The organism is Streptomyces hygroscopicus (assembly GCF_026168105.1).
In the GTDB taxonomy this organism is placed as follows: Bacteria; Actinomycetota; Actinomycetes; order Streptomycetales; family Streptomycetaceae; genus Streptomyces; species Streptomyces hygroscopicus_D.
Genome location: NZ_LBMW01000024.1, coordinates 1 through 114,086, shown reverse-complemented (window position 1 = coordinate 114,086; position 114,086 = coordinate 1). Strand labels below are relative to the sequence as shown.

Sequence of the window (114,086 nt, the reverse complement as noted above, 5' to 3'; positions counted from 1 at the left end):
CCATCGGCTCGCCGTGCGCGAGGCGCAGCCGCTCCACGCGGTGCACCTCCGCCCCCTCGGGCACACCGAGCGCGGCGGCGACCTCGGCGGAGGCGGGCACGAAGGTGTTGACGAGCACCCGGGTCGCGGGTCGCTGCCCGGCCGCCTCCAGGTCGTCGTACAGGCTGCTGAGCTCCAGCGGGCGCTTGACCTGGCTGTGCACCACCTGAGTGCCGACGCCGCGGCGCCGCACGAGCAGGCCCTTGTCGACGAGGGACTGGATGGCCTGACGGACGGTGGGCCGGGACAGGCCGAGCCGGGCGGCCAGTTCGATCTCGTTGCCCAGCAGGCTTCCGGGCGTCAGCGCCCCGTGCTCGATCGCGGCCTCCAGCTGCTGGGACAGCTGGAAATACAGCGGCACCGGACTGCTCCGGTCGACGCTGAGCTGGAGCGAGACGGTCGGATCCGCATCTGGTTTCGGCACGGGCCGAGCGTAGCTCCGGTACCTGTTGACGGGAAGTTGTGTAGTCCGGTTGTCCGGACAAATAATTGACATTGCGGGGGCGCCGCCTCAGGTTGTTCACATGCGCATCGGACTCATCGGAGCAGGTCGTATCGGGACTTTCCACGCGGCCACGCTCGACCGCCACCGCGACGTCGGCTCGCTCATCGTCACCGACGTCGACAGGATCCGGGCCCATGAGCTCGCGGACCGGCTGGGCGCGACCGCGGCGCCCGGCGTGAACGAGGTCTTCACCTGGGGTGTGGACGCCGTGGTCATCACGGCGGCGACCGCGGCCCATGCCGAGCTGATCGGCCGGGCGGCGCGTTCCGGGCTCCCGGTGTTCTGCGAGAAACCCATCTCGGTCGACCTGCCGGGCACGCTGGCCGCGCTCGCCGAGGTCGAAGCCGCCGGGACGGTACTGCAGATGGGCTTCCAGCGGCGCTTCGACGCGGGCTACACGACGGCGCGGGAGGCCGTGCGCTCCGGCAGGCTCGGGCGGTTGCACACGGTCCGTGCGACGACCGCGGACCAGGCACCGCCGCCTGCCGCGTATCTCCCGGTCTCCGGTGGCATCTACCGCGACTGTCTCGTCCATGACTTCGACGTCCTGCGCTGGGTGACCGGCCGTGAGGTCGTCGATGTGTACGCGGCCGGGTCCGACGCCGGCGGGGCGATGTTCCGCGAGGCGGACGACGTCGACACGGCGGCGGTCGTGCTCACTCTGGACGACGGGACGCTGGCTACGGCGACCGCGACCCGGACCAACGGCGCCGGCTACGACGTGCGTATGGAGCTGGCCGGCGAGTTGGACACGATCGCAGTCGGCTTGGACGACCGTACGCCGATCACGTCCACCGAGCGCGCCGGGCCGCCGCCCGCCGTCAAGCCCTGGACGGGCTTCCTGGAGCGCTTCGCCCACGCGTACGAGGCCGAGATCGCCGCCTTCGTCGAAGTGGTGCGCGGTGAGCGCGCCAATCCGTGCGACGGCCGGGAGGCCCTGAAGGCCCTGCGGATCGCGGAGGCCTGCGAGCGGTCCCGCCGCGAGCGCCGCCCCGTGCGCCTCTCCGAGATCGTGGGCGCCCGGGACTGAGTGCGGGAGCTGCGCCGGGTCCGTGCGGCCGGCGGGCCGCGCGCACCGCAGGGGGCGGCCCCCACCAGGGCAACGGCAGGCTGCGCGCGCCGCGCAGGTACGTGGCCGTCTCCACCGGCCCCCTTGAAGTGCAGCATCTCCTTGACCGCGCCGTCCAGGAGCGTCATGTCGGCGCGCAGCGCGGCCGGTTGGCCCGGGTGCGTGAGCAGGGTGTGCACACCGTTGGTGATCGGATTGACCGTCGTCTCATGGCCCGCGACGAGCAGGATGAACGCCATCGCGCGCAGTTCGCTGCCGGAGAGCCGGTCGCCGTACTCCCCCGGATCGATCACGTCCATGTCCCCCACTCCCGTCGCCCGTGCAACGAACGTGCCCCGGTCAGTTCCCGTCCTCCTCCAGAAGTCCCGCGTCGTACGTCAACAGGGCGATCTGCACACGGTTGTTGAGGCCGAGCTTGGCGAGAATGCGGGAGACGTGCGTCTTGACACTGGCGACGCTCATGTACAGCTCCGCGGCGATCTCGGCGTTGGAGGCGCCCCGGCCGACGGCTACGGCGACCTCGCGTTCACGCTCGGCCAGGGCGGCGATCCGGTCGCGGGCGGTGGCGCGCCGGGTGTCGGGCCCCGCCCCGGCGGCGTGCGCCATCAGCTGACGGGTGACGGCGGGCGACAGGACCGGGTCGCCGGCCGCGACGCGCCGTACCGCGTCCAGGATCTCGGCGGGCGGGGTGTCCTTGAGCACGAAACCGGCTGCGCCCGCACGCAGCGCCCGCAGCACCTGCTCGTCGGCGTGGAAGGTGGTGAGGACCACGACCTGGGGCGCGTTGGGTCGGCCGCGCAGCAGTTCGGTGGCGGTCAGCCCGTCGACGGCCGGCATCCGGATGTCCATGAGGACGACGTCCGGCCGGGTGCGGTCGACGAGTTGCTCGACCTCGCTGCCGTCTGCGCCCTCGCCGACGATCTCGATGTCGTCGGCACCGCCCATCATGAAGGACAGGCCGGCCCGTACGAGAGGGTCGTCGTCGACGAGAAGCAGTCGGATCGCGGTCATGGCCCTACCGTAATGATCCGTGTGCGGGAACCGGCCCACGGGACAGGACATCGGTGGCGACCCCCGATACCGGTTGACGACCGACGGTGCTCCCGGTTTCCTGCAGCAATGCCGATGCTTCGCATCGAAGAACCTCACGACGACGCCACGCTCGGGGACTGGAGGTACGTCCACAACGAGATCGTCCCCGCGGACCCGCTCTCCCTCGACGACGTGCGCGAGCGCGTGACGCGCCATCACCTGGAGGTCGCGTATCTGGGCGGCGTCCTTGTGGGCTGCTCGACGGTGCGTCCGCCGAAGGACGGTACGGCGGTGGTCATCGCCCGCGTCCTGCCCGCCCACCTCGGGCAGGGGTTCGGCGAGCGGCTTTACGAGCGGGGCCTGGAGCGGGCCCGGCGGCTGGGTGCCGAGGTGATCGAGACGATCGTTCTCGGCACCAACACGGACGGGCTGGAGTTCGCCTGCAAGCGGGGTTTCGTCGAGGTCGACCGCTATGTGGCGGACGTGGACGAAACGTGGCACACGCTGCGACTGGCCTGAGCGCGCGGGAGCCCGCCCGGACCTGTGACGGTCACTGGGGCCATGGCAGCCGGGCGTGCACCCGGAAGCCGCCGTCCGCTCCGGTGCCGTGGTCGAGGGTGCCGCCGGCCAGGGTCGCGCGTTCGGTGAGCCCGATCAGGCCCTGGCCCGAGCCCGGGACATGCGGGACCTCGCCTGGCGGTGCCGGGTTGCGCACGGTCATGGTGAGGCCGTCGCCGGGGGCACCGACGACCGTCACCGTGACCTCGGTCCCGGGTGCGTGCTTGCGCGCGTTCGTCAGTGCCTCCTGGGCGATGCGGTAGGCGGTGCGGCCCACGGAGGCGGGCACGGCCTCGGGGTCGGCGACCCGGTGGTCGAGGACGACCTTCATACCCGCCTCGCGGGACTCGGCGACCAGGGCGTCGAGCGCGGCCAGTGTCGGCTGGGGGCGGCCCGCGTCGTCGGAGTCGCCTGCCCTCAGCACCCCGATGATCTCCCGTAGGTCCTGCAGGGCCTCGTGCGCGCTCTCCCGGATCACCCCGGCCGCCCGCGCGATCTCCTCCCGGGGCGCGTCCGGGCGGAACTCCAGCGCACCCGCGTGCACGCTCAGCAGCGTCAGACGGTGCGCCAGGACGTCGTGCATCTCCCGCGCGATCGCCTCCCGTGCCAGCCGCTGGGCCTGTTCGGCCCGCAGCGCGGCCTCCGTCTCGGCCCTGCGCGCACGGTCGCGCAGGCTCAGCATGAGCTGCCGCTTGGACCGTACGAACAGGCCCCAGCCGACGACCGCCGCCGTGATCAGTGCGGTGACGAGGACGGCGGCGGGAAAGGGCAGGTCCGGGTCCGGACGGATCCAGAAGTACACCGGGATGAGCGCGAACTGGACGCCGCTGATCCAGGCCGCGTACTTGAAGGGGCGGTGCACTGCGACGGTGAAGAGGGCGATCACGCCCGCACCGCCCGAGGTGGTCGAGGCCAGGCCTATGGGGATCGTCGCCAGCGCCAGGCCGAGCGGCCAGCGGCGACGCAGCCAGAGTGCCGCGCAGCACAGGCCGCCGAGTGACACGTCGACGGCGGCGAGCCCCGACGAGGTGCGGGAGTCGTGTCTCAGCGAGGACGCGGCGGCGAACGCGATGAGCACGGCCAGCAGAAAGCACACCAGGTCGACGACCCAGTCGCGCAGCGTGCGCCGCGGGCGCCGCCGTGGCCCGGCCGCCTCGGGGTCCAGCTCCGCGATCACCGCGGAGGGCAGGTGCCACCGCCGCCGGGGCAGCCCGTACGCCGTCCCGCCGGGTGCGAGTCCCGGGGTCCCGGCCGTGGGGGCACCGGCCGGCGGCAGCAAAGGAGGTGCGGACGGCGCCGGTTCGGGTGGGCGCCGCCGCGGCCGGCCCGTACGGATCGGGCGCAGGGCGGATCGAAGGCTCTCCGCGACCAACCCGGGTAGCAGTGCGGTCCGTTCTGCCGGTCGCGCCGGCCTGTCTCCGCTCACGGTCGGCAATCTACGCAGGACAGGCGCCGGCCACCTCCCCCTCGGCCGCGATCCGCGACCAAAGTCGCGGCGCCGGGGACTTTCGGCGCCGCCGCGCGGAGTGGGGCGGGACTTCCGTCGGACAGGGCTCGCCCCGCGGCCGATGTGGGTGGGGTCCGGTCCGCGGGGCGACGATCCTGCGATGGAGAAATGGGTCTCGGAGCTCGACGGCTACGAGGTCCGCTGCTCGCTCAGCAGCCGAAGTCGATCAGGTCGAATGTCGCGTAGTGGTCGGAGGTGTAGTAGTCCTCCTGGGACTCCTCGCCCGTGACGATGCGTCGCGCGCCGCGCGTCGGGGAGCCGGGGGTGACGACGGTGTACTCGTGGTAGTAGCCGTACGACTGGCTGGGCAGCACGTCTTCGCGGTTCGTGAAGACGACCCCGTCCTGCCGGTACGGGAAGGGTCCGCCCTGGTCGATCAGGTCGAGCGTGTCGTGGGCCTGGGACGGCAGGTTGCTGTAACAGATGCTGCCGACGTAGGCGGAAGCGGCGTCCGCGGTGGTGGCGGAGACGGTGCCGCCCACGAGGAGGGCGGAGAGGAGAGCTGCTGCGGCGCCAATCCGAGTGGCGCGGTGGGGGAGTCTCATGGCGCAATGATGACGCGCGTAGAGCATGGCATGTCAATGACAACTCAACTATTTCTCCCGCAACGTCCCATGTGTTTGCTGGAAGTTAACCTGCCGCCCGCCGCCTGCGCGGCGGGCCGGTGCGAGCGGGTCCGGGACCCCTGCGCTACGCGTTGTCGGGGAGTTCGTAGGAGCCGTACGGCGGGCGGCCCGCGACGTCGTAGGAGTGGATGGCGACGCCCGCGCCGGTGGTTCGGGCACCGGTGTGGCGGAACGCGGTGGGGACGGCTCCCCCGGCGAACAGACGGCGCCCGTTGCCGAGCACGACCGGGAAGATCAGCAAGTGAAGGGTGTCCACGAGGTCCAGTGCCAGCAGCGACCGTACGAGCGCGCCGCTGCCGTGCACCTGGAGCTCGCCCTCGGTGCGCTCCTTCGCGGCGGTGACCTCCTTGGCCAGGTCGCCGCGCAGGACCGTGGTGTTCGCCCAGGACGGCTCGCCGAGGCTGTGCGACGCCACGTACTTCGGCAGGCAGTTGAGCCGGGACGCCACCGGGTCGGCGGGGTCGGTCACCTTCGGCCAGTACGCGGCGAAGATCTCGTACGTACGCCGGCCGAGGAGGAAGGCGCCCGAGCGGTCGAAGACCTCGGTGATGAACCGGCCGAAGTCCTCGTCACCGTACGGGACGCTCCAGCCGCCCTGCTCGAAGCCGCCGCTGGGGTCCTCCTGGGGGCCTCCCGGAGCCTGGTGGACGCCGTCGAGAGTGACGAAGCCGGTGACGGTGAGCTTGCCCATGACGGATGCCTTCTCTCTCAGCCGGGGTCTGCTGTCATCAGTTCAGACCCCGTCGGCACCCGCGACTCATCGGTCCGCCGTCAGGCAGTCCGCGCTCATCCCGCGTGCGTCGAGAACAGGCCCCCCGTCGGCCCCTGCTTGTCGCCGCCCTGGGCCTTCTTGAGGGCGTTGGCAAGGCTCTCGATGGTCAACGACTGCAGGATGACGCGGCCGTTGCCCTCCAGCGTGGCCAGGGACAGGCCCTCGCCGCCGAAGACCATGTTCATGATCCCCTGGCGGTTGAGGCCGCCGATCCGCTGCACGCCGTACTGGATGCCCTCCTCGAAGGCGACGACACACCCGGTGTCGACCTCTATGCGGCCGCCGAAGTCGGCGGGGTTGAGGTCGATGAAGTTGCCCGCCCCGGCGATGATCACCGTGCCGTACCCGGTGAACTTCTCCAGGATGAAGCCCTCGCCGCCGCTCATGCCGGTGCGGCCGCCCTGGAAGGCGATGCCGAAGTCGACGGTCGACTCGGCCGCGACGAACGCGTCCTTCTCCGCGAACCACGCGCGCGTGCCGTTCAGTTCCAGCGCGCGCATCTCGCCGGGGAGGACGCCCGCGAAGCCGACGGTGCCCTCCCCGCCCTGCGCCGTGAAGTACTGGAACGCCAGCGACTCGCCCGCGAGCGCGCGCTGACCGACCTGCATGGCGGTGCCCATGGCCTGGCGCAGCAGACCTCCCATCCCGCCGCCGGCACCGCCCTGGGCCTGCTGCCCGCCGTCCGACGGGCCGGACAGACGCGTCTCCATGGTCACGTTCGCCGTCTTGAAGAGGAACTTTCCGGCCTCGCAGTACACGGTCTGGCCGGGCCTCAGGCTGACGACCGCCATCTGCATGGCGTTGCCGACGATTTCTTGCTGAAGAGTCACGCGGATTAGAACGCACCGGACGGGCCGAAGAGTTCCGGGCGGCCGAAGTCGACGTAGGCGCGTCGCCCGCACCCGCGGGGCGGCTGCTGCTGGGATGGAACCATGAGCTCTCAAGGAACGCTGAACGGCAAGGTGGCCCTTGTGACCGGCGGCAGCCGCGGAATCGGTGCGGCCACGGCCCTGCGTCTGGCCCGGGACGGCGCGGACGTGGCCGTCACCTATGTGAACGGCAAGGAGGCGGCGCAGGACGTCGTCCGGGCCGTCGAGGCGGTGGGCCGCCGGGCGGTGGCCCTGCGCGCGGACTCCGCGGACGGGCAGGAGGCGGCGGGAGCGGTGGAGCGCACCGCCGAGGCGCTGGGCGGACTCGACGTCCTGGTGAACAACGTGGGGGTGGGACGTCTGGGCCCGCTGGAGAGCCTGTCGTACGCCGATGTCGACCACGTCCTCGCGGTGAACGTCCGCGGGGTCTTCCTGGCGTCCCGGGCGGCGGCCGCGCGCATGCGCCGCGGCGGGCGGATCGTCACCGTCGGCACGTGCATGACGCAGCGGGTGCCGGGCCCGGGCGGGACCCTCTACGCGACGAGCAAGTCGGCCCTGATCGGCCTGACGAAGGCGCTCGCGCGGGAGCTGGGCCCGCGCGGGATCACGGCGAACATCGTCCACCCGGGTCCGATCGACACCGATATGAATCCGGCGGACGGCCCGGACGCGGCGCGTCAGACGGCGATGACCGCGCTGGGCCGGTTCGGGACGGCCGACGAGGTGGCGTCCATGGTGGTGTATCTCGCGGGCGCGGAGGCGTCCTACGTCACGGGCGCGGAGTTCGCGGTGGACGGCGGGCACGCCGCATGACCCTGCCGGCGCCCCGGACTCTGCGCCCTGCGCCGGGACTTCACGCCGACGCGGGGCGCCGCGGTGCTGTCGGGCCGGTGCGCCCCGCGCGTCCGGGTGGGCTCAGCCGCCCAGCTCCTGGAGCCGTGCCGCCAGACGCGACGCGCCCTCCTGGGTCAGAGAGCCGAACAGACGCAGGCGCGAGATCCCTCCGTCGGGAAAAATGTCCACGCGCGCGTGCGTGCCGACGGCGGCGGCGGGCAACACGAAACGGTGGTTGGTGTCGGGCTGGAGGCGCGTGCGCGGCAGGATCTCGCGCCACTCACCGTCCTCTCCGTCCCTGACCGAGACCGACGCCCAGCCCGCCGAGTTCCCCTTCAGACAAGCCGTGTCGATCTCGAGCGCCCGGATCTGCGACCGGGCCACCAGCCGGTAGCGGATCCAGTCGTTGCCCCGGTCACGCCGCCGCCGCGTCTCCCAGCCGTCGTCCATCGTGCGGGAGCGGCCGGGCCGGATGGTGTTGGTGGCGGGCGAGTAGAAGAGGTTGGAGGCGTCCTCGACCTGGCCCCCGTTCTCCAGGGCCACGACGTCGAAGGTGCCCAGCGCCTCCAGCCACGCCGCATCCGGCACCACTTCGCCGTACACGCGCAGGCGCGCGATGCCGCCGTCGGGGTGCTGGTTGACGCGCAGGTGTGTGAAGCGCTGCTCGGCGCGCACCTCGAAGCCGTTGGCCGCATGGCCGCCGACGGGCGTGCGCGGAACCAGGGTTGTCCACTTCACGTCGTCGGACAGCAGCTCCTCCGGTGACGGGGAACCGGCCACGGAAGCGGCCTCGATGGACACCGCCTGCGGGTAGTTGCCCCGGAAGTGGGCCGTGTCGACGACGATGCCGCGGATGACGCCGGGCGCGCCGAGGCGGACCAGCGCCCAGTCGTGGTCCTGCGGCGTCGGCCAGGGGTGCTCGGCCGAGGCGCCGCGGCGACGCCGGGTCTCCCAGCCGTCCATGACCTTGCCCTTGTGCCCGAAGTGCTCGGGGTCGAACTCGGCGCGCTCCGGCACCAGCAGGTTCTCGCGCTGGGCGAAGAATTCGTCGTTGGCGGCGATGACCCCGGCGCCGAGCCGTCGGTCGGCGAGGTCGGCGTAGCGGGTGAAGGGGAAGTCGGCGGTGCGGTAGTCCGCGTACGGGTCGCCGCCTCCGTACGGGTTCGCGTCGCCGGTGAAGCTGGGAATCGCCGTCACGGTGATCAGGTCTTCCTTTCGGGGTCGGCCGCTGCGGATGCGGGAGGGGGAGTCAGTCGGTTCTGCTGAGCAGTCGGCCCTTCGGCCCGGTGAACTCGCCGTCCGCCACGATGCGTTCGCCGCGCAGCCAGGTGGACCTGACGACGCCGTACAGGGTCCTGCCCGCGTATGCCGTGACCCGGTTGCGGTGCTGGAGGGCCGCCGGGTCCACGGTGAAGGTCGCGTCGGGCGCGAGCACCGCGAAGTCGGCGTCGCGGCCCGCCTCGATGGCGCCCTTCCGGTCGAGCCCCGCCAGCCCTGCCGTGCGCGCGGACATCCAGCGGACCACGTCCTCGAGGCCGTGGCCGCGCGCGCGGGCCTGGGTCCACACCGCCGGCAGGCTCAGCTGCAGGCCGGAGATGCCGCCCCAGGCGGTCGCGAAGTCGTCGGTCTTCAGGTCGGCCGTCGACGGGGAGTGGTCGGTGACCACGCAATCGATCGTGCCGTCCGCGAGCGCCTGCCACAGCAGGTCCTGGTTGGCGGCCTCGCGGATGGGCGGGCAGCACTTGAACTCGCTCGCCCCGTCCGGGACTTCCTCGGCCGTCAGAGTGAGGTAGTGGGGGCAGGTCTCCACCGTGATCCGTACGCCCTCGGCCCTGGCGGCGGCGATCTGCGGCAGCGAGTCGCCGGAGGACAGGTGCAGCACGTGGACGCGCGCGTCGAGCCGCTTCGCCTGCGTGATGAGGTGTGCGACGGCCGTGTCCTCGGCGTCGCGCGGGCGGCTGGCGAGGAAGTCGGCGTACCTGGGGCCGCCCTGCTGAGGGGCGGCGGCGAGGTGTCGCGGGTCCTCGGCATGCACGATGAGCAGTCCGCCGAATCCGGCGATCTCCGCCAGGGAACGGGCGAGTTGCTCCTGGTCGAGGTGCGGGAACTCGTCCACGCCCGACGGTGACAGGAACGCCTTGAAGCCGAAGACGCCCGCGTCGTGCAGCGCGCGCAGGTCCTTGACGTTGCCGGGCAGCGCGCCGCCCCAGAAGCCGACGTCGACATGGGCCTTGTCCCGGGCCACCTCACGCTTGACGCGGAGGTGGTCGACCGTCGTGGTCGGCGGCAGGGAGTTGAGCGGCATGTCGATCAGGGTGGTGATGCCGCCGGCCGCCGCCGCGCGTGTGGCGGTCCAGAAGCCCTCCCACTCGGTGCGCCCCGGATCGTTGACGTGGACGTGGGTGTCGACCAGCCCTGGCAGCAGAACGTCGTCGCCGAGGTCCTCCAGACGGGCTCCGGACGGTACGTCGGCGTCGTACGGCAGTACGGCCGCGATCGTGCCCCCGGCGACGGCGACCGACGCGGCACGCGTCCCTTCGGGGGTGATGACGCGCGTCGAGCGCAGCACCAGTTCAGCGTCGGACACCCGGACCCCTCTCTGCCGCCGTTCCGCTGCCGGGAGGCGGGATGTACCTCCACGTACGGAATTCAACGTTCTGTTGAAGAAATCTTCGCCCCCGCCCCCCGCGCCGTCAAGGGCACACTTCTCAGCGACGCCCTCGACGCGCCCACTCTGGACGTTTCCGTAAAGCGGAATTATGATTCCGAGCAGCAGAACGCAGCTCTGCACAAACCAGGGACTCAACCGGCTGCCGGGTAGGCTTCTGCCCTTCCCGCAGTCCCGAAAGGAGCGCGCCGTGCCGACGTCGACGTCCAGTGCCAGCGACGCCCCCGCCAAGTCCGCCGCCGGCGGTGGAGTCCAGTCCCTCGAGCGCGCCTTCGACCTGCTGGAGCGGATGGCGGACGCGGGCGGCGAGGTCGGCCTCAGCGAGCTGTCCGCAAGCAGCGGGCTTCCGCTGCCCACGATTCACCGCCTGATGCGCACGCTGGTGGTCTGCGGTTACGTACGCCAGCAGCCCAACCGCCGCTATGCGCTCGGCCCCCGGCTGATCCGGCTCGGAGAGTCGGCGTCCCGGCTGCTCGGCACCTGGGCCCGCCCCTACCTCGCGCGCCTGGTCGAGGAGACCGGCGAGACCGCGAACATGGCACTGCTCGACGGCGACGAGATCGTGTACGTGGCGCAGGTGCCGTCCAAGCACTCGATGCGGATGTTCACCGAGGTGGGCCGTCGGGTGCTGCCGCACTCCACGGGCGTGGGGAAGGCGCTGCTCGCGAACGAGCCGCCGGAGCAGGTCCGGGCGCTGCTCGCACGCACGGGCATGCCCGCCGCGACCGAGAAGACGATCATCACGCCCGACGCGTTCCTCGAGGCGCTGGAGGAGGTGCGCCGGCTCGGCTACGCGGTCGACGACAACGAGCAGGAGATAGGGGTCCGTTGTCTCGCGGTGTCCGTGCCCGACTCCCCGACGGCCGCGGCGATCTCGATCTCCGGCCCGGCGGGCCGGGTCACGGAGGCCGCGACCGAACAGATCGTGCCGGTGCTCCAGCAGGTGGCGACGGAACTGTCCGAGGCCCTGGCGAGTTCGGGCTCGCCGGCGTGACACCGTCGCCTGGGCCCTGACCCTGTCATCGGCCGTACACGGTCGTCGGCCTGCCACCGTCTCCGCCGACCTGAACCCGTCATCGGCCGCCGCGAACTGGAAGTCCTGGAGCTTGTCCAGGAGGGACTGTCCAACCTGCAGATCAGCAAGCGGCTGTGCCTGAGCCAGGCGACCGTGAAGTCCCATCTGGTGCACGTCTACGCGAAGTTGGGTGTCGACTCGCGCACCGCGGCGGTGGCGGTGGCCTCGCAGCAGGGGGTCATCCGGCGGCGGGCGTAGTCCGGGACCGCGCGCACGGTCGGCCGCCGCCCGTCAGCCGCGCGGCGGCTCCCCGAAGAGCTCCACCGCGTCGCGGACGTCCGTGAGCCCTCCGGCCAGGGCACTGACCGAGCCGATCGCACCGGCGATCAGCAGCAAGGAGCGACGCAGACGCGGTATCTCGGGGGCACCGCTCAGGGCCATCGCGGCGAGCGCGGCGAGTTCGTCCTCGGCGATGGCCCGGTCGGGGAACTCGGCGGGATACGCGGCCAGTTCACGCCGCAGCCGGGACACGGCGGTCCGCAGTTCCGCCACCCTGGGGTCCTCTTCGCTGCCGGTCACTGGCCTCTGCCCCAAGCTCCGCAACACAGCTCCCCCCTCGCACCCTTCGTGCGCACGGCTTCGACATGTCACCCGGTGCCCCGTCGCGTCGGCCGGGCGCCGGGGGACGCGGGCCAGTAAACGCCACCCGGCGCGGCGGGCGCCACCGTGGGGACGGAAATTCAGCCCCGGGAAACCGGGGGGTCATTTTCCCGGGGGACGGCGGGCGGTCGCGGCGGGTTCAGGTATGCAGGACATATGACGCGCAACGAGCACGACGAGCACGACGAGCACGACGAGAATCCAGTCGCCGGACTGCTCCTCGCGGCCGGCGGCGGGCGACGGCTGGGCGGACGGCCCAAGGCTCTGCTCGGACACCGAGGACGGCCGCTGGTTGAGCATGCGGTGGGCGTCCTGCGTGCGGCGGGGTGCGCCCGGGTGCATGTGGTGCTGGGGGCCGCGGCCGACACCGTGCGGGAGCGCGCGGACCTCACCGGCTGCGTCCTGGTGGACAACCCCGGCTGGGAGCAGGGCATGGGCTCCTCGTTGCGGGCCGGGCTCGGCTCGCTCGCCGGGACGGGCGCCCGGGCGGCCCTGGTCTCGCTCGTCGACCAGCCCGGCATCGGCCCGGAGGCGGTGGCTCGCGTCCTCGCCGCGTACGAGGACGAGACATCACTGGTGTCGGCCGCGTACGAGGGCGTGCGCGGGCATCCGGTCCTCTTCGGCTCGGCCCACTGGGCCGGCATCGCGGCCACGGCCACGGGCGACCGAGGGGCCCGCGCCTATCTGAAAACCCACCGGGACGCCATCACACTCGTCGAGTGCGGGGATGTGGCACGGCCCTACGACATCGACGAGCAGGGCGACTTGATCCACCTGGAGTGAACGGGGTGGCACTGAGCGCCACCTTGCCTCGAGACGGAGAATCTCGATGTCAACAAATCATTGAACTTCCACCATGAGGAAACTAGTATCCACTGCTCAGAAGCGCCTGCCCGCTCTCCAGGCACGGTCAGCCGCGTCCGGGCTGCCTGGCACCCAGTGCCGCGGGGTCTTCACATCAGCTTGCCGAAGGAAGTGACAGCTCATGTCCGCACCAGCGCCGTCGCCGGTCATCGTCGACGCCGAGCCCCTGCCCCGGCAGGACGAGGTCCTCACCGACGCGGCCCTCGCCTTCGTGGCCGAGCTGCACCGCCGGTTCACGCACCGGCGGGACGGCCTGCTCGCCCGCCGGGCGGAGCGTCGCGCGGAGATCGCCCGTACCTCGACGCTCGACTTCCTCCCGGAGACCGCCACGATCCGCGCGGACGACTCCTGGAAGGTGGCTCCCGCGCCTGCGGCGCTCAAGGACCGCCGTGTGGAGATCACCGGCCCCACCGACCGCAAGATGACCATCAACGCGCTCAATTCCGGCGCGAAGGTGTGGCTCGCGGACTTCGAGGACGCCTCCGCGCCCACCTGGGAGAACGTGGTCGTCGGTCAGCTCAACCTGATCGACGCGTACACCCGGAACATCGACTTCACGGACCCCGGCTCCGGCAAGTCGTACGCCCTGCGCCCGAACGAGGAGCTGGCGACCGTCGTCATGCGCCCGCGCGGCTGGCATCTGAATGAGCGTCACCTGGTGGTGGACGGAGAGCAGGTGCCGGGCGCCTTCGTGGACTTCGGCCTGTACTTCTTCCACAACGCCCAGCGCCTGCTCGACCTCGGCAAGGGCCCCTACTTCTACCTGCCGAAGACGGAGTCGCACCTGGAGGCACGACTCTGGAACGACGTCTTCGTCTTCGCCCAGGAGTACGTCGGCATCCCGCAGGGCACCGTCCGCGCCACCGTCCTGATCGAGACGATCACGGCGGCGTACGAGATGGAGGAGATCCTCTACGAACTCCGCGACCACGCCTCGGGGTTGAACGCCGGCCGCTGGGACTACCTCTTCTCCATCGTCAAGAACTTCCGTGACGGCGGGCCCAGGTTCGTCCTTCCGGACCGCAACGCGGTCACGATGACGGCTCCGTTCATGCGGGCGTACACCGAACTCCTCGTCCGCACCTGCCACAAGCGCGGCGCGCACGCGATCGGCGGCATGGCGGCGTTCATCCCCTCCCGGCGCGACGAGGAGGTCAACCGGGTCGCCTTCGAGAAGGTCAAGGCGGACAAGGATCGCGAGGCGCACGACGGCTTCGACGGCTCCTGGGTCGCCCACCCCGATCTGGTGCCGATCGCGATGGAGTCCTTCGACAAGGTCCTCGGCAACCGGCCGAACCAGAAGGACCGGCTGCGCGAGGACGTCGACGTCAGGGCGGCCGACCTGATCGCCGTCGACTCCCTCGACGCCAGGCCGACGTACGCGGGCCTGGTCAACGCCGTCCAGGTCGGCATCCGCTACATCGAGGCCTGGCTGCGCGGCCTCGGCGCCGTCGCCATCTTCAATCTCATGGAGGACGCGGCCACCGCCGAGATCTCCCGTTCGCAGATCTGGCAGTGGATCAACGCGGGCGTCGAGTTCGAGAACGGCGAGAAGGCCACTCCCGAACTGGCCCGCAAGGTCGCCGCCGAGGAGCTGGAGAGCATCAGGGCCGCGACCGGCTCGGAGGCCTTCGCGGCCGGCCACTGGCAGCAGGCCCACGATCTGCTGCTGAAGGTGGCGCTGGACGAGGACTACGCGGACTTCCTGACGCTCCCGGCCTACGAGCAGCTGGCCGGCTGAATCACTGGGCCGGCTTCTCCGAGTGGCCCAGGGGCTTTCCCGGGGCCACTCGGTCGCGTACCAGGCGCTTGACCGCCGTGGGCTCCGGGAAACCCTGCTCGCGGCGGTCCCAGACGACCTTGTCGTCCACCCGCACCACGAAGACGCCGCCCGTGCCCGGCTTCAGGGACAGGTCGGTCAGCTCCGTCTCGAACGTCGTGAGCAGTTCCTGCGCCAGCCAGGCCGCGCGCGGCAGCCAGCGGCACTGGGTGCAGTACTCGATCTGGACGCGGTGGATCTCCGTTCCGGAGGTGTCTGTCATCCGAGGTGCACCGACCAATCCTGTTCCGCCGCCGGTTTGCCGTGCAGGTCCGGGACCCGTTTGAGCCAGTCCGGCCGGCCTCGCTGTGTCCGTGCCGCGCGCAGGGCCTCCTCGGCGGCGAGTTCCTCCCGGGTGGGGAAGTCGGTGGGCAGCCAGGCCTCGGACGCCTTGACCCGGGCGGTGAGGTAGTCCACGTACGCGTCCCGGACCTCCCCGGGTGTCGCGAAGCCCGGTTCACCTGCCAGCCAGGTGTCGGGGACCTCGGCGGTGACTTCGCGCAGCAGTTCCTCGGTCACCCGCGGAGCCAGCTCGGCGTCGGCGGCCGGCGTGTCCGGAGTGAAGTTGCCGAGGGCGTGGTGCCGGAAGTCGTACGCCTTCTCCGGTGCGGAGGCGTCCCAGCGGTGGTGGAAGACCAGCGCGGCGCCGTGGTCGATCAGCCACAGCCGCGGGGGCGCGGTGCCGAGAGTGGGCCAGACCATGAGGTTGGAGCTGTGAACGGTGCGGTCGACGTTCACCGTCAGGGCGTCGAGCCAGATGATCCTGCCCGCCTCCAGCGGGTCGACCGTGCAGGCCCTGGCGACCTCCGGAGTGAAGTCCCGCGCGCCCGGCAGGTAGTCCATGCCCAGATTGATGCCGGGGCTCGCGTTCAGCAGGTCGCGCACCTCCTGGTGCGGTTCGTGCGCGGCGATCGCCGGGTCGAAGTGGGCGAGGACCAGCTCCGGGACGCGCAGCCCGAGCCTGCGTGCCAGCTCCCCTACGATCACCTCGGCAACCAGCGCCTTCACGCCCTGAGCGGAGCCGGTGAACTTCACGACGTATGTGCCCAGGTCGTCGGCCTCGATGACCCCGGGCACGGAGCCGCCGGAGCGGAGGGGCCCGATGTAGCGGGTTGCAGTGACCTCTCGCATCATCTTTCAAGGCTCCACCGGTCATTTACCTTACATTTCATGGCCAACTCCGACACGGTGCGCTCCGGGGGAACGCCCCTGATCAGCCCTGGGGAGAATCCGGGGAGCTCGACCGGCATGGTCGTCTCCTTGTCTCCCCATCAGTCCATCGATGACGATACGGCCCTTGCTTCCGGCCTCGGACATGAAGTGAACGTAGTAACCAAGCGTGACAACCGGAGAGGAGCGTCCGAACCATCGCGCCGGCGTCACCACGGGCTGCCCTGCCTCCATCGTGATCGACGCGAAAGTATGCCGCAGCACGTAGAAACCATGCTTCGAGGTCGCCTCCCACTGCACCTTCTCCGCCCCCTTGTGGCGCGGCGGAAAGTCGCTGGCCTCAGCCGGCACCGGCCTCCAAATGCAGGCGTTCCACACCATGAACACGAGCCGCACAGAACCCGGAGGGTGGGGCGCGGCTGTCGCTCGATCCGTTCCGTGGTCCGGCGGCACTCGCTTTCCGGGTACGGGCGATACAGGGAAATCCCTCGCGCCGGCACAGAGGAAACCCTGTGTTTTTACTGTGAGTTGACTGCCTCGCGTAAATTCTCGGTTGCTTCGCGCCACACCGGCTGCATCTCTCTTGTTGCGTGACATGTCCGGTGCAACCATCCCGGATTGCGAACACGTGCTCCGTCGGCGTGAACGTCCTTCTTTTCCTCACATGTCCGGCGATCTCCGGCTGGCCGAAAGGATGTTCCGTGTCCCGATCCAGACGCAGACGCGGCCGCATAGCCGTGCTCACCGCGATCCTCACCGCAGTCCCCGCCCTCTGGCTCGCCGCTCCCGCGGCCCAGGCCGCCCCCACGCCCCAGACCCGCGGTACGTACGCGGCTCAGGCCGCCCCCACGCCCCACACCCGCGGTACGTACGCGGCCCGGGTCGGCAGCACTTCACCCACCAACGGCGACTCCTCGATCGCCCAGACCTTCACGGCACCGTCCGGGACCAGCACGCTCGGCTCCTACTACAACGTGACCTGCCCGGACACGCTCACCTACGACTGGGCCACGGCCACGCTCAAGGACAACACGACCGGCACCACGACCACCGTGCCGGCCAAGACCTGTGTGTCGTCGTCCGGCTGGATCCAGAAGACCGCCTCGGTCACGGCCGGGCACAGCTACACACTCACGCTCATCAGCCATGACGACAACTACACGGGTGACGCCACGTACACCCGCTACGACGACGTGACCCTGTCCTGACCAGCGTCGGGCCAGAGATCGGTTTCTGAAACGTCGTCTCCGGGGCGGACCAGCGGACCTGCGTGGTCGGCCCCACCTCGAACGTCCTCGTCCGAGGGCGTACACCCCCCATCGACGGCAAGGGGTCTCTCCATGTCGCGCACTGCTGTCCATAGATCCGTGGCGACCGCCACCGCCGCCCTGCTGTCGTTAGGCGGTCTGCTCCTCGCGTCTCACCCGGCACTGGCCGACGTCTCCAACGGCGGCTTCGAGTCCGGCAGTCTGACCGGGTGGACCTCCACCGGAACCACCGCCGTGGTCGGCTCCGGTGCCCACACGGGTACGTACGCCGCCCGCGTCGGCGGCACCTCACCCACCAACGGCGACTCCTCGATCGCCCAGACCTTCACGGCGCCCACCGGCGCCACCCAGCTGTCGTTCTGGTACAGCGTGACCTGCCCGGACACGCTCACCTACGACTGGGCCACGGCCACCCTGGCCGACACCACGACCGGCACGACGACGACCGTCCTGGCCAAGACCTGCACCAACGGCCGGGGCTGGAAGCAGCTCACGTCCTCCGTGACCGCCGGGCACAACTACACGCTCAAACTCGTAAGCCACGACGACAACTACGCGGGCGACGCCACCTACACCCTCTACGACGACGTCGCCTTCACCACCGCCACCCCGCCGCCCGGCCTGACCCAGGTCAGCACCGACCCGTTCACCAACACCTCCAGCCAGCACGCCACCGAACTGGAACCCGACACCTTCGCGTACGGCAACACGATCGTCGCCTCCTCGCAGGTCGGCCGGTTCACCGACGGCGGCTCCTCCGACATCGGCTGGAACACCTCCACCGACGGCGGCACCACCTGGCAGCACGGCATGCTCCCCGGCATCACCACCTACGAGGGCGGCACCTGGGCCCGCGTCTCCGACCCGGCCGTCGCCCACGACGCCAAGCACGGCACCTGGATGGTCGCCGGACTGGTCATCGACTCCAACGTCAACGGCGCCGGCGTCACCGTCAGCCGCTCCACGAACGGCACCAGCTGGCAGAACCCCGTCATGGCGGTCGGCAACGACGGCCAGGGCTACGACAAGGAATGGATCGTCTGCGACAACTCCGCCACCAGCCCCTACTACGGCACCTGCTACGTCGAGGTCGACGTCACCTCCTCCGGCAACGCGGTGGTGATGAGCCGCTCCACCGACGGCGGCGCCTCCTGGGCGACGCCGATGGCACCGTCCGGAGGCCCGAGCGGCCTGGGCGGACAGCCCCTCGTCCAGCCCAACGGCACGGTCGTGGTCCCCTACTCCGCCAACGGCAGCTCCGTGCGCGCCTTCAACTCGACCAACGGCGGCTCCAGCTGGACCGCGAGCACTTTGATCGCCAACGTCTCCAGCCACGGCGTGGCCGGCAACCTGCGCGACGGTGAGGGCCTGCCGTCCGCCGAGATCGACGGATCCGGCAAGATCTACGTCGCCTGGCAGGACTGCCGCTTCCGCTCCGGGTGCCCGGCCAACGACATCGTCTACGCCACGTCCACCAACGGCACCAGCTGGTCGGCCGTGACCCGCGTCCCCATCGACGCCACCACCAGCGGCGCCGACCACTTCATCCCCGGCATCGGCATCGACCCCGCCACCTCCGGCACGACAGCGAAGATCGGCCTCTACTACTACTTCTACCCCAACGCCAACTGCACCGCCTCCACCTGCCGGCTGGAGGTCGGCTACATCTCCTCCGCCAACGGCGGCAGCACCTGGAGCACCCCGACCACCGTCGCCGGCCCCATGTCCCTGTCCCAGATCGCCGACTCCACCCAGGGCAGCATGGTCGGCGACTACATCTCCACCTCCGTCATCGGCGGCAAGGCGGTGTCCACCTTCGCCGTCGGCAAGCCCCCGACCAACGGGCAAGCCTTCGACGAGGCCCTCTACACCGCCGGCCCGCTCACCGTCACCGGCGGCAGCACCGCCTCCACAACCCACGGCGCAGCGCCCGTCGCGGCACCACACCGATCCGCTGGATCGGTGCCGTTGCCATTCCGGCGCTGATCTTTCTGCTGGCCACTCCGAGGTGCGTTCCGGTGTCCGCCGGAGCGCACCTCGGCCACGTGCCGGGCTGAGAACTTGGCTGCCCGGTGGTCCGCGAGGGGAGCCCCTGTCCCGACCGGCCTCCGAGTGCCCGGCTGACCATCGTCATCCCCTTCGACTCGGGCATCCGCTGAGGCCCTCCGCCGCTCGTCGGGTGCTGTGGGAACCGGACGGCGGACGAGGACGTCGCAGTGACATCCGGTGGTGCGAAGGAGTGGTCATGATGACGGAGGACTGTAGACGGGGTCGAGGATCCTGGCCCTCGCTCGCGGCCGCCCTGGTTGCGCTGTCCTGTCTGCTGACCGCCTGCGGAGGCAGCGGCGACGACTCGGAAGCTGGCTCGGCACCGCCGCGTCCTTCCGCGAGTCCACCCGCCGCTACTCCCTCGGAGGGCGGCCCCAGCGCACCTGGATCCCCCAGCTCGCCCTCCGTAACAAGGTCGGCGACACCACCGTCGTCGCCGTCGACACGAGCCCCGTCCCCTCATGGGACGGCCTCCGCGTCACCAGGGTGCGTCGTGGGCTCCGCAACTGTCGCCCACGGCCCCGGGGACTCCTCCGTCCAGAGCCTGTGTGTGCGATCCGGTACGACGGTGACCGTGGTCCTGGAGCCCCGGGCCCAGGGCTCCTGGCCGCGGCCGCGCAGCAGCAATCCGATGCTGGCGCTGGTGACCTCCTCCGGCACAGACGGTGAGGGTGTCGCCCGGGTCACGGTGCGTGCCGCGCGCATCGGGGCGGTGACCGTGACCTGGGGTCCCGAGAGCGCGCCGCTCTTCACGCTTCGGCTGAGTGTGGCGGCGTATCCGGTGCAGTGAACCCGAACGACATACGGCCGGTGCGCCCCCGGGAGCGGGGTTCGCACCGGCCGTCGTCGTAGGACGGGGCGTACGAGGCGTGATCAATCCTTACGGGCCTTGAGGCGCCGTACGTCGAAGGACCGGATGCCGCGTCCGTGAGTGGCGGCGTAGAGCTTGCCATCGGGGCCGAGGCGCAGCTGCATCACGGCCGTGGTGGGCAGGTTGTGGCCCAGGACCAGCCACTTGGTGGCGCCGGCGGGGCGGTAGAAGGTGGCCAGGTCGGTGCCGAGGGCGAGGCCGCCGTTCGGCAGGAGCTTGACCGTGTCGGCAGGGACGTCGGGCAGGTCGGCGGAGATGTCCGTCCAGCTCGCGCCGCCGTCCTTGGACTCGAAGACGTGGCCGACGCCCGCACCCGGGCCCTCGGTGAACCGGCGGGAGAAGCCGTTGATCGCCACGTAGACGTGCTGGGCGTTGGCCGGGTCGATCTCGAAGCCGGAGATGTAGCGGTTCGGAATGCTACCGTCGACCGGGAGGTTCAGCTGGTGCCAGCCGGTGCCGTCGGCGTTGCCGACCGCGATGCCCCGGGTGAAGCCCTGGTTGTTGCAGGGGCCGCACCAGCCGACGTACACCGTGCCGCCGGAGGATGCCACGGCCGTGGCCACATGGCCCTCGCCGAGGTCGTAGGCGTTCGCCCACTCCTTGCCGGAGCGGATGGCGAAGCCCTTGGTGTTCACCCACACGTGCCGGCCACCGGCGACCCAGGTGTTGGTGTCCTTGGCGTCTGCCGTGATCGGCGCGATGAAGCGGGCACCCGCACCACCCTGGTCCTTGTCCGGCGGGGCGACCTCGTACTCGGTGGCCTTCGACGGGTCCGTCGACCAGGAACCGTCGTTCACGCCACAGTTCTGGGTGACCCACATGTCGAGGTAGACGTACTCGGCGGCGATGTTGCAGCCGTTGGCGGGGTCGGCGATGGTGTCACCGCCGTCACCGCCGAAGTTCGAACCCATGACCTTGTCGTGGCCGCGCAGGATCGACTGCCCGTTGTCCTGCAGACCGCCGGTCACCGAGACGCCACCGTTGGCCACGTCCTTACCGACCCCCACTGAGTAGTACTGGAGGGTGTCGAGGGTGCCATCGCTCAGGGACTGCCAGTCCTTGGCGTGGCCGCCGGAGTCGACCGCGCCGCTCAGCGGGCGCCGGTAGATGCCGCCGTCATTGCCGACGTACGCCCAGCTCTTGCCCTGGTAGCTGCCGATCGCGACCGCATGCTGGTCGGAGTGGGTCGTGGGCGAGCAGTCGCCGGTCTGCTTGGCCGGGTCGATGCTCCAGCAGGGGAAGGGGAAGTTCCAGTACGGGCCCGGTACGGTCCAGCTCTGGCCGCCGTTCTTGGTCTCGAAGACCTCTTCCAGCCCCAGGTAGACGTGGTCGGCGTTGGCCGGGTCGACCTGGAGGAACTGGTTGTACCAGGACTGGATGCCGGGCATGTAGCCCGCACTCTGCAGAGCTGATCCGGACGTCTTCAGCTTGGTGTAGTCCGCGATCAGCGTCCACGGCCCGAACGGCGAGCCGCTCTTCGACACGTACACGCCCTTCAGGCCGCTGTCCGGGTTGGCGGCCGTCTGCGCCGGCGACTGGTCGATGGCGTACAGGCGCGAGCCGTCGGCCGCGGCGGCGAACGTCATGTTGCCGACATCAGCGCTGCCGGTGGGCAGGTCACCCAGTCCGCTGACCGGCTTCCAGCTGCCGTCGTCCTGCTTGGCGTACAGCCCGTTGTATGTGTCACCGCCGCGCCAGCCCACCGCGAGCAGGACCTTGTCCGGGTCCTTCGGGTCGACGGCGATGTCGTTGGCGATGTTCTTGTACGGCGCGCTGGGGTCGCCCGCCTTCGAACCGCCCGGCAGGTAGTCCGGGTTGGGGGCGAACTCGTGCTTCCAGGGCCCGGACAGGGTGGTCGTGGAGTGCGACCACACGCCGGTGCCGGTGGCCGCCCACACCGTGGTGCCGGCGAAGCGCAGCGCGTGGATGACTGTGGACTCCAGCTCGGCGCCGCCCACGCGGTCACCGGGCTGGAACTGCCCGTGGCGCGGGTCCTTGAGGACGTACACGCCCGTCCCCACGAAGGACGTCGCCCCGGTGTTGGACTCGCCCGTGGCATACCAGAGCCGCTTCTGGCCGTCCAGGGCCAGGGTGCCCGTCGACAGGGACGGCAGCTTGTCGGAGATCGGCTTCCAGTGCCCGCCACCGGTCGTGGACCGGAAGACCCCGCCGTTGGCGCCGCCCGCGTACACATAGCCCTGATCGTCGGCCGCGATGCCGGTGATCCGGCCCGTGACGTCACCGGCGCCACCGCTGGAGTTGGAGTTCACATCGCGGTAGCGAGGATCGTCCGAGTTGTACACCCTCTTGGTGACGTGGTCCCAGCTGCCGCTCGTGTGCTTCATCGACTGCAGCTGCTGCCAGGCCGCCCCGTAGGCGCCGGGCGCGACCACGCCGGGCGCGGTGCGAGCCTCGGTGAACTGGGCCGTCGCCTCGGCGGAGTTCTCCGCCTCGTCGGCACCGTCGTCATCGCCGCCCTCTGCCGCGAACGCGGACATCCCGTGGCCCGCGTGCACCGCCTTGATGTGCTGCCGACCCATGGCGGCCTGGTGGCCCGCCTGCCAGGGCCGGGGCCTTGCGTCGTTCGACGCCGCGAACGACTGGGTGCTTACCAGTCCGAACACGGCCGCTACGACGGTGCAGGTTATGAACCGTCGCTGGTGCTTCGGGGGCAACATGCCCTCTCCTCCCTGCACCAGGCATATGGGGGTGTCCCGGCGCAGAGGGGATCTTGGCGTGACCACAACAGTCACACAAAGGGCTCACAGGAAAAAATGGTGGGTTGTTTACCTTGCGCCTCGGATGAACCCGAAGTCGCGCTCGCCACAGCGTGTTTCGAGCGCGCCGTCGATCACCGGACGAGCCGGTGCGGCCGGGCTTTCAGGGCTGCCGTCGCGCGCGGCGTGGCCGCGACCGCAGCAACCGCGCCGTCGCCCCTGCCGGTGGAGAACAGCCCGCTGTAGGCGTCCGTGGAGTCCTGCGGCGCGTTGGCGTTCGTCTCGACGAACAGCGGCCGCACAGCGGAGCGGCCGTCGGTAGTGAGGCCCTCGTAGTCGCCGAGGAAATGGCCCCCGGCGTAAGGGGCCTGGAGCCAGTCGAAGACGCGGGAGATACGGCGCTCGGTGGCACGGTTGTCAGCGCCACTGGGGAAGGTGACCAGCCATGCGGCGGTGGGCAGGGTCGTGGTGTTCCCCGCGGTGAGGTAGCGCAGGTCGTAGTAGGTGATCGCGACCGTGCCACGGGCGTCCACACTGATCGAGGGCGTGAACGCGGGTGCGGAGGCGACAGAGTTGACCCGTTTCGGTGCCGACCAGGTCCGGCCGCCGTCGGTGGAGTGGATCAGTTCCACGGAGTCGTAGCCGCCACCGCTGAAGTCCGATCCTTCGCAGGCGACGTACAGCTCACCGGTGCGCGGGTCGATGGCGATGTTCGGCAAATCGCCGCCGGCCCGCAGGGACTTGGTCGCGTCGGTGGGGGCATTGGGATCGACTTCGGGTACGGACGTGTCCTTGGCGATGGTGACCGGCTTGCTCCACGTGCGGCCCTGGTCGGTCGACTTGACGACGGCGAAATGCAGGTCGGTGGGCGTGAACGTGCCAGTGCTGTAGTCGATGTCGTACGTCTGCCAGTCGAAGACGTCATAGAGGGTGTCGGTGCGCGGGTCGACGACGATGACGTTGCCGATGGTCTGGGAGTGCGGGACGACAGAGGTGTCCACGAACGGGCGCGCCTTGGTCCAGTGCCGGCCGCCGTCGCGGGTGATGGAGATGTAGGCGGGTCCGTCGTAGACCTTGGCGGAGTCGTCCTCGTCGATGCGGTCCCAGACCTGGTAAGCGACACCGGGGTGGACGGGGTCGGCGGTGACGGCGTTCTTGTCATCGCTGAACTGGGCCTGTGTGTCGTCGATCAGGGGGGTCGTGTGCTTCCAGGTGCGCCCGCCGTCGTACGACGTCGAGGCGGCCACTCCGTTGCGCGCATCGGTCGCGTCGAAGACCAGACCGCTGGCGTAGACCGTGCCGTCGGGGCCCGTGCTCACCCAACCGTCGGACGCACGCTGGTAGTTGAGCCCGCCGGGCGCGCAATGCGAGAACGGCAGCGGGGTCTCGGTGAAGTGCCGCCCGTCGTGGGTGTACGTGGCGGTCAGCCCCCTGGCGCCGCCGTTGGACCAGCGGTCCTGCTGGAAGATGCCGACCGCGTTGTGCGGGTCGCGGGGGCTTGCGGTGACGTACGGTTCGTCCTCGGCGGACAGGTAGTTGGTGCCGGTCCCGTCGCCGCTGATGTCGCAGGCGGCGTAAGGGTCGGTGGGTGAGACCAGGTGGGCCGGCTGGCTGTCGCTCGAGGCTGCGGAAGTGCCCGCCGTGGCGACGAGCAGGAACGCAGCAGCGGCGGCCACGAGAGACGCTCTTGTACGTGTGCGCATGGCGATTCCCCCAACTCCGCGATGACGGTTCGTCTCGGGCTGTGCTGGCGCAGGTACGGTCCCGGTGTCGCCGGGACATGAGTCGCCCGGCGAGCCTAGCCCGGCGTCGTGTGACCGGAGTCGGAAGAAGTAGTCAAGGACACGTCAATATTGGTTTGCCGGTGTCGGTCAGCCGTTGGCTTGCCGGTTGCGGCTGAGGACGGACAGCGCGGCGGCCGGGACGAGGGCAGCCGCGCCGGATATCAGAAGCGGGGCATGCCCGTCGGGACGCCGGGCCAGCCCGGCCCACAGACCGGCGAAGAGGACGCCGGCGCCGGTGGCACCCTGGTAGAGGCCCTGGGCCGTGCCCTGCCGGCGGTCGGGAACGAGGGTGGAGATCCAGGGTTTGCCGACACCTTCGGTGCAGGCGGCGAAGCCGTACAGGGGCAGGACGACGAAGACCAGCCACGGCGCATGGATGAGGCCGAGGCCCGGGTAGGCCCGTCGGCGGCCCACAACGCAGCCATCACCTCGGCTTCCAGCGCCCCGGCCGGACGCCGGCACCGCCCCGGCGGCTTCGGTCCCATCGCGTGGGCTCGGCACGCTCAGCTCCCTTTCCTTTCCCTTTCCTTCCAGTCCGCCGCTGCCCGTCGCTGCGGGCCTGCGGCACTCCTTTGCCGCACATCTTGCGCGGTCACGGTCAAGCCGCTCGCCCGGCGGCAGCCAGAAGGGCCGTACGGCTGTCGAGGGCGTCGGCGAACTGGTCGACGACCTGTGTGAGGGCCTCGGCCGGGCCCGGCGAGACGGTCAGGGTGCCGTCGTCACCCACCGCGATGTCCTTGTCGAGCGTGAACCAGCCCTGGACGATGTGCGTGGCGCCCATGGAACTGAGCACCGGGCGCAGGGCGTAGTCGATCGCCAGGACGTGCGCCGTGGTCCCGCCCGTCGCCAGCGGAAGGACCGTCTTGCCGGACAGCGCGTACTGCGGCAGCAGGTCCAGCAGAGACTTCAGCAGCCCGGAGTAGGCGGCCTTGTATACGGGCGTGCCGATCACGACGCCGTCGGCGCGGTCGAACAGCGTTGCCGCCTCGACGATCGCCGGGTGCCGGATGTCTGCGCCGAGCAGGGCCTCGGCGGGGATGGTGCGGACGTCCAGGGGGATCACCTCGTGTCCCTGGACCGTGAGCCGCCGGTCCAGATGGCGCAGCAGGCGGGCGGTACGAGAGGTGGCGGAGGGGCTTCCGGAGACGGACAGGACGGTGGCCATGGCGGACCCTTCGGGAGCGTGAGGTTGGCGTGGGATCGCGGTGCGGGGCCACGTACCACGGCGGTACTGCGGCCCCGCGTCCCTGGGACGGCTACTTGTTGGTCCTGGGCAGTCCGGGCGGGTTGATCTCCGACTTCGTCACGGCCTCGCTGGACAGGCCCCAGCGCTTGAGCACCTTGGCGTACGTGCCGTTGTGGATGATCTCGTTGAGTGCGTCGGCGAGCGGCTTGACCAGGCCGCTGTCCTTCTTGGTGGTGGCCGCGATGAGGCCCTGGAGGGTGGCGCCGGCGCCGGAGTAGGTGCCGACGACCTCGGTCTTCCCGGTGGTGGCCGCGTGGTAGGCGGCGGTCGGGTTGGGGCCGAGGTAGAGGTCGATGCGGCCGGACTGGAGGGCGAGGTAGGTGTCGCCGGCGTTCTGGTAGTACTTGATGTTCACCGGCTTCAGGCCGGCCTTCACGGCCTCCCTGCTCCACTCGATCAGCAGCTTCTCCTGGTTGGTGCCGCTGCTCACCGCGACGGTCTTGCCCGCCACGTCCTTGGGCCCGGTGACCTTCAGACCGCTGCCCTTCCTCGCCTCGAAGCCGAGGTTGTCCTCGCGGTAGCCGGCGAAGTCGTACTTCTCCTTGCGCTCCTCGGTGTCGGTGATGTTGCTGAAGCCGACGTCGTACTTGGAACTGTCGAGGCCGACGAAGATGTTCTCCCAGGAGACCGTGCTGATGTGCGGCTTGAGGCCGAGCACCTCGGCGACCAGGTGGGCGATGTCGGGTTCGACGCCGATGATGGTCTTGTTGTCTGTGGCGTAGAAGGTCAGCGGCGCCGCGGAGCCGGAGGAGTCGACGATCTCCAGGGTGCCTCTCTTGCGGATCTTCAACGGGACCTCGGCGGCTATGGAGTCGACCTTGTCGGTGGTGATGCGGCGCTGGTCCGGGCTCAGGTTGATCTTCGTACCGGCTCCCTTGGCGGCCGCGACCTCGGTCGTGCCGCCGTCATCGGGGTTGCTGCACGCGGCGAGGACGAGGGCGGCGGTCAGTCCCAGCGCGGCGGCGGTGGTGCGGCGGGTGATCGAGGTGGACATGGTCGTGCTCCTTGCTCGGGGAAAAAGGGTGAGGGAGAGGTCAGAGGACCTTGGAGAGGAAGGCGCGAGTGCGCTCGTGCTGCGGGTCGTCCAGGACGGCCGCGGGTGGGCCCTGCTCCACGACGACACCGCCGTCCATGAACACCACGGTGTCGGCGACCTCGCGGGCGAAGCCGATCTCGTGGGTCACGACGATCATGGTGGTTCCGGTGCGGGCCAAGTCCTTGATGACGTCGAGGACTTCGCCTACGAGTTCCGGGTCGAGCGCCGAGGTGGGCTCGTCGAACAGCAGGACCTTCGGTCCGAGGGCGAGCGCGCGGGCGATGGCCACGCGCTGCTGCTGACCACCGGACAGCTGCCGGGGGTAGGCGCCCGCCTTGTCGGCAAGACCGACCCGGTCGAGGAGCCGACGGGCCGTCTCCTCCGCTTCCTTGCGCGGACGGCGCAGTGCGGACACGGGAGCCTCGACGAGGTTCTCCAGCACGGTCAGATGCGGGAAAAGGTTGAAGTTCTGGAAGACGAACCCGATATGGGTGCGCTGCTTCAGAACGTCCTTCTCCTTCAGCTCGTGCAGCTTGCCGCCCGAGCGGCGGTAGCCGATGAGTTCGCCGTCGATGCTGATCCAGCCGCGATGGACCTTCTCCAGGTGGTTGATGGTGCGCAGCAGCGTGGATTTTCCGGAGCCGGACGGGCCGAGGACCACGGTGACCTCACCGGCGCGGACCCGAAGGTCGACGCCACGCAGCACTTCCAGCGGGCCGAAGCTCTTGTGGACGCCGCGGACGTCCACCATCACATCGTCGAGATCGGCCGTCACGTCGTCGAAGTCCACCGTCACGTCGGTCATCGACTGTCTCCCAAGGGGTTCAGGGGCATGACGGAGCGGTTGCGCTGGGCGGCCGCCGCACTCAGGCTGCGTACGAGGCGCCGGGCGCGCTGGATCGGGGTGGGCGGCGGGGTCCGGTCGGCGCCTCGGGCGAAGTGCCGCTCGACGTAGTACTGGGCGACCGACAGCAGGGAGGTGAGCGCCACGTACCAGGCGGTGGCGACCAGCAGCAGCGGGATCACCCGGCCGTTGCGGCCGTAGATCACCTGCACCCGGTAGAACAACTCGCCGATGGACATGACGTACACCACCGACGTGCCCTTGAGCAGGCCGATGACCTCGTTGCCGGCCGTGGGCAGGATGGCGCGCATGGCCTGCGGCAGCACGATCCGGCGGATCTGCCGCAGCCGCGGAATGCCCAGCGCCGCGGCGGCCTCCAGCTGCCCGTGATCGACGGCGATGACGCCGCCACGCACGATCTCGGCGGCGTAGGCAGCCTGATGCAGCGTCAGACCGATGACGGCGGCGCCGATGGTGCCGATGAGGCTGTTGGTGTCGACGGACCAGAACGCAGGCCCGAAAGGGATGCCGACACCCAACTCCTTGTACAACGCGCTCAGGTTGAACCAGAACACCAGCTGGACGATCATCGGGATGGACCGGAAGATCCAGATGTAGGTCCAGGCGACGGTCTGCAGCACCGGGCTGCGCGACAGCCGCATGAAGGCCAGGACGGTGCCCAGGAGGAAGCCCAGCACCGTGGCGTAGGCGGTGAGCTGGAGCGTCACCCACACCGCCTGCACGATCGTCTCGGACAGTACGTAATCACTGAAGACGCCCCATTCCCAGACCGGATTGGTGGCCAGCCCGTGCACGAACTGGGCGACCAGCACGATCACGGCGACGGCAGCCGCCCAGCGGGCGTAGTGGCGGGCGGGGACGACCTTGAGCGAGGCCAGGTCGTCCTTGGCCGGAGGAGTTCCGGGGCCGGCGCCCTGGGCGGCCGCACCGGCCGGCGCGGCGGCGGAATCGGTGGTGAGTCCCATCGTGGTGTTCCTGCTTACTCGTCAGGTGTGCTCGGGCGGATTGATCCGCGACGTGTCGATCGCGGAGGCGGAGGTGCCCCACTTCTTGAGGATCCGGGCGTATGTGCCGTTCTTGATCAGCTCGTTGACGGCGGCCTGGAACGCCTTGGTGAGGGGGGAGCCCTTCTCGAAGGCGAAGCCGACGTCGAGGCGGTGGTACTCACCGAGGAAGGTGGGCGGCACGCGGGCACGGCGGAGCGGCCCTCGGCGCGGCCGGGTGTGACGGCGCTTCAAGGTGCTGGGAACCAGGTGGTGGGCAGGTGCGATGACGCCGGGGCATGGGCCACGGGCGAGGTCGGGCGGCGGCAGCGCGTGTCAGGTCTCGCAGGATCGTCCATACGCGGATTCGGCGCGTGTGCAACACCTGTCAGCGCATGCGTACGGCGATGCCGCGAGGGGGGAACTCGGCCCGCGACGGGGTCACCGAGGGAGGGAAGGGCCGGTCAGACGGCCCGCTGCCGCATCAGGCGCAACACGCGGCGGACCACACCCGACCGAAGTCGATGTGGTCACGGGTGACCAGTCGCTGCTCGGCATTCATGCGACTAATTGAGCAGTACATCTCGCTTCTCGTCAACTACGGCCCGGATGCCGGACCGGCCTTGAGTAGTTCCTGTGCGTGGTTGACACATGCGTGCGTCGGATACATACGATCGAGGCCGGCGGGCTCCGCCGTGCGGCAGCCGCACCGGCCGCGTTGAGGGACGCGGCGAGCACTGGTGCGCGGCGGCATCCTCTCCGTCGACTCCGGCCAGACGGAGGCCGCCCAGGCTCTCGGTATCGGCAGGCGGCGCACCCTGCGCCGGATCGTCATCCCGCAGGCGATGCGCTCCATCGTCCCGACCGCAGGGAACATGCTGATCGGCACCCTGAAGGGCACCAGCATCGTCAGCGTACTGGCCGTGCACGACCTGCTGTACTCGGTGCAGTTGGTCTACAACCAGACCTACCAGGTCATCCCACTGCTGATGGTCGCCACCCTCTGGTACATCGTCGTCACGACCGTGCTCAGCGCGGGTCAGTTCCACGTCGAGCGCTACTACGCGCGTGGCTCCGCGCGCGCACTGCCGCCTACGCCTCTGCAGAGGCTCCGGGTCCGTCTGGCCGTACTGCGTGCCAGGCCGGCCGGGGCGACTGCGGCCGACGCCCGACGGGCGGTCGATCGCGACCGGTGAGCCTACCGGCAGTGTTGCGTTCCCTACATTTCCTATCGAATAACTAGGAAAGCATTGACGGCCCGCCCGGCGGGTGCGCAGGATGATGCACATGTCCCACACGCAGCAACGACTCGTTCGTCGTCGGCATGTCGACTTTGGTCACGTCGTCAGCGCCGCCTGCTGTCACGTGTAGGGCACGCAACTCACACGTTGCGCGTGCCACTGCGCTCCTTCTCTTTCATCCCGGGTGATCAGGCGCACCCATCCACCGCGCCTGACGGCCCGACGTACTTCCGAAGGACGACCACCATGACCACGGCACTTCCGGCCCAGGCCACTCCATCGGATTCATCACTCGCCGACATGCGCCGTCTCCGCCTCGTGGGCGACACCACGAGGCGCCCCGGGGAACAGGGTTCCGCGCCCCTCGTCGCCTACCTCGTGCTCGTCCCCGAGGGCACCGATCCCGCCGAGCTCTTCGTCAAGGACGTGACACGGCCGGAGATCCGACCGGTTGCCCACACGCAGTCACCTCCCGTGCAGCAGAACGGAGACGGTGTCATCCGCATCGATACCGCTCGACATGTCGCGGAACTGGACGGGCGCGAACTCGACCTGACCTACCTGGAGTTCGGGCTGCTGGCCCATCTCGTCCTGCGTCCCCACCAGGTGCATTCGCGGGAGCAGTTGATGGCCGGCATCTGGGGCTACGACCACATCGGCGACGGCCGCACCGTGGACGTCCACATCGCACGATTGCGCCGCAAGCTGGGCAGAGCTCACCGGCACCGGATCGTCACCGTACGGCGCGTGGGCTACAAGTACGTACCCGACCAGCAAAACAGCCCCAACCCCGCACCCTGCCAGCGACCTTGAGGAGACCACGCCATGGGCGCTGCCACTGCGCCGTCCGGACCTGCCTCGGAATCCGACCGGACCGGGCCCGGCCGCCGTGCGCACTGGCTGCGCGTGGCCCGCGAGGCGGCGGACGACCTGGCCACGGACGCGGTGGCCAGGGAGCAGGCAGGCAAGCCCCCGTTCGACGAGGTGTCCCGACTGCGTGAGGCGGGACTGCTGACGCTCCTCGTACCGGCCGAGTTCGGGGGAGGCGACGCCGATTGGCGTACGGCCTACGCGGTCGTCCGGGAGATCGCCGCCGCCGACGGCGCGATAGGTCAACTGCTCGGCTCTCACTACTTCCTGTCGTGGAGCGCCCGGTTCTTCACCGAGCCCGCTCTCGCCGCTCAGGTCGAGCGGCAGTCCGCGGCCGAGGACTGGTGCTGGGGTGGTGGTCTCGCCCGCCAGGAACTGCCGCTGACGCTGGCCAGGGCAGCCCGTGGCTATGTCCTCGCCGGGCGGCAGAGCTACGCCACGGGTGTCCTGGTCGCCGACCGCCTCGCCGTGCGGGCCGTACGGGGCGACACCGGCGAACCACTCGCCGTCGTCGTCGATCCCGCCCATCACGGCGTGCGGATCGCCGGCGACACCGACACCTTCGGCCAGCGGCTCGCGGCCGGCGGAAGCGTGGAGTTCGACGCCGTACCCGTCGCCGCCCACCAGGTACTCGGCTCCCTGTCCGCGGACGAGGATGTCCTGTCGCCGCTGACTGCTCTCACCTCGCCGGTCGGACGCCTCCTCTCCGTCCAGCTCCTTCTCGGCATGGCCGAGGGAGTGCTCGCCGAGGCCCGTGAGTACAGCAGGGCGGGCCACTCACCCTGGCACCCCGCCTGGCCGGTGGGCTCTCCCCAGGACCAGCATGTGCTGACCGCCTACGGAGAACTCACGGTCCTGACCCGCTCCGCCTCCGCACTCACCGAACAAGCACTGGAAGCCGTGCACGGCGGGCTGGCACGCGGCGAGGACCTCACCTACGACGAGTACGCGGACATCTCGGTCCTCGTGGCCATGGCCGAAGCCGCCGCTTCCAGGGCTGCGCAGGAGTCCACAACCCGTGCCCTCGACGTCATCGGCTCGCGCTCCGCCTCCTCGCGGCTGGGCTTCGACCGCTTCTGGCGCAATGCCCGGACCCACACCCTGTACGAGCCCGTGGCCCACCGACTCCGCGATGTCGGGGACTACTTCCTCAACGGTGCGCACCCTCCCTTCGTCCTGCCTGTCTGACCATGGGACGCCGCGCGGTTTTCCCCGGCCGCCCCGGCGTGATCGGAATTCGCCACGCAGTCCGACATCCAGGCAATTGTGAACGCCGCACTTCACTCATATGTCGGGGGGTTGAGAATGTGAGTCGCCCGCGCAGGCGACATTGACTTGGCTGGATTTCGCTGCAACTCTCTTGACCGTGAGCAGTTCCGAGAACCTCGCCGCGCGCCTGCACGTCGATCTTCGACGTCAGGCCAGCGCCATCTGTGCCGTCGGCCGCTGGACAGGCTGACGGGCATCGCTCTCCCGCTCCGTTTCACAGTCGGCTACCACGACCACGCCGCTGTCGTCGCAGACGACTGATCCCTCACAGGCATTCCTGACGCCGCCCCCTTTCGGCGCCCATCTTGCCTGCGCTCAATTGTCGAGCATCACTTTCGGTTGGCGCTTCTTCATGCCAACGACTCCACGCCAGTCCCATTTGCATGAACAGGACCTTTCCATGGCCACGACGGTATCGACCCGACGCCAGTTCCTCTCTCTGCTCGGTCTTTCGGCGGTGGCCGTGAGCTGCGGCACCGCAACCGGAGCCACTTCCGGCAAGAGCCAGACCAAGACGCTCCGATACCAGGGCTGGGCGGGACAGGTCACCTTGCCGGAGCTGGCCGAGGATCTCGGCTATCTGGAGGACGTGAAGCTGAAGTGGGTCGGCAACACGATCAGCGGGCCGCAGGACATCCAGTCCGCGGCCACCGGCCAGATCGACTTCGGCGGCGCGTTCAACGGCGCGGTCGTCAAACTGGCCGCGAACAAGGCCCCCATCAAGGCCGTCATCAGCTACTACGGCTCGGACAAGTACGCCTACAACGGCTTCTACGTCCTCAACGACAGCGCCATCCACTCGGCCCGCGATCTGATCGGCAAGAAGGTCGCGATGAACACGCTCGGAGCCCACTCCGAGGCGATGCTCGACATCTATCTGCAGCGAGGCGGTCTGTCCCGAGCGGAGACGGACAAGGTCGAGCCACTGGTGGTACCTCCTGTCAACACCGAGCAGTCGCTGCGTCAGAAGCAGATCGATGTGGCCGCGCTCGGCGGCATCCTGCGCGACAAGGCCCTGGCCGCCGGGGGCATCCGCCCGCTGTTCACGGACTATCAACTGCTCGGCCCGTTCAGCGCCGGCACGTACGTGATGACGGACCGCTTCCTGAAGCAGAACCCGGACACGGCCCGTATCTTCGTCACCGCCGTGGGCCGGGCCATCGAGTGGGCCCGTTCCACTCCACGCGAAGAAGTCATCGCCCGGATGACGGACATCGTGAAGAAGCGTGGCCGCGACGAGGACACGTCACCCCTGAAGTACTGGCGGTCCTTCGGCGTCGCCGAGACGGCCGGCCGGATCACCGGCAGGGAATTCCAGTTGTGGATCGACTGGCTGGTTGAGCGCGGCGACATCAAAAAGGGCCAGGTCACGCTGTCGGACCTCTACACCAATGAGTTCAACGCCGCCGGCAAGGGCGGCACAGGGCCGTCCTCACCGGCCTCTGCTGCGACGGGCAGGAGTTGATCCCATGCCCGAATCCACGAAGGAATCCAACACGGAATCCAACACGGAATCCAACAAGAAACTCACGAAGGAATCCACCGCACCCAAGATCGCGCTCGAAGGCGTGCGGAAGGACTTCCCCGTCAAGGACCGGGCCGGGAAGAGCCGAGCGGGCACGGATCACGCCGGGACACGGCAGACGGCCCGGTTCACCGCCCTCGAGGGCATCGACCTGGAGATAGCGGCAGGCGAGTTCGTCGTCCTGGTCGGACCCAGCGGTTGCGGAAAGTCGACGCTGCTGGACCTGCTCGGCGGCCTCGTCCGGCCCACCGGCGGACGGATCCTGCTGGACGGCGAACCCGTCACCGGCCCGGGGCTGGACCGCGGCATCGTGTTCCAGCAGTACGCGCTGCTGCCGTGGCGCACGGCGCAGGGCAATGTCGAGTTCGGCCTGGAGGCCACCGGAGTACCGCGACGTCAACGTCCCGCACGGGCCCGGGAGTTCCTGGACCTGGTCGGCCTCTCCGGGTTCGAGGACCGCCATCCGCATGAGCTGTCGGGCGGGATGCGGCAGCGCGTGGCGATCGCCCGCAGCCTCGCGTACGACCCCGATGTCCTGCTCATGGACGAGCCGTTCGCCGCGCTGGACGCCCAGACCCGGGAGTCGCTGCAGGACGAACTGCTGCACATCTGGCAGCGCACCGGCAAGACCGTCGTCTTCATCACGCACAGCATCGACGAGGCCGTCCACCTGGGACAGCGCGTCGCCGTCATGACATCAAGGCCGGGCCGCATCAAGCACGTGGTGCCGGTTGTCCTCGACTCCCGTACGGCGACGGAGGACCTCCGCTCCAGTCCCGAGTTCGCCCGGTACCGGCACCAGATCTGGTCGCTGCTGCACGACGAGGTGGCCAGGGCCCAGCAGCTGGAGAAGGAGGAGGCTTCCGTATGAGCCCCGCAATCGGCACACCCACCGAGAAGACCGCGGCGCCAGACTCTGTGAGCGCCGCATCGCCCGTCCGGTCCCCTTCCCCTGCCACGTCGGCCACGTCCGCCCTGCCCGGGGCCTCGCCGCCGGACGTGCGTCGAGTCCCCTCCTCGACGGGCCGTGTCCGCCGGGCGGCCGGCCGACTGCCGTACCTGCTGGTCAAGGGGGCGACCAAGTCCGCGGCGATCGTGGCACTGCTGCTGCTGTGGGAGACCGCACCGCGACTCGGCCTGGTCGACCGGATCTTCCTGCCGCCGTTCAGCGAGGTCGCCCGTGCCTGGTGGGGGCTGGCCGCCGACGGCCAACTCGCCGACAACGCGGCCGCCAGCCTGGTGCGCTCGTTCAGCGGATTCGGACTCGCGGTGGCCGTCGCCGTACCGCTCGGCCTGCTGATCGGCTGGTACCGGCCGGTCGCCGAACTCCTCGGACCGCTGCTGGAGGTGTTCCGCAACACCGCGGCGCTGGCCCTGCTGCCGGTGTTCGTGCTGCTGCTGGGCATCGGCGAGACCTCGAAGATCTCCATCGTGGTGTACGCGTGCATCTGGCCGATCCTGCTCAACACCATCAACGCGGTCCGCAACGTCGACCCGACCCTGCTGAAGCTGGCGAAGTCGATGGACCTGTCCGCGCCCCGTCTGTTCCAGAAGGTCATCCTGCCCTCCTCGGTACCGGTGATCTTCACCGGCATCCGGCTGGCCGGAGCGGTGTCCATCCTGGTGCTGGTCGCCGCCGAGATGATCGGGGCCAAGGCCGGACTCGGCTATCTGATCAACGCCTCCCAGTACAACTTCGCGATCCCGCAGATGTACGCGGGCATCATCACGATCTCCGCCATCGGCGTGGCCTTCAACCAGTTCCTGGTGGCCGTGGAGCAGCGGCTCAGCTCGTGGCGCGTCCCAGTCGGCGACTGACTCATCCGCCCTCTGGTCCCGCTGTCTTCCCCGAGCTCTTCCCTCTCCCCGAACGTCTCGTTGCCCCTGATCCGAGGACCCTCATGACCGCGACCAGTCCCCGCCGACTCCACCTCAACGCCTTCCTCATGAACGCAGGCCACCACGACGCCGCCTGGCGCCACCCCCGGACCGAGCCGGAACGGGTCACCGATCTGCGCTACTTCCGGCAACTCGCGCGGACCGCCGAGCGCGGCCTGCTCGACTCGGTCTTCCTCGCCGACGGCCTCGCCCTGTGGGGCAAGGTCCGGCACAACGCGCTGGGCGGCTTCGAACCGCTCACCCTGCTGTCCGCCCTCGCGGCGGTCACCGAGCACATCGGCCTGATCGCCACCGTCTCCACCACCTTCAACGAGCCCTTCCACACCGCCCGCAAGTTCGCCTCGCTGGACCACATCAGCGGGGGCCGGGCCGGCTGGAACATCGTCACCTCCGGCACCGTGAACGAGGCCCGCAACTTCGGGCAGGACGAGCATCCGGAGCACCGGCTGCGCTACGAGCGGGCGCGGGAGTTCGTCGAGGTCGCCACCAAGCTGTGGGACAGCTGGGAGGACGACGCGATCCTGCTCGACCGTGAGCGTGGCGTCTACGCCGACATCGACAAGGTGCGGGAGATCAACCACCGCGGGGAGTACTTCGGGGTGCAGGGCCCCCTGAACGTACCGCGCACCCCACAGGCATACCCCCTGCTGGTGCAGGCGGGTTCGTCGGAGGACGGCAAGGAGTTCGCCGCCCAGTACGCGGAGGCCGTCTTCACCGCCCAGCAGACCCTCGCCGACGGCCAAGCCTTCTACAAGGACCTCAAGTCCCGGCTGAGCCGTTACGGCCGTACCGAGGACCAACTGCTGGTGCTTCCCGGCATCGCCCCCGTCATCGGGTCGACCGAGGCCGAGGCCCGCGCGCTGGAACAGGAGTTGACGGACCTTCAGGTACCCGAGTACGGGCTCGCCCAGCTGTCCGGGATGCTCGGTACCGACCTGACCGGGCTGCCGCTGGACGGGCCACTGCCCGAGCTGCCCGAGGAACGGGACATCAACGGCAACAAGAGCCGCTTCACGCTCGTCGCCGAACTCGCCCGTCGCGACGGCCTCACCCTGCGCGAACTCATCGCCCGCCTCGGTGCCGGCCGCGGCCACCGTGTCTACGCCGGCACGCCGGAGCAGATAGCCGACCAGCTCGAGGAGTGGTTCACCCAGGGTGCCGCCGACGGCTTCAACGTCATGCCGCCCCATCTGCCGGGTGGCCTGGAGGACTTCGTCGACCATGTCGTGCCGATCCTGCAGCGGCGCGGCCTGTTCCGCACCGAGTACACCGGGCACACCCTGCGCGAGAACTACGGCCTGGCCCGCCCCGCCAACCGGCTGACCGCGGCTGCCGCAGCAAAAGGACGGCCCGCATGACAGGACTCGACCTCCTCACGGACGCCCCGGTGGCCGGCGGCGGCCACCAAGCCACGCCGGACCTGCTTCCCGCGTGAGGCGAACCGCCCGGCCGACGCGCTCTACGTCGCGCCCGGCGCCGACGGCACCCTCAGCCGCCGGGCAGGGGACACCCGACCCTGCCCGGTGCCCGCCCGCAACGGACACCGACCGAAGCCGTACGGGATAATGCACACATGCGGATCTCAGCCAGAGCGGACTACGCGGTACGTGCCGCACTGCAGCTCGCCGCGTCACGGGATGACGGGCCTCTGAAGGCCGAGGCCATCGCCGACGCCCAGGGCATCCCGCACAAATTCCTCGAAAGCATCCTGAACGACATGCGCCGGGGCGGTCTGGTACTCAGCCAGCGCGGCGGCAACGGCGGCTACCGGCTGGCCAGGCCCGCCGAGTCCATCAGCATCGCCGACGTCATACGCACGGTGGACGGACCGCTGGTCTCGGTGCGCGGTGTCCGTCCCCCGGAGCTGTCCTACACCGGCCCCGCCGAGTCGCTGCTCCCCTTGTGGATCGCACTGCGGTCCAACGTGCGCGAGATCCTCGAGGGCGTGTCGCTCGCCGACGTCGCATCGGCCCAACTGCCCGCCGATGTTTCCGCGTTGACCAACGCCCCGGCCGCCTGGGTAAACCCCTGACACGCTGGGCCACTCACAGCTGATCTCATTTACCGAGATGGCTCCATCCATCATACGGACATCCCCTTGGGCTGGACGCCACCTTCTGCCACGATCCCTATCAGCCAGGTAGGAATACTAGGGATCTGTGGGGGTGGCCATGGGAACGCTCGACCGCGCGGGCCGGATGCTGCCCCTTCTGACCTCTCGTCGTCACATCGACCTCGGCCGTACGTCCAGCGCCATCTGTCGGCCCCTCTGACGCCACAGAACCTGACTCCCTCCAGGAACAGCCCTGCCTCCTTGCCCGCGCCGCCGCGTCGGCGGAGCGGACACCTCGCTGACCACGCCCCCCACGTTCCACTTCTCAGTCCGCGGCGGCACGCCTGCCGCGGCCGGCGGGAAGTGGCGTGTTGGTGCGTGCCGACAAGCTGTCGCCTCGCGTCTCCGTACCTCCCTGCTCACCCATCCCCTGAAAGGACACCTCCGTGTCTGCCGCAAGACCGCTCACCACCCTGCGCACCATCGCCGTCACAGCCGCGCTCCCCCTCCTGCTCACCGCCTGCGGCTACGGTTCCAAGTCCACCGACGACGGCAAGCAGACCGCGATCGCGGCGGGCGCCAAGAAGCTCTCCGCCGACGAGGTGAGGATCGGCTACTTCCCCAACCTCACGCACGCCACCGCTCTTGTGGGCGTCCAGGAGGGCCTGCTCCAGAAGGAACTCGGCGGCACCACGGTCAAGGCGGCCACGTTCAATGCCGGCCCTTCCGAGATCGAGGCGCTGAACGCCGGCGCCATCGACATCGGCTGGATCGGCCCCTCCCCCGCCATCAACGGCTACACCAAGTCGAACGGCAGGAATCTGCGCATCATCGGCGGTTCCGCCTCCGGCGGTGTGAAGCTCGTCGTCAACCCGGACAAGATCAAGTCTCTCGACGACGTCAAGGGCAAGAAGATCGCCACGCCGCAGCTCGGCAATACCCAGGACGTCGCGTTCCTCAACTGGATCGCGGGGAAGGGCTGGAAGGTCGACGCTCAGAGCGGCAAGGGCGACGTCTCCGTCGTCCGTACCGACAACAAGATCACACCGGATGCCTACAAGTCCGGTTCCATCGACGGCGCCTGGGTCCCTGAGCCGACCGCATCCAAGCTGGTCGCCGAGGGCGCGAAGGTACTGCTCGACGAGTCGGACCTGTGGCCCGGCAAGAAGTTCGTGATCACGAACATCATCGTGTCCCAGAAGTTCCTCAAGGAGCACCCCGACGTCGTCGAGGCCGTGCTGCGCGGCTCCGTGAAGACCAACGAGTGGATCAACGCCAACCCGGAGAAGGCCAAGGCGGCCGCCAACGATGCACTGGAGAAGCTGTCGGGCAAGGCGCTGCCCGCCGACGTCATCGACCCGGCCTGGAAGTCCATCACCTTCCTCGACGACCCGCTGGCCTCCACCCTCAATACCGAGGCGGAGCACGCGGTCAAGGCCGGTCTCCTGGACAAGCCCGATCTGAAGGGCATCTACGACCTCACACCGCTGAACAAGGTCCTCAAGAGCGAGGGCAAGGGCGGGGTCGACAACGCCGGTCTCGGCGCCGAGTAGCGACAACCGGACCCGATGAGTTCCCGGTGGGTGCCGCCCGCCGTGATCCGGCTGGGTCCGAACGACTCGAAGATCTTCGGCCCGCTGGAGCGGCGGGAGCTGGGCGCCCGGGACCTGCTCGTCACTCGCTGAACGAGACGGATCGCGCCCGGCACGAGACGGGCGCCCGATCCCGCCGCACACCGGCGCACCCGGCGCACTGCACCAGCCCCGCAGCGGCGTCGCCCCACGGCGGAGCCGCTCGGGCGGGACGGCCCTCGGCAATTACCGGCCGCCGGTGAGCGCCGGCCGCGGTTGAGCGCCGGCCGCTGGTGAGCACCAGCGGCCGGCGCTCACCGGCAGGCCAGCGGATTGGGCAGCGGCAGATAGCGCGCGTCCGCGCCGTCCGCCCCCGTCCAGCGCAGCAGCAGATTCGTCTTGCCGGGGAGCGTGGGCGAGGCGAGCAGGGCGGGGATCTCGGGGACGGGGTGGCGTGCCAGTTCCGCGCGGGCGGCGGGCCAGGGGTTCCAGCCGGGATGGCGCTCCGACAGCAGGGCGGCCATCTCCGTGAGGTTGTTGACGACCAGGCAGTACACGAGCCGTTCCCAGCCCGCCTCGCGGGTCACGTCCGTCAGGAGCTTGACGCCCTCCGCGTCCCGGAACACCGCCTGCACGGGCAGGCCCGCGGCGTCCACCGCGACCAGCGTGTTCTGCAGATGCGCCTCCAGAACGACGCCATGCCGCTCGAACGCCTCCAGGGCTGGGGGCACGACCTGGCGCAGGTACGCGGTCCACCAGTGCGCCGGGTCGGTGAGCGCGTTCAGCGGGCTGCCCTCGAAACCCTCCACGAGGGCAGCGGCGAGCAGCGGGGTGGCGCCGGGCAGGACGTGCCGGTGCAGGCCGTCGCGGACCAGGACGGCCAGCTCCTCGAAGGCGAAGCCGGCCGTGCGGTAGCCGCGGTCGCTCAGCCAGGCCGCGGGACCCCGGAGCTCCGCGAACGCGGACGCCGCCGCGCCGTCGGTGCGGCGCACCTCCAGGAGGTCGTGGCGCCACAGCCGGCGGATGTCGTTGGTGATCCGCACGTCCAGGCTGAACTTGACGAAGAGGTCGTCGTCGGGCGCGTACACCGTGCGGACGGCGGCGGTGGGTCGCACGGGACGCGCGGTGTGGCCGAGCCGGACCAGACGCCCGTCCCCGAACGCCTCGAGGATCTCGGGGCGGGCGCCGACCAGGTCGAGCTGCCAGGGGTGCGCGGGCAGCAGCCGGTAGCCGCGCGGGGCGGTGCCGAGCGCGTCGAGCGCAGTCGTGTCGCCCTCCTCGACGACCGCGTCCTCGCGTACACCCAGAAGGGTGAGCGGGAAGCGGGCGTACGCCTCGGGCGCGTACGGCAGCCAGCTCGCCACCGGTCCGCCGCCGCGCGCCTTGGGCGCCGGGTGGCAGGGGTGCCCGGTGATCAGGGACTGTTCCGAGCGCATGTACGGGTCGTCGGGCGCCGTGGCGCGGGCGCGCGCGGCCAGGATCGCGGCCACCGCGTCCCGGCTGTCGATCATCTCGCCCGGAAGTTCGGGGTTGGACAGGCCGGTGGCCTGGCGCAGCTCCTCGGCGATGAGTTTGACCAGTTCGGTGTGGGTGAGCCGATGCCAGGACCCGCCGATGTGCAGCTCGGGGTCGCGGGGACGGCGTCCGCCGCGCACGCGCAGCAGCCGACCGCCGGCCCGCAGCCGGTGGACGCCCTGCTCGCCGGCGGGCTCCGCCGCCTCCCGGAGCAGGCAGTTGAGCAGCGGCGCCGCCGCATAGGCGTCGGCGCGCTCGGGGACGTCGTCCCTGGGGTGCATGGAGTCCACGCGTTCCATTCGTTCCGTACGGTGCACTGACGATCAGTATGTCTGTCGTGGCCCGACCCCACGATGCACCATCCCGTCACCGAGGAGCCCGACCGTGCCCCCTTCCCCTTCCGCCGAGGCCGAGCTCGCAGACGAGCTCGACGCCGTGCGGCCCGGTCTGTCGGCGTCGTACGCGGCTGCCCTTCCCGGCGCCCGTGCCGCCGTCCTGACGCGCCTGTGGCGGGCCCTGGCCCATGAGCCGCTGCCGTGGATCGCACGCCGGGAGGCGGCGGGCGGCGGACTCGTCCTCCACCTGGCCGACGGGCGCCGGCTGCACGGCCCGCCCGCCGACCCGTACACGACCGCCGCCCACGTGACCGGGGTGCGGCTCGACGGGCGGGTGTACGACCGTCCCGCGGCGCTGGTCACGGCGCTCGGCGTTGCCCACGGTGACGCGTTCGCCGGCGAACTCGACCACAGCACGGCGTCGTTGGCGCTGTCACTGGCCGACCAGCCACACGACACGCCCGAACCGCTGGAGAGCCGGGAGTGGGAGCAGGCGGTGGTCGACGGGCATCCTTTCCATCCCAACTGTCGTTCACGGCCCGGCTTCACGGTCGCCGAGCAGCTCGCCTACGGGCCCGAGCACAGGCCGCTGGTGCGCCTCGGTCTGGTCCCCATGGCCGACGGTCTCGTACGGGGCGAGTGGCCGGCCTGGCTGCGGGACGGCGGGCGCCCGCTGGTCCCGGTCCATCCCTGGCAGACGGCGCACGTCCTCGGCGTACCGGCGCAGGAGGGCCCCCTCGGCCATCCCCTGATGTCCCTGCGGACCCTGGCGCTGTCCGAGGACGGGCCGCATGTGAAGACCGCACTCAGCGCACGGCTGACGTCCTCGGTGCGGGACATCTCGGTCGCCTCGGTCGAGACGTCGCTCGCGGTGTCCGACTTCGGGGAGGCCGTCGCCCGGCGCACGGACGGTCTCCTGCACGTCACCCGTACCCTGGGCGCGATCAGCGCCTACTCACCCGATCTCGCCGCGGTGGTGCGGGAGTCACCCGAGAGGTACGCGGACAGGGCGGCGGGCGAGCGGGTCGTGCCGGTGGCCGCCCTGCCGCTGACCGGTCTGCCCGGTTCGCCCGCCTGGCTCGCCGAGTTCGCGCGACTCGCCCTCACCGTCGGTCTGAACCTGCTGGACCTCGGCGTGGCCCTGGAGGCGCACGGCCAGAACCTTCTGGTGGTGCTCTCGCCCACGGACGCCCCCGTGCGGCTGGTCTACCGGGACCTCGCCGACATCCGGGTGAGCCCGGCCCGGCTGGCCCGCCACGGCATCAAGGCCCCCGAGGTGGCCGACCGGATCGTCACGGACGACGAAACGGCCCTGCGCCGCAAGCTGTTCGGCTCGCTCGTCGCGGGCGCGCTGGCCTCGACGGCGGGTTCGGCCTCCGCTCTGGGGGCGGCGCTGGAGAGCGTCATACGGGATCTGCCGCGCACCCCTGATCTCCCGGTACTGCGCCAAAGCCCCTTGCCCGCCAAGGCGTTGACGCTGATGCGGCTGTCCCCGCAGCGGGCCGGGGACCAGTGGACGCACCTGCCCAGCCCGCTCGCTTCAAAGTCCGCCGACCTCGATTGATGAGGCTGTTCGCGGGCGGCCCCTCTCGGATCGACGAGCTCGTTTTGAAGCGCGCACCCATTGATCAATAAGATCCGCCGATGATCACAAGACAACGGCTGGCGGCGGGAGTCTGCGCCCTGCTCGCCGCCCTGGCGGCCGGGATCGCCGTCCCGGCCGGTGCCGTCGCCGACGAGACGACAGCCCAGGACGCACCCAAGGTCGATCTCGTCCTCGACGTCAGCGGTTCGATGCGGACGCGGGACATCGACGGCGGCTCGCGGATGACCGCGGCGAAGCAGGCCTTCGACGAGGTGGTGGACGCGACGCCCCAGGAGGTGCAGCTCGGCATCCGGACGCTGGGAGCCAACTACCCGGGCAACGACCGCAACACGGGCTGCAAGGACACCGCGCAGCTGTACCCGGTGGGGCCGCTGAACCGGACCCAGGCCAAGACGGCCGTGGCGACGCTCCAGCCCACCGGCTGGACGCCGATCGGCCCCGCACTGCTGAAGGCGGCGGACGACCTCACCGGCGGCAACGGCACCCGCCGCATCGTCCTCATCACCGACGGCGAGGACACCTGCGCGCCGCTGGACCCGTGCGAGGTGGCCCGGCAGATCGCGGCCAAGGGGATCGGCCTGACCATCGACACCCTCGGCCTGGTGCCGGACGCCAAGATGACCAAGCAGCTGAGCTGCATCGCAGAGGCGACCGGCGGCACATACACTTCGGTGCAGCACAAGACGGAACTCTCCGGCAAGGTCAACCAGTTGGTGGACCGCACGGCGGACAAGGTGGTCACACCGGTCGCCGTGAACGGCACCGACCAGTGCGCCACGGCGCCCGCGCTCAAGTCGGGTCTCTACACGGACCGCGAGGAGTTCGGGCAGCACCGCTTCTACCGCGTGGACGTGAAGCCGGGCCAGGAGCTGCGCGCGTCGGTCAGCGTCCTGGACGACCGGCCCGTCAACCCCGACTACGGGGTGACGCTGCGCGCGGTCACCCTGCACGGCCGCGAGATCGTCCGCGGCGAGGCGACCGGCGCGGGCCGCACGGACGTCCTGTCGACAGGTCTGCGCTACCCGAAGCCCACGAGAGACGACGAGAGGGCACCCGCCGAGACGGTGTGCCTCCAGGTCGCCGACTCCTTCTCCCCGGCGGCCGGTGTGAAGACCACGCCCGGGCTTCCTCTCGAGCTGACGGTCGACGTCGTCGACGGTCCGGACAAGGCGAGCGACGTGGCGTCCTTCGGCCTCGGGCGCGGCTGGTGGCTGCTCGGCGCGCTCGTCCTGACCGGCTTCCTCGCCGGTCTGGTGTGGGGCTGGGTGTCGCGCTGGCGGGTCGCAGTCTGGAGGACCAACTGATGCGTATCGCACGAGTGCTGACCACGGCCGCACTGCTGCTGGGTGCCACCGTGTCCCCGGCCGTCGCCGACTCCTCGCCGTCCGCGAGCCCGTCCGGCGACAGCGCCGCGCCCACCTCGGCGGGCACGTCGTACCGTACGGCGACACAGATCGAGCAGGGCCGGAAGGCCACGGCGGCCGCCTCCACGGGCGACTACCTGTACTGGTCGTTCGCCGCGGACGCCGGGCAGCGGCCCACGGTGAAGGCGACGGTGAAACTGCCCGCGTCGAAGCGGAGCGGGACGCAGACCTGGCAGCTCGATGTGTACGACGGGCTGCGGCGCCGCCAGGCGTGCCAGTACGGGGCGCAGACGCGGACGGCCGCCCAGGATGCGGCCTCGGTGGACCTCGCCTGCACCTTGCGCACGGTCCGCGCCTGGTCGGAGCCGTGGGCCGACGACCCGCTGCCCGGTACGTACTACATCCGGCTGACCGTGGTGGGCCTGGGCACGGCCGACCTCGGACTGCCGGTGAACGCCGAGGTCCAGGTGGACTCAAGGGACATCGGCGGCTCGGCGGCGGTGGACGGCTCGCTGGCGCAGCCGCTGGTGCCGGGCATCGCCGCCACCTCGCCGAGGTCCGGCTCGGGTTCGGCCACGCTGTTCTCGCTGAAGCCCGACGGCGGCTGGGACTCCGGCTGGTGGTCCGACCGCTGGGTGTGGACCGCGATCGGCGGCGTCCTCGCGGCGCTCGCGGGCATCGGAGGGTATGCGCTGACGCGCGGCTCGGGGCGGCCGTCCCGCGTGCCTCCGGGCGTCTGACCCGGGGCACCGGGAGACTCAGGCCCGCCGCGCCTGTTCGGCGCGGCGGGCCTCGTTCGCTTTCCGGGTGCGCCGTCAGCTCCCGCGCAGCACCTTGGCGAGTGTGCTGTCCCCGCTCACCTCGACACGCCCCTCCCCCACGGCCTGATGGAGCGTCAACGCTCCCCGCGCCAGCTCCGTGCACGTCTCCGCGTCGAGGGTCAGGCGCGCGCCGGGCTCCTCGGGGGCGGGCCCGTCGCCGTACACCGGGCCGTCCTCCGCGCCGAGCCACAGGTGGAACTCGCCCTCGTCGAGCTGCACTTCGACCAGCCCCTCCCCCTCGAGCGAGCGCAACAGCGGCAGCGCGAACCAGTGTGCGCGCACCGCGTCGGTCGGTCGTCGCTCCGCGAGGGCGGGCGCGCCCCACGTCCCGAGCACCTGGATCACGGGCAGCAACTCACGTCCACGGCCGGTGAGTTCGTAGACGTAGGCGGCTCCGGGCGGCGGCAGGCGGCGCCGTGTGGTGAGCCCGTCGCGCTCCATCTCCTTCAGCCGGGACGCCAGCACGTCCGTGCTCACGCCCGGCAGGTCCGCGTGCAGGTCGGTGTAGCGGCGCGGGCCGGCGAGCAACTCGCGGACGATCAGGAGGGTCCAGCGGTCGCCGACGGCGTCGAGGGCCCGGGCCGTGGAGCAGTACTGGTCGTAGCTTCGGCGAGGTGGCATGCGACGCAGTCTAGACGGATTGTTGGACTTTCCAAGCTCACACTTGGTAAAACCAAGTAACACCAGATACCGGAGGGGAAGCGGCGCATGGAGTTCCGGCAGTCGAGCAAGCTCAGCGAGGTCTGTTACGAGATCCGCGGCCCGGTGATAGAACACGCCAACGCGCTGGAGGAGGCGGGGCACAGCGTGCTGCGCCTGAACACCGGCAACCCCGCGCTCTTCGGCTTCGAGGCGCCGGAGGAGATCCTTCAGGACATGATCCGGATGCTGCCGCAGGCGCACGGCTACACGGACTCGCGCGGCATCCTCTCCGCCCGCCGCGCAGTGGCGCAGCGCTACCAGGAGCGGGGCCTGGAGGTCGGCGTCGACGACGTCTTCCTCGGCAACGGCGTCTCCGAGCTGGTCTCGATGGCCGTACAGGCCCTGGTGGAGGACGGCGACGAAATCCTCATCCCCGCGCCCGACTTCCCCCTCTGGACGGCCGTGACAACCCTGGCGGGCGGCAAGGCCGTGCACTACCTGTGCGACGAACAGGCCGGCTGGTACCCGGACCTGGCCGACATGGCCTCGAAGATCACGGACCGCACGAGGGCCGTCGTGATCATCAATCCCAACAACCCGACCGGCGCGGTCTACCCGAAGGAGATCATCGAGGGCATCCTCGACCTCGCCCGCCGCCACGGCCTGATGGTCTTCGCGGACGAGATCTACGACCAGATCCTCTACGACGGCGCCGCGCACCACTCGGCCGCCGCCCTCGCCCCCGACCTGGTCGTCCTCACCTTCTGCGGGCTGTCGAAGACCTACCGCGTGGCGGGCTTCCGCTCCGGCTGGCTGGTCGTGACGGGCCCCAGGCAGCATGCGCGCAACTACCTGGAGGGCCTGACGATGCTGGCCTCCATGCGGCTGTGCGCCAACGCGCCCGCCCAGTACGCGATCCAGGCCGCGCTCGGCGGCCGCCAGTCCATCACCGAGCTGACCGCACCGGGCGGCCGCCTGCACGAACAGCGCGACCGCGCCTGGGAGAAGCTCAACGAGATTCCCGGCGTGACGTGCGTGAAGCCAAAGGGCGCGCTCTACGCGTTCCCGCGGCTCGACCCCAAGGTCCACCGGATCCACGACGACGAGAAGTTCGTCCTGGACCTACTGCTGCGGGAGAAGATCCAGGTCGTCCAGGGCACAGGCTTCAACTGGCCCGCCCCCGACCACTTCCGGATCCTCACCCTGCCGCACGCGGACGACCTGGAGGCGGCGATCGGGCGGATCGGGCGGTTCCTCAGTGGGTACCGGCAGAAGTAGGAATCCCGTGGGTCCCCGGCCCTGTCGGCGCGGGCCCACGGGCAACTGCCGTCAGGGACTCGGCGTCTGCGAGTACGTCGCAGGAGCGAAGAGGATCATTTCACGCAGGGTACGTCGAGCCCTGGGAAGTGAGCAGTACCCGGCCGGAATCGAGCCGTGAGCGTCGGCTCGGGCGCTGACGCTGCCGTGCCGCTCCGGTCAACAACGACCTTTTCCAGAGGAGTTATCTGCCCCACTTTTCGTCCGGCGACTGAGCCCTCCTTCGATCCGCCCCGTTGACCCCAGTAACCGGTGACCCGTCTGCAGACCGGTGAGTGAGGTTCACACATGGCAAAGATCGCTCCGGAACAAACCGATCGACGTCTCCCCACGGCCGGCTGCTGCCCGGCCCGGGGGCACGATCCCTCCCGCCGGCTCAAGGCCTGAGTGGTCGCGCCATGGACTACTGCATCCCGTGCAGCCGCACGCTCAACGGCGCCGTGACATGCCCGGAGTGCGGGGCATACGACTCCGACATGGCACAGCTGAGTGCTCCGGCGGTGGAGGCCGAAACGCCGGAGGTCCGCTTCAACGAGGCACCGGATCCCTTCGAATCCCCCGACACCCCCTTCGCCCCGGCTCTTTCGGAGGATCTGCCCGCAGCCCGGTGCAACCGGCCGCCACGGCTGAAGAAGTACGCCGTCCGTTCTCTTGCCGCCGCCGCCTTCACCCTGCTCGGCGGCCTGGCCACCGCATCGGTGCTTCCCGAATCGTCAGCCCCACGAGCAGCATCGGTTCCGGACCGGTCATTGCCCGACGAGCCCCGGATCCGGGTCACCGATTCACCGACTTCACCCCCGAAGCGTGTCACCACGCACCCGGCCCGAGACGATGTGCAGGGCCGGAACAGTGACGGGATCCGGCGTCCTGCACCGACGCCAACTCACGCCGGGTCAACGGCCTCCCCGCCGTCCGCCACCACCCATGCACCGCCACCCGCGAAGACCGGGCCGACCCCCGTACCCTCCAGCGGCCGACCCAGTTCGCCCTCGCAGACAGCACCTCCTTCCACGAGGCCCTCCGCCAGCCCTTCCGGCACCAACAGCACCCCTCCCAGCAGCAGTGGCTCACCGAGCGGCAACGAGGAAGCCACTGGCTGAGGCCACCCATCCCCGAGGTACGGGGGTGGGAATGCCCGGCGGCGGCCCCCTGTTGGTGATCTCCGTAGACGATCAACGACTTGGGGGCCACGGTGTCGCAGGACGTGCACGGAACGGTCGCGGAGGGCTTCGAGGAAGTGCGGGAGGAGTTCGCCGCCTTCCTCGCCGCGGAGACGCATGAGCCCGGTGCCCAGCTCGTCGCACATCACCACGGACGCCGGGTGGTGGACCTGTGGGCCGGGGAGGGACTCGACGGGGACTCGCTGACCGGCCTGTACTCCATCACCAAAGGGGCCGCGCATCTCGTCGTCGCACTGCTGGTGCAGGAGGGCGTGCTCGACCTGGACCGCGAAGTCGCCTCGTACTGGCCGGAGTTCGGGGCGGAGGGCAAGGACCGGCTCACCCTGCGCGAGCTGATCGCGCACAAGGCGGGCCTCGTCGGCGCGGACGACGGGTTCACCACCGCCGAGCTGGCCGACGACCGGCTGATCGCGGCGCGGCTGGCCGGGCAGAAGCCGCTGTGGGAGCCGGGGAGGGCGTACGGCTACCACGGCTTCGTCATCGGAGCGCTGACCGGCGAGGCGGTGCGCCGGGTCACCGGACAGTCGATCCAGGAGCTCTACGAGCAGCGCATCCGGGCGCCCTACGGCCTGGACTGCTACCTCGGTCTGCCCGAGGAGCTGGAGCCGCGCTGGGTCGAGGTGCAGCCGCTGGTGCCCACGCCGGAGCAGGCCGAGGCGCTCGCGGCGCGGGCTGCGGCGCCGGGCAGCATCAAGGCCGTCGCCTTCAACCAGCACGGGCCGGAGCCGACCGACCTCGTCGCCTTCGGCAACAGCCGCGTCGTGCGCGCGCTCGGCCCCGCCTCCTCCGGCGGCGTGGGCAACGCCCGGGGCGTGGCCGGCCTGTACGCCGCCGCGATCAGCACCCTGGCGGACCGGCCGCCGCTGCTCGCGCCCGGGACGGTGGGCGAGTTGGCCGTGCTCCACACCCCCGGTACGGACCTGGTGACGGAGACAGGGGACCGCTTCGGCCTCGGCTTCGAGCGCACGGCCGAGCTGTACCCGTTCCTGGGTCCCGACGCCTTCGGGCACAGCGGCGCCACCGGCTCCCTCGGCTTCGCCGACCCGGCGAGCGGGGTGGCGTACGCGTACACCCGGCGCCGCTTCGCCTTCCCCTCGGGGGTGGGTGCGTCCCCGGAGAACGGCCGTCTGGCGCAGTCCGTCCTGCACGCCGCCGCGGCGGTGTGACACCGTGCTGGGGAACGAAACAGGAAGGACTGGGCGTGGGTGACCTCCTTCTCGTCCGGCACGGTGAGACCGAGTGGTCGCTGTCCGGGCGGCACACCGGACGGACCGACGTCCCACTGACCGGGAACGGCCGCGAGCAGGCGCGCCGGCTGGCTCCGCTGATCGCGCGGCACCACATCGCGGCGGCGTTCGTCAGCCCTATGCAGCGGGCCCGGGAGACGGCCCGGCTGGCCGGGGTCGGCGGGGCGCGCGTCGACGCGGATCTGTCCGAGTGGGACTACGGCGGCTACGAGGGGGTCACCACCGTCCAGATCCAGCGGAGCAGGCCGGACTGGTTCCTGTTCACGGACGGCGTGGCGCCGGGGCCGCCCGAGCATCCCGGGGAGAGCCCGGAGGAGGTCGGGGAACGCGCGGATCGCATGCTCGCCAAGATCGACGCGGCGCTCGCCGAGTCGGAGGGCAGCGTGGTCGTGGTCTCCCACGGGCACTTCCTGCGGGTGCTGACCGCACGGCGGCTCGGGCTGCCCGCCTCGGGGGGCGCCCTTTTCCAGCTCTCCACGGGGACGATGAGCCGGCTGGGCACGGAGCACCGCCGCCATGTGGTGGCCGGCTGGAATGTCAGACCCGACACGTACTGTTCCCATGGGTCCCTCTCCGCGGGGGAAGCGGGGCCCGACGGACGCTGACGCAGGGTGAGGAGTCCGTCCCCGGCTGCCCCCGCGGGAAGGAGCCCGCCGTGACCCGACCGCCGACCGCGGCCCAGCGGCGCCTAATCGAGGCCGCCGACCCCGTGACCGGGCGGCTCAAGGGGACGGACGCCCAGCTCGCCGCGCTGGTGAAGCGGGGGCTGGCCTTCCGGCACCCGCGGCCGCCGCACGACCACTTCCTGACTCCGGCCGGGCACCGCATACGGGAGTCTTCCGCCGAGGAGGCCGAGGAGGCGGGGGCGGCCATCGCCGAGGAAGCGGTCGCCGCCCCCGCTCCGGAGGACTCGGGAGTGTTCTCCGCACGAGTCGGCGGCGAGGAGCCCACCGACGTGTCCCCCACACGGCTCCGAGAGGTGCACAGCGCCTGGCAGGGGCTGCTGGAGCTGCGCCGGATGACCAATCCGGGCGGTGCCACCGACCGTCCGTGCGGCTGGGAGCGTACGCATCTGGTGCGGGCCGCCGCGCTCGCCCTTGAAGCGGCGGGGCACCGGCCGGCGACCGGGGAGGGGGACGGCTACCGGGTGCGTGCGACCCCGCAGCCCGAGGCGGTCGCCGTGCACGAGCCGGACCACGCGGCACTGCGCGCCTGCGCGGCCACGCTGGAGCGCGCGGGCTGGCAGGTGAGCGAGCACACCCAGCCCCGGACGCGGGCACGGTACGTGCTGGCGTCACCGCGAAGGACATGAGCCGCCGACGGCTGAACTGTCCGTTGTACGAAACAAGTTGGCACCACCAGAACCATCAGGCACACAGGCCACTGGCGTACATTCGTACACCTGCACGTCCGTACGGTCGCACGTTCGTGCGTCCGATGCCGTCACGGGGAGGAAGAACATGGCCGAGCCGTTTTCCGTCCGGGTCACCGTCCGCGGGTACGAGACGGATGCCCTGGGGCATCTCAATCAGAGTGTCTATCTGCAGTACGCGGAGCACGCCCGCTGGTCCCTCCTGCAGGCCGCCGGGGTGAGCCAGTCCGCGCTGCTCGCCCAGGGAGTCGGGCCGGTGGTCCTGGAGACGACCATCCGCTATGCGCGGGAACTGCGCGCGGGCGACGAGGTCGAGGTGTCGTGCGCCTTCGAGTGGGGCGAGGGCAAGACGTTCCGGGTCACGCAGACGATCCGCAGGGCGGACGGCACGGTCTCCGCCGAAGTGGCGTCGGTCGGCGGGCTGATGGACCTGAAGGGGCGCCGGCTGGTGGCCGACCCACAGGAGCGCTTCCGGGCGCTGGGGGAGGCTCCGGAGCTGTTCGGGCTGTGAGCACTCGAGCGGGCCTGGACCCTGCCCGCTTCATGACGTGGCCTCGTTCCGCGTAGGCACCGGCACCTGGTTGAAACCGTAATAGAGGGCGATCAGACCGTGGGCCGCCAAGGTGAGGGGCGCCGAGACGAAGGACAGACCCACGGTGAGCGGATACGCCAGGGAACCCAGTGCGAACCGCACACGTGTCGCGCGGGCCGCCGGGGCGTCGACGCGGGAGTCGAAGAGGTGGCCCGTGCGGGTGAGGTGCCACCAAAGGGCCTGGAAGGTGAACGCCATCACGACCATGACCATGCTGTAGACGGCCGCGGCCACATGGGAGGCCTCGCCCTCGCGCAGATACTCCGCGAGCATCGCCGTCGGCCAGGGCACCGCGGCCACCACCATCAGCACCAGCAGGTTCAGGAACATCAGCGTGCGGTCGACGCGGGCGACATAGCTGAACAGCTGATGGTGGTTGACCCACATGATGCCGATGACCAGGAAGCTCACCACATAGGCGGCGTACGACGGCCACTGCGCGCCCAATGCGTGCCACAGGCCGCCGTGTTCACCGACCTTGGGAACCTTGATCTCCAGGATGAGCAGGGTGATGGCGATGGCGAACACACCGTCGCTGAAGGCCTCGACGCGGCTGGACTCGTTCATGGCACACAGGGTGCACCATGGGTCAGGAGGGTACGGCGACGGCCGTACCCGTCCCCGGCTCAGTGCGCGGGAGCCGTCCGCGCCCCCGCGATCTCCTCGCCCGCCTCCATCGGACGGGTCACGTCCTGCCCGTCCCGTCCCTTGCCGAGGTGGTTGAAGACCAGGTTCAGCAGAACCGCCGTGACACAGCCGGTCGAGATGCCGGAGTCCAGCACGATCCGCGCCGTCTGGGGGAACGCGTGGTAGAAGTGCGGCGCGGTGATCGGGATGATGCCGACGGCCAGGGAGACGGCCACGATCAGTACGTTGTTGTCCTTCTCGAGGCCCGCCCGGACGAGGGTCTGGATGCCGCTCGCGGCCACCGAACCGAACAGGACGACGCCCGCTCCGCCGAGAACCGGGCGCGGTACGACGGCGATGAGCGAGGCGGCCATCGGGCACAGGCCCATCAGGACCAGGAAGCCGCCGCCGGTGGCGACCACATAGCGGCTGCGGATCCGGGTCATGGCGACGAGGCCGATGTTCTGCGCGAAGGCGCTGCACATGAAGCCGTTGAAGAGGGGGCTGAGGGCCGAGCCGAGGGTGTCGGCGCGCAGACCGGCGGCGATGGTCCGCTCGTCCGCAGGGCGCTCCACGATCTCGCCCAGCGCCAGCATGTCCGCGGTCGACTCGGTCATCGAGACCACCATCACCACGCACAGGGAGAGGATCGCGGCTAGGTGGAACTGCGGGGCACCGAAGTGGAACGGGGTGGGGAAGCCGATGACGTCCGCCTGCGCGACCGGTCCGAAGTCCGTGACGCCGAAGGGGATTGCGACGACGGTGCCGACGACCAGGCCCACCAGCACGGCGATCTGCTTGACGAAACCGCGGGTGAACCGGCGGAGCAGCAGGACGATCACCAGGGTCGCGGCCGCCAGGCCCAGGTTCGTCGCCGAACCGTAGTCGTGGGCCGCCGGGTCGGGGCCCTGGGCCCAGCCGAAGGCGACGGGCAGCAGCGAGACCCCGATGAGCGTGATGACGCTGCCGGTGACGACCGGCGGGAAGAAGCGGACGGCCTTGCAGAAGACGGGCGCGGCCAGGAAGCCCAGGAGACCGGCAACCATCACCGCGCCGAAGATGACCGGCAGGGCGTCGGACTTGTCCTTGACGGACGCGACGATCGCGGTCATGGGGGCCACCCCGGCGAAGGTGACGCCGTTGACGAAGGGCAGCCGGGCGCCGATCTTCCATATCCCGAGGGTCTGGAGGAGGGTGGCGAGGCCCGCGGTGAACAGGCAGGCGCCGGTGAGGAAGGTCAGTTCGGCGCCGGAGAGGCCGACGGCCGCCCCGACGATCAGGGGCGGGGCGACGACTCCCGCGTACATGGCGGCCACATGCTGCAGACCGCTGGTCGCCATCTTGAGGGCGGGGATCTTCTCGTCAACGGGGTGGGCGGACACGGCGGCTCCTCCGGTCGGTTGCACGTCGGTTCTGACGCGGGTTTCAGGGAGGTGGTGCGCGGTGGTCGTGGGGGGACGTACCGCTCGAGCGAAGTCGAGAGTGAGGGACGGGAGACGGGATCCGTTCGAGGGACCGGTGACCGGCCCGGGACGCGTGCGGACGCACGCGCCCCGGAGACGGCCGCCGCGGACCCCTCTCGGGTCCACGGTGCCGACCGGGAGCCGTCCCTCCCGGCCGGAGTCTTCCGACTGCTCAGCCCTTGGCGGCGATTCGCGCCAGCCGCTGGGCCTCGTCCCGCGTGGAGCGGGCGATGGCGTCCTCGTCGACGTGCAGCAGACGGCCGTTCTCGACGACCGGCTCGCCGTTCACGAGCGAGAGCGTGACCGGGGCGGCCGCGCCGAAGACCAGCGCGGTCACCGGGTCGGCGATGGAGGAGTGGGCGAGGGTGTCGAGCTTCCACAGCACGAGGTCGGCGAGCTTGCCCGGCTCCAGGGAGCCGATCTCCGCGGAGCGGCCGAGGACCTGGGCGCCGCCGTAGGTGCCGAGGCGCAGTGCCTGACGGGCGCCGAGCGCGGCCTCGTGATGGGCGCCGAGGCGGTTGATCAGGAGCGCGTTGCGCAGCTCGGTGTGGAGTTCGCCGGACTCGTTGGACGCCGTGCCGTCGACGCCCAGGCCCACCGGTACGCCGGCGGCGAGCATGTCGGGGACCCGGGCGATGCCGGCGGCCAGGCGAGCGTTGGACGAAGGGCAGTGGGCGACGCCGGTCCTCGTACGGGCGAAGGCGGCGATGTCCGAGTCGTTCATATGGACGCAGTGCGCCATCCACACGTCCTCGCCGAGCCAGCCGGTGGACTCGAAGTAGTCGGTCGGGCCCATGCCGAACAGCTCGTGGCAGAACTTCTCCTCCTCGACCGTCTCCGAGCCGTGGGTGTGCAACCGTACGCCCTTGCGCCGCGCCAGCTCGGCGCCCTGCCGCAGGAGTTCGGTCGAGACCGAGAAGGGGGAGCAAGGGGCCACGGCCACCTGCGTCATGGCGTCGAAGGAGGCGTCGTGGTGCTCGTCGACGGTCGCCTCGGTGGCGGCGAGCGCGCCGTCCAGGGTCTCGACGGCGAAGTCCGGCGGCAGGCCCCCGTCCTTCTCGCTGCGGTCCATGGAGCCACGGGCCAGTGTGAAGCGGACACCCATCTCGCGGGCGGCCCGGATGATGGCGCCGGACAGGTCGCCCGAGTTCTTCGGGAAGACGTAGTGGTGGTCCATCGCGGTGGTCACGCCGCCCCGGGCCATCATGGCGAGCGAGCCCTGCGCGGCCGCGTACACCATGCTCTCGTCGATGCGGGCCCAGGTCGGGTACAGCGCGACGAGCCAGTTGAAGAGGTTGTGGTCCGTGGCCAGGCCTCGCGTGATCCACTGGTAGAAGTGGTGGTGGGTGTTGACCAGGCCCGGGGTCACGAGGTGGCCGGAGGCGTCGATACGGCGTACGACGTTCTCCAGGCCCTCGGGGGCCTGGCCCGCGCCGACCGTCTCGATGCGGTTGCCGGCGACGACGACATGCCCCGAGGCGTACTCGGTGTCGCCGGCGTCCACGGTCGCGATCGCACCGTTCTCGATGACGATGCGCTGGGCTGCTGCCATGGTTCGTCCTTTTCGCTCTGTGGAGGGGGCACGGCAGGACCCTGGGAGTTTGAGTGCCGCGGCCCGGGGAGGCCGCGGGTGCCGAAGATCGGGGTGCCCCCTGGGGGCCGGGGGGCACCCGGGGTCAGAGGTTGGTGAGGTCCACGGGGATCCTCGCCTCGCAGCCGTCCCGCAGGATCGTGGCCTCGATCAGACCGTAGGGACGGTCGGCGGCGAAGTACACGGCTCCCTCGGCGGTGTCGTTCTTCAGCCCGAACGGCTCCAGGTCCACCAGGAAGTGGTGCTTGTTCGGGAGCGAGAAGCGGACCTCGTCGATCTCGCCGCGGTGATTGATGATGCGCGCGCCCATCTGGTACAGCGTCTGCTGGAGCGAGAGGGAGTACGTCTCGGCGAAGGCCTGGAGCATGTGCTTCCTGGTCTGCTCGTAGGACTTCTCCCAGTTGGGCATCTTCTGTGCGTCGTCGGTCCAGTTGAACCGCCAGCGGCCGGAGACCTCGGTGGCCAGGATGCGGTCGTACGCCTCCGGAAGCGTCGTGTACCGGTCCTTGACGTAGCCCCAGAACTCGGAGTTCGTCGAGTTCATCACCACGAGATCCTTCAGCCCCGAGATCACCTCCCATGACGAACCGTCATAGGTGATCTGCGTCAGGCGGGTCTCCTGGCCCTTGCGGACGAAGGAGTGCTTGACCTCGTCGGCGCCGATGAACTTCGAGTTGGCGTCGGAGGTCTCGATCCGGTCCCAGGCGTACTCCTCGATGCGGATTCGAGCCTGGTGGATGGGTTCCTGCGAGGTCACGAAGTGGCGGGCGAGGTGGATGCCGAACTGCTCGGCGGACTCGATGCCGTACTCCTTGGCGAACGCGAACACCGTGTTCTTGGTGGTGTCGGTCGGCAGGACGTTGGCGTTGGACCCGGAGTAGTGGACCTCGTCCATGTCACCGGAGAGCGACACCGAGACGTTGAGGTCCTTGATGTGGTGGGTGGCACCGTCCCGCGTGATCCGCACGACGCGGTTCTCGGCCTTGCCGTACTGGTTCTGGCCGAGAAGCACGGGGCGGGAGGAGTGGGAATTGACTGCCATCTGTCTGCTAGCTCCCTCGGTAAACGGAGTAGCCGAACGGGTTGAGCAGCAGCGGCACGTGGTAGTGCTCGCCCGGCACGACGGCGAACGTGATCGCCACCTCCGGGAAGAACACTTCCGCGGCACCGCTGTCCCGATTCGCGGGGGCGTCCTGCTGCGCCTCGGCTTGCTTCTTCTCGAAGTACGCCTCGACGGCGAAGTCGAGCCGTACGTGGGTCGTCCCTTCCGGCAGGGCCGGCAGGTCCTTGCATCGCCCGTCCGCGTCGGTCGTGGAACCGCCGAGCGCCCGCCAGTCCGCGTCCCGGCCCGGACGGGCGAGGAGGCGGACGGCCACGCCCTCGGCGGGGCGGCCGGCGCTGGTGTCCAGGATGTGCGTGGACACGGAGGCGGCGGTCTCGGTGCTCATGCGGTTACCTCTTCAAGCAGTCGGGCAAGCCGGATACGGTTGATCTTGCCCAGCTCGGTGCGGACGATCTCCCGCTCCCTCTCCGGCGCGTTGCCGATCCGTTCCCTGACCGCGTCGCGCATCTGCTCGCCGGTCCTCCCGGTCGCGCAGATCAGGAAGACATGGCCGAACTTCTCCTGGTACGCGAGGTTGAGCTCCAGCATCTCCGCCTTGAGCTCCTCGGAGGCGCCGGCCATACCGCGCTGCTCCCTGGCCGAGGTGGGGTCCCCGGGCCGGGGGCGGCCGATCGGCGGGTGCCCGGCCATCGCCTCCTCCAGGTCCGCCGTGGTCAGCTCGCCCATGGCGGCGTCACTCGCGGTATAGAGCTCGTCGGCGGTGGCGTAGGGGCGCGCGGCGAGCAGCCGCCCGGCCCACACCGTGCAGGCGCACGCCTCGAGGAGGGCGGCGAGGGCCGCCCGCTCCTCCAGGGAGTTGAAGCGGGCGAGGCCCGGCGGCGCGGAAGTCGAAGTCACGGGGGCCTCCGTGGCCTTGGTGCTGTACGGGCTGCAAACAGCTAACGCCCCTCCGGGACATCACGTCAACACTTTGTTGAAGATTGGGCGGCAACAACTGGCCCGGGACCGATCCGGGACAGCAGAAACCGCCGCCCGGAATCGGGCGGCGGCTCGTCGTGCGAGGTGGCGTCCGCGTCCGGGCGGGCCGTCGGACCGGTCAGGACTCCTTCTCGCGGTTGAGGTAGTTGTAGACGGTGAAGCGGCTCACGCCGAGCGCGCCCGCGACGGTCTCCACGCCATGGCGTACGGAGAAGGCACCGCGCGCCTCCAGCGTCCGTACGATCTCCTGCTTGGCCTTGCGGTCCAGCTCGGCCAGCGGTTTACCGCGTTTGCGCTCCATCGCGGCCAGGATGTGATCGAGCGAGTCGGCGAGCTGGGGCAGACGTACGGCGACGACGTCCGCTCCCTCCCAGGCGAGCACGACGTCGTCGGGGCCCGCCTGGTCCGGGGGCATCATCTCGCCCCCCATGGCGTCGACCAGGGGCTTCACGGCCGTGATGAAGGGCTCGTCCCCGTTCCCCATCACCTGTCCCCCTCCCCGACCACGTTGACCTGCAGGGAGATCCGCGTCGCTCCGGCCTCGAGGGCCTTGCGCAGCAGCGCGTCGACGGCGGTGAGCACCGCGTCCGAGCCACCCTCCGCGGTGTTGCCGAACGGCCCGACGTCCACGGCGTCCAGTTCGGCGCCTTCGATGACCTCGCGGGCCACGAGCGCGTGCGCGGGCGCCTCGTCGAGGTCGAAGGGCTCGGTCGTGAACTCCACTCTCAATCGCATACTGCCCCCAAACACACAACGGACCGGTCTGCGCCCATACCCGGATCGACCGCCTGAGGGCACACCAGGGAACGACAGGGGAGCATCGATCGAAGGCTCCGCGGTCGCGACACCCCGCAGGCCGATCCCTTTCCTTGCGGCGACGCCGGTTCGACCGCCGGCAGCGACTCTAACCGACACGGCGCCCCCTTCGCCCCGCAAGACCGAGAGCCGTCGTCCCGGCACCGTCCGCGCCACAGGGCCCCCATGACGCCCCTCCGGACTCTTGATTTCATACATGCACGTACGTATGATTGCGGCGTGCGCAGAACTGCTGAAGAGGCCGCCCAGACGCGGGCCGCCCTACTCGATGCCGCGCTGTTCCTGTTCGCCGAGCACGGAGTCGCGTCGACCAAACTGGCCGAGGTGGCCCAGAGAGCAGGCCTGACCCGTGGCGCGGTCTATCACCACTTCGCCGACAAGACGGACCTGTACGCCGCCGTCATGGCCGACTCCTGGGAGACCACCACGGCTCCAGTGTGGGCCATCCTCGACACCGACGCGCCGCTCGAGGAACGACTGAGCCGGTTCCTCGTGACCTGGCTGCGGCGACTCGTCGAGGACGACCGCTTCCGGGCACTGCTGACCGTCAGCATGAACGCGTCCTACAGCCCGGACGATCCCGACGGGCAGGCCGCCAAGGCCCGGGGCCTCGGCGAATGGGGCGAACGACTCGAAACAGCACTGAGCCGGGGCGGGCCCGGCGCGCGTCTGAAGGAGGCGCTCAGTCCCGCCGAGGCGGCGGGGCACCTCCTCGCCTGGCTGTGCGGCACCGCCCTGCTGGCCGCGACCGATCCCGCCCTCCTGCCCCCGGGCACCGCCGACGGTGTGTCCTGCGTCCTCGGAGGGATCCTGACATGACCCCCTTGCACACGACCCGGCCCGGGGCGGCCGTCGCGGTCACCGCGACGGCACTCGGGGTCGACATGTTCCTCTACGGCAGCATCGTGCCCCTGTTACCCGCCATGCCCGCGGTGCACGGCTCCGCCTTGACGGCGGGCATCCTCTTCGCGGTCTACGCGGTGGCGCTGGTGGGGACGACGCCCTTCATCGGCGTATGGGCCGACCGCCGCGGCCCCCGTGCGCCGATGCTGGCCGGTCTGGTGGGGCTCGCCGCCGCGACCGTTCTGTTCGCCTGGGCGATGGACGTCCCGGGGACGAAGGGGCTTGCGCTGCTGCTGCTCGCCCGTGCCGCACAGGGCACGGCCGCCGCGGCCTCGTGGACCGCCGGCCTGTCGCTGCTGGCCGCGACCCACGAACCGGACAGGCGCGGACGGGTCATGGGGCTGGCGCTGTCCGCGGTCGGCCTGGGCATTCTGGCCGGCCCGGCGGTCAGCGGCCTGCTGAGCGACGCCTTCGGCCCGCGCGCTCCTTTCCTGGTCGTCGCCGTCGTCGTGGCGGGTGACGCGCTCGCGCGCATCCTCCTCGTCAAACCGGCGGCGGCCACCGCCGCGCGTACGCCGTACCGCGTGATCCTGCGCGGGCCCCACGTCGGGCTCCTGATCTCGCTCACCGCCACGGGCGCCGCGGCCATCGCCTTCCTGGAGCCGCTGCTCCCCCTGCACCTCGACGCGCACGGCCTCGGCAGGAGCGGAATCGGCCTCGCCTTCGCGGGCGCGGCGCTCGGCGGCAGTCTCGCCGCTCCGGTCGCGGGCGCTTTCACCGACCGGGTCGGCGCCTCACGGGTGGCCGCCACGGGCGCCCTCGTCACGGCCGCGGGCTTCGTCCTCGCCGGCCGCGGCTCCGCGGCGTGGTCGATCACCGGACTGATCGTCGTCGGCTTCGGGGCACAGATGATCCTCGCCCCCACACTGGTGCTCATCGGTGTGCTCGCCGACCACACCAGGCCCGCCGCGTACGGCGCCGCATACGCGCTGTACAACCTGGCCTACACCGGCGGCCTCGCGGTCGCCCCCCTGGCGGCGGGCTCCGCGGCGCGCACCGTGGGCATCCCCCACACCACGCTGGCCGCGGCCGTCCTCGCCGCCGTGCTCGCCCTTGTCCTGGCCACCCGCCGCAGCCGGGCGCGGGCCGACGCCGGTGTCTCGACCGGGGCCCGCGTCAACTCGTCACCGGAACTCCCGCGCAGATGAAGGGAACTCCCGCCGGGTCCCGTTCCGCCGCGGGCCGCTCACACCACGTCCAGGCGGTCCCCGGCGCTGACCCGTCCCGGCCGTTCCACGGACGCGTAGAACCCGACATCGTGTCCGAACTCCCGGTGGACCGTGCGGAGCAACTCACGGGCGGTGGGCAGCCCTTGCTGGGGCAGGGAGATCATCACGCAGCGCGGGCAGGTCGTCTCCACACGCAGCACGGCGGAACCCACCCGCACCGACCGTCCCACCCAACCCGGGTCCGCCGGGCCGTCCAGCACCAGATTCGGCCGGAACCGTCGGACGTCGGCCTGCGCGGGCACCGCCCGCTCAAGGGCTTCCAGCGCCCCGCTCGTGATCAGGTGAAGAGGGTAGGCGTCGAAGTACGTGCCCGGAATGGTCTGATACTGGACGATGTCCGGGGGCAGACCGGACAGGTCGGGTACCTCGGTCACGTCCTTCACGCCGAACAGCTCCACGAGGTACCGCTCGGCGTCCTCGGGCCAGACGCGCGCGTAGTGTTCCTGCCGCTCGGCGGGCAGACGGGGCCACAGGCTGGTCTTGCGGCCCAGATGTTCGGTCAGCGCCCCGTGGACGTCGGCGTCGTCCGAGCTGACCGACCGCCCGCCGGACAGTCGCAGTTCGACGGCGGGAGCCGGGCGGCCGGTCTCCGGCGGCCGCACGTAGAGGGCGCGGACGTCGAGCAGCGCCGGCAGCCTGCGGGCGTCGGCGATGCACCCCCGCTCCTCGTCCCGCACGGCCCACCACCGGTCGCCCAGCAGGCCGTCGACGGTGATGTCACAGCCGTCGAGCCGTTCACCGGCCATGCTCTTGACCGGGTACCGCCACACCTGTTGTACCGTCAGTCCGCTCACCCTGCTCGTCGCCTCCCTCGTCGATGCACAGGCGTCGTCGTGCGACGTCCCTGACCTGCTCGCCGGTGACCCGGCCGATCCGATCGGCGTACGCGACCAGGTCGGCCGCCGGCAGTCCCGCGATCTCGTAGCCGCACAGCCGCCGGGTGACGTCGCGCCCGCTCTGCAGCGCCCGGTGGTTCTGGATGACCAGCCGCTCCTTGGCCGAAGCGACGAGCGCACGCTCGAAACGGCCTTCGGCCAGATCGCCCAGCACCGCAGCCGTACGGTCCGCGACCTCACGCAGCGCGCCGGGTCTGCACACGGCCATGCACACGCCGTATCCGGCCTCGGCGAACTCGCGGCTGAACGCGGCGAGGGAGTACGTCAGCGCACGCCCCTCGCGCAGCCGCCGGCCGAACATGCCCTCGCGCCCGCCGAGCATGGCCCACGCCATGTGCACCGCGAACTTGTCCGGTGAACCGAGAGACACCCCCGGCGTGCCCAGGAGGTGGTACGCGGTGTCCCGGCCCCCAGGCAGGGAAAGTGCGACCGGCCGCTGCCCGGGAAGCGGACTGCGGGGCGCGGCGGGCAGGACTCCCGGATGTCCGGGCTGCCCTGGGTGCCGTCCCGCAGTGGCGAGGGCGTCGCGCACGGCCTCCTCGTCGGCCGGGTCGGCGAGGGAGAGCGCCACGACCGGGGGTCCTGTCAGCAGGTCGCGCGTCACGGGCCGAAGGTCCTCCGCTTCGCAGCCGGCGATGCGGGCGACGCGCTCGTCATGAACGAGGCCGTAGCGGTGGTGCGGCCCGAACAGGGCGCGCAGGACACCGCTGGACCAGCGTTCATCGGTCGTCAAACCGGCCAGGCAGGCTCTCTTCGCGTCCCGTAAGGCGGCTTCGTCCGCCTGCTCCCGCGGCTCGTTCCGCCATGGTTCCGCAACCGCCGCGATCCAGTCGGGGACGGCCCGTACCGGCATACCGTGCCGCCCGCCGACGCATTCGACGGTGAGGCCCACGAAGTCGGCGGAGAGCACGGGCTCGACGCGGACCTCGGCCCCGGCGCGCCGCGCGGCAGCCGTCACCGCCCGCGCCCAGCCGGCCGTCGCGAGCGGCGCCACAAGGGCCGTGTCCCGGCCCGCAGAAACCAGCGGCAGGGCGAGGGTGAGCGTCTCCAGGGCACGCTGCGCGCCGCCACGATCGGCAATCACGACAGTTCCGTCGCCCAACACGGTTTTATACGGGACCAATTGACGGATAGTCATGAACATTCCCTTATTCCCTGGTGAACTCCACGGCGCCGAGGCGCCGTTCCCACCCACCGATCGTCCGGGTCACGTCCTCGGCACGGACCTCGGCCAGCAGCGCGGGCCACGACCCGGCGGCCGATCCCAGCTCCAGGGCCCGCTCCGCCGCCGACTCGACGTCCTCCACGGCCCGCAGTTCGGGGATGAGTGCCTCGGCGCGCAGCCAGGCGGGCCCGTCGGGTGCGCGCAGTCGGGTGACTGCCGACCGCAGGGCGGCACCCACCGCTCCTGCTGCCGCCTCCCGGTGCGCAGCAGACAGCATCAGCCAGGTACAGCGCTGGCCCCGCAGCCTCAGCAGCCGGACGTCGATGCCGCTCACCGCGCGCACCGCGCGCCGGGCCAGCGCGCGGCACGCGGAGAGGTGCGCACCGTCGTCGCCGCCCGTCGGCTCGCCGAAGGCGAAGCCCACGGCGAGCCCTTCCCGTTCGGCGATCTCCGCGCCGACGGCTCGCACCGGCGGCCCGGTCCCGCAGCCGCGCCGCCCCGGAGCGGACGGCTCGAGGGCCCAGCGTGACGCCGCCTCGGCCACCGCGTCCATCTGCCCGGCCACCTCGCCCGCCAGCACCAGCAGTGCGCCGGCCGGGCGGTAGCGGGCCGCGTGGAACCGCCGTACGTCCTCGACCGTGAGCCCCTCCGGCACCGGCTGATCGCCGAGGGTGGGGTGGGCGTAGGCGGTCGGCCGCCACAGCGCGGAGAACAGCGACTCCTGCAGCCGCCATCGCCGGTCCCCTGCCCGTTCCGCGTACTCCTGCCGGATGACCGCGAGTTCGTCGGCGAGGATCCGCTCGTCCGCCCACGGCGCGGTGAACGCCCGCCCGAGGACATCCACGGCCGCCGGGAGATCCCCGCTCCGCACGAGGACCCGGTAGGTGGTGTGCTCGCGGCCGGTGGCGGCGGTGGCCAGCGCCCCGTCGCCGACTCGGCCCCCCTGCAGGGAGCAGCGGACCACCAGGTGCTCCACGGCGTGGGCGAGCCCGTGCTCGCCGGACGCCTCGTCGGCGCTGCCGGCCCGCAGGCGCAGCCGCACCGCCGCCAGTGGCGGCCCGAGCCGCTCCACGGCGACCAGCTCGAGGCCGCCGGGCAGCACCCGCCGTACCGCCCCGGTCAGGACGGTCACGGCCGCGCGGCCTCCACGGCCGCGGCGGGGATCAGAGTGACCATCGTCTGCGCCACCAGCCGCTCCTGGTCGTCCGTGGCGATGACGACCCAGTCGGCCGGGGCGAGCCGCCCGTTGTCCTCGAGCGGCATGTCGTGGATCACCACGGGCTGGTCCGGGGTGCACACCAGGTCCGTCCTGTGCACCAGGCCGACGGCCTCCCAGGAGACGGAGACCGGCTGTGGCGCCATGAGGTCCTTCAGGTCGAAGGAGAACCGCCCCACCCTGCGGCCCCGTTCGTCGCGCGTCTCGCGGAACTCCGCGCGGCCCAGCCGCAGCGGCGACACGAACTTCGGGGTCAGCGGGTACGAGGTGTGGCGGCCCCGCCGGTCGAAGACGACGGAGTGGGTGGCCAGCATCCGGTTCTCGCCGTCGAAGACCGACACATGGCAGTAGTCGCGCTCCTGGTCCTCGTCGAAGAGCACCAGCAGGTCCGTCAGGACCTCAGGGCTCTCCGGGGTCATCAGACGCACGCTCTCGCGAGCCTCCTCCCGGTCCACGAAGTAGAACTTGTGCGTCACCGCGGCGGGTTCGGAAAGCTTCTCCACCCGGCTTGCGAAGCTCAGCCGCACGCCCGTGCCGACGACGGCAGTCTCCACGGAGCAGTGCAACGGCGAGATGTCGGGCGGCACCTGGCCGCTGACCACATGCCGGGCGAAGGCCGCCGAGATGTCGGTGTTGTCGGTGTAGTCGTCGTTGCGGACCACGGACATCGACGGGCAGGCGACGAACGAGGGTGCCATGGCGCTCTCCTTGCGGCGTCGTATGAGGTGTCAGGGAAGCGGGTGCGGGAAGGGGTTGTCCGGCGCGGAATCGGTGCCGAGGGCCGCGACCACCTCGCGGAGCCGGCGGCCGCCGAGCATCCGGCAGGCGTGGTGGCCGGCGAGATGCTGCAGGCCGGGGACGAGGACCCGCACGACGTGCACACCCAACTGCCGGACGTCCGGGGTGGTGAGGTCCACGACACAGACCCGGCGCCCGGCCTCGCCCAGTTCCTTGACCATCAGGTCCAGCGGATCGCGGGTGTCGGCGGGCGCGGGTCGCTCCGGCCGGGTGCAGGCGGGGGGCCGGGTGGGGTGGACGAGGTATCCGGCCCGTTCCCGCAGCTCGGGGTACTTCGAGTAGAAGATGGCGTGCTTGTTGAAGTCGTCCACGTCGTGGAAGTCCTCGGCGGCCTCCCAGTCCTCGTGCTGCTTGAGCAGTCTGCGCACATACGTCAGGCCCTGCGCGGCCTCCAGGAACGCCTTCCTGACCGCCTCGGCCGGCGACCAGCGGCAGGCGCTGCCGAACGACATGATCCGGTCGGGGCCACCGGTGTGCTCCATGACGGCCACCACACAGGACGGGGTCAGGTCGAGGGAGAGGTCGTAGAACCGTACGCGCCACGACGTGGCACCGGCGATCAGGTAGGACACCTGGGAGGAGGCCGTGATCATGTCGTCGGCGACGGGCCGGGGCGGCAGCCGGTGCAGCCACGACACGGCCAGGGCGTCGCGCTCGATGATCTCGTACAGACCGCTGAGCACGGCCTCACGGAAGGAGGGGCCCGCGGCGAGCCCCGTGGAGATGGACGGCGCGACGGCGGCCTCCTCGCGCAGCCGCCGGTAGTGCAGATACACCTGCGACGCGGGAACCCACAGCCGCTCGCCCGTCCACAGGTCCCGCGCCGGTGTCCAGCGCACCCGGGTGGTGTCGTCGAAGGGCTCGAACGGGAAACCGGGCGTCGCGTACTGCTCCGGTGAGTACAGGCCGAACTCTCCGGGAGGGACCGCGGGTTCGTCCAGTTCCTCGAAAGAGGCGGTGCGCAGGTCCCGGGGCCGGTAGATCCCGGCCGCGTACCGTTCGAGTGACTCGCCGAGGGCCGCGTCGATCGCCTCCTTCTTGGCGAATCCGGCTCCTCCGTTCCTGGTCACCCGCATCGACGGCCTGATCAGCGCGAAGTCCGCGGAGGTGCTGCCGCTGAGGTAGACCGGCGGGCCGCTTTCGGCGCGGCGCACGCTGGACGCGTGGACGATGCCGACCCGGTCGTCCTCGGCCGCCCGCAGCCCGATCCCCTCCGGGGGATCCGGGGCGCTGTCCGGGCCGCCTCCGCAGACCTCGCAGATGGGCACGGCCAGGAGATGGCGGCGGGATTCGCCGGCGCCGGAGTCGTCCGTCCAGAGCAACTGGTCGGCGGGGTCGGCGGCGGGGTCGGCCAGCCACTGCTCCACGCGCCGTCCCACGGAGCCTGCCAGTTGCGCCGCCGCCCAGGGAGGCAACTCCTGCTGGACGGGACGCCCGCCGGTCACCGCGAGCAGCCGCATGTACGCGCGCCACGTCGGTCCGTGCACCGAGTTGGAGCTGACCCTGACGCGCAGGCACTCGTAACAGGCGCCCGCCCGGTCAGGCGTCCACAGCGGTCCGACGAAGGTCACGGCGTCGCGGGCGACGCCGTAAACCAGATGCGGCCGGCCCGTGCGGACGCACCACTCGGCCACCCGTGCCGTCCAGGGATCGAACAGCGACGCCGTCGCCACCACCACGAGGCCGGGCGGTTCGTCACCCGCCGCGTGCGGGTCCCAGCGCTCGCCGAGGTGGCGCGCCTCGATGCCTGGGGTGAGGTCGGCAACGGCGACGAAGGGCCCGGTCAGCTGCTGCGGGCCGGTCACCGCGAGCTGCCGGACGGGGAGGCCGCGCCGGGGGGCGGGGGACGGTGCGCCAGGGGCGCCGGTCTCCCGCAACTGTTCCAGCATCTCCAGCAGCCGCGCCATGTCGGGGTCGTCAACGGGTGGCTGCGGCGCGCCGGTGCCGAGGGGGGACGCCGTTCCGCCGAGGCTCACGGGCAGCCGCTCGGCCAGCTTCGACAGGCCGCTGCCTTTGATCCGGCGGACCTCCTGGGGCGTTTCCACGAAACCGTTCTGGTCGTCCAGCAGGTGGAGGCGCAGCCGGTCGGTGTCGTTGTCGGTGTCGTTGTCGGTGTCGTTGTCGGTGTCGTTGCCGGTGTCCGTGTCCATGTCCGTCATGCGGTCGTGTCCCCCTCGTCCCCGTCTTTCGCCTCATCCCCGTGGTCGGCCTCGTCGGCCTTATCGACCTCGTCGGCCCCGTCCGCCGCGTCCGCCGGACGCGGGCCGAGCAGGGTCAGATACAGCACCGCGTCGTCGACGCCGTCGACGCCGATGAGTTCGTTGAAGTAGTCGTCGATGAAAGCGATCATCGGATGCGCCACGAGTCCAAGGGCGCCGGCCGTGATCACGACGCTCTGCGCGAGATGGCCGCAGTCGAGCAGTACGGTCCGGTAGCCGCGTTCCAGGTACTTCCACTGGTTGCGGCGGAATGCCCCCACGTAGATCACCAGGGCCGCGGCCTCGCCCACCCGGCCCTGGTATCCGGTGTACGCGGAGACCTCGTCGAGCGTAGGGCTGTCGTCGACGAGCTGGAGCACCCGGCGTCCCGGGTGGAAGTAGTACAGCCCTGGCTCGACGCCTTCGACGCGGCTGACGAGGACGAACAGGTCGGTGGAGTACAGCCCGCCCGCCGACGGGGTGGCCCGCAACGGCAGCCGCACGTCCTCGCCCACGGCGGCGCTTCCGGTGGTGCCGTAGGACAGGGTCAGCAGATGGGTCAGCCCCTCCACGCCGAGTTCGCCGCCGCCCATCGGTGCCCAGGAACGCCTGCGCCGTACCGTCTCGTCCAACGGGAGGAGCGCTGGGGCGGATCGGGCGCGCAGTGGGTACTCCCGGCGGGTGTGGCCGAAGTCCCTGAAGGCGCGCCCCAGCAGCATGCGGGCCTGCGGGCCCATGCCGGAGACGTCGACCACCGGCAGGACGCCGAAGGCCGTGCGCATCTTGGAGTTCTCGTGGTAGACGCGGCCTGCCCGTACTTGGTCCGAGGTGTAGGCCAGGGATGTCTGGCGGGGTGCCCGCAGCCGGGGCGGCGGGGCGTGCTCCCAGCCGTCCCTGCCGCCCACGCCGGGCTCGCCCAAGTCGAGGCGGCAGGCCGCCACGACCGGGTGGCCCTCGGCGCTGAGGATCCGCGTGTGGGCGAGGTGGCCGTGGCTGCGCAGCCGGGTGCGCAACTCGGCCAACTCGTCCGGAGGCGGGGCGGGTTCGAGGTCGGCGAACGGCGTCCTGCCGACGGTGACGACGTCGGGTGCCGCCGTTTGGTCCTCGCCGTCCCCGTCCCCCGCTTCCAGCCGCGCCAGGGAGGCGATGACGAACCGGCGCAGAACCGCGTGGACCGCGCGTTCCACCCCGCGCCGCCGCCATACGTCGCAGACCACCGCGTGCAAGGAAACCGGCATCCGGTCGAGGTGCAGAACGGCACCGAGCCGGGGGATCCCCGCCGCCTCACCGAGCAGGTAGCAGTCGATGCGGCCGGCGACGCCGCGCAGCGGGGCAACGGCCTGTTCCCACCCGGTGATCAGAGTGCCCTCCAGGGGGTCCGAGCCCGCCGGCAGGCGGGCCAGCTCGGCGTGCAGCCCCCTGACGACCGCCGTGTCCCGGTCAGCCCCCGCGCCGAATCCGGCGCCCCGGCCGTCATCGCGGAACCGGAGCGCCGCAGCGCTCTCGGCCAGCTGCCACAGCGCCTCCCGCCGGCCGGCCGCCACGGCGACGTCGAGGAGCGGGATGTCGGCACCGGCCAGGTCCAGTTCCTCGTCCGCGTGCTCCATACGGACCAGGGCCCCGGCATGGGCCCGCAGATACAGCGGCACGGGCAGCGTCCGGGCGCCGAAGCCCTGGGCGGTGACACAGTTCCACGCGTCTTCCACGGCTCAGACCTCCACCCACTCCTGGGCCGTCGGGGCGTGCTCCGCGCAGACCTCGCAGTACGGGTCCCGCCAGGCGCGCAGGGACGTCTGCTCACACGTGCCCGCGTCGATGGTCGTGATCCGGCCCCAGGGGTGCTCGGCGCCGAACGGGACGAAAGCACGCAGGGCCATGTGTGCCACGACACCGCCGGCCCAGGCCACGAAGCCGGGTTGCAGGGTGAACCAGCTTTCCTGGGCCGCGCGCTGCTCCCGGGCCCCACCGCTGCCCGCGGAGCCCGGCGCCAGGCAGCGCGGACAGGCGGACTCGCCGGGCATCGTCCACGGACCCAGCCGCACCCGCCGGGGGGTGACGAGGACGGGGAGCCAGGGGCGCCGTCGTCCGCACAGGCGGCGGTTCGCGGCGCCGAGGGCCGCCTCGTCCTCGTGGGACACCACCACCGTGAGCGCCGGCTCCGGGCCGCCCCGCTCCCCTACGGCCAGACCCTGCGCGGACAGCGCGTCCGCCAGCGCCGCGGGCATCCGGCCGTTCCCCTCGATCTCGATGCGCTTGTTCTTCACCCGGCCGAAGACCTCGTCGGGCTCGGCGGAACGCCGCGCGACGAACGAGTACAGCCGCAGATCCGCGTCGGTGTCGATGCCGCCGCAGGGACGTAACAACACGCCCATGGACGTCAATTGCTTCAGGTACGGCGCCAGGCGCTCGATCTCCACACGGGAAACCTGTTCGCGCAGCGGAACGCTGCGGCGCAGCTTCGGCACCAGCTCGGCGAGCACGTACCGCAGGGATTCCCATTGCCTGTCGTCGGCCTTCAGTACGAATTTCCGCGGCCCGGCCAGCACTTCGAAACGTTGGTGCCCAACCGGCTGAAATTCGATGTCAACGGCGCCTACCGCCACCGTATTTGCCGCCGTATCAAGAGTATTCACGTCCTCGAACCTAACGGGTGCGCACGGACCGTCCGATACCGAATTCCCGTAGTACGGAACTACGGTTTTCCGTTGCCTCGAGGCGATCGGGCGGCCGTTGTGCGGCCGGTTCAGCGCCGCGAAGTCCCGGGTGTCGCTCCTATTCCATGTGCACGGCCTCGCCGCGCAGATGACCTACCAGCGCCGCCTCGGCGCCCGTCCGGGAAGGGGGGTGGAAGGTCAGGCAGCGAACGGCGGCGTAGAGGTACGCGACATCGGGGTCGCCGATGAAGGCGCCGCCGCCGAGGGCTTCGACGGCCGTCGCCGCGGCGGTGACGACGGCTTCCTGGGCGGCGAATCGGGCCACCAGCGCGGGACCGAGCACGGCGGCCGGTTCCGCCGTCGTCTCCAGCCGCGCGGCGACTCCCTCGAGCGCGTAAGTAGCCCCCTCCACGGCGACGGCCATGGCGGCCAGGGACGACGCGCCGCTGCGCTTCGTGCCGACGGCCCGCTCGACCAGAGCCGCCGCCATGCCGACGTACGAGGCCGCGATCAGCACCTCGAACCACACCAGGGACCGCCGCAGAGCGTCGCTCGTGGTGCCCACCGGCCCGATGTCCGAGATCAGCCGGTGCGGCACGAAGACGTCGCTCAGGACGAGCTCATCGCTCTCCGCCCCCGTGAGCACGTCACTGCGCCAGAACGGGCGGGTGCTCAAGCCCGGCGAGTCCGCGGGTATCACGGCGACGGCGCAGCGTTCGCCCTCCGGGCGTTCGATGCGGACGGTGGCGAAGAGCAGGTCCATGGAGCGGCTGAGGCTGCACGGCTTCTTCGAGCCGGTGACCAGCGCACCGCCCTCCACCGGGCGGGCCGACATGGCCGGCCGCAGGATGCCGGATCCGGGCCTGCCCTCGGCCGCGCCCGAGGCGATGAGCATCGTGTTGCGGGCCACCGCCTCGGCCAGCAGCCACTCCATCCCCGCCTCCTGCCGGTCCCAGCCGGTCAGGCTCGCGACCGAGAAGTGGTGCATGGTCGTGGCCACCGCCAGGGACGGGGCGCGACTGGCCAGGGCCCGCTGCACGCGCAGTCCTTCGCGCAGGCCCAGCCCGAGGCCCGCGTACTCCTCGGGGACGAACAGGGCGGGCGCGCCCGAGCGCCTGAACCACTCGATCGCGGGTGAGCCGGGCCGCTCCAGCCTGTCCAGGCCGGCGGCGGCGAGTTGGCCGTCCAGGCCGGGCAGACACCGTTGCAGGAGTGCGCGGTCCTCCGCCAGGAAACCCGCGTTCACGCCCGCCCTCCGTCGTCGCCGACGGGCTCCGGAGCGTCGAGGACCACTTCGCCGACGAGGCCGCGCAGGACGATGGCGACGTGGTCGCGCAGCGTCTGCTCGGCGATCGGCTCGATGACGTCGGCGAGAGTGGGAATGCCCATGTCGAAGTCGCAGGAGAAGTGGATCCGGCAGTCGGGTCCCACGTCGTGCAGCATCCAGTGGCCGACCAGGTGGTCGAGGTCGCCCTCCTTGAGGGAGAAGTCCACCCGGTGCCGCGCCGCGTCGAACCGGTCCTCCTCCGTCCATTTCAGCACCCCCCGGCGGAATTTCACCTCCCACGAGCAGCCGGTCCGCCCGTTCCCGAGGTCCTCGACGGCGACCCGCAGCACGGCGTCGGTCAGTTCGGGATAGCGCGGGAAATCACAGATGACGGGGTAGAGTTCGGCGGCGTTCCGGCCCGGTGCCGTCCCCGCCATGCGCACGTTCCGCATCGCTCCTCCAAAAGGGCTGCATATCAGGTGTGGTCAGACGGTCGAACGGCGTTTTGCCGCTGTCGCGGCAGCCCCTTCGAGCGCTGTTTCGAGCCAGGCGAACTCCGGCTCGCCGAAGAAGGCCGAGGGAGTGAAACGGACGGTCGCCAGCGAGTTCGCCGCCGGGCAGACCACAACGCCTCTCTCAAGGAGTTCCAGCACGAATTCGCCCGCCTGGGCGGCCTCGTGGAATTCGACGCCGAAGAGCGCGCCTCGGCCTCGGATGTCCTTCACCAGATGGCCGCACGGCTCCAGACGCTGCTCCAGCAGGTCCCGAAGCCGTCCCTCCAGGGCACGGGTACGCCCCGGTACGTCCTCGCGCAGCACCGCCTCGACCGTGTGCCGCACGGCGACCGCGGCGAGCGGGTTCCCGCCGAAGGTGGAGGTGTGCAGGACCGGATCCCGGTTGAGCGGGGCGAACACCTCGCGCGTCGCGACGACCGCCCCGACCGGCACCACTCCCGCGCCGAGCGCCTTGCCGCTGAGCAGGATGTCGGGCACGACTCCTTCCTCCTGGACGGCCCACAGGCTGCCTACCCGGCCCAGGCCGGTCTGGATCTCGTCCACGACCAGCAGCGCTCCCGCGCGGCGGCACGCCCGCTCCACCTCGCGCAGATAGCCGGGAGGTGGCAGCCGCACCCCGCCCTCCCCCTGCACGGGCTCGACGATGACGCACGAGTCCGCGGTGAGCCGCGCAGCCAGAGCCTCGGCGTCCCCGTACGGGACGAACTCGACCGGTCCGGGCAGCGGTTCGCACGGATCCCGGAAGACGGCGCGCCCCGTCACCGCGAGTGCCCCGAGCGTCTTGCCGTGGAAGCCTCCCTCGGTGGACACGACATGGCGCCTGCCGTTCATCCGGGCGAGTTTGAGAGCCGTCTCGCAGGCCTCGGCCCCGGAGTTCGTCAGGTACACGTACTCCAGACCGTCCGGGCAGGCCGCAGCCAACGTCCGTGCTGCCACGGCGAGTTCCTCGGAGTAGACGAGGGGGCCGGTGATCGCCAGCTTCCGCAGCTGGCGGGCCACCGCCTCGGTGACCGGCGGGTATCCGTGGCCCAGCAGAAAGACGCTGAACCCGCCGCAGTCGAGCAGGCGCTGCCCGTCCGAGGTGTCGAGGTAGTCGCCCTGCGCGCTCGCGACGACGGGTGCGGCCATCAGCTCCGCCATCCGGGCCAGTCCGGTGTTGACGTGCCGGTGGTACAGGGCGAGGACGTCCGCGCGGTCCATGCGGGGCCCGGCGGCGGGCCGGCCGGTCGGCTCGGGGGCGGTCCGCCCGGTGGTCCGCTCGCTCGTCATCCGTTCACCGCCTTCGGCGCCAGCCGCACGCGCGCTCCCCAGTACTCCAGGGCGGCGTCCAGGCAGGCCACCAGGTCTGGCGGTTCCGGCAGGTCGGCGAAGCCGGCGGCGGGACCCGGCAGCGTGCCGTCGGTCGCGAGCGGTCCGATGACGTCGGTGAAGAACTCCAGCCGTCGGCGCATGTCCGCCGCGAGGGCGTCGCCGAACGCCGGCATGATCAGCCGGTGCACCATCTCGGCGTCCACCAGCCGGGGTCGGGTCACGGTCCTGCCGAGTCCCCGCGCATAGGCCTGGCAGCGTTCGACGAACTGCTCGATGGTGAGCGCCCGCTTCCCGGCCGTGATCCAGTGCTCGCCCCGTGCTCCCGCGTCGAGCAGCGTCGTCACACATTCCGCCACATGGTCGCAGGGCAGGAAGTCCAGATACGAACCGGGCGCCACCGGCACCAGGTGGGCGTCCCCGGTGACCAGGGCCTTCATGGCGGCGTAGATCCCCTGGAAGCGGGGGATGGCGCCGGTCGCGCTGTGCCCGGTCACCACGGTGACCCGCATAATCGTCCACGGTACGCCCGCACTTCGCGCGATCCGCTCCGCGGCCTGCTTGGACTCGCGGTAGACCCGCGAACGCCCGGTCTCGGTACTGCCGTCGCGCTGCTGGACGTAGACGGTGCTGATCAGATGGAAGGGCACGCCCGCGGCCTCGGCCAGCCGCAGTGCGTGCGCCGTGCCGCCGACGTTGACCTGCCGGACCTCCGTGGCGGGCCGGGCGAAGGAAGTGACGGCGGCGCTGTGGATCACGCCGCCGATCCGGTCGGCGACCCGACGGTAGGCGGCCGGTCCCAGCCCGAGGTCCGGCCGGGTCACGTCGCCGGGGACGGTCTCCACACCGTCCGGCGGGCGGGTCCCGCCCTCGCGGACCAGCCCGACGACGCGTTCGGTGCCGAACGCCGCGGCCAGGCTCTGCCCGATGACGCCACCGACTCCGGTGATCAGGAAAGGGAGGGACATCAGCACGCCTTCACATCAGGATCGAGTAGCCGCCGTCGATCACGACGGTCTGGCCGGTGATCATCTCTGCCTCGTCCGAGAGCAGGAACGCCGCGAGGGTTCCGACGTCGTCGGGCCGTACCAGGCGACGACTCGGTGTCCTCGCCAGCGCCGCGTCGAACAGCTCCGTGTGCCGGCCGAAGCCGCGGGCCGCGTCGGTGTCGACCAGTCCCGGGGTGACCGCGTTCACCCGGCAGCGCGGCGCCAACTCGACCGCGAGATAGCGGACCAGGGACTCCTGCGCCGCCTTCGACGCGGCCAGCATCCCGTAGGCGTGCGGCAGAACGCGCTGTGCGCCCAGGCTGGAGACCGCGAGCACGGACCGCAGTTCCGGCGCCGCCTGGACCAGTCGCAGCATGGACCGGGCGTGCGTCTCGACGGCCCAGTCCCAGTGGCTGCGCCGTGTGTCCATCAGCGAGCGCTCCACCCCGGTGCCCGCGTTGGACACCAGCAGCGTCGGCGGGCCGAGTTCGGCGGTGACCCAGTCAACGACCTTGGCGGGGACGTCACCGCGGGGGTCTCCGAAGAAGGCCCGGCGGGCGCAGGCCCGCGCACCGAGTCCCTTCAGTTCCTCGACCGTGCGGTCGGCCGTGTCGCGGTCGCGCATATAGGTGACGGCGACATCGGCTCCCAGTGCCGCCAGACGGCGGGCGATGCCCGCGCCGATGCCCTTGGAGCCGCCGGTGACGAGTGCAATCCGGTCGGCGAACGGCTGCGGACCGGGGCCGTCCACGCTCATGCCTTGGCCAGTGCCAGGGAGCAATTGACACCTCCCAGCGCGAAGGAGTTGCTCAGGGCCAGCTCGGCGTCGGTGCCGCGGGACTTGTTGGCGACGACGTCGATGTCGCATTCGGGGTCGACGGTGTCGTAGTGGGCGGTGGGCGGCAGCACCCCGCGGTGCAGGGCGAGCAGCGCGGCGGCGGCCTCGGTGGCGGCCGTGCCGCCCATGAGGTGGCCGTGCACCGACTTGGTCGATGACACCGGCGGCAGGCACGGGCCGAACAGCTCGCGCAGCGCGCGCACTTCGGCCGCGTCGCCCGCCCTCGTGCCCGCCGCGTGCGCGTTGACATAGCCCACCTCGGCGGGCCGACGGCCCGCCATCCGCAGGGCGAGCGCCATGGCGGCGGTGGCGCCCCTGCCGTCCGGCCGTGGCGTGGAGAGGTTGTACGCGTCGCCCGTGTGGCCGTAGCCGACGATCTCCCCGTAGACCCGCGCTCCCCGGGCCCGGGCCCGGTCCATGTCCTCGAGGACCAGAACGGTCGCCCCCTCGCTCATGACGAAGCCGTCGCGGTCGGCGTCGAAAGGACGGCACGAGCGGGCCGGGTCCTCGGCACGGGTCGCCAGCGCCCGCGCGGCCACGAAGGCGGCCAGCGCCACGGGGTGCAGCGATGCGTCGCAGCCGCCTGCGAGCACCAGGTCGGCGGTGCCGTTGCGGATCAGTTCCGTCCCGCGGGACAGGGCGTGCCCGGAGGCGGCACAGCCGCTGGTGGGGCACTCGACGGGGCCGGTGAAGCCGTACTCCATCGACACCATCCCGGCGGCCGCCGTCGGCATCATGGACATCGACACGGCCGGGGAGATCCTGCGCCAGCTCCGCTCGGTCAGTCCCACCGCCTCGGCGGCGACGCGGTCGAGGCCGGCGTAGGCGGTGGCGATGACGACCCCGGCGCGTTCCGGGTTCAGCCCCGCCTGTGCCGGTCCCGCGTCCTCCATCGCCAGCCGGGCGGCGGCGATGCCGAACTGCGCGAACCGCTCGGTCCTGCGCGCCTGCCGGCCGTCCAGGTAGTCCTCCGCCCGGAAGTCCCGCACCTCACCCGCGGCCCGTACCGGGAAGCCGTCGAGGCGGAAGCGGGTGAGCTCGCCGATACCGGAACGCCCCTCGAACAGGGACTCCTCGAACGCTTTGATCCCCGTGCCGGCGGGGGTGACCGGCCCGATGCCGGTCACCGCCACCCTGCGGGGGGTCACCGCTGCTCCACCAGCGCGGTGACGCGGTCCACTATGCCCTTGACGACGAGCATGTCCTGGAGGTGCTCGTCCGACACGGACAGGTCGTGGCGTTCCTCGAGCACGGCGACCGCGCTCATCAGATCCACCGAGTCGAGCCCCAGGTCGTCGAAGAGGTGCGCCTCGGGCGTGATGCGTTCCTCCGGTACGTTGAACCGCTCCGTCAGCAGGTCCTTCACCTCGTGCTCGACTCGTTCCCTCGTGTTCTCCACGGCTGTCTCCTCCGTATCGGCCGACGTTCGGCTAGCAGAGCCCGCCGTCGACGTTGATGAGCTGACCGGTGACGGCGGCAGTGTCGACGCAGAACCGGACGGCGTTGGCCACCTCCTCGGGCGTCACGAACTGCCCGGTTGCGGTGGAGCCGACGATGCGCTCCCGCGCCGGGGCGTCGAGTCCGGCGATGAGCGGGGAGTCGACCAGGCCGGGGGCGACGACGTTGGCCGTGACACCGTGCCGGCCGGTCTCCCGGGCCACCGAGCGGGTGAACCCCACCAGTCCGGCCTTCGCGGCGGCGTAGTTGCTCTGGCCCGGCAGTCCGATCGCGCCGCTCACCGAGCCGATGCTGACGATCCGTCCGAAGCGCTGCGTGATCATCGAGGGAAGAGCCTGGCGGACGCAGTGGAACACGCCGGTCAGGTTCACCCGCAGTACGTCGTCCCAGTCCTGGTCGCGCATCCGCAGTGCGGGCCGGTCGCGCAGCACACCGGCCGCGTTCACCAGCACGGTGACGGGACCCAGTGCCTCGGCGCTCCGGCGGAAGGCGCCGCGCACCGCGTCGGGGTCGGCGACGTCGAGGGGCACGGCGAGCGCGTCCGGAAGGCCGGCGGCCAGTTCCTCCGCCGCCGACGCCCCCTTGTGGTAGCCGACGGCGAGACGCATCCCGCAGGCGGACAGTGTCCTGACCACTGCGGCGCCGATCACTCCGCCGCCGCCGGTGACCAGGGCGACCCGGGGTTCAGCTGCCATCCTCCACCGCCTTGTCGAGCTGGGCCGGGGCGCTCCGGGCGGCCTGGAACGGCCGCGGGACCCTGGCCTCGTCGTCGTCGGACACCAGCCGCAGGCGGGGCTCCAGTTCGGGCACGATGGCGCGGACCAGCCCCAGCAGCCGGGCGGGTGAACCGGGTCCGAGCTCCACGAACGCGCGGTGGCCCTCGCGTGCGGCGGCGCGCACGGCTCCGCAGAAGTCCACTGCCGCGGTCATCCCGGCGACGAGCAGCTCCCTGATCCGGCCGGGGTCGGTCGTGGCCTCCCCGGTGATGCAGGAGTACAGCGCCGCGCGCGGGCGGCGGATCCGTGCCTCCTCGAGCGCCTCGCGCATCTCCGCCGCGGCCGGCGCCATCAGGTTCGTGTGCGCGGCGTACGGCACCCGCAGGGGCCGGATCCGGAACGCGCCGCGTGCCCGGCACCGCCGGGCGGCGTCGTCGAGCGCCGCCGTCTCCCCGGCGATGACGATCTGTTCGGGACTGTTGACGTTCGAAACCTCGACGACCCCGCCGCCGGCCCCGATGTCCTCGCAGACGCCGCGCACCTCGGCCTCCGAGAGTCCGAGCACGGCGGCCATCGCGGTCCCGGTGCCGGCGCACCGTGCCATGGCCCGCGCGCGACGGGCGGTCAGCCGCAGCCCCGTTTCGAACGTGAGCGCCCCGACCGCCGCCAGGGCGGTGAACTCGCCGAAGCTGTGGCCGATGACCGCTCCCGGGGGCGGCTCGTGCCGCAGCAGTGCCGTCGCCGTGGCCACGCCCACGACGAACAGCGCCGGCTGCACCGTTTCGGGGTCCCATACGGGGTCGGCGTCGGTCGTGCACATGCGGGTCAGGTCGGTGCCGAGCAGCGCCCGGGCCTCGTCCAGCAGCGGTCCCGCCGTGCTGAGCCCTGCGGCCATACGGGCCCGCTGCGCCCCCTGGCCGGGGAACATCCACACGGTCATGTCGCCGCTCCGCCCGCCGTGAACCAGGTGTCCTTCAGCACGGGACGGCCCGCCACGAGGGCGTCCAGCGTGTACGGGCCCTCCGGAGCGATGCCCCGCACGGCGAAGTCCACGATGTCGTCCGGCCTGACGGGCCGGGCGAAGCGCGCATGGATCAGGTCCAGCCGTGCGTCGTCGCCGCCGAGGACGCGGTCGGCCAGCCCCGTGACGGCCAGGTGGAGGGTCGCCATCCCGTGGAGGACGACGCCGGGCAGCGCGGCCTCGCGCGCCGCGGTCTCGCTCAGATGGATGGGGTTGTGGTCGCCGCTCGCCTCGGCGTACCGGGACGGCAGATCACCTGGAACCACTGTGCTCCAGGCCGCGACCACCGGTCCCGTGCCGACCGGAGCCGGCTGCCGCGCCAGACGGCCCCGCCCGGTGGCGGGGCCGAGGGTCAGGGTGGTGAGCAGGTCCGCGATGCCGTCCCCGGCAGGGCCGCGCACGCTGGTGCGCACGACGGCGGCCCGCTGGAAGCCGTAGTCCCCTTCGTCCTCGAGGCTCGCGGTCACGACGGTCTCCTCGCCGACGCGTGGACGCCGGTGGACGCGTATGTCCTGCTCGGCATGGCGGACGTCGCGCAGCCGCGGGCGCACCGGGCTCCGCTCCAGCACCTGGGTCAGTGCCCGCGGCAGCGCCCGGACCAAGAAGAACACCGGCACTGCGGCGGACGAGATGTCCAGCGCCCGGGCAAAGGATTCGACGTCGGAGGGTTCCACGGAAAACCGGAACGGCATCTGGTCACGCTGCGCGTTCCGTATCGTCATCGCCTTCACCATCCACCCGGCGGAGTTCGCCCGTTGTGCCGCTCGATTTCCCGGCCGGTCATCTTTTCCGGGACACCGCGAGCCTAGGGAAGGGGAACCTCCTCGAACCATCCCGGAATTCCGTAGTGCTGTTCGGGGGTTTCCGGGGGGAAGTTGCCCGGGCCGCGGCCGTTCTTCACGGTCGGCGCGCCGTGACGACGGCCGGTTTGACGGTGCCGCGCCGGTACTCCTCCCGCGCCGCGGCAAGGGTGTCGAGGAGCGTTTTCGTCTCGTCGGTGCCGAATATCTCCGCGACGTCACCGAAGAACAGCCGCATCGCTTTCAGCCGGTCCCCCAGAAGCGCGTCCGCCCATTCGGTGAGGTCACGGACGACGATGTCGGTGAATCCGCTCCGGACGAGCTGGGCCACTCGTTCCTCTGCGTCGGTCAGGAAGAAAATGTCCGGCGGATGACACCGGAGGAAATCGTCGGACAGGTCTCTGCCGGATACGCGCAGGCTCGTCTCCTCGGTCATGACGAGCAGCCCGCCCGGCCGCAGTACCCGGAACGCCTCGCAGAACACCGTCTCCACCTCGGCGAAGTGCGGCAGCGACCCGGTGCACACCACGGCATCGAGGCAGCCGTCGCTCAACGGCAGGGCCCGCACGTCCGCCTGCACCGGCTGGGCGGTCCGGGTGTCCGCCGCGTTCTCGATGGTCGAAAACAGCCGGACGTGCTCGGCGACGAAGTCGACGCCTACGCACCGCCCCGTCGTGACGCCGCGCGCCCGGAGGCCGGCGACGATCTCCCGCAGCGCGCCGCCGAATCCGCAGCCGAGTTCGGCCAGGCTGACGGCGGTGCCCGGCTCGACGCCCGCCGCGACGGCCGCGGCCACCAGCGCGCAGCCCTGCGCCCCGAAGTGGCCCAACTGGTCGAAGCCCAGGGCGCGGGCCCCGGCCGCGTCCCCCGCCACGTCGAGCATGCCTTCCCAGGAGCGGTCCCAGTCGTGCAACGCGTGGAACAGCCGGCGGTGGTAGTCGCCCTGCAGTTTCCGCTGCCGTCCCGCCTTCCGACCCACTTGCCGCCTCCCCGGTACGCCGGACCGTCGACGAAAGTGCCCGGGTCCCTGAATTTGCGTGGTCAGGAATTCCCGGGCACGGATGGAGCGGCGTACGCCCGCTGCCGTGTCGCACGGCCACAGGCGTACGCCTTCGAGAGGGGTGGATCGATTACTCGAATTCCACCTCGGAGATGTCGAGCGAGGTGCTGGAGGAGGAACAGGTGCAGCCCTCCTCAACACCGATTCCCTCAAGGGAGGAGACCTGCTCGTCGACGATCTCGAACGTGATGTCGGCCATTTCTCATCCTTTCGGAGTTCCCGATGACAGGACCCTCAGACTATGGATTCGCGGCACGGCGGGCGCCACGGATTGCCGTAGTAGTCCGCACACGGCGAACGACGGCCATGAACAGCGGCCGCCGCAATGAGACGGACCGCAACGAGACATCCCGGGACCACAAATGAGACGGACCGCACGAGAAGGATTGCTCGTGGCACCGGTGACCGCGGTTACGCGAGACCGAGAGCCGTCGCACGTTCGACCACTTCCAGCCGGTTGCGCGCGCTGAACTTCGACAGCAAGTGGCGCATGTGGTATTCGACGGTGTTCTCGCTGACGAACAGCGCTTTCGCGATCTCACGGTTGCGCAGTCCCCGCCTGAGCAGCTCCAGCACATCGCGCTCCCGGCGGGTCAGGTACGGTGCCGGTCCGGTGGCCCGTTCCTTGAGGGCCTCGGCGAAGGCCCGGTCCATGACGCTGACCCCGAGCGTGTGTGCGGCGAGGATTGCCTCCACCGCGCGGGGCAGGTCAATGGTGTCCTCCAGGTAGACCCGGCAGCCACGGCGCATCCAGCGGTCGCAGCGCCGCCAGTCGCGTCGCTGGCCGAGCATGGCCAGTCCGACGCTGTCCCGCACGGCGTTCGCACCCGAGATGGTGCGCTGGATGTCGCCGTCGTCGAGCTCCTCACCGGCGAGGATCCACTCGGCCCGCCGGGTGTGGACGAGCGACGGCAACTCGTCGTGCCCGGGGCTGCGATAGATGTCCACACCCCGGTAGCACGCCGCCTGCTCCACCCGAAGGGCGCGCCAGGTCCCCACGAGGACGACGCAACAGTCCCCCCAGTCACCGTCGTCGCGCACACCCATACGGTCGCGCGGAGACGTCCTGTGCACAGCGGTTCCCCCGAATCCCTTGGCAGTTGAACGACAGGTTGCGACCTCGGCCCACCGCGCTTCAGCCCCCCGCTCTCACACCGACTTTCGCGTGCAGGCGGCGCAGCCGCGCCGGAGCCCACCAGTTGGCCCGCCCCATGACCATCATGAACGCCGGCACGAGCACCCCCCGGATCACCACGGCGTCCATGACGACGGCCAGGAACATGCCCAGGCCCAGGAGTTTGAGCACCGACACCTGGGAGGTGGCCAGGGCGAGCAGTACTCCTCCGATCAGCACGGCAGCCGCAGTGATGAGCGACCCCGTCCGGCCGACGCCCTCGATCACCGCACGGGTGTTGTCGCCGTGCACCGCGTACCGCTCCCGGATGCGGGACATCAGGAAGATCTCGTAGTCCATGGACAGGCCGAACGCCGCACAGAACATCAGCACCGGGACGGTCACGTCGAGATACCCGGTCGACACGAAGTCGCCCACCAGCCATTTCAGGTGACCGTACTGGAAGACGTAGACCATCGCGCCGAACGACGCCGTGAGGCTGAGGGTGTTGAAGACGATCGCCTTCAACGGGACCAGCAGGCCTCCGGTGAACAGAAGCAGCAGCACGAACATCACCAGCGCGATGACCCCCAGCGCATAGGGAAGCCGGTTCCCGATCACCGACTTGGTGTCGGCGAAGAGGGCGGAGTCACCCGCCACGAAGACGGCGCCCGGCGCGGGCATCGCTCTGATCCTGTGCACGATCCGTTCGCTGCGCGGCGAGAACGCGGTGTCCTCGGACACGACGTCGAGCCTGAACACACCGCCCCGGGCGAAGACTCCAGGTGCTGCGCCCGGCCGGTCGACCTGCTCCCCCTTGGCATAGGTCCCGAGCGCCGTGGTGACATGAGCGACGCCGTCGATGCGTGACACCGAACGGTAGTAGGAGTCCTCCTCTCCTCGTCCCGCGTTTGCCCGCGGGTCGGTCCGCACGACCACCTGGATCGGGTCCAGCGCTCTCGCGTCGAAGTCGCTGTCGATCATCCGCGCCGTCCGGTACGCCTCCGCGTCGGCGGGCAGCACCCGTTCGTCGGTGAGGCCGAACTTCGCGTGGGTGAACGGCAGTCCGAGCAGGATCAGCACCAATACGGCAGGCAGGGCCACCAGCACGGGCCGCCGGGAGATCCTGGTGGCGAGCCGCGACCACCAGGACTCCTCCGGCACCGCGGACCGCCGGCCCAGCCTGCGCAGGACAGGCGTGATGTCCCCGGCGTCGAGCCAGCGGCCGAACACCAGCAGGGCGGGCGGCAGCACCAGTACGGCCGCGGCACCGACGGTGAGCACGGCGGGGATGGCGGCGTAGGCGAGCGAGCGCAGAAAGTACAAGGGGAACAGGACCAGCGCACTCAGGCACAGGGCCACCGTCACCGCCGAGAAGAACACGGCGTGCCCGGCCGTGCGCACCGCCACCACCAGAGCTTCCTGCTGGGTCCTGCCCCTCCCCGTCTCCTCGCGGAAGCGCATCAGGAGGAACAGGCTGTAGTCGACGGCAAGTCCGAGCCCGAGCGCCGTGGTCAGATTGAGGGCGAAGATCGAGACATCGGCGAACTCGGTGACCACACGGAGGATGGCGAGGGTGAGCACGACCCCGATCACACCGATGAGGAAGGGAAGCAGGGCGGCGAGCACGGTCCGGAACACCAGGAGCAGGACCAGCAGGACGATGGGCGCGGCGACCAGCTCCGCCTTGGCCAGATCCTGGTCGCTGCGGTGCTGCAGCTCGGCGTTGCTCTCGGCCTCGCCGGTGGCCCCGACGTCGAACGGCCCCTGCCGGCCCGTCAGGCCAGGGACGATACGTTTCGCCGTGCGCTGGGCCTGGTCGTCGTCGCCCGCAAGGCGCACCGCCACCACACCGGAGCGGCCGTCGTGCGACCGCAGCAGTCCGTCGCCGGTGGTCCAGTAGGACTGCGCGGAGAGCACACCGGCCTGCCGACCCACCCGCTCGGTGTAGCTCACACCCGCCGCGGCGATCCGGGGGTCGTCGAGGGGGCGGTCGGCCCGCAGCAGAAGGAGCAACTGCGGCTGTTCCACGCCGAATCGCTGCCCCAGCTCACTCCGGGCGGTGCGCAGATTGCCCGTGGCCGCCGCATAACCGCCGTTCGACAGGCGCTCGACGACCCCGGAGCCGTACCATCCCGCGAGCGCGACGATCAGCACGGTGACGGCGAGCACGAGATGCCGCCATCGCAGGACGGACTCCGCGGCCTTCTCGAGCAGGGTACGTCGTGGTCGTACGGCAGCGGTTTCCTCCGGAGCGTCCACCGATTCCCCCCGCTTCGTCATATGCCTCCCCATGGCTTCCGACCAAAGGCACCCGACTCGCGGACAACGGGCGCCGCCCCCCGGCCCTGGTCCGGCCGACCTGGCTCGTGTGTCGACCCACCGGCCGCCCGTAATCATACATACATACACGTATGATCGCCACGCCGACTTGCCCGGACCGTATGCCCCTGGCACTGGCCCGGTGGATCGGCGGACATATGCCATCCATGTGCCGCGAGGCCATCCTCACCGGGTCCCGGCACGCCGCGGAACCCGCAATTCGGCCGCTCGCCGCGCCCACCGGCGCACGGCTCGATCCTGTCGTTGACTTGGTCCGACCCTCCCCGCCATCATCCGAAGGCAGACAGAGACCACAGAAGTTCCACACAGAAGTCGGCGCTGGTTGGTTGGTCGGGTGCGCCGACCGGGTTCGTACCCAGTCCCGTCCGCATGCCGCCCTACGGGGCGGCACGGGAGGAGCAGTCGTGCGGCACGGGCCTGGATCAACCTCGACCAGGAGCACCCCATGCCCAACCAGCCAACCGACATCCCCGCACCGACCCCGCCCCGGAGCGCCGACGTCCTCGTCGTCGGCGCCGGCATCGCGGGCCTCGCCTGCGCTCGCGAACTGAGCCGGCGCGGCATCCACGCCATCGTGCTCGAAGCACGCGACCGCGTGGGCGGGCGTCTGCTGAACAGCGAGTGCGACGGCGACGTCATCGAACTCGGCGGCCAGTTCCTCGGCCCGGGCCAGGACCGCGTGTACGCCCTGGCCGCCGAACTGGGCGCCACCACGTGCGCCACCCACCGCGCAGGCAGCAATCTCATCGAGACCGGACGGGGCGGCCTGCGCCGCTACCGGGGCGCCGTCCCGAGGCTCGCTCCCCATGTCCTGCTCGATGTCTCCGCCGCCCAGCGGAGGTTCGAACGGCTTGCCCGCACGGTCGACCCAGAGGCGCCGTGGCGCACCCCCGGCGCGGCCGAACTGGACGCCGCCACCGTCGCCACCTGGATCCGGCGCACCCTGCGCACGCCGGACGGGCGACGGCTGTTCACGCTGGCGTGCGAGGCCGTCTGGTCCTGCCAGCCCTCCGAACTCTCCCTGTTGCACGCGCTCTTCTACGCCCGTGCCGCCGGCAGCTTCGACGCACTGATCAGCACGGAGAACGGCGCCCAGCAGGACCACGTCGTCGGCGGCGCCCAGATGCTGGCGATCCGTATGGCCGAGCAGCTCCCAGGCCAGGTGCACCTCGGCTCGCCGGTCCGGCGCATCGAGCACTCGGACCGGTCGGTGCGCGTCACCACGGCCGACGAGACCGTCTGGCGCGCCCGGCACGTCGTGGTCGCCGTCCCGCCGACGCTGGCCGGCCGGATCGTCTACGAGCCGCCGCTGCCCCCCGACCGTGACGCACTCACCCAGCGTCTGCCGATGGGCAGCGTCGTCAAGTGCGTGGCCGTCTACTCCGAGCCGTTCTGGCGGCGGCACGGCCTCAGCGGGCAGGCGACGAGCCTGCGCGGCCCTCTTGGAGTCGTCTACGACAGCACACCGGAGCACACCGGCCGCGGAGTGCTGCTGGGCTTCGTCGAAGGCGCCGCGGCACGGGCACACGCCCGGCTCACCCAGGAGCGGCGCCGCGCGGCCGTGGTCGCGCAACTCTCCCGTCTGTTCGGCGACCGCGCAGCCGAGCCCCGGCACTACGTCGAGCAGGACTGGACGGCGGAGCGGTGGAGCCGCGGTGGGTACGCCGCCTTGTTCCCGCCCGGGGTGTGGACCCACCTCGGTCCCGCACTGCGCCGCCCGGTGGGCCCCATCCACTGGGCGGGCACCGAGACGGCCACCCGCTGGTGCGGCTACATCGACGGTGCGCTGTGCTCCGCGGACCGGGTCGTGCGGGAGATCACGGCCCGGTTGACGCCGGACGGCGACCACGCCGTCGTCTGATCCCTGCGAACCTGCCCCTCCCCGACGGACCTCGCCCGCTCGCCGCGACGGACGCGCCGCCCGTCCGCGTAGAGCAGAGGACGGAATCCGTACAGGGAGGGGCAGCACAGTGGCAGGGCGCGCGTTGAAAGGTGCACTCACAGGCGCGAAGGGCACGGCGATCGCGGCGGCGGCCATGGCGGCGCTGACGGCGTCCCAGGCGCCGGGGGCGGCGCCGGCTCGGGCGTCGGAGCCGGCGCAGGGCACGGCAGCCGCCGAGCACGGCCCGACCGTCTCCGGCGACACCCCGTACCGCACGGATCAGCCGCCGCTGCGGGCCGGGAAGCCGAAGTGGGACACGGCGCCGCACGTGGCGGGCGGCGCGCTGCCCGCCACCGTCTACGCGGCGTACCGGCGCGCCGCCACGGAGCTCGCGCGCACCGCGCCCGGGTGCGGGCTGCGCTGGCAACTGCTGGCCGCGATCGGCCAGGTGGAGTCGGGGCAGGCGTGGGGCGGCCGGGTGGCCCCGGACGGTACGACCCTGACACCGATCCTCGGGCCCCGGCTGGACGGCGGTGCCTTCGCCCTCGTCCGGGACACCGACGGCGGGGTCCACGACGGGGACACGGTCTACGACCGCGCGGTCGGCCCGATGCAGTTCATCCCGTCCACCTGGGCCCGCTGGGGCGCCGACGGCAACGGCGACGGACGAGCCGACCCGAACAACGTCTTCGACGCGGCGCTCGCAGCCGGGCGCTATCTCTGCGCGGCCGGCACCGACCTGTCGGACCCCGCCGGCCTCGACCGGGCGATCCTCGGCTACAACCACTCGGAGTCCTATCTGCGCACGGTCAGGGCCTGGTACGCCTACTTCCTCGAGGGGCACCAGGTGGTGCCGGACCTGTCCGCCCCTTCCCCGTCCCGGCCGGAGCCGTCCCGGCCGGGCGCCTCGAAACCGGCGACCAAGCCGTCCGGCCGCCCGAGCGCGGCTCCGTCGCCCACGCCGTCGGCTCCGGCGCCTTCCCCCACCGCGTCCCGTACGGCCGGTGGGACGCAGGCGTCCCACGGGCCGCTGCCGCCCGCGCCCGCACCGACCGTCACGCTGCCCGGGGCCGGTGCGCTGCCCGTCCCGGGCCCGCTGACCAGCAACGGTGAGAACACGATCGGCTCCTCCCCCTCCCCAACCGCGGATACTCGGCGGTAATGTCGCCACCCGCCGGGCGGCACGGGACCGGCGGGTGAGCGCGAAGGGGCCCTCATGGCGACGAACATGCCTGGTGGGACAGAGGCGGCCATGGCCGCGGAGACACAGGCGGACCACGATCGTTGGCAGCGCATGTGGAGCCACCGCGAGCAGTTGCTCAAGGTGGCCAGGCGCAGGTCGATGAGTCCGGAGGACGCCGAGGACGCGGTGCACGAGGCGATGCTGCGCGCCGCGGAGCGCCCGGACCTCGACGACGAGCGCCTCGGCGCCTGGCTGACGACCGTGACGATGCGGTTGTGCGTGGACCGGTACCGCCAGGTCAACCGGGAGGCCGAGGTACGCACCAGCCCCACCCTCTCCGCCCCGGGCCCGGTGCCCGTCGAGGAGGTGGTGTGCGACCGGGCCGAGGCCAGATGGCTTGCCGTGCGCAGCGGGGAGCTCCCCGCCCGCCAGGCGGAGGCCCTGCGGCTTAAGTCGGAGGACCTGGACGTGAGCCAGGTCGCGGTGCGGATGGGGCTGAGCTACCGGACCGTCGAATCGCTGCTGGCCCGGGCCCGGCGGACGCTGCGTGCCTCGCTGGCCGGGACCCTCGGGCTCGCGCTCTTCCTGCTCGGGCGCGGCCGGCCGCGTACGGGCGGAAGGACCCAGACGATGGCGGTCGCCTCCACGGCGGCGACACTGGCGGTCGCGGGTCTGGTGCTGCCGCAGGCGCTCCACGGCGGGGGCGGCGGAAACGGTCCGGCCGTCCGGCCGGCCGTGTCCCGGAACGCGGAGTCCCCGCGGTCCGACAGCGGCAGCGGGACGAGCGTCGCGCATCCGCACGGACCCGCGCCCGCGGCGCCGACGGCGGGCCGGAACGCGGCACGGCCGACCGGCCAGGAATCACTCGTGCCGCTGTCCGTGCCCTCCCTGCCGGAGGTGTCGCCGCTCCCGGCGCTGTCGGCGCCCGATGTCCCGAAGGCGCCCGACGTCCCCACGGTGCCGCATGTGCCGAACGTGCCGCATGTGCCGCATGTGCCGAACGTGACCGCGCCGGTCAGGTCCGCCGTCCCGTCGATTCCCGCGGCCCCGGCACCCTCCGCCGTACCGTCCGTGCCGCGGGCCGTCCCCACGTCGGGAACCCCCGGCACGCCCACGGTGCAGCTGCCGTAGCACGCGTGTCACCCCATTCGTAACCTGCAGGAAAAAAAATCGGCCTCCGCCGCGACGGACGCCCCGCTCCTCCCCGTAGAGCAGACGTCGGAGCTGCTCACGTGGGCGAAGGGTGGAGCGGATGGGTGTCGAGATCTGTGTGGAAGGGCTGACCAAGTCCTTCGGTCACCAGGTCATCTGGCAGGACGTCTCGTTGACGCTGCCCGCCGGAGAGGTCTCGGTCATGCTCGGCCCCTCGGGGACGGGCAAGTCGGTGTTCCTCAAGACGCTCGTCGGACTGCTCCGGCCGGACCGCGGGTCGGTGAAGATCGCGGGCCGGGACATCACCCGACTGCGCGAGCACGAGCTGTACGAGGTGCGGAAGCTGTTCGGGGTGCTGTTCCAGGACGGCGCGCTGTTCGGCTCGATGAACCTGTACGACAACATCGCCTTCCCGCTGCGCGAGCACACCCGCAGGTCCGAGAGCGAGATCCGGCGGATCGTGCTGGAGAAGATGGACATGGTCGGGCTGATCGGCGCCGAGGAGAAACTGCCCGGCGAGATCTCCGGCGGTATGCGCAAGCGGGCCGGGCTCGCCCGGGCGCTGGTGCTGGACCCGGAGATCATCCTCTTCGACGAGCCGGACTCGGGCCTCGACCCGGTGCGCGTGGCCTATCTCAACCAGTTGATCGTCGACCTCAACGCGCAGATCGACGCGACCTTCCTGATCGTGACGCACGACATCGCCTCCGCCCGCCAGGTGCCCGACAACATCGGGCTGCTGTTCCGGCGCGAGCTGGTGATGTTCGGGCCCCGTGAGCAGCTGCTGACCAGCGACGAGCCCGTGGTGCGCCAGTTCCTGAACGGCCGGATGCAGGGGCCGATCGGCATGGCGGAGGAGAAGGACGCCGCCCAGGTCGAGCAGGAGCTGGCACAGCTCGGTGACGGCGGACGCACCGAGACTCCCGGCAGCCAGGCGCTGACTCCCCGCCTGCTGCCGGGACCGCTCATCACCCGGACGCCCCGCTGGGAGGAGATCGCGCGACGGGAGGCCGAACTGCGCCGGAGGGAGGTGACCCGGGCATGAGTCTGTCCCCGGTCGGCGCGCTGCGGCAGTCGGGCCATCTGTTCGCGATGTCCCTGGACGTCCTGCGGGCCCTGCCCCGGCGGCCCTTCCAGGCGCGTGAGTTCATCCAGCAGGCGTGGTTCGTCGCGAGCGTCACCATCCTGCCGACGGCCCTCGTCTCGATCCCGTTCGGAGCGGTCATCGCCCTGCAGATCGGCAGTCTGACGCGGCAGCTGGGGGCTCAGTCCTTCTCCGGTGCCGCCTCGGTGCTCGCGGTGCTGCGGGAGGCCTCGCCGATCGTCACCGCGCTGCTGATCGCGGGCGCGGGCGGCACGGCGATCTGCGCGGACCTGGGTGCGCGCAAGATCCGGGACGAGATCGACGCGATGCAGGTGCTCGGCATCGACCCGATCCACCGGCTCGTCGTACCCCGTGTGCTCGCCTCGATGGTGGTCTCCGTCCTGCTCAACGGGCTGGTGTCGGTCGTCGGCGTCGCGGGCGGCTATTTCTTCAACGTGATCCTCCAGAACGGCACGCCGGGCGCGTATCTGGCGTCGTTCACCACCCTCGCCCAGCTCTCCGACCTGTGGGCGGCCGAACTGAAGGCGCTCGTGTTCGGGGCGATCGCCGCGATCGTCGCCTCCTACAAGGGGCTGACCGCGCAGGGCGGCCCCAAGGGGGTCGGCGACGCGGTCAACCAGTCGGTGGTGATCACCTTCATGTTGCTGTTCGTGACGAACTTCGTGATGACCGCGGTGTACTTCCAGGTCGTCCCGCAGAAGGGTTAGCCGATGCCACCTTCAGGACCGCGCTCTCCCGGGCTGCGCATAGCGGGGCTCCTCGGCCGGCCGCTGCGCCCACTCGACGGTCTGGGCAGCCAACTCGCCTTCTACGCACGCTCCTTGGCGTGGACCGGCCGTACCCTGCGCCGCTACAAGAAGGAGGTCCTGCGGCTGCTCGCCGAGGTGAGCTTCGGCCGGGGTGCGCTCGCCGTCGTGGGCGGCACGGTCGGTGTGATCGCCTTCCTGTCGTTCTTCACGGGCACCGAGGTCGGCCTCCAGGGCTACGCGGCCCTGAACCAGCTCGGCACCTCCAACTTCGTGGCGTTCCTGTCGGCGTACTTCAACACCCGGGAGATCGCCCCGCTGGTGGCCGGGCTCGCCCTGTCCGCGACCGTCGGCGCCGGTTTCACGGCGCAGCTCGGCGCGATGCGGATCAGTGAGGAGACCGACGCGCTGGAGGTGATGGGCGTCCCCTCGCTGCCGTTCCTGGTGACGACCCGGATGATCGCCGGATTCGTCGCCGTGATCCCGCTGTACGTGGTCGGGCTGCTGTCCTCGTACCTGGCCGCCCGCACGATCACCACCGGCTACTACGGGCAGTCGACGGGCACCTACGACCACTACTTCCACCAGTACCTGCCGCCGGTCGACGTGCTCTGGTCCTTCGGCAAGGTGATCGTCTTCGCGGTCCTGATCATCCTGGTGCACTGCTACTACGGCTACTACGCGAGCGGCGGGCCGGCCGGGGTCGGCGTCGCGGTGGGCCGTGCGGTGCGCACCTCCATCGTGGCCGTCAATGTCCTGGACTTCTTCCTCAGCCTCGCGATCTGGGGCGCCAACACGACCGTACGGATCGCGGGGTGAAACCGATGAAAGTACTGAGACTGCGGTTGTACGGCATCGCGTTCCTCGCCGTGCTCGCGCTGCTGCTGTCGCTGGCGGTGGCCGTCTACCAGCAGGCGTTCACCCCTGTCGTGCGGATCACGCTGCAGGCGGACAGCCTCGGCAACCAGCTCGATCCCCGGGCCGACGTCAAGCTGCGCGGGCTGCTGGTCGGCGAGGTGCGCGCGGTGCACGCCGACGGCACCAAGGCGACCCTCGACCTCGCGATCAAGCCGGAGTACGTCACCCACATCCCCTCGGACGTGCACGCCCGGCTGCTGCCCAAGACGCTGTTCGGCGAGAAGTACGTCGACCTCGTGGCACCCGCCCGCTCCACGGCCCGGCCCATCCGCGCCGGTGACGTCATCACCCAGGACCGCACCGAGGCGGGCATCGAGCTGCAGCAGCTGATGAACGACCTGCTGCCGCTGCTGCGCACGGTCGAGCCGGGTGAACTCAACGCCACGCTCTCGGCGTTCGCCACCGCGCTGGAGGGCCGCGGCGACCGGATCGGCGACAACCTCACCCGGGTCGAGGACTATCTGCGCCGCCTCAATCCGCATCTGCCGTCCCTGAAGGAGGACATCACACGGTTCGCCGATGTCGCCGAGGTCTACGGCGACGCGGCGCCCGACCTGATGCGGATCCTGCGCAACACCGTCACCACCAGCCGCACGCTCGTCGAGAAGAAGGACCGGCTCGCCGCCGCGCTCCGCACGACGACGGCCGTCGCGGGCACCGCGCAGGACTTTTTCGACGAGAACGGGGACCGGCTGATCACCCTCGGTCAGGTCTCCCGACCCACCCTGGAGCTCTTCGCCCGCTACTCCCCCGAGTACCCCTGCCTTCTGAACGGCCTGGTCCGGCAGGAGCGGGCGTCCGAGGATGCGTTCCGGGGCGGCGAGATGCGGATCACCCTCGAGGTCGTCCGACCGCAGGGCGCGTACCGGCCCGGTGAGGAGCCGCGCTACGCCGACCAGTCCGGGCCGAGCTGCCGGGGCATGCCCCATCCGCCGGTACCGGGACCGAAACCCAAGCTCAACGACGGTACGTCGGCCGTTGGTTCGGACGGCGCACTGCCCGGAGGTGTCACCGTGTCCGCCACCACGGCCGAACAGCGAGCCGTCGGCTCGCTCGTGGCCCCCGTCATGGGCGTGCCCGCCGACCAGGTGCCGCCCGTCGCCACCCTGTTGTTCGGGCCGCTGGCCCGCGGGACGGCGGTGAGCGTCGCATGAGGACGACACGAGCCCGGCAGACCATGGCACCACTGGTCAAGTTCAGCCTGTTCGCGGTGGTGACGATCGCGGCGACAGCCCTGCTGGCCGCCACCATCGTGAACGTCTCCCTGACTCCCACCCGCACGTATCACGCGGTTTTCAGCGATGTGACGGGCCTTCAGGAGGGCGACGACATCCGGGTGGCCGGGGTGCGGGTCGGCCAGGTCGAGGGCATCCGGATCAAGGACCGGACCCTGGCTGAGGTCACCTTCGACGTCGCCGCCGACCGTTCGCTGCTGACCAGCACCGGCGCGGTCGTCCGCTACCGGAACCTGGTGGGACAGCGGTACATCGCGCTGACCGAGGGCGCGGGTGACGGCACCCGGCTGCGGCCCGGCGGCACGATCCCGCTGTCGCGGACCGAGCCGGCGCTCGACCTCAACGCGCTGCTGAACGGCTTCAAGCCGCTGTTCGCCGCGCTCAGCCCGGACGACGTCAACCAGCTCGCGACCGAGATCATCAAGACCCTGCAGGGCGAGGGCGGGACCGTGAACAGCCTGCTGGCGCACACGGCGTCGCTCACCACGACCCTCGCCGATCGCGACAAGCTGATCGGCTCCGTGGTCGACAACCTCAACACCGTGCTGGACACGCTCGACAAGCGCGGTGCCCGCTTCTCCGACCTGATCACACAGCTGCGGCGGGTGATCTCCGGGCTGTCCGCCGACCGGGTGCCCATCGGGCAGTCCCTGGTGAACATCGGCGACCTCACCGACGCCACCTCGGGGCTGCTGACGGACGCGCGTGCGCCGCTGAAGGACGACATCGCGGGACTCACCGGTCTCACCGGGACGCTGAACAGGAACGAGACGACCGTGGAGGGCGTGCTGAAGCGGCTGCCGAACAAGCTGAACGAGCTGACGGGGACGGCGTCCTACGGCTCGTGGTTCAACTTCTACCTCTGTGACTTCGACGGCCGTGTGGTGCTGCCGAGGACGAAGCAGGTGCTCACCCCGGAGCTCCACGTGGCACAGGCGAGGTGCGGCGGATGAGGACGACGCGCACGGTGCCGCGGCGGACCCGGCGCCGTCCCGAGCCTCTGGTGAAGGTGCACGTCCTGCCGCCGAGGCTGCCCCGGCTGCCGAGGCCGCGGATCCTTCCGCGCCGGGCCCCCCGCCGCCCCGCGCCCTTGGTGAAGGTGCACGTCCTGCCGCCGAAGCTGCCGCGTGTGCGGCTGCGCCGGCCACGGCTGACACCGTTCCGTGAACGCAATCCCGTGGTGGTGGGCGCCGTGGGGCTCATCACCCTCGCCCTGCTGACCATGGCCGCGTTCAATGCCGACAGCCTGCCGCTGATCGGCGACGGGGACACGTACAGCGCGGCCTTCTCGGAGGCGGGCGGCCTCAAGCCGGGCGACGTGGTGCGTATCGCCGGGGTCGAGGTCGGCAAGATCAAGGGCGTGGACCTGGACGGCGACCACGTCAAGGTGACCTTCAAGGTCAAGGGCGGTCCGCAGTTCGGCACCGACACCGGCGCGGCGATCCGGGTCGGAACGATCCTCGGCGCGAAGTACCTCGCGCTGCTCCCCAAGGGGCCCGGCCGGTTGCGGCCGGGCAGCGAGATTCCGCTGCGGCGGACGGTCTCGGCGTACGACGTGGTGCAGGCGTTCAGCGACCTCACGACCACGACGGAGCGGGTGGACACGCAGCGGCTCGCCAAGGCCATGGACACCCTCTCCACCACCTTCCAGGACTCCCCCACGGAGGTACGGGCGTCCATCAAGGGACTGTCGAGGATCTCCCAGGCGATCGCCTCGCGCGACGAGGCACTGCGTGGGCTCCTCGAGCACGCGAACGGGGTCACCGGGGTGCTGGCGGCGCACACGAAGGACTTCTCCGCACTGGTGAAGGACGGCAACCAGCTGTTCCAGGAGATCAGCAGGCGGCGCGCGGCGATCCACGCCCTGCTGAAGAGCTCCGCGCTGCTGGGCATCGAGCTGTCGGGGCTGGTGGACGACAACCGCAAGGAGATCGGGCCCGCACTCGCCAACCTCGACACATTCGTCAGGATGCTCGAACGCAACCAGGCGAGCCTGGACCGGAGCGTCAAGCTGCTCGCGCCCTACATCCGGGTCTTCACCAACACCCTCGGCAACGGCCGCTGGTTCGACTCCTACATCCAGAACATGGTCGCCGCCCCGGTGGTGCCCAGGACTGGAGGCTCTCGATGACCGGACGTCTTCCCGTGCGGCGCACCCTGGCGCTGCTGACGGCGCTCGCCGTGACCGCCGCGCTTGCGGTCGTACTGTGGCCGCACTCCCGCCCCGTGCGCGTCACGGCGTACTTCCCGCGCACCGTCGGCATCTACCCCGGCTCCGACGTGCGCGTGCTCGGTGTCCGCATCGGCGAGGTCAAGAAGATCACGCCGGAGGGCGGCCGGGTGCGGGTGGATCTGGAGTACGACGAGGGGCGCAGGGTACCCGCGGACGCTCAGGCCGCGATCATCAACTCCTCGGTGGTCAGCGACCGTTACGTCCAGCTGCTGCCGGTGTACCGGGGCGGCCCGGTGCTGCGGGGCGGCGATGTGATCCCCGAGAGGCGCACCGCCGTCCCGGTCGAGCTGGACCGCGTCTTCGACAGCCTGCACACCACCGCCGAGGCGCTCGGCCCGAAGGGCGCGAACAAGAACGGCTCGCTGTCGCGGCTGCTCGGGGTGAGCGCCGACAACCTCCGGGGCCAGGGCGCGAACCTCAACCGGACCGTCGAGGACCTCTCGCAGGCGGTCACCACCCTGTCCGGCAGCCGCGGCGACCTGTTCGGCACCGTGCGGAACCTGCAGGTGTTCACGGCCGCGCTGGCGGCCGACGACACCAGCGTCCGGTCCTTCAACGACAGCCTGGCGGAGGTGGCGCAGCAACTCGCCGGGGAGCGCGGGGACCTCGCGGCGGCGCTCAAGTACCTGGCCACGGCGCTCGGCGACGTGTCCGACTTCGTCAAGCACAACAAGAAGGCACTGACCTCGGACGTACAGGGCCTCAGCAAGGTCACCGAGGTCCTGGTCACCCAACGGGCCGCATTGGAGGAGCTGTTGACGGTCGCTCCCACGGGTCTGTCGAACCTGCAGAACGCGTACAACCCGGCCGCCGGCACCCTCGACACCCGCAACAACCCGCAGAACCCCCAGGACCCCGCGTCCCTGCTCTGCTCCCTGCTGCGGACGACCGGGGACGCGGGCGGCAAGAACCCGGACTGCTCGCAGCTCCAGCGGCTGTTCGACTCGCTGCCCCAGCTGCCGGCGGCCCCGACGGGGTCGGGCACGGTGGACCGTACGCTCGGCGGAATCCTGGGGGCGGGCGCATGAGCGGGCCGCACACGGGCCGGACACTCGCCTGGACGGCGGCGGGTTCGCTGCTGCTGTCCGGCTGTTCGTTCAACGGCTGGTACGACGTCCCGCTCCCCGGCGGTGCCGCCGCGGACGGCCGCGCCTACCACGTCACGGTCGAGTTCAGGGACGTACTGGATCTGGTGCCGCAGTCGGCGGTCAAGGTCAACGACGTCACCGTGGGCGCCGTCGAGAAGGTCGAGCTGGACGGCTGGCACGCGCGGGTGCGGCTGCGCGTGGCCGACTCGGTGAGGCTGCCCGCCAACGCGGTGGCCGATCTGCGGCAGACCAGCATGCTCGGCGAGAAGTACGTGGCCCTGTCCGCGCCGCCGGGCTCCGCGCCCGTGGGACGGCTCCACGACGGGGACGTGATCCCACTGTCCCGCAGCGGCCGCAACCCGGAGATCGAGGAGGTGCTGTCGGCCCTGTCCGCGCTCCTGAACGGCGGCGGCGTGGCCCAGCTCAAGACGATCACGGTGGAACTGAACAAGGCCCTGGAGGGCCGCGAGAACCGTGTCGACTCCCTGCTCAAGGAGCTCGACACGTTCCTCGGCGGTCTGGACGAGCAGCGGGCGCAGATCGTCCGCGCGCTCGAGGGCATCGACCGGCTGTCCAGGCGGCTGGGGAAGGAGAAGACGACGATCGCCCAGGCCGTCGACTCGATCCCGCCCGCCCTGAAGGTCCTCGCCGACCAGCGCCGTGACCTGACGAAGATGCTCACCGCCCTGTCGAAACTCGGCGAGTCCGGCACCAGGGTCGTCAACGCCTCGCGGGACGACACGGTCGCCGACCTGGAGCAGCTGCGGCCGATACTGCAACAGCTGAACAGGGCGGGCGACGACCTGCCCAACTCCCTGGAGCTGCTGACCACATACCCGTTCCCGCGCAACGCGGCGGACGCGGTCAAGGGCGACTACGTCAACCTCAAGATCACCGCTGACCTGGACCTGGCAGGCATCTACGGCAACCTCACCGGCAAGCCCGGCAGCGGCGGAGGGTCCGGCAAGAAGCCCACACCGGCTCCCGGGCTCCCCAGCCTGCCGAGTGTGCCGCTGCCCACGGCGCTCCCCAGCGCCCCGGGCCTGCCGAAGGTGCCGAAGCCGTCGGCCGTGCCCTCAGCTCCGGCCGGCGGCGGTAATCCGCTCTGCCCACCGGTGTGCACCGCGGACTTCGGCACCCGGGCGGACGCGAACCGGCTCCCGCCGGGTATCGACCTCGCCCTCGCCGAGCTCATGCTGAAGGGGATACAGCCGTGATCACACGTACGGTCAAGGCCCAGTTGCTCGCCTTCGCCACCGTCACCGCCGTCGGGGTGTCGTACGTCGGCGCCGAGTACACGGGCCTGGTGGACGGTCTCCTCGGCCGCGGCTACACGGTGACGGCCGACTTCGCCGAGTCCGGGGGCATCTTCCCCGGCGCCGAGGTCACCTATCGCGGGGTGCCCGTGGGCCGCGTCGGCGATCTGCGGCTGAACGGCTCCGGGGTGTCGGTGCCGCTGAAGATCCAGGACGGTGCTCCGCGGATCCCGGCCGACACCCTGGCGGTGGTCGCCGACCGCTCGGCGGTGGGCGAGCAGTACGTCGATCTGCAGCCCCGGCACTCCGGCGGCCCCTATCTGCGGAACGGCAGCCCGATCCCGCGCGGGAGCACCCGGCTGCCCCTGCCGGTCACCGACCTCGTCCTCGGTCTGGACCGGCTGGTCAACTCCGTCGGCAAGGACGATCTGCACACCACCGTCGACGAGTTGGGCAAGGCTTTCGCCGGCACCGGACCGGGTCTGAGCCGCCTGGTGGACTCCGGCAACAACCTCGTGGAGTCGGCGTCCGGCTCGCTCCCGCAGACGGTGTCGCTGATCGAGGACTCGCGGAAGGTGCTCAAGACGCAGACCGACAAGGGCTCGGCCATCAAGTCGTTCTCCCGTGATCTGGCGGCGCTCTCCGCGCAGTTGAAGTCGAGCGACGGGGATGTGCGCCGGTTGATCGGCAACGCAGTGCCGGCCGCCGAGGAGGTCGACTCCCTGCTGAGGTCCACCCGGCCCCAAGTGCCGGTGCTGCTGGCCAACCTCATCAGCGGCGGCCAGATCACCCTGGCCCGGCTGCCCGGCGTGCAACAGGCCCTGGTCACCTTCCCGGTGGTGGTCGCGGGCAGCTACACCGTCATCCCGGGCGACGGCACCACCCACTTCGGCCTCGTGGTGAACGCGAACGACCCACCGCCGTGCACCCAGGGCTACGGCACCCGGCGGCGCGATCCCTCCGACACGAGCACGCGTCCGGCGAACACCGACGCACACTGCACCGCACCGCGCGGCAGCGCCACCTCGGTGCGCGGCGCGCAGAACGCACCCGGGGCGTCGTCCGGTTCGGGCCGTGACGGACAGGCCGCGTACGTCACCCCGTACGACCCGGAGACCGGCACCGCCACCGGCCCGGACGGAACGCCCGTCGAGATCGGCTCGACGGGCGGCCAGCAGACCGTGTTCGGAAAGGAGTCGTGGCAATGGTTGCTCGTCGGCCCGATGGCATGAACGAGGGGCGCCGCCGGGCGCTGGCCGCGGTGCTGGTCGCCGCGACGGTCCTGACGACCGCGCTGTCGGTCTGGCTGGGCGTCCGGCTGTCCGGGCAACGCGCGGACGAACAGCGTCGGCAGGACATCCTGGCGGCGGCCCGGCAGTCGGCACTGAACTTCACCTCGCTCGACTACCGGCACTACGGGCGGGACAGCGGGAACGTGCTGAAGGGCGCCACCGGCGACTTCAAGAAGGAGTTCGCCGCGCAGACCGCGGAGCTGACGAAGCTCGTCGCACGGAACAGGTCGGTGTCCGAGGGACAGGTCCTCGAAGCGGGCATCGTACGGTCCGACGCGCGTTCGGCCCGGGTCCTGGTCGTCGCCGACAGCAAGGTGACCAACACCGCCGTGCCCGAGGGCCAGGCGCGCAATTACCGGCTCCAGCTCGACCTCGTGCGCGAGCAGGGCCGCTGGCTGACCTCCGACGTCGAGTTCGTGGGCTGACCGCGCCCCTCGCGCACCACCAGGCACCACCAGTGAGGAGAAAGACCGTGGCGAACCCGACCTCCCGAGTCCGCGGCGCCGGCTCCCCCGCCCGCCGCACCATGACCGCGGCCGCCCGCGCGGCTGCCAAACGCGCCGGGCGGCCGGCCGGCCCGGCGCACGAGGAGCATGGCGACCTCCTGGCGGACGGCTCCGCGGACGCCTCGTCGACCCGGGCCGAGGAGCGACGGCCCGGGCCCACCCCGGACATCGAAGCCCCTGCCGCGGGGCGGGACGAATCGCCGGAGCCTTCGCCCGAGCCCGCCGAGGAGGGGTCGGCGCAGGGCACGCCTGCCCGGCTGCCCAGGTGGAGGCTGCCGGCCGTGGTGCTCGGTGTCGTGCTGGCGGCGGGCCTGGTCGCCGTCGCCGTGCTCGGGTGGCGGTACCGGGAGGGGCAGCAGGTCGAGGAGGCGCGGGGGCAGGCGCTCGCGGCCGCGCAGCGGGCGGCGCCTGCGGTGCTGTCGTACGACTACCGGCATCTGGACCGGGACTTCGCGCGGGCCCGTACATACCTGACCGGTGCCTTCCGCGACCAATACCTCAAGACCACGCGCACCGTGGTCGGTCCGACGGCGACGAAGTACCACGGGGTGGTGACGGCGACGGTGGCGGCGCCTACGGGCGGCGGCTCCCCGGCGGCCTCCGTGGTGTCGGCCGCGCCGGACAAGGTCACCGTGCTGCTGTTCGTCAACCAGGTCACCCGAAGCACCCAGGTGCCGGGGCCACGGGTGGACCTGAACCGGGTGCGGATGACGCTCACCCGTACCTCCGCGGGCTGGAAGGTGAGTGCCGTGGACGCGCTCTGAACGGGACCGGGAGCCCTCCCCGGCCTCAGCCCTCGACCGTGCCCCCGCGCAGCTCGCGCGGGGGCACTTTCGCGTGTGCGCTCTTGACAGTCACCCGCAATCACGGGCAGTCTTCCATTAAGCAGAAATAAACTTCCGCTATACGGAAGTCAGCGATACGGAATCAGCGAATGCGCAGGCCCCGCCGACTCCGGCGGACCGCCGAAAGGGAAGGGAGCGCCGCCCCGATGGGATTCGCCGACCAGCGCTTCACCGTCAACCTGTCGATCCTCTTCACGGAACTCCCGCTCCTGGAGCGCCCCGCGGCCGCCGCCGCGGCGGGCTTCGGCGCGGTCGAGCTGTGGTGGCCCTGGGTCGACTCGCCCACTCCGGACCGATCCGAGCTCGAAGCCCTGAAGAAGGCGATCGAGGACGCGGGCGTCCGACTCACGGGCCTCAACTTCTACGCCGGACGGCTGCCGGGCCCCGACCGCGGCGCGCTGTCGGTCCCCGGCGAGGAGTCGGAGAAGTTCCGCGCCAACATCGAGGTGACCGCCGACTTCGCCCACTCCCTCGGCTGCACGGCACTGAACGCGCTGTACGGCAACCGCGTCGACGGCACCGATCCGGCCGAGCAGGACGCGCTCGCCCTGGAGAACCTGGCCCTCGCGGCCCGCGCCGCCGACCGGATCGACGCGGTCCTCCTGATCGAGGCGCTGAACGCGGCCGAGTCCCCGCTCTACCCGCTGGTGTCGGCCCCGGCCGCCGTCGGGATCACCGACAAGGTCAACGAGGCCACGGGGCTCGGCAACGCGCGGTTCCTGATGGACCTGTACCACCTGTCCATGAACGGCGAAGACCTGCCGTCCGTCATCGAGCGGTACGCGGCGCGGACCGGCCACGTCCAGATCGCCGACAACCCGGGCCGCGGCGCGCCGGGCACGGGCTCGCTCCCGCTGGAGGACCTCCTCGACCGGCTGAGGAAAGCCGGATACGAGGGCCGGGTCGGCCTGGAGTACAAGCCGGGCGACAGACCGAGCGCCGAGGCCTTCGCATGGCTGCCGACCGGGGCCCGCGCGGCCCGCTGAGCGCCAACTCGCAGACGTACCGGAGCAGCAAGAGAGGCACCCATGACCACCAACCTCCCCAAGGTCGCCTGGATAGGCCTCGGCATCATGGGCTCCCCCATGTCCGAGAACCTGATCAAGGCGGGTTACGACGTCACCGGCCACACCCTGGAACAGGAGAAGCTGGACCGGCTGGCCGCCGCGGGCGGCACCGCGGCCGGCTCGATCGCCGAGGCCGTACGGGACGCCGACGTGATCATCACGATGGTGCCCGCGTCACCACAGGTCGAGGCGGTCGCCTACGGCCCCGACGGCATCCTGGAGAACGCCAGGCCCGGCGCCCTGCTCATCGACATGTCCTCGATCACCCCGGGGACCTCGATCGACCTGGCCGCGGCAGCCGGCAAGAAGGGGATCCGTGTACTCGACGCCCCGGTCTCCGGCGGCGAGGCCGGTGCCATCGAGGCCGTGCTGTCCATCATGGTCGGCGGCGAGCAGGCCGACTTCGAGGCGGCCGAGCCGGTGTTCGAGGCACTGGGCAGAACGATCGTGCTGTGCGGCCCGCACGGTGCCGGCCAGACCGTGAAGGCCGCCAACCAGCTGATCGTCGCCGTGAACATCCAGGCGTGCGCCGAGGCCGTGGTCTTCCTGGAGAAGTCGGCCGTGAACCTGGAGGCGGCCCTGGAGGTCCTGGGCGGCGGCCTGGCGGGCTCGACCGTGCTGGCCCGCAAGAAAAACAACCTCCTGACTCGCGACTTCACGCCGGGCTTCCGCATCGACCTGCACCACAAGGACATGGGCATCGTCACGGAGGCGGCCCGCGCCGTGGGCGCCGCCCTGCCCGTGGGCGCCGTGGTGGCGCAGCTGGTCGCGAGCCTGCGCGCACAGGGCGACGGCGGCCTGGACCACTCGGCGCTGCTGCGGGCCGTGGAGCGCCTGTCGGGCACCCGGGCCTGACCCCCGCACCTCCGGGTGGCGTCGCCGCCGACACCTGTCCTGTCGCGCCCAGGCGGTGGCGCCACCCGGATCCTACTTCAACAAACTGTTGACGTTCGGATCGCCCCAAACCTAGGCTCCACCAAGCGGAATCAGGTTTCCGCTGCCCCTCGTACGGAAGGTCCACGATGGCGAAGCGTGTGCTCACGACAGAGGCCGGCGCCCCGGTCGCCGACAACCAGAACTCCGCGTCCGCCGGCGTCGGCGGCCCGCTCCTGCTCCAGGACCAGCACCTCCTGGAGAAGCTCGCGCGGTTCAACCGCGAGCGGATCCCCGAGCGGGTGGTGCACGCCCGCGGCTCCGGCGCGTACGGCCACTTCGAGGTGACCGACGACGTCACCGGCTACACCTGCGCCGACTTCCTGGACACGGTCGGCAGGCGCACCGAAGTGTTCGTGCGCTTCTCCACCGTGGCGGACTCGCAGGGCGGCGCGGACGCGGTGCGCGACCCGCGCGGCTTCGCGGTCAAGTTCTATACGGAAGAGGGCAATTACGACCTCGTCGGCAACAACACGCCCGTCTTCTTCATCAAGGACCCGATCAAGTTCCCCGACTTCATCCACTCGCAGAAGCGCGATCCGTTCACCGGGCGGCAGGAGCCCGACAGCGTCTGGGACTTCTGGGCGCACTCTCCCGAGGCCACGCACCAGGTGACCTGGCTGATGGGCGATCGCGGCATCCCGGCGTCGTACCGGCACATGAACGGCTACGGCTCGCACACCTACCAGTGGACGAACGCCAACGGCGAGGGCTTCTTCGTCAAGTACCACTTCAAGACGAACCAGGGCATCCGCTGCCTGTCCACCGAACAGGCGCAGGAAACCGCGGGCAAGGACCCCAATTCGCACCAGACGGACCTGCTGCAGGCGATCGAGCGCGGGGTGCACCCGTCCTGGACCCTGTACGTCCAGATCATGCCGGCGGCCGAGGCGGCCGAGTACCGCTTCAACCCGTTCGACCTCACCAAGGTCTGGCCGCACCGGGACCATCCGCTGCGCCGCGTGGGCCGCCTGGTCCTGGACCGCAACCCCGACAACGTGTTCGCCGAGGTCGAGCAGGCGGCGTTCTCCCCGAACAACTTCGTGCCGGGCATCGGCCAGTCCCCCGACAAGATGCTCCAGGGCCGTCTGTTCGCGTACGCCGACGCCCATCGCTACCGGCTGGGCGTGAACCACACCCAACTGGCGGTGAACGCCCCGAAGGCCGTGCCCGGTGGCGCGAACAACTACGGCCGCGACGGCTTCATGGCGGCCAACGCACAGGGCCGCCACGCCAGGAACTACGAGCCGAACTCGTACGACGGCCCGGTGGAGACCGGCCGCCCGCTGTCGGCCCCGCTCGCGGTCACCGGCCACACGGGAACCCACGAGGCACCCCTGCACACCAAGGACGACGACTTCTTCCAGGCGGGCGAGCTGTACCGCCTTATGTCGGCGGAGGAGAAGGAGCGCCTGGTCGCCAACATCGCCGGAGGCCTCGCGCAGGTCTCCCGCGACGACGTCGTCGAGAAGAACCTGGCCCACTTCCACGCCGCCGACCCGGAGTACGGCAGGCGCGTGGAGGAGGCGGTCCGCGCCCTGCGCGAGGACTGAACCAAGGGCCCGCGCCCGGATACTGACGTCCTGTCAGGCAACCGGGCGCACAGCCGCCCGCCGCCGAGCGTCCCGGACGAGGGGTGGTCGCCGGCACGGCGGGCCGGGCGAGGACCGCGGTGGGGTTCCCGGTTCGAGCGGAGTCGAGAACCCGGGAAGTGCGAGCCAGTGCGGTGGTAAGGTCCCGGGTCCTCCTTCCCGGCCTGAGGGAAGGAGGACCCGGAACCGTCGCACCCGCCGCGGTCCCGGCCACGTGGCGAGCGCCGGAGGCGGACCGTTCCGCCTCCGGCGCTCGCGCGTGCCCGGGGTGCGGATCCGGCCCCCGGGCAGGAGCCTGAAGACATGGAACAGCCGACGAATTATCCGCACATCGTGGTGCATCCCCCGGCGCTGGACGGATCACGGCGGGTCACCGCGGGCGACCAGCCCCTGGGGATCGCCTCCCATCTGGACGACGTCATCGAGATCCTGCGCATGGCGGACCTGGACCGGATCGAAGTCGAGCAGAGTGACCTCATCGAGTGGCAGGGCGGCGGGCCCGAGGACTGGCCGGGACTGTCGGAGCTCGACGCCGAGTAAGGCGTCTACGTATATCTGCGTACACCATCTACGCAACCCTCAAATGAACCTCTGAACACGTGCCCGGGGGCTTCAACTCCCCCCGCCGACGGGGACATCCTCGTCACACGGGGCCCGCCGGCACGGGGGCGGCGGGCCCCGTACGGGGGGTCAGCGCGGTGACAGCGGGCCGTGCGGGCGGGGCCCGGTGGCGGCGTTCCTCAGGAACGGCAGGGTGTGCCGCAGGAAGAGGTCCGGGCGCTCGTTGTACGGCTCATGGGCCGTGGGAAGCCGGACGGCCGTCGTGTGAGCGGGCAGGGCCCGCCGCGCGCGACGGCCGTCCAGCGCCGCCGGGACGACCGGGTCGCGCCTGCCCCACACGAGCAGGACCGGGACATCCAGGGCGGCGGGATCCCGCAGGCCGAACTCCGGGGCGGCGAAGCCCCTCCACAGCGCGCAGTGGACCAGCAGTCGATCCGGCCGGTGCGGCAGTCGGCGGGCCCGCTCGTAGGTCGCCCGCGCGCTCGGGGTGCGCAGGGCGCCCAGGTAGGCACGGGCCAGCGGGACCACCAGCCGGCGGGCGCGGTCCGGGCGGCCCATGACATCTCGGCAGAACCAGCCGGTCAGCGCGTTGCGTGGGGTGAAGCCCGCAGGGTCGACCAGGACGAGCGCGGTGACCGCCCCCGCGTGCCTGCCCTCGGCGAGACGGCAGGCCACATAGCCGCCGACGCTGTTGCCGAGCAGGGCGACGCGGTTAACGCCGTGGTCTTTCGCCAGCATGTCCAGGACCACCCCCGCGGCTTCCACCAGCCCTTCCGGGGTGACCCTCGAGGGGTGCGGCGCCGTCGACTCGCCGTAGCCCGGCCAGTCCAGCACGAAGGTGCGGTGGCGGTCCGCGAGGGCGGGCAGGACGGCGTCGTAGTCGCGCCCGTCACCGGGGTTGGCGTGCAGGAGCAGCAGGGCGGGGGCATCGGGGTCGCCGTACGCGCGTACGGCGATGTCGCCGACTGGGGTGGGGACGGTCATCCGCATGCGCAGAGCATGCCGGAACACGTCCTTGGCAGGGAACAGGGGGCGGCCCACCCGCGGACGGGCCGCCCGGTCCGGATGCCGGCGTCAGACCTTCAGCGTCCTGATCGAGGTCGGGGCATGGCCGGGCTCGGTCGCGAGTTCCTCGAACTCGACGACGTTGCCGATGTCGTTGGTCGTCGACATGGAGATGTTCGTGACGCGCTCCAGGATCGCTTCGACGACGACGGGCACCCGGTACTGCGCGGCGAGCTTCTTGGCCTGCTCGAAGGCGGCGCCCAGGTCGTTCGGGTCGGTCACCCGGATCGCCTTGCAGCCGAGTCCCTCGGCCACCTTCACATGGTCGACGCCATAGACTCCGAGTTCGGGCGAGTTGATGTTCTCGAACTCCAGCTTGACCTGGAAGTCGATGTCGAACGCCCGCTGCGCCTGGCGGATCAGGCCCAGGTAGGAGTTGTTCACCAGGACGTGGACATAGGGGATCCGGTGCTGGGCGCCGACCGCCAGTTCCTCGATCATGAACTGGAAGTCGTAGTCGCCTGAGAGGGCCACGACGGACGCCTCCGGGTCGGCCCTGGCGACGCCGAGCGCGGCCGGGACGGTCCAGCCGAGGGGGCCCGCCTGGCCGCAGTTGATCCAGTGGCGCGCCTTGAAGACGTGCAGCAGCTGGGCGCCGGCGATCTGCGACAGGCCGATGGTGGAGACGTACCGGGTCTCCGGTCCGAAGGCCTTGTTCATCTCCTCGTACACGCGCTGCGGCTTGATCGGGACGTCGTCGAAGTGCGTACGCCGCTGGAGACGCGCCTTCCTCTCCTGCGCGGCGGCGGCCCAGCCGGAGCGGTCGGGAAGGCGGCCGTCCGCCTTCAACTCCCTTGCCACCGCAACGAACAGCTCAAGGGCCGCCTTCGCGTCGGAGGTGATGCCGTAGTCGGGCGCGAAGATCCTGCCGATCTGGGTGGGCTCGATGTCGACGTGCACGAACGTACGGCCCTCGGTGTAGACGTCGAGCCGCCCGGTGTGCCGGTTGGCCCAGCGGTTGCCGATGCCGAGCACGAAGTCGGACGCCAGGAAGGTGGCGTTGCCGTAGCGGTGCGAGGTCTGCAGGCCCACCATCCCGGCGTTCAGTTCGTGGTCGTCGGGGATGACGCCCCAGCCCATCAGGGTCGGGACGACCGGAGTGCCCGTCAGATCGGCGAATTCGACGAGGAGTTCGGCGGCATCGGCGTTGACGACGCCGCCGCCGGCCACGATCAGCGGTCGCTCGGAGGCGTTGAGGAGCGCGATCGCCTTCTCCGCCTGGGCACGGGTGGCGGCCGGCTTGTACACCGGCAGCGGCTCATAGGTCTCCGGGTCGAACTCGATCTCTGTGAGCTGGACGTCGACCGGCAGATCGATGAGCACTGGTCCGGGACGGCCCGAGCGCATCAGATGGAAGGCCTGCTGGAAGACGCCCGGGACCTGCGCGGCCTCGAGGACGGTGACGGCCATCTTGGTGACCGGCCTGGCGATCGACGCGATGTCGACGGCCTGGAAGTCCTCCTTGTGGATCACCGCGGTCGGAGCCTGGCCGGTGATGCAGAGGATCGGGATCGAGTCGCCGGTCGCCGAGTAGAGCCCGGTGATCATGTCCGTGCCCGCGGGACCGGAGGTGCCGATGCACACGCCGATGTTGCCGGGGTGCGTGCGGGTGTAGCCCTCCGCCATGTGCGAGGCGCCCTCGACATGACGGGCGAGGGTGTGATGGATCCCGCCGGAGGCCTTCAGGGCCGCATAGAAGGGATTGATCGCCGCGCCCGGGACACCGAACGCGTCGCTGACGCCCTCGCGCCTGAGGATCTCGACTGCCGCGCGGGCAGCGGTCATACGAGCCATTGAGTACTCCTGCTTCGGCTGTCGGACTCGCGCTCCCGTCGCGCCCTCGCGGTGCGCACTTCCGTATTGCGGAATTCATTTTCTGCTATCTGAAAACAATGTAGGTGGGTGGCCGAAAGCCGTCAAGGGAAGGCGACACGGCGTCGCACGATGGGCCAACCGAAGGACAAGCGGCGGACCGCTGGAGCACGATGGGACCGCTGTCCCGACGTGAGGGTGTGGAGGGGGTCATGTCCGAGAGCGTGCCGGTGCGCTGCCCGGTCTGCCGGCGCGAACATCTCTATGCGGCGCCGTCCTATCCGTGCGCGTGCGGCGCCCCCGTCGTCCCGCCGCTGGACCGTCTTGGCGAACCGACCGTCGTCACCCATCGCACCTGGGACGACGAGTGGGTCACGGTCCGCTGCGAGCTCTGCGGGCGCGAGTGCGAGTGGCCGCACCCGGAGCTGGGCTGCTCGTGCGGAACGGTTCTGCGGGTACCGGTGGACGGAATGGCACCGCCCCTGAGCCCCGCGGTGCCGACGGACCTGGACGACGCCCCGCCGGACGGCCAGGGGCGGGACGAGGAGCCTCTGCTCCCCCCGCGCGGAGGCTCAACTTCGCGCGGCACGCACCGGAATTCCCCGGGTACCGCCTTCCAGCCCGTCACCATCCGCACCGCACGGGACGCCGTCACCGCCGCCGCGCTGTATCTGCGCTGGCTCGGCTACCACGGCATACGGCGCGCCGACCAGCGGCCGCCGCACGGGATCGGGCTCGCTGCGCACGGGATCCTGGCACAGGTTGACCCGAGCGTGCGTCCGGCGTCGCTGCGGGACGTGGAGTGCCTGTGGCTCACCGCGATGTCGGAGTCCGCCCGCTCGGTGTACTTCTCGCTCGCGGGCTACGCCGACGACGCCCGCGCCGCGGCCGACCGCATCGGCGTCCCCCTCTTCGTCCTCGACCTCACCGGCACACCGCAGCCGGTGAACAGCCTCGCCGACGAACTGGCCGCCGGCCCGAGGTGAACGCCCCCTATGCCCCGTCCGCGTACTTCGCCCGCAGTTCGATCTTGCGCACCTTTCCCGAGACGGTCATCGGGAAGGAGTCCAGGATCCGCAGTCTTCCGGGCACCTTGTAGTGCGCCAGCCTCCCCTCGCAGAAGGCCCGCAACTCCTCCAGCGTCAGCGGATCGGCCGGATCGCGCGGGATCACACAGGCGAGGACCTCCTCGCCGTACCGCTCGTGCGGGACCCCGACCACCTGGATGTCGGCGATCTTCGGATGGGCGTACAGGAACTCCTCGATCTCGCGCGGGTAGATGTTCTCGCCGCCGCGGATGATCATGTCCTTGATCCGGCCGACGATCTGCACGTACCCGTCCTCGCGCATCACCGCCAGGTCACCGGTGTGCATCCAGCGGCCGGGATCGATGGCCTCCGCGGTCCTCTCGGGCTCGTTCCAGTAGCCGAGCATCACGCCGTAGCCGCGGGTGCACAGCTCGCCCGCCGAGCCCCGCGGCAGGGTCACACCGGTCGCCGGGTCGACGACCTTGACCTCGACGTGCGGCAGGACCCGGCCGACCGTTCCCGTCCGGTGCTCCAGGTCGTCGTCCATCCGCGTCTGCAGCGACACCGGCGAGGTCTCCGTCATGCCGTAGCAGATGGAGACCTCCTCCATGTGCATCTCGGCGACCACCCGCTTCATCACCTCGACCGGACAGGGCGAGCCCGCCATGATGCCGGTCCGCAGGGACGACAGGTTGTACGCCGCGAAGTCGGGGAGGTTGAGCTCGGCGATGAACATCGTCGGCACGCCGTACAGGGAGGTGCAGCGCTCCTGCTGCACCGCCCGCAGTGTGGCCGAGGGCTCGAAGGACGGCGCCGGGATCACGATGCAGGCGCCATGGGACGTGGCACCCAGATTCCCCATGACCATGCCGAAACAGTGATAGAAAGGGACAGGCAGACACACCCGGTCCTGCTCGCTGTAGCCGACCGTACGGCCCACCCAGTAGCCGTTGTTCAGGATGTTGTGGTGCGAGAGCGTGGCACCCTTGGGGAACCCGGTGGTGCCGGAGGTGTACTGGATGTTGACCGGGTCGTCGCAGCTCAACTCGTCGGCCAGGGCGGCGAGTCGCCCTGGCGGCACCGAGGCCGCGCCCGCGGTGAGCGCGTCCCAGGTGGGGTCGCCGATGTAGACCGCCTCCCGCAACTCCGGGCAGCCGCCGCGGACCTTCTCCACCAGCGCCCGGTAGTCACTCGTCCGGTGGGCGAGGGAGGCGACCAGCAGCGAGATACCGGCCTGCTTCAGCACGTACTCCAGCTCGTGCGCGCGATAGGCCGGGTTGATGTTCACCATGATGGCGCCGATACGGGCGGTGGCGTACTGGACCAGCACCCACTCGGGGCAGTTGACGGCCCAGATGCCGACCCGGTCGCCCTTGAGCACCCCCTTGGCCAGCAGCCCGAGCGCCAGCTCGTCGACGGCGGCGCCGAACTCGGCATACGTCCAGCGGCGTCCGGACGGCAGGTCGACCAGTGCGTCCCGGTCGGGGTACGCGGCGATCGCCCGGTCGAGGTTGGCACCGATGGTGTCGCCGAGCAGCGGCGTCGTGCTCGTCCCGTGCGTGTACGACAACTCGGTCACCGGAAGTCCTCCTCTCGGTACTCGTCGCGCGAGCCCGCGGCCGTCGCCTCGCGCAGCTCGATCCGTCGGATCTTGCCGGAGACGGTCTTGGGCAGATCGCCGAACTCCAGGCGCCGGATGCGCTTGTAGGGGGCGAGGACCTCGCGGGCGTGCTCGAAAAGGACCTTCGCGGTGTCCGGACCGGGCTCCCAGCCCGCCGCGAGGACGATGTACGCCTTCGGTACGGCGAGGCGCAGCCCGTCGGGCGCGGGGACCACGGCGGCCTCGGCCACCGCCTCGTGTTCGAGGAGCGCGCTCTCCAGCTCGAAGGGGGAGATCTTGTAGTCGGACGCCTTGAAGACATCGTCCGTGCGACCGATATAGGTGATATATCCCTCTTCGTCCCGCGAGCCGATGTCCCCCGTCCGGTAGTAGCCGCCCGCCATGGCCTCCGCCGTACGGTCGGCGTCGCCGTGGTAGCCGGTCATCAGACCGACCGGCCGCGCGGACAGGTCGAGCGCGATCTCGCCCTCCCGCGCGCCCGGCGCCCCGCTCACCGGATCGAGCAGTTCGACGCGGAAGCCGGGGCTCGGGCGGCCCATCGAGCCGGTCTTCAGCGGCTGCCCGGGGCTGTTGGAGACCTGCACGGCCGTCTCCGTCTGCCCGAACCCGTCCCGGATGGTCACGCCCCACACCCGCCGCACCTGCTCGATGACCTCGGGGTTGAGCGGCTCGCCGGCGGCCACCGCCTCGCGGGGCGGGGTGCGCAGCTGGGTGAGGTCGGCCTGGATGAGCATGCGCCACACGGTCGGGGGCGCACAGAAGGTGGTCACGCCCGCGCGGTCCATCTCGGTCATCAGCCGGACGGCGTCGAAGCGGGTGTAGTTGTGCAGGAAGACGGTCGCCTCCGCGTTCCACGGGGCGAACAGGTTCGACCAGGCGTGCTTGGCCCAGCCCGGCGAGGAGATGTTCAGATGCACGTCCCCCGGCTTGAGGCCGATCCAGTACATCGTCGCCAGATGGCCGATCGGATACGAGACATGGGTGTGCTCGACCAGCTTGGGGCGGGCGGTGGTACCCGAGGTGAAGTACAGCATCAGCGAGTCGTCGGCCTGGGTGGGCCCGTCGGGCACGAAGTCCCCGTCGGCCTCGTACCCGTCCTCGTAGGGCCGCCAGCCCTCGGGCGCGCCGCCGACCGCGATCCGGGTGTAGTCGCCGGGCACCTCGTCGAACTTGGCGGCGTCCCCGGCGCGCACGACGACATGCCGGACCCGGCCGCGTGCGACACGGTCGCGCAGGTCGGCGGAGCCCAGCAGCGGGGTGGCCGGGATGACGACCGCCCGCAGCTTCATCGCGGCCAGCGCGATCTCCCACAGCTCGGCCTGGTTGCCGAGCATGACCAGGACACGGTCCTCGGCGCGGACACCCCATGCGCGCAGCCGGTTCGCGACGCGGTTCGAGCGCTCGGACATCTCGGCGAAGGACAGCCGGGTGGTGGCGCCGTCCTCCTCGACGATGTGCAGCGCGGTGCGGTCGTTGCCCTCTGCAATGACGTCGAACCAGTCGAGGGCCCAGTTGAAGTACGCCGGACGCGGCCAGCGGAAACCCTCGTACGCCGTGGCGTAGTCCTCCCGGTGCGCCAGCAGGAAGTCCCGCGCACTCCGGAACGCCTCCGTCGCGTCGCTGTTCCCCGTCATCTGTCCTCCTCATCGCCGCACAGCCGCCTACCATCGTGTAATCCGTGATGCAGGTCTCACCACCCCCGAACGGGGGTGCGCCACGATGAAGGGGCGAGCACGTGGCAGCTGACACAGCCGAGGCGGTGGAGGTGCGCGGCGCACTGGTGCGGCTGCGGCGCGCCACGGGGCTGCCCGTCGCCTTCGGCGGGCTCGTGGAGTCCGGCAGGCCGCAGATACGCATCAGCGAACTCAGCGGCAACACGACGACGGCGCTCAGCGCGCTCGCCGTCGTCTCCGGCAACGGCCTCGGCGGCAAGGTGGTCGCACTGTCCCGACCGTGCGCGGTGACCGATTACTCGGCGTCCCGGCAGATCAGCCACGAGTACGACGTGGCGGTGGCGACGGAGGGCCTGCGCTCGGTGCTCGCCGTGCCGGTCGTCGTGCGCCGTCGGGTGCGGGGTGTGCTGTACGGGGCCCTGCGCACGGCCCAGCCGCTGGGCGACCGTACGCTGAACGCGGCCGTCGAGACGGCCCGGGACGTGGAGCAGGCGCTGGTGGCCCGGGACGAGGCGCGTGCCCTGCTGGCGACGGTGCGGGAGCCCGCGGCACCCTCTGGTGCGGCGTGGGAGCAGGTCCGCGAGGCGCACGGCGCGCTGCGGGCGCTGGCCCAGCGGGTCGAGGACCCGGGGCTGCGGACCGAGATCCTCCAGGTGTGCGGCCGTCTGGCGGGCGCGGCCTCGCCCGGCTCCCCGGCCCGGACCGCGGGACTGTCCCCGCGGGAGGTGGACGTCCTGGCGTGTGTGGCGGTCGGCTCGACCAACGCGGCGGCGGCGGAGCGGCTGGGGCTGCGCCCGGAGACCGTGAAGGGGTATCTGCGGTCGGCGATGCGGAAGATGGGGGCGCACACCAGGTGGGAGGCGGTGGTGGCGGCGCGGCGGGCCGGGGTGCTGCCGTAGGCGCCCCGGCCCCGGCGTCGCTCATCGCGCGGATACCGGCGGATTACCGGCCGCCCGCCCTCTTGGCACCGTCCGTGATTGTCGGTACGCCGTTCATGCGGCACTCGGTTGAATTCCCTCGTACCGCACATCTGTTATTTCCCTCACCACGCCGCCTGTCCGAATTTCGAAGGGCCGTTGCCTAATATTGGCCAACACACGACACACGGAGGGGAGCGGTGACCGTGCGACGGGACTTCAAGGAGCCTGCCAGACCCCGCCCCGACCTGGTCATCGGCCGGGAGGAGCTGCTCGCGGGAGCGCGCGAGCAGCTTGCCGACGGTGGAAGTGTGCTGGTGCACGGCCCGGCCGGAATAGGAAAGTCGACCGTGCTGCGCGCGCTGGCCGCGGAATACGGCGAAGCGGTGCGCACCGTGTTGCGCTGCTCGGCGACCGAGTCCGAATCGCACCTGCCCTTCCTGGCCCTGGCCGACCTGCTCGGTCTCGTCGTGGACGAGGTCGCGTACCAGCTGCCCGCGCCGCAGCGCACAGCCCTGGAGTCCGCACTCACCGGCCGCGGCGAGTCCACGCTGCAGCGGGACGGGCTGGCGCTGCGGCTCGCGGTGCTGTCCACCCTCCGCGCGCTCGCCGCCCGCGGCCCCGTACTGATCGTCGCCGACGACCTCCAGTGGCTGGATCCGGCCAGTGCCGAGCTCCTCGGCTTCGCCGCGCGACGACTCGGCGGCACGCCCGTGCAGATGCTGTGCGCGGTCCGTACGCACACCCAGCCGCAGGGCCAGGAGCACGACCGCTATCTGAGTGCGTCCCCGCCGGACACGCTCGCGGTCAGGGTGGACCCGCTCTCCCGCACCGACGTCGCCGATCTTCTCGACCACCGCGGCTACACCGGCCTGCCCCGCTCCACCGTCCGGGACATCCACCGCACCAGCGGCGGCAATCCGCTGTTCGCGCTGGAACTCGGCCGTGCCCTCTTCGAGAGCACGACGCCCCCGAGCCCCGGTGAGCCCCTGCCCGTGCCAACCTCACTGCGCGTGCTGGTTCTCAACCGTCTGGAGGCACTGTCCGCGGAGGCCCGCCGCACCCTGCTGGTGGCGAGCGCGGGAGCGCGGCCCACGCTGGCGCTGCTGCGCGCGGCGGGCCGGGAGAACGCCGAGGCGGAGACCGCGCAGGCCGCCGCGCTCGGGCTGCTGGTGACGGAGCGCGACACGCCGGGCGTACGGTTCGCGCACCCGCTGATATCGGCCGCGCTGTACGCGGAGGCCGGCGCCCAGGAGCGACGGGCCGCTCATGCCGCGCTGTCCACGGCGGCCTCCGATCCGATCGAGCGGGCCCGGCATCTCGCGCTGGCGACCACCGGCACGGATCCACGGGTGGCCGCGCGGCTCGGCGAGGCCGCGGCCGTCGCCCGGGACCGGGGCGCGCCGTCGGTGGCGGCGGAGCTGGGGCTGCTCGCGGCCCGGCACACCCCGGCGGAGGCCGCGCCGGGCCCGGACGCACGGCGGCTGCAGGCGGCCGAGGACGCGCTGACCGCCGGCGAGACGGACTTCGCCCGGGACATCGCCCACGAGGTGCTCGCGCACGCGAGCGAGCCCACGGAGCGGGTCCGGGCGTGGATGGTGGTGATCGACGCCGCCGGACACGCCATGGCCGAGGTCGACGCGGTCTTCCCGCAGGCACTGTCGGACGCGGGCGACGACCCCCGGCTGCTCACCCTCGTGCACTACCAGCTCGCCTGGCGGGCGCTGCTCGTCGAGGGCGACTTCGACCGGGCCCGGGAGGAGGCCGCGCTCGCCGCGGACCTGGCGGCCCGGGCCGGTGACCGGCGCAACGAACTGCTGGCGCTGGCCTTCCAGGCCCAGGCGGAGACGCTGATGGGACACCCGGACGCACCCGCGACCATCAAGCGGGCGCTGAAGGAGCCGCAGGACCCACGGGTGGCGTGCGACCACAACGGCGCCGGGGCCGTACGGTTCCGCTGGTTGATCATGAGCGACCAGCTGGCCGAGGCGCGCAAGACGATCAGCGCACTGCTGCGGGAGGTGCGGCGGCGCGGGATGGTCGAGGCCGAGGTGCACTTCCTGCGCGGACTCGCCGAGACCGAGCTGCGCGCCGGGCACTGCGGGCGGGCGCTGGATCTGGCGCGCGAGAGCCTGCGGCTGGCCCGGGACACCGGGATCGGGGAGGCCGCGAGCGCCATGGTCACCTCGTTCGCGGAGGCAGCGGGCGGCGAGGTGGACCGGGCGCTGATGCTGGCCCGGGAGGCCGTCGCGCGCGCGGAGGAGGACGGCGACGTGATCTACCTGTCGCGGGCACTGGCCGCCCTGGGGCACGCCCAGCTGGTGGCCGGGGACGGGGCGGGGACTGTGGAGTCCCTGCGCCGGGTACGGGAGTTGGAGGAGGGCCTCGGGGTCACCGATCCGGCCCGGGGGCGCTGGCACGGCGACCTCGCCGAGGCACTGGTGCGCGTCGGGGAGCCGGCCGAGGCGCAGGACGTCATCGACGCCACGCGCCCCCGGGCGCTGCGGCTCGGGCGCGAGAGCGTGCTGGCGGCGCTGGACCGGGCGGAGGCCCTGGTCCGCGCGGCGCGCGGCGAAACGGAAGCGGCTGAACGGCAGTTGACGTCGGCTCAGGACCGGCTGGCGAAGCTGGGCTACGGCCTGGAGGAGGCCCGGGCGGCGTATGTGCTGGCGGGTCTGCGCACACCACGGCCGGGACCGCGGTCGTACGACGACGCGGCCCGCCTCTTCCGCCGCTGCCGCGCGATGCCGTGGCTGCGGCAGGTCGAGACGGCCACGGTGACGGGGTCGGCCCAGCCGCCCCTGGCCGCGGCGGCTCTCGACACCCTCGCCGCGACGGAGCGGCAGGTCGCCGCGCTCGTCATGGAGGGCGCGACGAACCGGGAGATCGCCGCGCGCCTGTTCATCAGCGTGAAGACGGTGGAGGCGACGCTGACGCGGGTCTACCGCAAGCTCGGCATCCGCTCCCGCGTGGACATCGTGCGGCTGGCGGCCGGGCACCGCTCGGCCTGACCGAGGACGGGCATCGGCCCCGCGCCGGTTGACGCGCGCAGACCGAGGGTTATCCCTGCCCAATTCCCTTAGGGGGTTCCCTCATTGGGGGAAAACCACTCCGGCTTCTAGCGTAAGGGCGTGCCGCTCGCCCGGGCACCGGGGGTCGATCCCTCCCCCCGCTGCACCCCCCACCCGTGCGACCCCCCACCGGCAACCCTGAGGAGACTCATGATCGGGCTCGACCGCGCCAGGAGACGCGCCGTCGTCGGCTGCAAGAGCTCCTGCGGTTCCCCATACGTCCAGAGTGACGTGGTATGTGCCGGACACTCCTCCGGCGGCATGGACACCTGCCAGGGCGACAGCGGCGGTCCCCCGCTCACCGGGGGCGTCCTGGCAGGCATCACTTCCTGAGGTTCGAGCCCGACGACAGAGCCGATCAACTCGCATCCGATCGACTCGTTGTCGGAGCAAGGCTCCTGAGCACGACTCAGGTAGATACCAGGGGGCGTTGCGGGCCTCCACGAGCGGCCCGCAACGCCCCCTTTCCAATCCGCCCGGCCCGCGAGCCGCTCCCCCGAAAGCGGCTCGCGGGCCGTCCCCTACTTGTCGGCGGTCAGCTTCCCCGCGGCGCCCCAGCTGTCCGCGGGCACCTCGTGGATCCACACCTGCACGGTCTCGGCCGGGATCCGGTAGGCGTCGACGAACGCGTCCGTGACGCGCTTGACGAGGTCGCGCTTGAGCTCGACGTCGCGGGGACCCTGCTGGATGGTGACGATGGGCATGACTGAACTCCCTGGTGTACGGCGGCCCTTGTGACCGCTCGATCGGTACGGGTCCAGTCCATCGCGCGGGGCACGGCCGACCAAGAAGCAGATCGCGAGCGCAGCGATCAGTGATCGTGATCGCCGCAGGCCAGCAGCAGGTCGTCCAGGTACGGCGGCGGGGCCGACGCACTGACGGCGAGCCCCGTCGGCAGCGCGAGGCCGGGAGCCCGGAAGGGTACGAAGGCCACGCGCGGGCTGTGCAGCACACGGGCGTGGGAGGCGAACACCACCGTCCAGAGAGGGCGGCTGCCGATGGTGGCGAGCGTGTCCTGGAGCGAGCCGGACAC

105 protein-coding genes and 6 pseudogenes (1 of these 111 running past the window's edge) are annotated in these 114,086 nt (G+C 71.1%); 53 read left to right on the top strand and 58 right to left on the bottom strand.

The genetic code is table 11. From position 1 onward, the window contains the following. On the bottom strand, window positions 1-463 hold the 5' portion of the coding sequence (locus tag AAW14_RS22955; protein WP_265565809.1) for a GntR family transcriptional regulator. The gene continues 302 nt to the left of window position 1, outside the view; 463 of the gene's 765 nt are visible here — the first part of the coding sequence; its start codon is at window positions 461-463; the stop codon falls past the left edge of the window. Window positions 464-563: 100 nt separating this feature from the next. On the opposite strand from AAW14_RS22955, the gene AAW14_RS22950 reads away from it, so the two are divergent. Continuing rightward, a complete protein-coding gene (locus AAW14_RS22950; RefSeq protein ID WP_265565808.1) occupies window positions 564-1,574 on the top strand; it encodes a Gfo/Idh/MocA family oxidoreductase in 1,011 nt (336 codons plus the stop codon). Between the two features lie 97 nt (window positions 1,575-1,671). Here the strand turns inward: AAW14_RS22950 and AAW14_RS39815 are convergent. Both AAW14_RS39815 and AAW14_RS22945 read right to left on the bottom strand, forming a co-directional pair. Then, a pseudogene (locus tag AAW14_RS39815) lies at window positions 1,672-1,891 on the bottom strand (cytochrome P450); the annotation flags it as partial. 61 nt (window positions 1,892-1,952) lie between these two features. Next, window positions 1,953-2,624: a response regulator gene (locus tag AAW14_RS22945; RefSeq protein ID WP_265565807.1), complete on the bottom strand. Its 672-nt coding sequence runs from the start codon at window positions 2,622-2,624 to the stop codon at window positions 1,953-1,955. A gap of 108 nt (window positions 2,625-2,732) precedes the next feature. Here AAW14_RS22945 and AAW14_RS22940 point away from each other — a divergent pair, with 108 nt between their 5' ends. After that, a complete protein-coding gene (locus AAW14_RS22940; RefSeq protein WP_265565806.1) occupies window positions 2,733-3,164 on the top strand; it encodes a GNAT family N-acetyltransferase in 432 nt (143 codons plus the stop codon). Between the two features lie 31 nt (window positions 3,165-3,195). Here the strand turns inward: AAW14_RS22940 and AAW14_RS22935 are convergent, their stop codons facing one another. From AAW14_RS22935 to AAW14_RS22920, 4 genes are all read right to left on the bottom strand, one after another. Then, complete coding sequence (locus AAW14_RS22935; RefSeq protein WP_416223357.1) at window positions 3,196-4,413, bottom strand: histidine kinase; 1,218 nt, start codon at window positions 4,411-4,413, stop codon at window positions 3,196-3,198. Between the two features lie 446 nt (window positions 4,414-4,859). After that, window positions 4,860-5,255: a ribonuclease domain-containing protein gene (locus tag AAW14_RS22930; protein WP_265565805.1), complete on the bottom strand. Its 396-nt coding sequence runs from the start codon at window positions 5,253-5,255 to the stop codon at window positions 4,860-4,862. 145 nt (window positions 5,256-5,400) lie between these two features. Continuing rightward, a complete protein-coding gene (locus AAW14_RS22925) occupies window positions 5,401-6,027 on the bottom strand; it encodes a dihydrofolate reductase family protein (RefSeq protein ID WP_265565804.1) in 627 nt (208 codons plus the stop codon). Window positions 6,028-6,122: 95 nt separating this feature from the next. After that, window positions 6,123-6,938, bottom strand: coding sequence for an AIM24 family protein (locus AAW14_RS22920; RefSeq protein ID WP_265565803.1), 816 nt, complete (start codon window positions 6,936-6,938; stop codon window positions 6,123-6,125). Between the two features lie 102 nt (window positions 6,939-7,040). On the opposite strand from AAW14_RS22920, the gene AAW14_RS22915 reads away from it, so the two are divergent. Then, window positions 7,041-7,790 carry an SDR family oxidoreductase gene (locus tag AAW14_RS22915; protein WP_265565802.1) on the top strand — a complete coding sequence of 250 codons (750 nt, stop codon included), beginning with the start codon at window positions 7,041-7,043 and terminating at the stop codon, window positions 7,788-7,790. Between the two features lie 102 nt (window positions 7,791-7,892). Here AAW14_RS22915 and alc read toward each other — a convergent pair whose 3' ends face one another. Both alc and allB read right to left on the bottom strand, forming a co-directional pair. Next, window positions 7,893-9,008, bottom strand: a complete 1,116-nt coding sequence (gene alc / locus AAW14_RS22910; RefSeq protein ID WP_265565801.1) for an allantoicase — start codon at window positions 9,006-9,008, stop codon at window positions 7,893-7,895. Between the two features lie 52 nt (window positions 9,009-9,060). Next, window positions 9,061-10,398 (bottom strand): allantoinase AllB, encoded by a 1,338-nt coding sequence (allB, locus tag AAW14_RS22905; protein WP_265565800.1) that lies wholly within the window; start codon window positions 10,396-10,398, stop codon window positions 9,061-9,063. Window positions 10,399-10,669: 271 nt separating this feature from the next. Here allB and AAW14_RS22900 point away from each other — a divergent pair, with 271 nt between their 5' ends. Both AAW14_RS22900 and AAW14_RS22895 read left to right on the top strand, forming a co-directional pair. Next, window positions 10,670-11,473, top strand: coding sequence for an IclR family transcriptional regulator (locus tag AAW14_RS22900; RefSeq protein WP_265565799.1), 804 nt, complete (start codon window positions 10,670-10,672; stop codon window positions 11,471-11,473). A gap of 57 nt (window positions 11,474-11,530) precedes the next feature. Next, window positions 11,531-11,752 (top strand): annotated as a pseudogene (locus AAW14_RS22895) (response regulator transcription factor); the annotation flags it as partial. Window positions 11,753-11,785: 33 nt separating this feature from the next. Here AAW14_RS22895 and AAW14_RS22890 read toward each other — a convergent pair. Next, the gene (locus AAW14_RS22890) at window positions 11,786-12,100 is read right to left on the bottom strand and encodes a DUF5955 family protein (protein ID WP_265565798.1); all 315 of its coding nucleotides are present in this window, start codon (window positions 12,098-12,100) and stop codon (window positions 11,786-11,788) included. A gap of 210 nt (window positions 12,101-12,310) precedes the next feature. Here AAW14_RS22890 and AAW14_RS22885 point away from each other — a divergent pair, with 210 nt between their 5' ends. Both AAW14_RS22885 and aceB read left to right on the top strand, forming a co-directional pair. Then, complete coding sequence (locus AAW14_RS22885; RefSeq protein WP_265565797.1) at window positions 12,311-12,937, top strand: nucleotidyltransferase family protein; 627 nt, start codon at window positions 12,311-12,313, stop codon at window positions 12,935-12,937. Window positions 12,938-13,139: 202 nt separating this feature from the next. After that, complete coding sequence (aceB, locus tag AAW14_RS22880; protein ID WP_265565796.1) at window positions 13,140-14,759, top strand: malate synthase A; 1,620 nt, start codon at window positions 13,140-13,142, stop codon at window positions 14,757-14,759. Between the two features lies 1 nt (window position 14,760). Here aceB and AAW14_RS22875 read toward each other — a convergent pair whose 3' ends face one another. Continuing rightward, window positions 14,761-15,060: a SelT/SelW/SelH family protein gene (locus AAW14_RS22875; protein WP_265565795.1), complete on the bottom strand. Its 300-nt coding sequence runs from the start codon at window positions 15,058-15,060 to the stop codon at window positions 14,761-14,763. Continuing rightward, the gene (locus AAW14_RS22870; RefSeq protein WP_265565794.1) at window positions 15,057-15,971 is read right to left on the bottom strand and encodes a HipA family kinase; all 915 of its coding nucleotides are present in this window, start codon (window positions 15,969-15,971) and stop codon (window positions 15,057-15,059) included. The genes AAW14_RS22875 and AAW14_RS22870 overlap by 4 nt, the downstream gene beginning before the upstream one ends. A gap of 737 nt (window positions 15,972-16,708) precedes the next feature. Between AAW14_RS22870 and AAW14_RS22865 the strand changes: the two genes are divergently transcribed. The 3 genes from AAW14_RS22865 (at window position 16,709) to AAW14_RS22855 (ending at window position 20,114) form a co-directional block, all read left to right on the top strand. Continuing rightward, on the top strand, window positions 16,709-17,215 hold the full coding sequence (locus tag AAW14_RS22865; protein ID WP_265565793.1) for a hypothetical protein: 507 nt from the start codon (window positions 16,709-16,711) through the stop codon (window positions 17,213-17,215). 159 nt (window positions 17,216-17,374) lie between these two features. Next, entirely contained in the window at window positions 17,375-19,261 is a 1,887-nt protein-coding gene (locus AAW14_RS22860; protein WP_265565792.1) for an exo-alpha-sialidase, read from the top strand. A 556-nt stretch (window positions 19,262-19,817) separates the two neighbouring features. After that, a complete protein-coding gene (locus AAW14_RS22855; RefSeq protein WP_265565791.1) occupies window positions 19,818-20,114 on the top strand; it encodes an acetyl-CoA synthetase in 297 nt (98 codons plus the stop codon). Between the two features lie 83 nt (window positions 20,115-20,197). On the opposite strand, the gene AAW14_RS22850 is transcribed toward AAW14_RS22855, so the two are convergent. From AAW14_RS22850 to AAW14_RS22815, 8 genes and pseudogenes are all read right to left on the bottom strand, one after another. Beyond that, window positions 20,198-22,873, bottom strand: coding sequence for a glycosyl hydrolase (locus AAW14_RS22850; protein WP_265565790.1), 2,676 nt, complete (start codon window positions 22,871-22,873; stop codon window positions 20,198-20,200). A gap of 173 nt (window positions 22,874-23,046) precedes the next feature. After that, entirely contained in the window at window positions 23,047-24,615 is a 1,569-nt protein-coding gene (locus AAW14_RS22845; protein ID WP_265565789.1) for a sialidase family protein, read from the bottom strand. A gap of 168 nt (window positions 24,616-24,783) precedes the next feature. Further along, a complete protein-coding gene (locus tag AAW14_RS22840; protein ID WP_265565788.1) occupies window positions 24,784-25,110 on the bottom strand; it encodes a hypothetical protein in 327 nt (108 codons plus the stop codon). 184 nt (window positions 25,111-25,294) lie between these two features. Further along, a complete protein-coding gene (gene ssuE, locus AAW14_RS22835; protein WP_265565787.1) occupies window positions 25,295-25,861 on the bottom strand; it encodes an NADPH-dependent FMN reductase in 567 nt (188 codons plus the stop codon). Between the two features lie 91 nt (window positions 25,862-25,952). Continuing rightward, the gene (locus AAW14_RS22830) at window positions 25,953-26,936 is read right to left on the bottom strand and encodes an ABC transporter substrate-binding protein (protein ID WP_265565786.1); all 984 of its coding nucleotides are present in this window, start codon (window positions 26,934-26,936) and stop codon (window positions 25,953-25,955) included. A 40-nt stretch (window positions 26,937-26,976) separates the two neighbouring features. Next, complete coding sequence (locus tag AAW14_RS22825) at window positions 26,977-27,783, bottom strand: amino acid ABC transporter ATP-binding protein (RefSeq protein ID WP_322741094.1); 807 nt, start codon at window positions 27,781-27,783, stop codon at window positions 26,977-26,979. Next, complete coding sequence (locus AAW14_RS22820; RefSeq protein WP_265565785.1) at window positions 27,780-28,808, bottom strand: amino acid ABC transporter permease; 1,029 nt, start codon at window positions 28,806-28,808, stop codon at window positions 27,780-27,782. Before AAW14_RS22820 ends, AAW14_RS22825 begins: the two co-directional genes overlap by 4 nt. A gap of 21 nt (window positions 28,809-28,829) precedes the next feature. Beyond that, window positions 28,830-29,018 (bottom strand): annotated as a pseudogene (locus AAW14_RS22815) (ABC transporter substrate-binding protein); the annotation flags it as partial. A 545-nt stretch (window positions 29,019-29,563) separates the two neighbouring features. Between AAW14_RS22815 and AAW14_RS22810 the strand changes: the two are divergent. The 11 genes and pseudogenes from AAW14_RS22810 to AAW14_RS22770 all read left to right on the top strand — a co-directional run. Continuing rightward, a pseudogene (locus tag AAW14_RS22810) lies at window positions 29,564-30,022 on the top strand (ABC transporter permease subunit); the annotation flags it as partial. A 291-nt stretch (window positions 30,023-30,313) separates the two neighbouring features. Beyond that, a complete protein-coding gene (locus AAW14_RS22805; protein ID WP_265565784.1) occupies window positions 30,314-30,880 on the top strand; it encodes a winged helix-turn-helix domain-containing protein in 567 nt (188 codons plus the stop codon). A 12-nt stretch (window positions 30,881-30,892) separates the two neighbouring features. Further along, window positions 30,893-32,125 carry an acyl-CoA dehydrogenase family protein gene (locus AAW14_RS22800; protein ID WP_265565783.1) on the top strand — a complete coding sequence of 411 codons (1,233 nt, stop codon included), beginning with the start codon at window positions 30,893-30,895 and terminating at the stop codon, window positions 32,123-32,125. A 178-nt stretch (window positions 32,126-32,303) separates the two neighbouring features. Then, window positions 32,304-32,396, top strand: coding sequence for a putative leader peptide (locus tag AAW14_RS39810; protein WP_416223356.1), 93 nt, complete (start codon window positions 32,304-32,306; stop codon window positions 32,394-32,396). A 210-nt stretch (window positions 32,397-32,606) separates the two neighbouring features. Next, window positions 32,607-33,671, top strand: coding sequence for an ABC transporter substrate-binding protein (locus AAW14_RS22795; protein ID WP_265565782.1), 1,065 nt, complete (start codon window positions 32,607-32,609; stop codon window positions 33,669-33,671). Window positions 33,672-33,675: 4 nt separating this feature from the next. Beyond that, the gene (locus AAW14_RS22790; protein ID WP_265565781.1) at window positions 33,676-34,602 is read left to right on the top strand and encodes an ABC transporter ATP-binding protein; all 927 of its coding nucleotides are present in this window, start codon (window positions 33,676-33,678) and stop codon (window positions 34,600-34,602) included. Next, complete coding sequence (locus AAW14_RS22785; RefSeq protein ID WP_265565780.1) at window positions 34,599-35,549, top strand: ABC transporter permease; 951 nt, start codon at window positions 34,599-34,601, stop codon at window positions 35,547-35,549. Before AAW14_RS22790 ends, AAW14_RS22785 begins: the two co-directional genes overlap by 4 nt. Window positions 35,550-35,632: 83 nt before the next feature. Then, window positions 35,633-36,988 (top strand): LLM class flavin-dependent oxidoreductase, encoded by a 1,356-nt coding sequence (locus AAW14_RS22780; RefSeq protein ID WP_265565779.1) that lies wholly within the window; start codon window positions 35,633-35,635, stop codon window positions 36,986-36,988. Window positions 36,989-37,203: 215 nt separating this feature from the next. Then, entirely contained in the window at window positions 37,204-37,662 is a 459-nt protein-coding gene (locus tag AAW14_RS22775; RefSeq protein ID WP_265565778.1) for an RrF2 family transcriptional regulator, read from the top strand. Between the two features lie 139 nt (window positions 37,663-37,801). Beyond that, the gene (locus AAW14_RS39805) at window positions 37,802-37,903 is read left to right on the top strand and encodes a putative leader peptide (RefSeq protein ID WP_416223355.1); all 102 of its coding nucleotides are present in this window, start codon (window positions 37,802-37,804) and stop codon (window positions 37,901-37,903) included. Between the two features lie 226 nt (window positions 37,904-38,129). Next, complete coding sequence (locus tag AAW14_RS22770) at window positions 38,130-39,236, top strand: aliphatic sulfonate ABC transporter substrate-binding protein (protein WP_265565777.1); 1,107 nt, start codon at window positions 38,130-38,132, stop codon at window positions 39,234-39,236. A 332-nt stretch (window positions 39,237-39,568) separates the two neighbouring features. Here AAW14_RS22770 and AAW14_RS22765 read toward each other — a convergent pair whose 3' ends face one another. Then, window positions 39,569-41,068, bottom strand: coding sequence for an IucA/IucC family protein (locus AAW14_RS22765; protein ID WP_265565776.1), 1,500 nt, complete (start codon window positions 41,066-41,068; stop codon window positions 39,569-39,571). A gap of 85 nt (window positions 41,069-41,153) precedes the next feature. Here AAW14_RS22765 and AAW14_RS22760 point away from each other — a divergent pair, with 85 nt between their 5' ends. The 3 genes from AAW14_RS22760 (at window position 41,154) to AAW14_RS22750 (ending at window position 44,814) form a co-directional block, all read left to right on the top strand. Further along, window positions 41,154-42,668: an IucA/IucC family siderophore biosynthesis protein gene (locus tag AAW14_RS22760; RefSeq protein WP_265565775.1), complete on the top strand. Its 1,515-nt coding sequence runs from the start codon at window positions 41,154-41,156 to the stop codon at window positions 42,666-42,668. An 80-nt stretch (window positions 42,669-42,748) separates the two neighbouring features. Next, window positions 42,749-44,014 carry a VWA domain-containing protein gene (locus tag AAW14_RS22755; protein WP_265565774.1) on the top strand — a complete coding sequence of 422 codons (1,266 nt, stop codon included), beginning with the start codon at window positions 42,749-42,751 and terminating at the stop codon, window positions 44,012-44,014. Then, the gene (locus tag AAW14_RS22750) at window positions 44,014-44,814 is read left to right on the top strand and encodes a hypothetical protein (RefSeq protein ID WP_265565773.1); all 801 of its coding nucleotides are present in this window, start codon (window positions 44,014-44,016) and stop codon (window positions 44,812-44,814) included. The genes AAW14_RS22755 and AAW14_RS22750 overlap by 1 nt, the downstream gene beginning before the upstream one ends. A 75-nt stretch (window positions 44,815-44,889) precedes the next feature. On the opposite strand, the gene AAW14_RS22745 is transcribed toward AAW14_RS22750, so the two are convergent. Then, window positions 44,890-45,516 (bottom strand): winged helix-turn-helix transcriptional regulator, encoded by a 627-nt coding sequence (locus AAW14_RS22745; protein ID WP_265565772.1) that lies wholly within the window; start codon window positions 45,514-45,516, stop codon window positions 44,890-44,892. A gap of 87 nt (window positions 45,517-45,603) precedes the next feature. Here AAW14_RS22745 and AAW14_RS22740 point away from each other — a divergent pair, with 87 nt between their 5' ends. Further along, complete coding sequence (locus AAW14_RS22740) at window positions 45,604-46,815, top strand: pyridoxal phosphate-dependent aminotransferase (RefSeq protein ID WP_265565771.1); 1,212 nt, start codon at window positions 45,604-45,606, stop codon at window positions 46,813-46,815. Between the two features lie 922 nt (window positions 46,816-47,737). On the opposite strand, the gene AAW14_RS22735 is transcribed toward AAW14_RS22740, so the two are convergent. Beyond that, window positions 47,738-47,947: a hypothetical protein gene (locus tag AAW14_RS22735; RefSeq protein ID WP_265565770.1), complete on the bottom strand. Its 210-nt coding sequence runs from the start codon at window positions 47,945-47,947 to the stop codon at window positions 47,738-47,740. 99 nt (window positions 47,948-48,046) lie between these two features. On the opposite strand from AAW14_RS22735, the gene AAW14_RS22730 reads away from it, so the two are divergent. The 4 genes from AAW14_RS22730 (at window position 48,047) to AAW14_RS22715 (ending at window position 51,165) form a co-directional block, all read left to right on the top strand. Next, complete coding sequence (locus tag AAW14_RS22730) at window positions 48,047-49,201, top strand: serine hydrolase domain-containing protein (protein ID WP_265565817.1); 1,155 nt, start codon at window positions 48,047-48,049, stop codon at window positions 49,199-49,201. A 35-nt stretch (window positions 49,202-49,236) separates the two neighbouring features. Beyond that, complete coding sequence (locus AAW14_RS22725) at window positions 49,237-49,887, top strand: histidine phosphatase family protein (RefSeq protein WP_265565769.1); 651 nt, start codon at window positions 49,237-49,239, stop codon at window positions 49,885-49,887. 50 nt (window positions 49,888-49,937) lie between these two features. Beyond that, window positions 49,938-50,594, top strand: a complete 657-nt coding sequence (locus AAW14_RS22720; RefSeq protein WP_265565768.1) for a hypothetical protein — start codon at window positions 49,938-49,940, stop codon at window positions 50,592-50,594. A gap of 148 nt (window positions 50,595-50,742) precedes the next feature. Continuing rightward, a complete protein-coding gene (locus AAW14_RS22715; RefSeq protein WP_265565767.1) occupies window positions 50,743-51,165 on the top strand; it encodes an acyl-CoA thioesterase in 423 nt (140 codons plus the stop codon). A 30-nt stretch (window positions 51,166-51,195) separates the two neighbouring features. On the opposite strand, the gene AAW14_RS22710 is transcribed toward AAW14_RS22715, so the two are convergent. From AAW14_RS22710 to AAW14_RS22675, 8 genes are all read right to left on the bottom strand, one after another. Further along, on the bottom strand, window positions 51,196-51,813 hold the full coding sequence (locus AAW14_RS22710) for a TMEM175 family protein (protein ID WP_265565766.1): 618 nt from the start codon (window positions 51,811-51,813) through the stop codon (window positions 51,196-51,198). Window positions 51,814-51,872: 59 nt separating this feature from the next. Next, the gene (locus AAW14_RS22705) at window positions 51,873-53,255 is read right to left on the bottom strand and encodes a nucleobase:cation symporter-2 family protein (protein WP_265565765.1); all 1,383 of its coding nucleotides are present in this window, start codon (window positions 53,253-53,255) and stop codon (window positions 51,873-51,875) included. A 253-nt stretch (window positions 53,256-53,508) separates the two neighbouring features. Next, window positions 53,509-54,888 carry an 8-oxoguanine deaminase gene (locus AAW14_RS22700; protein ID WP_265565764.1) on the bottom strand — a complete coding sequence of 460 codons (1,380 nt, stop codon included), beginning with the start codon at window positions 54,886-54,888 and terminating at the stop codon, window positions 53,509-53,511. A gap of 124 nt (window positions 54,889-55,012) precedes the next feature. After that, window positions 55,013-55,969, bottom strand: coding sequence for a factor-independent urate hydroxylase (gene pucL / locus AAW14_RS22695; RefSeq protein WP_265565763.1), 957 nt, complete (start codon window positions 55,967-55,969; stop codon window positions 55,013-55,015). A gap of 7 nt (window positions 55,970-55,976) precedes the next feature. After that, entirely contained in the window at window positions 55,977-56,375 is a 399-nt protein-coding gene (uraH, locus tag AAW14_RS22690) for a hydroxyisourate hydrolase (protein WP_265565762.1), read from the bottom strand. After that, on the bottom strand, window positions 56,372-56,887 hold the full coding sequence (gene uraD, locus AAW14_RS22685) for a 2-oxo-4-hydroxy-4-carboxy-5-ureidoimidazoline decarboxylase (protein ID WP_265565761.1): 516 nt from the start codon (window positions 56,885-56,887) through the stop codon (window positions 56,372-56,374). Before uraD ends, uraH begins: the two co-directional genes overlap by 4 nt. 199 nt (window positions 56,888-57,086) lie before the next feature. Continuing rightward, window positions 57,087-57,455 carry a helix-turn-helix domain-containing protein gene (locus AAW14_RS22680; protein ID WP_265565760.1) on the bottom strand — a complete coding sequence of 123 codons (369 nt, stop codon included), beginning with the start codon at window positions 57,453-57,455 and terminating at the stop codon, window positions 57,087-57,089. Continuing rightward, window positions 57,452-57,703, bottom strand: a complete 252-nt coding sequence (locus AAW14_RS22675) for a hypothetical protein (protein ID WP_265565759.1) — start codon at window positions 57,701-57,703, stop codon at window positions 57,452-57,454. Before AAW14_RS22675 ends, AAW14_RS22680 begins: the two co-directional genes overlap by 4 nt. 300 nt (window positions 57,704-58,003) lie before the next feature. Here AAW14_RS22675 and AAW14_RS22670 point away from each other — a divergent pair, with 300 nt between their 5' ends. Next, window positions 58,004-58,603, top strand: a complete 600-nt coding sequence (locus tag AAW14_RS22670) for a TetR family transcriptional regulator (RefSeq protein WP_265565758.1) — start codon at window positions 58,004-58,006, stop codon at window positions 58,601-58,603. Next, window positions 58,600-59,835 carry an MFS transporter gene (locus tag AAW14_RS22665; protein ID WP_265565757.1) on the top strand — a complete coding sequence of 412 codons (1,236 nt, stop codon included), beginning with the start codon at window positions 58,600-58,602 and terminating at the stop codon, window positions 59,833-59,835. The genes AAW14_RS22670 and AAW14_RS22665 overlap by 4 nt, the downstream gene beginning before the upstream one ends. 38 nt (window positions 59,836-59,873) lie before the next feature. On the opposite strand, the gene AAW14_RS22660 is transcribed toward AAW14_RS22665, so the two are convergent. The 21 genes from AAW14_RS22660 to AAW14_RS22560 all read right to left on the bottom strand — a co-directional run bounded on the left by AAW14_RS22660 (window position 59,874) and on the right by AAW14_RS22560 (window position 82,212). Continuing rightward, complete coding sequence (locus AAW14_RS22660; protein ID WP_265565756.1) at window positions 59,874-60,710, bottom strand: MOSC domain-containing protein; 837 nt, start codon at window positions 60,708-60,710, stop codon at window positions 59,874-59,876. Further along, window positions 60,652-61,896: a M16 family metallopeptidase gene (locus AAW14_RS22655; RefSeq protein ID WP_265565755.1), complete on the bottom strand. Its 1,245-nt coding sequence runs from the start codon at window positions 61,894-61,896 to the stop codon at window positions 60,652-60,654. Before AAW14_RS22655 ends, AAW14_RS22660 begins: the two co-directional genes overlap by 59 nt. Before the next feature lie 64 nt (window positions 61,897-61,960). Then, window positions 61,961-63,109, bottom strand: coding sequence for a M16 family metallopeptidase (locus AAW14_RS22650; RefSeq protein WP_265565754.1), 1,149 nt, complete (start codon window positions 63,107-63,109; stop codon window positions 61,961-61,963). Further along, complete coding sequence (locus AAW14_RS22645; protein WP_265565753.1) at window positions 63,106-63,891, bottom strand: DUF5944 family protein; 786 nt, start codon at window positions 63,889-63,891, stop codon at window positions 63,106-63,108. Before AAW14_RS22645 ends, AAW14_RS22650 begins: the two co-directional genes overlap by 4 nt. 30 nt (window positions 63,892-63,921) lie before the next feature. After that, entirely contained in the window at window positions 63,922-66,150 is a 2,229-nt protein-coding gene (locus AAW14_RS22640) for a TOMM precursor leader peptide-binding protein (protein ID WP_265565752.1), read from the bottom strand. Further along, window positions 66,147-67,895, bottom strand: a complete 1,749-nt coding sequence (locus AAW14_RS22635; protein WP_265565751.1) for a SagB/ThcOx family dehydrogenase — start codon at window positions 67,893-67,895, stop codon at window positions 66,147-66,149. Before AAW14_RS22635 ends, AAW14_RS22640 begins: the two co-directional genes overlap by 4 nt. A gap of 3 nt (window positions 67,896-67,898) precedes the next feature. After that, the gene (locus AAW14_RS22630) at window positions 67,899-68,735 is read right to left on the bottom strand and encodes a TOMM precursor leader peptide-binding protein (RefSeq protein WP_265565750.1); all 837 of its coding nucleotides are present in this window, start codon (window positions 68,733-68,735) and stop codon (window positions 67,899-67,901) included. A 226-nt stretch (window positions 68,736-68,961) separates the two neighbouring features. Beyond that, window positions 68,962-70,089: an acyl-CoA dehydrogenase family protein gene (locus AAW14_RS22625; RefSeq protein ID WP_265565749.1), complete on the bottom strand. Its 1,128-nt coding sequence runs from the start codon at window positions 70,087-70,089 to the stop codon at window positions 68,962-68,964. After that, a complete protein-coding gene (locus AAW14_RS22620) occupies window positions 70,086-70,562 on the bottom strand; it encodes a type II toxin-antitoxin system RatA family toxin (protein WP_265565748.1) in 477 nt (158 codons plus the stop codon). The genes AAW14_RS22625 and AAW14_RS22620 overlap by 4 nt, the downstream gene beginning before the upstream one ends. Before the next feature lie 33 nt (window positions 70,563-70,595). After that, window positions 70,596-71,894, bottom strand: a complete 1,299-nt coding sequence (locus AAW14_RS22615; RefSeq protein WP_265565747.1) for an aspartate aminotransferase family protein — start codon at window positions 71,892-71,894, stop codon at window positions 70,596-70,598. Then, a complete protein-coding gene (locus AAW14_RS22610; protein ID WP_265565746.1) occupies window positions 71,891-72,901 on the bottom strand; it encodes an SDR family oxidoreductase in 1,011 nt (336 codons plus the stop codon). The genes AAW14_RS22615 and AAW14_RS22610 overlap by 4 nt, the downstream gene beginning before the upstream one ends. Before the next feature lie 10 nt (window positions 72,902-72,911). After that, the gene (locus tag AAW14_RS22605) at window positions 72,912-73,679 is read right to left on the bottom strand and encodes an SDR family oxidoreductase (RefSeq protein WP_265565745.1); all 768 of its coding nucleotides are present in this window, start codon (window positions 73,677-73,679) and stop codon (window positions 72,912-72,914) included. Continuing rightward, on the bottom strand, window positions 73,676-74,908 hold the full coding sequence (locus AAW14_RS22600; RefSeq protein WP_265565744.1) for a beta-ketoacyl-[acyl-carrier-protein] synthase family protein: 1,233 nt from the start codon (window positions 74,906-74,908) through the stop codon (window positions 73,676-73,678). Before AAW14_RS22600 ends, AAW14_RS22605 begins: the two co-directional genes overlap by 4 nt. After that, complete coding sequence (locus tag AAW14_RS22595) at window positions 74,905-75,159, bottom strand: acyl carrier protein (RefSeq protein WP_265565743.1); 255 nt, start codon at window positions 75,157-75,159, stop codon at window positions 74,905-74,907. The genes AAW14_RS22600 and AAW14_RS22595 overlap by 4 nt, the downstream gene beginning before the upstream one ends. Window positions 75,160-75,190: 31 nt before the next feature. Further along, window positions 75,191-75,913 (bottom strand): SDR family oxidoreductase, encoded by a 723-nt coding sequence (locus AAW14_RS22590; protein ID WP_265565742.1) that lies wholly within the window; start codon window positions 75,911-75,913, stop codon window positions 75,191-75,193. Then, window positions 75,903-76,874, bottom strand: a complete 972-nt coding sequence (locus tag AAW14_RS22585; protein ID WP_265565741.1) for an ACP S-malonyltransferase — start codon at window positions 76,872-76,874, stop codon at window positions 75,903-75,905. Before AAW14_RS22585 ends, AAW14_RS22590 begins: the two co-directional genes overlap by 11 nt. Continuing rightward, window positions 76,871-77,677, bottom strand: a complete 807-nt coding sequence (locus AAW14_RS22580; protein ID WP_265565740.1) for a MaoC/PaaZ C-terminal domain-containing protein — start codon at window positions 77,675-77,677, stop codon at window positions 76,871-76,873. The genes AAW14_RS22585 and AAW14_RS22580 overlap by 4 nt, the downstream gene beginning before the upstream one ends. 175 nt (window positions 77,678-77,852) lie before the next feature. After that, complete coding sequence (locus tag AAW14_RS22575; protein ID WP_265565739.1) at window positions 77,853-78,734, bottom strand: class I SAM-dependent methyltransferase; 882 nt, start codon at window positions 78,732-78,734, stop codon at window positions 77,853-77,855. A 151-nt stretch (window positions 78,735-78,885) separates the two neighbouring features. Continuing rightward, window positions 78,886-79,014, bottom strand: coding sequence for a hypothetical protein (locus AAW14_RS22570; protein ID WP_265565738.1), 129 nt, complete (start codon window positions 79,012-79,014; stop codon window positions 78,886-78,888). A 212-nt stretch (window positions 79,015-79,226) separates the two neighbouring features. Further along, complete coding sequence (locus AAW14_RS22565) at window positions 79,227-79,856, bottom strand: response regulator transcription factor (protein ID WP_265565737.1); 630 nt, start codon at window positions 79,854-79,856, stop codon at window positions 79,227-79,229. 94 nt (window positions 79,857-79,950) lie between these two features. Further along, a complete protein-coding gene (locus AAW14_RS22560) occupies window positions 79,951-82,212 on the bottom strand; it encodes an MMPL family transporter (protein WP_265565736.1) in 2,262 nt (753 codons plus the stop codon). Between the two features lie 505 nt (window positions 82,213-82,717). On the opposite strand from AAW14_RS22560, the gene AAW14_RS22555 reads away from it, so the two are divergent. The 18 genes from AAW14_RS22555 (at window position 82,718) to AAW14_RS22470 (ending at window position 101,845) form a co-directional block, all read left to right on the top strand. Continuing rightward, on the top strand, window positions 82,718-84,133 hold the full coding sequence (locus tag AAW14_RS22555; protein WP_265565735.1) for a flavin monoamine oxidase family protein: 1,416 nt from the start codon (window positions 82,718-82,720) through the stop codon (window positions 84,131-84,133). Window positions 84,134-84,308: 175 nt separating this feature from the next. Then, window positions 84,309-85,316 (top strand): lytic transglycosylase domain-containing protein, encoded by a 1,008-nt coding sequence (locus AAW14_RS22550; protein ID WP_265565816.1) that lies wholly within the window; start codon window positions 84,309-84,311, stop codon window positions 85,314-85,316. 54 nt (window positions 85,317-85,370) lie between these two features. Further along, on the top strand, window positions 85,371-86,468 hold the full coding sequence (locus AAW14_RS22545; RefSeq protein WP_265565734.1) for a sigma-70 family RNA polymerase sigma factor: 1,098 nt from the start codon (window positions 85,371-85,373) through the stop codon (window positions 86,466-86,468). Window positions 86,469-86,589: 121 nt separating this feature from the next. Beyond that, window positions 86,590-87,534, top strand: a complete 945-nt coding sequence (locus AAW14_RS22540) for an ABC transporter ATP-binding protein (protein WP_265565733.1) — start codon at window positions 86,590-86,592, stop codon at window positions 87,532-87,534. Next, on the top strand, window positions 87,531-88,301 hold the full coding sequence (locus AAW14_RS22535; protein ID WP_265565732.1) for an MlaE family ABC transporter permease: 771 nt from the start codon (window positions 87,531-87,533) through the stop codon (window positions 88,299-88,301). Before AAW14_RS22540 ends, AAW14_RS22535 begins: the two co-directional genes overlap by 4 nt. Window positions 88,302-88,304: 3 nt before the next feature. Beyond that, window positions 88,305-89,159: an MlaE family ABC transporter permease gene (locus tag AAW14_RS22530; protein WP_265565731.1), complete on the top strand. Its 855-nt coding sequence runs from the start codon at window positions 88,305-88,307 to the stop codon at window positions 89,157-89,159. A 5-nt stretch (window positions 89,160-89,164) separates the two neighbouring features. After that, window positions 89,165-90,412, top strand: coding sequence for an MCE family protein (locus AAW14_RS22525; RefSeq protein ID WP_265565730.1), 1,248 nt, complete (start codon window positions 89,165-89,167; stop codon window positions 90,410-90,412). Next, window positions 90,409-91,446 carry an MCE family protein gene (locus AAW14_RS22520; protein WP_265565729.1) on the top strand — a complete coding sequence of 346 codons (1,038 nt, stop codon included), beginning with the start codon at window positions 90,409-90,411 and terminating at the stop codon, window positions 91,444-91,446. The genes AAW14_RS22525 and AAW14_RS22520 overlap by 4 nt, the downstream gene beginning before the upstream one ends. A 197-nt stretch (window positions 91,447-91,643) precedes the next feature. Further along, entirely contained in the window at window positions 91,644-92,624 is a 981-nt protein-coding gene (locus tag AAW14_RS22515) for an MCE family protein (protein WP_265565815.1), read from the top strand. Continuing rightward, entirely contained in the window at window positions 92,621-93,754 is a 1,134-nt protein-coding gene (locus tag AAW14_RS22510; RefSeq protein ID WP_265565728.1) for an MCE family protein, read from the top strand. Before AAW14_RS22515 ends, AAW14_RS22510 begins: the two co-directional genes overlap by 4 nt. Further along, the gene (locus AAW14_RS22505; protein ID WP_265565727.1) at window positions 93,751-95,031 is read left to right on the top strand and encodes an MCE family protein; all 1,281 of its coding nucleotides are present in this window, start codon (window positions 93,751-93,753) and stop codon (window positions 95,029-95,031) included. The genes AAW14_RS22510 and AAW14_RS22505 overlap by 4 nt, the downstream gene beginning before the upstream one ends. After that, on the top strand, window positions 95,028-96,302 hold the full coding sequence (locus AAW14_RS22500) for an MCE family protein (RefSeq protein ID WP_265565726.1): 1,275 nt from the start codon (window positions 95,028-95,030) through the stop codon (window positions 96,300-96,302). The genes AAW14_RS22505 and AAW14_RS22500 overlap by 4 nt, the downstream gene beginning before the upstream one ends. After that, window positions 96,275-96,787, top strand: a complete 513-nt coding sequence (locus tag AAW14_RS22495) for a hypothetical protein (protein WP_265565725.1) — start codon at window positions 96,275-96,277, stop codon at window positions 96,785-96,787. The genes AAW14_RS22500 and AAW14_RS22495 overlap by 28 nt, the downstream gene beginning before the upstream one ends. Before the next feature lie 47 nt (window positions 96,788-96,834). Further along, on the top strand, window positions 96,835-97,632 hold the full coding sequence (locus tag AAW14_RS22490; RefSeq protein ID WP_265565724.1) for a hypothetical protein: 798 nt from the start codon (window positions 96,835-96,837) through the stop codon (window positions 97,630-97,632). A gap of 227 nt (window positions 97,633-97,859) precedes the next feature. After that, complete coding sequence (locus tag AAW14_RS22485; protein ID WP_265565723.1) at window positions 97,860-98,699, top strand: TIM barrel protein; 840 nt, start codon at window positions 97,860-97,862, stop codon at window positions 98,697-98,699. Between the two features lie 42 nt (window positions 98,700-98,741). After that, complete coding sequence (locus AAW14_RS22480; protein WP_265565722.1) at window positions 98,742-99,635, top strand: 2-hydroxy-3-oxopropionate reductase; 894 nt, start codon at window positions 98,742-98,744, stop codon at window positions 99,633-99,635. A gap of 167 nt (window positions 99,636-99,802) precedes the next feature. Then, window positions 99,803-101,266, top strand: coding sequence for a catalase (locus AAW14_RS22475; RefSeq protein WP_265565721.1), 1,464 nt, complete (start codon window positions 99,803-99,805; stop codon window positions 101,264-101,266). A gap of 342 nt (window positions 101,267-101,608) precedes the next feature. Next, window positions 101,609-101,845: a hypothetical protein gene (locus AAW14_RS22470; RefSeq protein WP_265565720.1), complete on the top strand. Its 237-nt coding sequence runs from the start codon at window positions 101,609-101,611 to the stop codon at window positions 101,843-101,845. Between the two features lie 150 nt (window positions 101,846-101,995). Here AAW14_RS22470 and AAW14_RS22465 read toward each other — a convergent pair whose 3' ends face one another. Together AAW14_RS22465 and gcl are read right to left on the bottom strand one after the other, a co-directional pair. Further along, window positions 101,996-102,856 (bottom strand): alpha/beta fold hydrolase, encoded by an 861-nt coding sequence (locus AAW14_RS22465; protein ID WP_265565719.1) that lies wholly within the window; start codon window positions 102,854-102,856, stop codon window positions 101,996-101,998. A gap of 84 nt (window positions 102,857-102,940) precedes the next feature. Further along, window positions 102,941-104,725 carry a glyoxylate carboligase gene (gene gcl, locus AAW14_RS22460; protein ID WP_265565718.1) on the bottom strand — a complete coding sequence of 595 codons (1,785 nt, stop codon included), beginning with the start codon at window positions 104,723-104,725 and terminating at the stop codon, window positions 102,941-102,943. A gap of 230 nt (window positions 104,726-104,955) precedes the next feature. Here gcl and AAW14_RS22455 point away from each other — a divergent pair, with 230 nt between their 5' ends. Then, window positions 104,956-105,729: a hypothetical protein gene (locus AAW14_RS22455; protein ID WP_265565717.1), complete on the top strand. Its 774-nt coding sequence runs from the start codon at window positions 104,956-104,958 to the stop codon at window positions 105,727-105,729. Window positions 105,730-105,736: 7 nt separating this feature from the next. Here the strand turns inward: AAW14_RS22455 and AAW14_RS22450 are convergent, their stop codons facing one another. Then, the gene (locus AAW14_RS22450) at window positions 105,737-107,350 is read right to left on the bottom strand and encodes an AMP-binding protein (protein WP_265565716.1); all 1,614 of its coding nucleotides are present in this window, start codon (window positions 107,348-107,350) and stop codon (window positions 105,737-105,739) included. Next, a complete protein-coding gene (locus AAW14_RS22445) occupies window positions 107,347-109,026 on the bottom strand; it encodes an AMP-binding protein (RefSeq protein WP_265565715.1) in 1,680 nt (559 codons plus the stop codon). Before AAW14_RS22445 ends, AAW14_RS22450 begins: the two co-directional genes overlap by 4 nt. A 101-nt stretch (window positions 109,027-109,127) precedes the next feature. Here AAW14_RS22445 and AAW14_RS22440 point away from each other — a divergent pair, with 101 nt between their 5' ends. The 3 genes and pseudogenes from AAW14_RS22440 to AAW14_RS22430 all read left to right on the top strand — a co-directional run. Beyond that, window positions 109,128-109,964 (top strand): helix-turn-helix transcriptional regulator, encoded by an 837-nt coding sequence (locus AAW14_RS22440; protein WP_265565714.1) that lies wholly within the window; start codon window positions 109,128-109,130, stop codon window positions 109,962-109,964. 218 nt (window positions 109,965-110,182) lie between these two features. Then, entirely contained in the window at window positions 110,183-112,993 is a 2,811-nt protein-coding gene (locus AAW14_RS22435; protein WP_265565713.1) for a helix-turn-helix transcriptional regulator, read from the top strand. A gap of 252 nt (window positions 112,994-113,245) precedes the next feature. After that, window positions 113,246-113,383 (top strand): annotated as a pseudogene (locus tag AAW14_RS22430) (trypsin-like serine protease); the annotation flags it as partial. 191 nt (window positions 113,384-113,574) lie between these two features. Here AAW14_RS22430 and dmpI read toward each other — a convergent pair. Beyond that, window positions 113,575-113,757 (bottom strand): 4-oxalocrotonate tautomerase DmpI, encoded by a 183-nt coding sequence (gene dmpI / locus AAW14_RS22425; protein WP_265565712.1) that lies wholly within the window; start codon window positions 113,755-113,757, stop codon window positions 113,575-113,577. Window positions 113,758-113,864: 107 nt separating this feature from the next. Beyond that, window positions 113,865-114,086: pseudogene (locus tag AAW14_RS22420) on the bottom strand (LysR family transcriptional regulator); the annotation flags it as partial.

Excerpts from the sequence above, each read along its gene's own strand:
- AAW14_RS22520 (WP_265565729.1), top strand. The coding sequence starts at position 90,409 with ATGAGGACGACACGAGCCCGGCAGACCATGGCACCACTGGTCAAGTTC.
- dmpI (WP_265565712.1), bottom strand. The coding sequence starts at position 113,757 with ATGCCCATCGTCACCATCCAGCAGGGTCCCCGCGACGTCGAGCTCAAG.
- AAW14_RS22885 (WP_265565797.1), top strand. The coding sequence starts at position 12,311 with ATGACGCGCAACGAGCACGACGAGCACGACGAGCACGACGAGAATCCA.
- AAW14_RS22875 (WP_265565795.1), bottom strand. The coding sequence starts at position 15,060 with ATGACAGACACCTCCGGAACGGAGATCCACCGCGTCCAGATCGAGTAC.
- AAW14_RS22940 (WP_265565806.1), top strand. The coding sequence starts at position 2,733 with ATGCCGATGCTTCGCATCGAAGAACCTCACGACGACGCCACGCTCGGG.
- AAW14_RS22545 (WP_265565734.1), top strand. The coding sequence starts at position 85,371 with ATGGCGACGAACATGCCTGGTGGGACAGAGGCGGCCATGGCCGCGGAG.
- AAW14_RS22765 (WP_265565776.1), bottom strand. The coding sequence starts at position 41,068 with ATGGAACGCGTGGACTCCATGCACCCCAGGGACGACGTCCCCGAGCGC.
- AAW14_RS22915 (WP_265565802.1), top strand. The coding sequence starts at position 7,041 with ATGAGCTCTCAAGGAACGCTGAACGGCAAGGTGGCCCTTGTGACCGGC.
- AAW14_RS22755 (WP_265565774.1), top strand. The coding sequence starts at position 42,749 with ATGATCACAAGACAACGGCTGGCGGCGGGAGTCTGCGCCCTGCTCGCC.
- AAW14_RS22780 (WP_265565779.1), top strand. The coding sequence starts at position 35,633 with ATGACCGCGACCAGTCCCCGCCGACTCCACCTCAACGCCTTCCTCATG.
- AAW14_RS22790 (WP_265565781.1), top strand. The coding sequence starts at position 33,676 with ATGCCCGAATCCACGAAGGAATCCAACACGGAATCCAACACGGAATCC.
- gcl (WP_265565718.1), bottom strand. The coding sequence starts at position 104,725 with ATGGCTCGTATGACCGCTGCCCGCGCGGCAGTCGAGATCCTCAGGCGC.
- AAW14_RS22950 (WP_265565808.1), top strand. The coding sequence starts at position 564 with ATGCGCATCGGACTCATCGGAGCAGGTCGTATCGGGACTTTCCACGCG.
- AAW14_RS22475 (WP_265565721.1), top strand. The coding sequence starts at position 99,803 with ATGGCGAAGCGTGTGCTCACGACAGAGGCCGGCGCCCCGGTCGCCGAC.
- aceB (WP_265565796.1), top strand. The coding sequence starts at position 13,140 with ATGTCCGCACCAGCGCCGTCGCCGGTCATCGTCGACGCCGAGCCCCTG.
- AAW14_RS22445 (WP_265565715.1), bottom strand. The coding sequence starts at position 109,026 with ATGACGGGGAACAGCGACGCGACGGAGGCGTTCCGGAGTGCGCGGGAC.
- AAW14_RS22495 (WP_265565725.1), top strand. The coding sequence starts at position 96,275 with ATGGTTGCTCGTCGGCCCGATGGCATGAACGAGGGGCGCCGCCGGGCG.
- AAW14_RS22560 (WP_265565736.1), bottom strand. The coding sequence starts at position 82,212 with ATGACGAAGCGGGGGGAATCGGTGGACGCTCCGGAGGAAACCGCTGCC.
- AAW14_RS22665 (WP_265565757.1), top strand. The coding sequence starts at position 58,600 with ATGACCCCCTTGCACACGACCCGGCCCGGGGCGGCCGTCGCGGTCACC.
- AAW14_RS22570 (WP_265565738.1), bottom strand. The coding sequence starts at position 79,014 with ATGGCCGACATCACGTTCGAGATCGTCGACGAGCAGGTCTCCTCCCTT.
- AAW14_RS22845 (WP_265565789.1), bottom strand. The coding sequence starts at position 24,615 with ATGCGCACACGTACAAGAGCGTCTCTCGTGGCCGCCGCTGCTGCGTTC.
- AAW14_RS22550 (WP_265565816.1), top strand. The coding sequence starts at position 84,309 with ATGGCGGCGCTGACGGCGTCCCAGGCGCCGGGGGCGGCGCCGGCTCGG.
- AAW14_RS22820 (WP_265565785.1), bottom strand. The coding sequence starts at position 28,808 with ATGGGACTCACCACCGATTCCGCCGCCGCGCCGGCCGGTGCGGCCGCC.
- AAW14_RS22830 (WP_265565786.1), bottom strand. The coding sequence starts at position 26,936 with ATGTCCACCTCGATCACCCGCCGCACCACCGCCGCCGCGCTGGGACTG.
- uraH (WP_265565762.1), bottom strand. The coding sequence starts at position 56,375 with ATGAGCACCGAGACCGCCGCCTCCGTGTCCACGCACATCCTGGACACC.
- AAW14_RS22620 (WP_265565748.1), bottom strand. The coding sequence starts at position 70,562 with ATGCGGAACGTGCGCATGGCGGGGACGGCACCGGGCCGGAACGCCGCC.
- AAW14_RS22930 (WP_265565805.1), bottom strand. The coding sequence starts at position 5,255 with ATGAGACTCCCCCACCGCGCCACTCGGATTGGCGCCGCAGCAGCTCTC.
- AAW14_RS22610 (WP_265565746.1), bottom strand. The coding sequence starts at position 72,901 with ATGTCCCTCCCTTTCCTGATCACCGGAGTCGGTGGCGTCATCGGGCAG.
- AAW14_RS22925 (WP_265565804.1), bottom strand. The coding sequence starts at position 6,027 with ATGGGCAAGCTCACCGTCACCGGCTTCGTCACTCTCGACGGCGTCCAC.
- AAW14_RS22700 (WP_265565764.1), bottom strand. The coding sequence starts at position 54,888 with ATGGCAGCAGCCCAGCGCATCGTCATCGAGAACGGTGCGATCGCGACC.
- AAW14_RS22800 (WP_265565783.1), top strand. The coding sequence starts at position 30,893 with ATGGGCGCTGCCACTGCGCCGTCCGGACCTGCCTCGGAATCCGACCGG.
- AAW14_RS22945 (WP_265565807.1), bottom strand. The coding sequence starts at position 2,624 with ATGACCGCGATCCGACTGCTTCTCGTCGACGACGACCCTCTCGTACGG.
- AAW14_RS22640 (WP_265565752.1), bottom strand. The coding sequence starts at position 66,150 with ATGACGGACATGGACACGGACACCGGCAACGACACCGACAACGACACC.
- AAW14_RS22740 (WP_265565771.1), top strand. The coding sequence starts at position 45,604 with ATGGAGTTCCGGCAGTCGAGCAAGCTCAGCGAGGTCTGTTACGAGATC.
- AAW14_RS22710 (WP_265565766.1), bottom strand. The coding sequence starts at position 51,813 with ATGAACGAGTCCAGCCGCGTCGAGGCCTTCAGCGACGGTGTGTTCGCC.
- ssuE (WP_265565787.1), bottom strand. The coding sequence starts at position 25,861 with ATGGCCACCGTCCTGTCCGTCTCCGGAAGCCCCTCCGCCACCTCTCGT.
- AAW14_RS22590 (WP_265565742.1), bottom strand. The coding sequence starts at position 75,913 with ATGGCAGCTGAACCCCGGGTCGCCCTGGTCACCGGCGGCGGCGGAGTG.
- AAW14_RS22470 (WP_265565720.1), top strand. The coding sequence starts at position 101,609 with ATGGAACAGCCGACGAATTATCCGCACATCGTGGTGCATCCCCCGGCG.
- AAW14_RS22615 (WP_265565747.1), bottom strand. The coding sequence starts at position 71,894 with ATGACGAGCGAGCGGACCACCGGGCGGACCGCCCCCGAGCCGACCGGC.
- AAW14_RS22805 (WP_265565784.1), top strand. The coding sequence starts at position 30,314 with ATGACCACGGCACTTCCGGCCCAGGCCACTCCATCGGATTCATCACTC.
- AAW14_RS22715 (WP_265565767.1), top strand. The coding sequence starts at position 50,743 with ATGGCCGAGCCGTTTTCCGTCCGGGTCACCGTCCGCGGGTACGAGACG.
- AAW14_RS22605 (WP_265565745.1), bottom strand. The coding sequence starts at position 73,679 with ATGAGCGTGGACGGCCCCGGTCCGCAGCCGTTCGCCGACCGGATTGCA.
- AAW14_RS22505 (WP_265565727.1), top strand. The coding sequence starts at position 93,751 with ATGAGCGGGCCGCACACGGGCCGGACACTCGCCTGGACGGCGGCGGGT.
- AAW14_RS22465 (WP_265565719.1), bottom strand. The coding sequence starts at position 102,856 with ATGCGGATGACCGTCCCCACCCCAGTCGGCGACATCGCCGTACGCGCG.
- AAW14_RS22795 (WP_265565782.1), top strand. The coding sequence starts at position 32,607 with ATGGCCACGACGGTATCGACCCGACGCCAGTTCCTCTCTCTGCTCGGT.
- AAW14_RS22510 (WP_265565728.1), top strand. The coding sequence starts at position 92,621 with ATGACCGGACGTCTTCCCGTGCGGCGCACCCTGGCGCTGCTGACGGCG.
- AAW14_RS22745 (WP_265565772.1), bottom strand. The coding sequence starts at position 45,516 with ATGCCACCTCGCCGAAGCTACGACCAGTACTGCTCCACGGCCCGGGCC.
- AAW14_RS22580 (WP_265565740.1), bottom strand. The coding sequence starts at position 77,677 with ATGACGATACGGAACGCGCAGCGTGACCAGATGCCGTTCCGGTTTTCC.
- AAW14_RS22870 (WP_265565794.1), bottom strand. The coding sequence starts at position 15,971 with ATGATGCGAGAGGTCACTGCAACCCGCTACATCGGGCCCCTCCGCTCC.
- AAW14_RS22540 (WP_265565733.1), top strand. The coding sequence starts at position 86,590 with ATGGGTGTCGAGATCTGTGTGGAAGGGCTGACCAAGTCCTTCGGTCAC.
- AAW14_RS39805 (WP_416223355.1), top strand. The coding sequence starts at position 37,802 with ATGGGAACGCTCGACCGCGCGGGCCGGATGCTGCCCCTTCTGACCTCT.
- AAW14_RS22785 (WP_265565780.1), top strand. The coding sequence starts at position 34,599 with ATGAGCCCCGCAATCGGCACACCCACCGAGAAGACCGCGGCGCCAGAC.
- AAW14_RS22455 (WP_265565717.1), top strand. The coding sequence starts at position 104,956 with ATGTCCGAGAGCGTGCCGGTGCGCTGCCCGGTCTGCCGGCGCGAACAT.
- AAW14_RS22750 (WP_265565773.1), top strand. The coding sequence starts at position 44,014 with ATGCGTATCGCACGAGTGCTGACCACGGCCGCACTGCTGCTGGGTGCC.
- AAW14_RS22775 (WP_265565778.1), top strand. The coding sequence starts at position 37,204 with ATGCGGATCTCAGCCAGAGCGGACTACGCGGTACGTGCCGCACTGCAG.
- AAW14_RS22535 (WP_265565732.1), top strand. The coding sequence starts at position 87,531 with ATGAGTCTGTCCCCGGTCGGCGCGCTGCGGCAGTCGGGCCATCTGTTC.
- AAW14_RS22675 (WP_265565759.1), bottom strand. The coding sequence starts at position 57,703 with ATGCGATTGAGAGTGGAGTTCACGACCGAGCCCTTCGACCTCGACGAG.
- AAW14_RS22555 (WP_265565735.1), top strand. The coding sequence starts at position 82,718 with ATGCCCAACCAGCCAACCGACATCCCCGCACCGACCCCGCCCCGGAGC.
- pucL (WP_265565763.1), bottom strand. The coding sequence starts at position 55,969 with ATGGCAGTCAATTCCCACTCCTCCCGCCCCGTGCTTCTCGGCCAGAAC.
- AAW14_RS22530 (WP_265565731.1), top strand. The coding sequence starts at position 88,305 with ATGCCACCTTCAGGACCGCGCTCTCCCGGGCTGCGCATAGCGGGGCTC.
- AAW14_RS22480 (WP_265565722.1), top strand. The coding sequence starts at position 98,742 with ATGACCACCAACCTCCCCAAGGTCGCCTGGATAGGCCTCGGCATCATG.
- AAW14_RS22525 (WP_265565730.1), top strand. The coding sequence starts at position 89,165 with ATGAAAGTACTGAGACTGCGGTTGTACGGCATCGCGTTCCTCGCCGTG.
- AAW14_RS22485 (WP_265565723.1), top strand. The coding sequence starts at position 97,860 with ATGGGATTCGCCGACCAGCGCTTCACCGTCAACCTGTCGATCCTCTTC.
- AAW14_RS22585 (WP_265565741.1), bottom strand. The coding sequence starts at position 76,874 with ATGACCGTGTGGATGTTCCCCGGCCAGGGGGCGCAGCGGGCCCGTATG.
- AAW14_RS22825 (WP_322741094.1), bottom strand. The coding sequence starts at position 27,783 with ATGACCGACGTGACGGTGGACTTCGACGACGTGACGGCCGATCTCGAC.
- AAW14_RS22645 (WP_265565753.1), bottom strand. The coding sequence starts at position 63,891 with ATGGCACCCTCGTTCGTCGCCTGCCCGTCGATGTCCGTGGTCCGCAAC.
- AAW14_RS22850 (WP_265565790.1), bottom strand. The coding sequence starts at position 22,873 with ATGTTGCCCCCGAAGCACCAGCGACGGTTCATAACCTGCACCGTCGTA.